At 72.0% G+C, this 112639-nt stretch carries 106 protein-coding genes (1 of these 106 running past the window's edge); 50 read left to right on the forward strand and 56 right to left on the reverse strand.

Going from position 1 to position 112639, the window contains the following annotated elements; genetic code table 11:
• Nucleotides 1–84 precede the first annotated feature (84 nt).
• The 5 genes from msrA to QSK39_RS22750 all read left to right on the forward strand — a co-directional run bounded on the left by msrA (nt 85) and on the right by QSK39_RS22750 (nt 5645).
• Entirely contained in the window at nt 85–600 is a 516-nt protein-coding gene (gene msrA / locus QSK39_RS22730; RefSeq protein WP_285479787.1) for a peptide-methionine (S)-S-oxide reductase MsrA, read from the forward strand.
• A gap of 319 nt (nt 601–919) precedes the next feature.
• Nucleotides 920–3193, forward strand: coding sequence for a M4 family metallopeptidase (locus tag QSK39_RS22735; RefSeq protein WP_285479788.1), 2274 nt, complete (start codon nt 920–922; stop codon nt 3191–3193).
• A gap of 94 nt (nt 3194–3287) precedes the next feature.
• Entirely contained in the window at nt 3288–3797 is a 510-nt protein-coding gene (locus QSK39_RS22740; RefSeq protein WP_285479789.1) for an OsmC family protein, read from the forward strand.
• 79 nt (nt 3798–3876) lie between these two features.
• Nucleotides 3877–4845, forward strand: coding sequence for an ATP-binding cassette domain-containing protein (locus QSK39_RS22745; protein ID WP_285479790.1), 969 nt, complete (start codon nt 3877–3879; stop codon nt 4843–4845).
• A complete protein-coding gene (locus tag QSK39_RS22750) occupies nt 4842–5645 on the forward strand; it encodes an ABC transporter permease (protein WP_284742582.1) in 804 nt (267 codons plus the stop codon). Before QSK39_RS22745 ends, QSK39_RS22750 begins: the two co-directional genes overlap by 4 nt.
• A 7-nt stretch (nt 5646–5652) precedes the next feature.
• Here the strand turns inward: QSK39_RS22750 and QSK39_RS22755 are convergent, their stop codons facing one another.
• From QSK39_RS22755 to QSK39_RS22765, 3 genes are read right to left on the reverse strand one after another with little or no spacing between them, the layout of a single operon-like run.
• Nucleotides 5653–6807 (reverse strand): pentapeptide repeat-containing protein, encoded by a 1155-nt coding sequence (locus QSK39_RS22755; RefSeq protein ID WP_285479791.1) that lies wholly within the window; start codon nt 6805–6807, stop codon nt 5653–5655.
• Between the two features lie 40 nt (nt 6808–6847).
• Nucleotides 6848–7273, reverse strand: a complete 426-nt coding sequence (locus QSK39_RS22760) for a nitroreductase/quinone reductase family protein (protein WP_285479792.1) — start codon at nt 7271–7273, stop codon at nt 6848–6850.
• A gap of 2 nt (nt 7274–7275) precedes the next feature.
• Nucleotides 7276–7818: a DUF6069 family protein gene (locus tag QSK39_RS22765; RefSeq protein WP_285479793.1), complete on the reverse strand. Its 543-nt coding sequence runs from the start codon at nt 7816–7818 to the stop codon at nt 7276–7278.
• Between the two features lie 107 nt (nt 7819–7925).
• Between QSK39_RS22765 and QSK39_RS22770 the strand changes: the two genes are divergently transcribed.
• From QSK39_RS22770 to QSK39_RS22795, 6 genes are all read left to right on the forward strand, one after another.
• The gene (locus QSK39_RS22770) at nt 7926–8885 is read left to right on the forward strand and encodes an SDR family NAD(P)-dependent oxidoreductase (protein ID WP_285479794.1); all 960 of its coding nucleotides are present in this window, start codon (nt 7926–7928) and stop codon (nt 8883–8885) included.
• A gap of 80 nt (nt 8886–8965) precedes the next feature.
• On the forward strand, nt 8966–10582 hold the full coding sequence (locus tag QSK39_RS22775) for a serine/threonine-protein kinase (RefSeq protein ID WP_285479795.1): 1617 nt from the start codon (nt 8966–8968) through the stop codon (nt 10580–10582).
• A gap of 233 nt (nt 10583–10815) precedes the next feature.
• Entirely contained in the window at nt 10816–11127 is a 312-nt protein-coding gene (locus tag QSK39_RS22780) for a hypothetical protein (protein ID WP_285479796.1), read from the forward strand.
• 142 nt (nt 11128–11269) lie between these two features.
• Complete coding sequence (locus tag QSK39_RS22785; protein WP_285479797.1) at nt 11270–12400, forward strand: C1 family peptidase; 1131 nt, start codon at nt 11270–11272, stop codon at nt 12398–12400.
• A 10-nt stretch (nt 12401–12410) separates the two neighbouring features.
• A complete protein-coding gene (locus tag QSK39_RS22790) occupies nt 12411–12824 on the forward strand; it encodes a hypothetical protein (RefSeq protein ID WP_285479798.1) in 414 nt (137 codons plus the stop codon).
• On the forward strand, nt 12821–13129 hold the full coding sequence (locus QSK39_RS22795) for a protease inhibitor I42 family protein (protein WP_285479799.1): 309 nt from the start codon (nt 12821–12823) through the stop codon (nt 13127–13129). Before QSK39_RS22790 ends, QSK39_RS22795 begins: the two co-directional genes overlap by 4 nt.
• Here QSK39_RS22795 and QSK39_RS22800 read toward each other — a convergent pair.
• Nucleotides 13126–13449, reverse strand: a complete 324-nt coding sequence (locus QSK39_RS22800) for an STAS domain-containing protein (protein WP_285479800.1) — start codon at nt 13447–13449, stop codon at nt 13126–13128. The two genes, QSK39_RS22795 and QSK39_RS22800, sit on opposite strands and share 4 nt — an antisense overlap.
• A gap of 120 nt (nt 13450–13569) precedes the next feature.
• Between QSK39_RS22800 and QSK39_RS22805 the strand changes: the two genes are divergently transcribed.
• Entirely contained in the window at nt 13570–15048 is a 1479-nt protein-coding gene (locus tag QSK39_RS22805; protein WP_285479801.1) for an aldehyde dehydrogenase, read from the forward strand.
• Nucleotides 15049–15175: 127 nt separating this feature from the next.
• Nucleotides 15176–16381, forward strand: coding sequence for a glycosyltransferase (locus tag QSK39_RS22810; RefSeq protein ID WP_285479802.1), 1206 nt, complete (start codon nt 15176–15178; stop codon nt 16379–16381).
• Nucleotides 16382–16387: 6 nt separating this feature from the next.
• Here the strand turns inward: QSK39_RS22810 and QSK39_RS22815 are convergent, their stop codons facing one another.
• A complete protein-coding gene (locus tag QSK39_RS22815) occupies nt 16388–17248 on the reverse strand; it encodes an SDR family oxidoreductase (protein WP_285479803.1) in 861 nt (286 codons plus the stop codon).
• Between the two features lie 50 nt (nt 17249–17298).
• Here QSK39_RS22815 and QSK39_RS22820 point away from each other — a divergent pair, with 50 nt between their 5' ends.
• Nucleotides 17299–17871: a TetR/AcrR family transcriptional regulator gene (locus QSK39_RS22820; protein ID WP_285479804.1), complete on the forward strand. Its 573-nt coding sequence runs from the start codon at nt 17299–17301 to the stop codon at nt 17869–17871.
• Entirely contained in the window at nt 17868–18158 is a 291-nt protein-coding gene (locus QSK39_RS22825; protein ID WP_285479805.1) for a DUF6881 domain-containing protein, read from the forward strand. The genes QSK39_RS22820 and QSK39_RS22825 overlap by 4 nt, the downstream gene beginning before the upstream one ends.
• On the opposite strand, the gene QSK39_RS22830 is transcribed toward QSK39_RS22825, so the two are convergent.
• The 7 genes from QSK39_RS22830 to QSK39_RS22860 are packed head-to-tail and all read right to left on the reverse strand — an operon-like array spanning nt 18155 to nt 22711.
• A complete protein-coding gene (locus tag QSK39_RS22830) occupies nt 18155–18640 on the reverse strand; it encodes a GNAT family N-acetyltransferase (RefSeq protein WP_285479806.1) in 486 nt (161 codons plus the stop codon). The two genes, QSK39_RS22825 and QSK39_RS22830, sit on opposite strands and share 4 nt — an antisense overlap.
• Nucleotides 18637–19374: an SIR2 family NAD-dependent protein deacylase gene (locus tag QSK39_RS22835; protein ID WP_285479807.1), complete on the reverse strand. Its 738-nt coding sequence runs from the start codon at nt 19372–19374 to the stop codon at nt 18637–18639. The genes QSK39_RS22830 and QSK39_RS22835 overlap by 4 nt, the downstream gene beginning before the upstream one ends.
• 41 nt (nt 19375–19415) lie before the next feature.
• Entirely contained in the window at nt 19416–19610 is a 195-nt protein-coding gene (locus QSK39_RS22840) for a ferredoxin (protein ID WP_285479808.1), read from the reverse strand.
• Nucleotides 19607–20737, reverse strand: a complete 1131-nt coding sequence (locus QSK39_RS22845; RefSeq protein WP_285479809.1) for an NADH-ubiquinone oxidoreductase-F iron-sulfur binding region domain-containing protein — start codon at nt 20735–20737, stop codon at nt 19607–19609. The genes QSK39_RS22840 and QSK39_RS22845 overlap by 4 nt, the downstream gene beginning before the upstream one ends.
• Nucleotides 20734–21303 carry a ferric reductase-like transmembrane domain-containing protein gene (locus QSK39_RS22850; RefSeq protein WP_285479810.1) on the reverse strand — a complete coding sequence of 190 codons (570 nt, stop codon included), beginning with the start codon at nt 21301–21303 and terminating at the stop codon, nt 20734–20736. Before QSK39_RS22850 ends, QSK39_RS22845 begins: the two co-directional genes overlap by 4 nt.
• On the reverse strand, nt 21300–22457 hold the full coding sequence (locus QSK39_RS22855; protein ID WP_285479811.1) for an FAD:protein FMN transferase: 1158 nt from the start codon (nt 22455–22457) through the stop codon (nt 21300–21302). The genes QSK39_RS22850 and QSK39_RS22855 overlap by 4 nt, the downstream gene beginning before the upstream one ends.
• Nucleotides 22454–22711 carry a hypothetical protein gene (locus QSK39_RS22860; protein WP_285479812.1) on the reverse strand — a complete coding sequence of 86 codons (258 nt, stop codon included), beginning with the start codon at nt 22709–22711 and terminating at the stop codon, nt 22454–22456. Before QSK39_RS22860 ends, QSK39_RS22855 begins: the two co-directional genes overlap by 4 nt.
• A gap of 244 nt (nt 22712–22955) precedes the next feature.
• Between QSK39_RS22860 and QSK39_RS22865 the strand changes: the two genes are divergently transcribed.
• The 3 genes from QSK39_RS22865 to QSK39_RS22875 are packed head-to-tail and all read left to right on the forward strand — an operon-like array spanning nt 22956 to nt 26072.
• The gene (locus QSK39_RS22865) at nt 22956–23831 is read left to right on the forward strand and encodes an alkaline phosphatase family protein (protein ID WP_285479813.1); all 876 of its coding nucleotides are present in this window, start codon (nt 22956–22958) and stop codon (nt 23829–23831) included.
• A 4-nt stretch (nt 23832–23835) separates the two neighbouring features.
• Nucleotides 23836–25080, forward strand: coding sequence for an MFS transporter (locus QSK39_RS22870; protein WP_285479814.1), 1245 nt, complete (start codon nt 23836–23838; stop codon nt 25078–25080).
• The gene (locus QSK39_RS22875; RefSeq protein WP_285479815.1) at nt 25077–26072 is read left to right on the forward strand and encodes a TolB-like translocation protein; all 996 of its coding nucleotides are present in this window, start codon (nt 25077–25079) and stop codon (nt 26070–26072) included. The genes QSK39_RS22870 and QSK39_RS22875 overlap by 4 nt, the downstream gene beginning before the upstream one ends.
• On the opposite strand, the gene QSK39_RS22880 is transcribed toward QSK39_RS22875, so the two are convergent.
• Entirely contained in the window at nt 26047–26631 is a 585-nt protein-coding gene (locus QSK39_RS22880; RefSeq protein WP_285479816.1) for a dihydrofolate reductase family protein, read from the reverse strand. The two genes, QSK39_RS22875 and QSK39_RS22880, sit on opposite strands and share 26 nt — an antisense overlap.
• Before the next feature lie 70 nt (nt 26632–26701).
• The gene (locus QSK39_RS22885; protein ID WP_285479817.1) at nt 26702–27109 is read right to left on the reverse strand and encodes a hypothetical protein; all 408 of its coding nucleotides are present in this window, start codon (nt 27107–27109) and stop codon (nt 26702–26704) included.
• A 312-nt stretch (nt 27110–27421) separates the two neighbouring features.
• On the opposite strand from QSK39_RS22885, the gene QSK39_RS22890 reads away from it, so the two are divergent.
• Nucleotides 27422–28372 (forward strand): glycoside hydrolase family 6 protein, encoded by a 951-nt coding sequence (locus QSK39_RS22890; RefSeq protein WP_285479818.1) that lies wholly within the window; start codon nt 27422–27424, stop codon nt 28370–28372.
• On the opposite strand, the gene QSK39_RS22895 is transcribed toward QSK39_RS22890, so the two are convergent.
• Complete coding sequence (locus tag QSK39_RS22895) at nt 28359–29696, reverse strand: 3-hydroxybutyrate oligomer hydrolase family protein (protein ID WP_285479945.1); 1338 nt, start codon at nt 29694–29696, stop codon at nt 28359–28361. The genes QSK39_RS22890 and QSK39_RS22895 overlap by 14 nt on opposite strands.
• A gap of 189 nt (nt 29697–29885) precedes the next feature.
• On the opposite strand from QSK39_RS22895, the gene QSK39_RS22900 reads away from it, so the two are divergent.
• Nucleotides 29886–31082 (forward strand): extracellular catalytic domain type 1 short-chain-length polyhydroxyalkanoate depolymerase, encoded by a 1197-nt coding sequence (locus QSK39_RS22900; RefSeq protein ID WP_285479819.1) that lies wholly within the window; start codon nt 29886–29888, stop codon nt 31080–31082.
• Nucleotide 31083: 1 nt separating this feature from the next.
• On the opposite strand, the gene QSK39_RS22905 is transcribed toward QSK39_RS22900, so the two are convergent.
• The 3 genes from QSK39_RS22905 to QSK39_RS22915 form a co-directional block, all read right to left on the reverse strand.
• A complete protein-coding gene (locus tag QSK39_RS22905) occupies nt 31084–33132 on the reverse strand; it encodes a TOMM precursor leader peptide-binding protein (protein ID WP_285479820.1) in 2049 nt (682 codons plus the stop codon).
• Complete coding sequence (locus tag QSK39_RS22910) at nt 33129–33311, reverse strand: hypothetical protein (RefSeq protein ID WP_285479821.1); 183 nt, start codon at nt 33309–33311, stop codon at nt 33129–33131. Before QSK39_RS22910 ends, QSK39_RS22905 begins: the two co-directional genes overlap by 4 nt.
• A 71-nt stretch (nt 33312–33382) precedes the next feature.
• Nucleotides 33383–33919, reverse strand: a complete 537-nt coding sequence (locus QSK39_RS22915) for a TetR/AcrR family transcriptional regulator (protein ID WP_285479822.1) — start codon at nt 33917–33919, stop codon at nt 33383–33385.
• A 79-nt stretch (nt 33920–33998) separates the two neighbouring features.
• On the opposite strand from QSK39_RS22915, the gene QSK39_RS22920 reads away from it, so the two are divergent.
• The gene (locus QSK39_RS22920; protein ID WP_285479823.1) at nt 33999–34892 is read left to right on the forward strand and encodes an NADP-dependent oxidoreductase; all 894 of its coding nucleotides are present in this window, start codon (nt 33999–34001) and stop codon (nt 34890–34892) included.
• Here the strand turns inward: QSK39_RS22920 and QSK39_RS22925 are convergent.
• Entirely contained in the window at nt 34882–35892 is a 1011-nt protein-coding gene (locus tag QSK39_RS22925; RefSeq protein WP_285479824.1) for a LacI family DNA-binding transcriptional regulator, read from the reverse strand. The two genes, QSK39_RS22920 and QSK39_RS22925, sit on opposite strands and share 11 nt — an antisense overlap.
• Before the next feature lie 30 nt (nt 35893–35922).
• Here QSK39_RS22925 and QSK39_RS22930 point away from each other — a divergent pair, with 30 nt between their 5' ends.
• Nucleotides 35923–37068 carry an MFS transporter gene (locus QSK39_RS22930; protein WP_285479825.1) on the forward strand — a complete coding sequence of 382 codons (1146 nt, stop codon included), beginning with the start codon at nt 35923–35925 and terminating at the stop codon, nt 37066–37068.
• A gap of 68 nt (nt 37069–37136) precedes the next feature.
• Here the strand turns inward: QSK39_RS22930 and QSK39_RS22935 are convergent, their stop codons facing one another.
• From QSK39_RS22935 to QSK39_RS22950, 4 genes are all read right to left on the reverse strand, one after another.
• Nucleotides 37137–39008, reverse strand: coding sequence for a helix-turn-helix domain-containing protein (locus QSK39_RS22935; protein ID WP_285479826.1), 1872 nt, complete (start codon nt 39006–39008; stop codon nt 37137–37139).
• Between the two features lies 1 nt (nt 39009).
• Entirely contained in the window at nt 39010–40347 is a 1338-nt protein-coding gene (locus QSK39_RS22940; RefSeq protein ID WP_285479827.1) for an MFS transporter, read from the reverse strand.
• A gap of 33 nt (nt 40348–40380) precedes the next feature.
• Complete coding sequence (locus QSK39_RS22945; protein WP_285479828.1) at nt 40381–41130, reverse strand: 3-hydroxybutyrate dehydrogenase; 750 nt, start codon at nt 41128–41130, stop codon at nt 40381–40383.
• 73 nt (nt 41131–41203) lie between these two features.
• Nucleotides 41204–41599: a VOC family protein gene (locus QSK39_RS22950; RefSeq protein WP_285479829.1), complete on the reverse strand. Its 396-nt coding sequence runs from the start codon at nt 41597–41599 to the stop codon at nt 41204–41206.
• An 85-nt stretch (nt 41600–41684) separates the two neighbouring features.
• On the opposite strand from QSK39_RS22950, the gene QSK39_RS22955 reads away from it, so the two are divergent.
• The 3 genes from QSK39_RS22955 (at nt 41685) to QSK39_RS22965 (ending at nt 45208) form a co-directional block, all read left to right on the forward strand.
• The gene (locus QSK39_RS22955) at nt 41685–42617 is read left to right on the forward strand and encodes a helix-turn-helix transcriptional regulator (RefSeq protein ID WP_285479830.1); all 933 of its coding nucleotides are present in this window, start codon (nt 41685–41687) and stop codon (nt 42615–42617) included.
• 261 nt (nt 42618–42878) lie between these two features.
• Nucleotides 42879–44945 carry an AMP-binding protein gene (locus QSK39_RS22960; RefSeq protein ID WP_285479831.1) on the forward strand — a complete coding sequence of 689 codons (2067 nt, stop codon included), beginning with the start codon at nt 42879–42881 and terminating at the stop codon, nt 44943–44945.
• Complete coding sequence (locus tag QSK39_RS22965) at nt 44945–45208, forward strand: hypothetical protein (protein ID WP_285479832.1); 264 nt, start codon at nt 44945–44947, stop codon at nt 45206–45208. The genes QSK39_RS22960 and QSK39_RS22965 overlap by 1 nt, the downstream gene beginning before the upstream one ends.
• On the opposite strand, the gene QSK39_RS22970 is transcribed toward QSK39_RS22965, so the two are convergent.
• A complete protein-coding gene (locus tag QSK39_RS22970) occupies nt 45193–45792 on the reverse strand; it encodes a GyrI-like domain-containing protein (RefSeq protein ID WP_285479833.1) in 600 nt (199 codons plus the stop codon). The genes QSK39_RS22965 and QSK39_RS22970 overlap by 16 nt on opposite strands.
• The gene (locus QSK39_RS22975; protein ID WP_285479834.1) at nt 45792–46295 is read right to left on the reverse strand and encodes a PadR family transcriptional regulator; all 504 of its coding nucleotides are present in this window, start codon (nt 46293–46295) and stop codon (nt 45792–45794) included. The genes QSK39_RS22970 and QSK39_RS22975 overlap by 1 nt, the downstream gene beginning before the upstream one ends.
• Before the next feature lie 135 nt (nt 46296–46430).
• Between QSK39_RS22975 and QSK39_RS22980 the strand changes: the two genes are divergently transcribed.
• The 6 genes from QSK39_RS22980 (at nt 46431) to rpmJ (ending at nt 54026) form a co-directional block, all read left to right on the forward strand.
• The gene (locus tag QSK39_RS22980; protein WP_285479835.1) at nt 46431–47750 is read left to right on the forward strand and encodes an SWIM zinc finger family protein; all 1320 of its coding nucleotides are present in this window, start codon (nt 46431–46433) and stop codon (nt 47748–47750) included.
• 249 nt (nt 47751–47999) lie between these two features.
• Nucleotides 48000–49385, forward strand: a complete 1386-nt coding sequence (locus QSK39_RS22985; protein WP_285479836.1) for a DUF5691 domain-containing protein — start codon at nt 48000–48002, stop codon at nt 49383–49385.
• Entirely contained in the window at nt 49382–50467 is a 1086-nt protein-coding gene (locus tag QSK39_RS22990; protein WP_285479837.1) for an ATP-binding protein, read from the forward strand. Before QSK39_RS22985 ends, QSK39_RS22990 begins: the two co-directional genes overlap by 4 nt.
• The gene (locus QSK39_RS22995) at nt 50464–52644 is read left to right on the forward strand and encodes a DUF5682 family protein (protein ID WP_285479838.1); all 2181 of its coding nucleotides are present in this window, start codon (nt 50464–50466) and stop codon (nt 52642–52644) included. Before QSK39_RS22990 ends, QSK39_RS22995 begins: the two co-directional genes overlap by 4 nt.
• On the forward strand, nt 52641–53813 hold the full coding sequence (locus QSK39_RS23000; RefSeq protein ID WP_285479839.1) for a VWA domain-containing protein: 1173 nt from the start codon (nt 52641–52643) through the stop codon (nt 53811–53813). Before QSK39_RS22995 ends, QSK39_RS23000 begins: the two co-directional genes overlap by 4 nt.
• 90 nt (nt 53814–53903) lie before the next feature.
• Nucleotides 53904–54026 carry a 50S ribosomal protein L36 gene (gene rpmJ / locus QSK39_RS23005; RefSeq protein ID WP_155546278.1) on the forward strand — a complete coding sequence of 41 codons (123 nt, stop codon included), beginning with the start codon at nt 53904–53906 and terminating at the stop codon, nt 54024–54026.
• Here rpmJ and QSK39_RS23010 read toward each other — a convergent pair.
• The 7 genes from QSK39_RS23010 to QSK39_RS23040 form a co-directional block, all read right to left on the reverse strand.
• Entirely contained in the window at nt 54017–55498 is a 1482-nt protein-coding gene (locus QSK39_RS23010) for a flavin-containing monooxygenase (RefSeq protein WP_285479840.1), read from the reverse strand. The two genes, rpmJ and QSK39_RS23010, sit on opposite strands and share 10 nt — an antisense overlap.
• Before the next feature lie 70 nt (nt 55499–55568).
• Nucleotides 55569–57935 (reverse strand): polysaccharide lyase 8 family protein, encoded by a 2367-nt coding sequence (locus QSK39_RS23015; RefSeq protein ID WP_285479841.1) that lies wholly within the window; start codon nt 57933–57935, stop codon nt 55569–55571.
• Between the two features lie 233 nt (nt 57936–58168).
• Entirely contained in the window at nt 58169–59623 is a 1455-nt protein-coding gene (locus QSK39_RS23020) for an aldehyde dehydrogenase (NADP(+)) (RefSeq protein WP_285479842.1), read from the reverse strand.
• A gap of 16 nt (nt 59624–59639) precedes the next feature.
• Complete coding sequence (locus QSK39_RS23025; protein WP_285479843.1) at nt 59640–60779, reverse strand: hypothetical protein; 1140 nt, start codon at nt 60777–60779, stop codon at nt 59640–59642.
• Nucleotides 60780–60783: 4 nt separating this feature from the next.
• A complete protein-coding gene (locus tag QSK39_RS23030; RefSeq protein WP_285479844.1) occupies nt 60784–62040 on the reverse strand; it encodes a glucarate dehydratase family protein in 1257 nt (418 codons plus the stop codon).
• Complete coding sequence (locus QSK39_RS23035) at nt 62040–62975, reverse strand: 5-dehydro-4-deoxyglucarate dehydratase (protein ID WP_285479845.1); 936 nt, start codon at nt 62973–62975, stop codon at nt 62040–62042. Before QSK39_RS23035 ends, QSK39_RS23030 begins: the two co-directional genes overlap by 1 nt.
• A gap of 51 nt (nt 62976–63026) precedes the next feature.
• On the reverse strand, nt 63027–64532 hold the full coding sequence (locus QSK39_RS23040) for a sodium:solute symporter family protein (RefSeq protein ID WP_285479846.1): 1506 nt from the start codon (nt 64530–64532) through the stop codon (nt 63027–63029).
• A gap of 159 nt (nt 64533–64691) precedes the next feature.
• On the opposite strand from QSK39_RS23040, the gene QSK39_RS23045 reads away from it, so the two are divergent.
• From QSK39_RS23045 to QSK39_RS23055, 3 genes are all read left to right on the forward strand, one after another.
• Complete coding sequence (locus tag QSK39_RS23045; RefSeq protein ID WP_285479847.1) at nt 64692–65501, forward strand: IclR family transcriptional regulator; 810 nt, start codon at nt 64692–64694, stop codon at nt 65499–65501.
• A gap of 26 nt (nt 65502–65527) precedes the next feature.
• A complete protein-coding gene (locus tag QSK39_RS23050; protein WP_285479848.1) occupies nt 65528–66334 on the forward strand; it encodes an NAD-dependent epimerase/dehydratase family protein in 807 nt (268 codons plus the stop codon).
• Nucleotides 66335–66410: 76 nt separating this feature from the next.
• Complete coding sequence (locus QSK39_RS23055) at nt 66411–67142, forward strand: polysaccharide deacetylase family protein (protein WP_285479849.1); 732 nt, start codon at nt 66411–66413, stop codon at nt 67140–67142.
• Here the strand turns inward: QSK39_RS23055 and QSK39_RS23060 are convergent.
• Complete coding sequence (locus QSK39_RS23060) at nt 67084–68073, reverse strand: histidine kinase (RefSeq protein ID WP_285479850.1); 990 nt, start codon at nt 68071–68073, stop codon at nt 67084–67086. The two genes, QSK39_RS23055 and QSK39_RS23060, sit on opposite strands and share 59 nt — an antisense overlap.
• Nucleotides 68074–68188: 115 nt before the next feature.
• Here QSK39_RS23060 and QSK39_RS23065 point away from each other — a divergent pair, with 115 nt between their 5' ends.
• The 3 genes from QSK39_RS23065 to QSK39_RS23075 are packed head-to-tail and all read left to right on the forward strand — an operon-like array spanning nt 68189 to nt 70973.
• Nucleotides 68189–68767, forward strand: coding sequence for a LuxR C-terminal-related transcriptional regulator (locus QSK39_RS23065; protein WP_285479851.1), 579 nt, complete (start codon nt 68189–68191; stop codon nt 68765–68767).
• Nucleotides 68764–69657 (forward strand): phosphotransferase, encoded by an 894-nt coding sequence (locus QSK39_RS23070; RefSeq protein WP_285479852.1) that lies wholly within the window; start codon nt 68764–68766, stop codon nt 69655–69657. The genes QSK39_RS23065 and QSK39_RS23070 overlap by 4 nt, the downstream gene beginning before the upstream one ends.
• Nucleotides 69658–69704: 47 nt before the next feature.
• A complete protein-coding gene (locus tag QSK39_RS23075; protein WP_285479853.1) occupies nt 69705–70973 on the forward strand; it encodes a right-handed parallel beta-helix repeat-containing protein in 1269 nt (422 codons plus the stop codon).
• Here QSK39_RS23075 and QSK39_RS23080 read toward each other — a convergent pair.
• Complete coding sequence (locus tag QSK39_RS23080; protein WP_285479854.1) at nt 70963–71580, reverse strand: TetR/AcrR family transcriptional regulator; 618 nt, start codon at nt 71578–71580, stop codon at nt 70963–70965. The genes QSK39_RS23075 and QSK39_RS23080 overlap by 11 nt on opposite strands.
• Before the next feature lie 67 nt (nt 71581–71647).
• Between QSK39_RS23080 and QSK39_RS23085 the strand changes: the two genes are divergently transcribed.
• From QSK39_RS23085 to QSK39_RS23110, 6 genes are all read left to right on the forward strand, one after another.
• Nucleotides 71648–72286, forward strand: a complete 639-nt coding sequence (locus QSK39_RS23085; RefSeq protein WP_285479855.1) for an MSMEG_1061 family FMN-dependent PPOX-type flavoprotein — start codon at nt 71648–71650, stop codon at nt 72284–72286.
• Nucleotides 72287–72288: 2 nt separating this feature from the next.
• A complete protein-coding gene (locus QSK39_RS23090; RefSeq protein WP_285479856.1) occupies nt 72289–73173 on the forward strand; it encodes a PDR/VanB family oxidoreductase in 885 nt (294 codons plus the stop codon).
• Entirely contained in the window at nt 73173–73967 is a 795-nt protein-coding gene (locus tag QSK39_RS23095; protein ID WP_285479857.1) for a siderophore-interacting protein, read from the forward strand. Before QSK39_RS23090 ends, QSK39_RS23095 begins: the two co-directional genes overlap by 1 nt.
• A gap of 314 nt (nt 73968–74281) precedes the next feature.
• Nucleotides 74282–75157, forward strand: coding sequence for a helix-turn-helix domain-containing protein (locus QSK39_RS23100; RefSeq protein ID WP_285479858.1), 876 nt, complete (start codon nt 74282–74284; stop codon nt 75155–75157).
• 77 nt (nt 75158–75234) lie between these two features.
• Nucleotides 75235–77007 carry a maleylacetate reductase and hydroxyquinol 1,2-dioxygenase domain-containing protein gene (locus QSK39_RS23105; protein ID WP_285479859.1) on the forward strand — a complete coding sequence of 591 codons (1773 nt, stop codon included), beginning with the start codon at nt 75235–75237 and terminating at the stop codon, nt 77005–77007.
• Complete coding sequence (locus tag QSK39_RS23110) at nt 77004–78746, forward strand: FAD-dependent monooxygenase (RefSeq protein ID WP_285479860.1); 1743 nt, start codon at nt 77004–77006, stop codon at nt 78744–78746. Before QSK39_RS23105 ends, QSK39_RS23110 begins: the two co-directional genes overlap by 4 nt.
• 132 nt (nt 78747–78878) lie before the next feature.
• Here the strand turns inward: QSK39_RS23110 and QSK39_RS23115 are convergent, their stop codons facing one another.
• The 4 genes from QSK39_RS23115 to QSK39_RS23130 all read right to left on the reverse strand — a co-directional run bounded on the left by QSK39_RS23115 (nt 78879) and on the right by QSK39_RS23130 (nt 85276).
• On the reverse strand, nt 78879–79835 hold the full coding sequence (locus QSK39_RS23115; RefSeq protein WP_285479861.1) for a peptidylprolyl isomerase: 957 nt from the start codon (nt 79833–79835) through the stop codon (nt 78879–78881).
• 85 nt (nt 79836–79920) lie between these two features.
• On the reverse strand, nt 79921–82191 hold the full coding sequence (locus QSK39_RS23120; RefSeq protein WP_285479862.1) for a glycosyl hydrolase family 95 catalytic domain-containing protein: 2271 nt from the start codon (nt 82189–82191) through the stop codon (nt 79921–79923).
• Between the two features lie 26 nt (nt 82192–82217).
• Complete coding sequence (locus QSK39_RS23125; protein ID WP_285479863.1) at nt 82218–84509, reverse strand: glycosyl hydrolase family 95 catalytic domain-containing protein; 2292 nt, start codon at nt 84507–84509, stop codon at nt 82218–82220.
• Between the two features lie 134 nt (nt 84510–84643).
• Nucleotides 84644–85276 carry a TetR/AcrR family transcriptional regulator gene (locus QSK39_RS23130; RefSeq protein WP_285479864.1) on the reverse strand — a complete coding sequence of 211 codons (633 nt, stop codon included), beginning with the start codon at nt 85274–85276 and terminating at the stop codon, nt 84644–84646.
• A gap of 46 nt (nt 85277–85322) precedes the next feature.
• Here QSK39_RS23130 and QSK39_RS23135 point away from each other — a divergent pair, with 46 nt between their 5' ends.
• Entirely contained in the window at nt 85323–86165 is an 843-nt protein-coding gene (locus tag QSK39_RS23135; RefSeq protein ID WP_285479865.1) for a class I SAM-dependent methyltransferase, read from the forward strand.
• Here the strand turns inward: QSK39_RS23135 and QSK39_RS23140 are convergent.
• The 6 genes from QSK39_RS23140 to QSK39_RS23165 form a co-directional block, all read right to left on the reverse strand.
• Nucleotides 86162–87577, reverse strand: a complete 1416-nt coding sequence (locus tag QSK39_RS23140; RefSeq protein ID WP_285479866.1) for a M1 family metallopeptidase — start codon at nt 87575–87577, stop codon at nt 86162–86164. The two genes, QSK39_RS23135 and QSK39_RS23140, sit on opposite strands and share 4 nt — an antisense overlap.
• 90 nt (nt 87578–87667) lie before the next feature.
• Nucleotides 87668–91612 (reverse strand): Pls/PosA family non-ribosomal peptide synthetase, encoded by a 3945-nt coding sequence (locus tag QSK39_RS23145; protein ID WP_285479867.1) that lies wholly within the window; start codon nt 91610–91612, stop codon nt 87668–87670.
• A gap of 255 nt (nt 91613–91867) precedes the next feature.
• The gene (gene der, locus QSK39_RS23150) at nt 91868–93376 is read right to left on the reverse strand and encodes a ribosome biogenesis GTPase Der (protein WP_285479868.1); all 1509 of its coding nucleotides are present in this window, start codon (nt 93374–93376) and stop codon (nt 91868–91870) included.
• Between the two features lie 16 nt (nt 93377–93392).
• Nucleotides 93393–94052, reverse strand: coding sequence for a lysophospholipid acyltransferase family protein (locus tag QSK39_RS23155; RefSeq protein ID WP_285479869.1), 660 nt, complete (start codon nt 94050–94052; stop codon nt 93393–93395).
• Entirely contained in the window at nt 94049–94753 is a 705-nt protein-coding gene (gene cmk, locus QSK39_RS23160; RefSeq protein WP_284742753.1) for a (d)CMP kinase, read from the reverse strand. Before cmk ends, QSK39_RS23155 begins: the two co-directional genes overlap by 4 nt.
• A 91-nt stretch (nt 94754–94844) precedes the next feature.
• Nucleotides 94845–95390 (reverse strand): TetR/AcrR family transcriptional regulator, encoded by a 546-nt coding sequence (locus tag QSK39_RS23165; protein WP_285479946.1) that lies wholly within the window; start codon nt 95388–95390, stop codon nt 94845–94847.
• A gap of 113 nt (nt 95391–95503) precedes the next feature.
• On the opposite strand from QSK39_RS23165, the gene QSK39_RS23170 reads away from it, so the two are divergent.
• From QSK39_RS23170 to QSK39_RS23180, 3 genes are read left to right on the forward strand one after another with little or no spacing between them, the layout of a single operon-like run.
• Nucleotides 95504–95872, forward strand: coding sequence for a DUF4267 domain-containing protein (locus QSK39_RS23170; protein ID WP_285479870.1), 369 nt, complete (start codon nt 95504–95506; stop codon nt 95870–95872).
• 36 nt (nt 95873–95908) lie between these two features.
• The gene (locus QSK39_RS23175) at nt 95909–96391 is read left to right on the forward strand and encodes a cation:proton antiporter regulatory subunit (protein ID WP_284742502.1); all 483 of its coding nucleotides are present in this window, start codon (nt 95909–95911) and stop codon (nt 96389–96391) included.
• Nucleotides 96392–96399: 8 nt separating this feature from the next.
• Nucleotides 96400–97593: a cation:proton antiporter gene (locus QSK39_RS23180; RefSeq protein WP_285479871.1), complete on the forward strand. Its 1194-nt coding sequence runs from the start codon at nt 96400–96402 to the stop codon at nt 97591–97593.
• 61 nt (nt 97594–97654) lie between these two features.
• Here the strand turns inward: QSK39_RS23180 and QSK39_RS23185 are convergent, their stop codons facing one another.
• Entirely contained in the window at nt 97655–99487 is a 1833-nt protein-coding gene (locus QSK39_RS23185) for a Xaa-Pro dipeptidyl-peptidase (protein ID WP_502873300.1), read from the reverse strand.
• Between the two features lie 80 nt (nt 99488–99567).
• On the opposite strand from QSK39_RS23185, the gene QSK39_RS23190 reads away from it, so the two are divergent.
• Nucleotides 99568–100404, forward strand: coding sequence for an SAM-dependent methyltransferase (locus QSK39_RS23190; protein ID WP_285479873.1), 837 nt, complete (start codon nt 99568–99570; stop codon nt 100402–100404).
• Here the strand turns inward: QSK39_RS23190 and QSK39_RS23195 are convergent.
• The 6 genes from QSK39_RS23195 to xerD form a co-directional block, all read right to left on the reverse strand.
• Nucleotides 100383–101135: a pseudouridine synthase gene (locus QSK39_RS23195; RefSeq protein ID WP_285479874.1), complete on the reverse strand. Its 753-nt coding sequence runs from the start codon at nt 101133–101135 to the stop codon at nt 100383–100385. The genes QSK39_RS23190 and QSK39_RS23195 overlap by 22 nt on opposite strands.
• Nucleotides 101122–101844, reverse strand: a complete 723-nt coding sequence (gene scpB, locus QSK39_RS23200) for an SMC-Scp complex subunit ScpB (protein ID WP_285479947.1) — start codon at nt 101842–101844, stop codon at nt 101122–101124. The genes QSK39_RS23195 and scpB overlap by 14 nt, the downstream gene beginning before the upstream one ends.
• 437 nt (nt 101845–102281) lie before the next feature.
• Complete coding sequence (locus QSK39_RS23205) at nt 102282–103196, reverse strand: segregation and condensation protein A (protein WP_285479875.1); 915 nt, start codon at nt 103194–103196, stop codon at nt 102282–102284.
• The gene (locus tag QSK39_RS23210; RefSeq protein WP_285479876.1) at nt 103196–103609 is read right to left on the reverse strand and encodes a cobyrinic acid a,c-diamide synthase; all 414 of its coding nucleotides are present in this window, start codon (nt 103607–103609) and stop codon (nt 103196–103198) included. The genes QSK39_RS23205 and QSK39_RS23210 overlap by 1 nt, the downstream gene beginning before the upstream one ends.
• Nucleotides 103606–104577 carry a ParA family protein gene (locus QSK39_RS23215; protein ID WP_284742495.1) on the reverse strand — a complete coding sequence of 324 codons (972 nt, stop codon included), beginning with the start codon at nt 104575–104577 and terminating at the stop codon, nt 103606–103608. Before QSK39_RS23215 ends, QSK39_RS23210 begins: the two co-directional genes overlap by 4 nt.
• 146 nt (nt 104578–104723) lie before the next feature.
• Nucleotides 104724–105626 carry a site-specific tyrosine recombinase XerD gene (gene xerD, locus QSK39_RS23220; protein ID WP_285479948.1) on the reverse strand — a complete coding sequence of 301 codons (903 nt, stop codon included), beginning with the start codon at nt 105624–105626 and terminating at the stop codon, nt 104724–104726.
• Nucleotides 105627–105735: 109 nt separating this feature from the next.
• On the opposite strand from xerD, the gene QSK39_RS23225 reads away from it, so the two are divergent.
• Nucleotides 105736–106257, forward strand: coding sequence for a DUF1707 SHOCT-like domain-containing protein (locus QSK39_RS23225; protein ID WP_285479877.1), 522 nt, complete (start codon nt 105736–105738; stop codon nt 106255–106257).
• A gap of 21 nt (nt 106258–106278) precedes the next feature.
• On the opposite strand, the gene QSK39_RS23230 is transcribed toward QSK39_RS23225, so the two are convergent.
• The 4 genes from QSK39_RS23230 to QSK39_RS23245 form a co-directional block, all read right to left on the reverse strand.
• A complete protein-coding gene (locus tag QSK39_RS23230) occupies nt 106279–106908 on the reverse strand; it encodes an NUDIX domain-containing protein (RefSeq protein ID WP_285479878.1) in 630 nt (209 codons plus the stop codon).
• Nucleotides 106905–108605 (reverse strand): CTP synthase, encoded by a 1701-nt coding sequence (pyrG, locus tag QSK39_RS23235; RefSeq protein WP_285479879.1) that lies wholly within the window; start codon nt 108603–108605, stop codon nt 106905–106907. The genes QSK39_RS23230 and pyrG overlap by 4 nt, the downstream gene beginning before the upstream one ends.
• Before the next feature lie 89 nt (nt 108606–108694).
• Nucleotides 108695–109855, reverse strand: a complete 1161-nt coding sequence (locus QSK39_RS23240) for an acyltransferase (RefSeq protein WP_285479880.1) — start codon at nt 109853–109855, stop codon at nt 108695–108697.
• A 216-nt stretch (nt 109856–110071) separates the two neighbouring features.
• Nucleotides 110072–111403, reverse strand: coding sequence for an aminotransferase-like domain-containing protein (locus tag QSK39_RS23245; protein WP_285479881.1), 1332 nt, complete (start codon nt 111401–111403; stop codon nt 110072–110074).
• Nucleotides 111404–111466: 63 nt separating this feature from the next.
• Between QSK39_RS23245 and QSK39_RS23250 the strand changes: the two genes are divergently transcribed.
• Nucleotides 111467–112081, forward strand: a complete 615-nt coding sequence (locus tag QSK39_RS23250; RefSeq protein WP_285479882.1) for a DJ-1/PfpI family protein — start codon at nt 111467–111469, stop codon at nt 112079–112081.
• Here the strand turns inward: QSK39_RS23250 and QSK39_RS23255 are convergent.
• Nucleotides 112051–112639, reverse strand: partial view of a GntR family transcriptional regulator gene (locus tag QSK39_RS23255; RefSeq protein WP_285479883.1) — the 3' portion only. It continues 95 nt past the right edge of the window; the window shows 589 of its 684 coding nt (coding positions 96–684); the start codon falls outside the window, past its right edge; its stop codon occupies nt 112051–112053. The two genes, QSK39_RS23250 and QSK39_RS23255, sit on opposite strands and share 31 nt — an antisense overlap.

Raw genomic sequence — 112639 nt, forward strand, 5'->3', positions numbered from 1 at the left:
CTTCCGTAATCCTCTCGTGGAATCATGGGTACCCCGCCGAAGTTGTACAGGTGGCAGCACCACACGAGGAGAAGGAGTGACGCCGTGAGCACGTCAACCGAAAGGGCCGTCCTGGCCGGCGGCTGCTTCTGGGGAATGCAGGAGCTGTTCCGCCGTCAGCCCGGGGTGATCTCGACCCGGGTCGGTTACAGCGGCGGCGACGTCCCGAACGCCACCTACCGCAACCACGGCACGCACGCCGAGGCCATCGAGGTGGTCTACGACCCCGCGCAGACCACGTTCCGCGACCTGCTCGAGTTCTTCTTCCAGGTGCACGACCCGACCACGAAGAACCGCCAGGGCAACGACATCGGCCTGAGCTACCGTTCGGCGATCTTCTTCGAAAACGACGAGCAGAAGCGCGTCGCCGAAGACACGATCGCCGACGTGGACGCGTCCGGGCTGTGGCCGGGCAAGGTCGTCACCGAAGTCAGCCCCGTCGGCGACTTCTGGGAGGCCGAGCCGGAGCACCAGGACTACCTGCAGCGCATTCCGAACGGGTACACCTGCCACTTCGTGCGCCCGGGCTGGAAGCTCCCGAAGCGCGAGAAGACCGCCTGACACAGTCGTATCACTTAAGGCCCCTTCGCCGGCTCCCGGCGAAGGGGCCTTCGTCGTTTCAGCGGCGGGGAAGATCACCCGAACGGCGGTGAGCCGCTTCCCGTCCTGAGTGGACGGTCAGCCGATCGAATCCCAATAGCGGGAAATGTCCTTTTTGGGAGTTATTGCGTCCGGTAGATAAGACCGTACGTTAGTCGCTTGTTCACGAGGCTCCGGCACCGGATTCTGATTTCCGTTACACAGCAGCACCTCTCGTCCCCTTGATCCGGCCCGGTCGCGAACCCGGGTCTGGTTCACCCTGCCCGGAGGAGATCCCTCGATGGAACTGAGACGTCCAGTCGTCTTGGCAGCAACCGGCGTGCTCGTCGGCGCGCTCTGCATCACCGGTACCGCACAGGCGCAACCCACCCCGAACGCCGCCCCGAGCGCCCTGGCCCAGGCCACCACCGCGGCCGCCGGTCTCGTGGCGAGCAGGCCCGCCGCGCTGCACGCCAGTGCGGACGACGTTTTCCAGGCCCAGAAAGCGATTTCCTCGACCAACGGCCTCCAGTACATCCCCTACGAGCGCAGCTACAAGGGCCTGCCCGTGGTCGGCGGCGACTTCGTCGTGGCGACCAACTCGACGGGCCAGGTGCTCGGCACCTCCGTCGCACAGGACCAGACCATCAACCTCGCCACGACCACCGCGAAGGTGACCGGGGCCGCGGCCGAGGCGACCGCGCGGCAGCAGCTGTCCGCCGTGGACAGCGTGAGCCCCGCCCAGCAGGTCGTGTACGCGCTCGGCTCGCCGACGCTGGCCTGGAAGAGCACCGTCGTCGGCCGGGACGCCGAAGGCCCGAGCCGGCTCGACGTCATCGTCGACGCCGCCACCGGCAAGGTGCTCAAGACGCAGGAGCACGTGCTGAACGGTGACGGCACCAGCGCGTGGAACGGCCCGAACCCGGTGCACCTCGACACCACGCACTCGGGCAGCACGTACTCGCTGAAGGACCCGTCGATCACCAACACGTCCTGCCAGGACGCGGCCAACAACACCACCTTCAGCGGGCCGGACGACCTCTGGGGCAACGGCACCGCCAGCAACCGCGAAACCGGCTGCGTCGACGCGCTGTTCGCCGCCCAGACCGAGAACAAGATGCTCTCGCAGTGGCTGGGCCGCAACGGCTTCGACGGCAGCGGCGGCGGCTGGCCGATCCGCGTCGGCCTGAACGACCAGAACGCCTACTACGACGGCACCCAGGTCCAGATCGGCAAGAACACCGCCGGTGGCTGGATCGGCTCGATCGACGTCGTCGCGCACGAGCACGGCCACGGCATCGACGACCACACCCCGGGTGGCATCTCCGGTGCGGGCACGCAGGAGTTCGTCGCGGACGTCTTCGGCGCCTCGACCGAGTGGTTCGCGAACGAGCCCGCTCCCTACGACCAGCCGGACTTCCTCGTCGGCGAGCAGGTGAACCTCGTCGGTTCCGGCCCGATCCGCAACATGTACAACCCGTCGGCGCTGGGCGACAAGAACTGCTACGACAGCTCGGTCCCCAACGGTGAGGTGCACGCGGCCGCCGGCCCCGGCAACCACTGGTTCTACCTGCTGGCCGAAGGCACCAACCCGACCAACGGGCAGCCGACCAGCTCCACCTGCAACAGCTCCACGGTCACCGGCCTCGGTGTCCAGACCGCGGTGAAGATCTTCTACAACGCGATGCTGCTCAAGACCACCAGCAGCTCGTACCTGAAGTACCGCACCTGGACGCTGACCGCGGCGAAGAACCTGTTCCCGGGCAGCTGCACCGAATTCAACACCGTCAAGGCGGCGTGGGACGCGATCTCGGTCCCGGCCCAGTCGGCCGACCCGACCTGCTCGGCGACCGGCACGGTCACCGTGTCCAACCCGGGCAACCAGTCGACCGTCACCGGCACCGCGGTGAACCTGCCGCTGTCGGCTTCGGGCGGCACCTCGCCGTACTCCTGGAGCGCCACCGGCCTCCCGGCCGGCCTGTCGATCAACGCCTCCACCGGCACGATCTCGGGCACCGCGACCACCGCGGGCACCTCGAGCGTCACCGTGACGGCGAAGGACGCGGCCAACAAGACCGGCACGGCGTCGTTCAGCTGGACCGTCGGCACCACCACCGGCTGCTCCGGCCAGAAGATCGTCAACGGCGGGTACGAGTCGGGCGCCGCGAACTGGACCGGCACCACCGGTGCCATCGGCCAGTGGGCGTCCTCGGGTGAAGCCGCGCACGGCGGCACCTACTCCGCCTACCTCGACGGCTACGGCTCCACGCACACGGAGTCGGTCGCGCAGTCGGTGAGCATCCCGGCGGGCTGCCACGCCAGCCTGACGTTCTACCTGCACATCGACACGGCGGAGACGACTTCGACGACCGCCTACGACAAGCTGACCGTCACCAACGGCAGCGCCACCCTCGGCACCTACTCCAACCTGAACAAGGCCACCGGGTACGCCCTCCGGACGATCGACGTTTCGTCGGCCGCCGGCGGCACCCTCGCGCTGAAGTTCACCGGCACCGAGGACAGCTCGCTGCAGACGTCGTTCGTGATCGACGACGTCGCGGTGACGCTGAGCTGAAACCGCTGAATCCGCACTGAAAAGGCGGGGAATCCGGGAATTCCGGGTTCCCCGCCTTTTCGCTTTCCGCCGTCCGCGGGGGCAGAATCGGCCCATGGACACCGAAGAGCTGCGCGCGACCCAGGCCCCGCTGAAGGACAAGTACCGCGAGACGCCGGAAAGCGCGCTCGTCACGTTGCACGCCGACGCCGAGCTCGACGGCCTAGGGATTTCCTGCAAGGTCGAGACCGGCCGGGCCGTCGTGGAAGCCGGGCTGCACCCGGCGACCGGCGGCGACGGCACCCTCGCCTGCTCCGGCGACATGCTGCTGGAAGCGCTCGTCGCGTGCGCCGGGGTGACGCTGCGGGCGGTGGCGACGTCGCTGGGTCTGGAGGTGCGCGGCGGGCGCGTGCGCGCCGAAGGCGACCTCGACTTCCGCGGCACCCTCGCCGTCGCGAAGGACGCCCCGGTGGGCTTCCGCGCGATCCGGCTGTCGTTCGACCTGGACACCGACGCTTCCGAAGACGAACTGGCGACGCTCAAGAAGCTGACCGAGCGCTACTGCGTCGTGTTCCAGTCGCTGCGCACTCCCCCGGAGTTCGCCGTCACGCTTTCGGCGAACTGAGTCGTCTCAGGGAGAAACCCGGAGGACAAAGCGGACGCCCGTGGCCTAGCTTGACGGGGTCACCGAGAGGGGAACCGCCATGCCCGAACCGGACTGTGCCGTCCAGGTGCGCGGACTCGTCAAGACCTACGGGTCGACCCGCGCGCTCGACGGCGTCGACCTCGACATCCCGGCCGGGCGGGTGCTCGGCCTGCTCGGCCCGAACGGCGCCGGGAAGACGACCACGGTCCGCATCCTGACGACGCTGCTGCGGCCGGACTCGGGGTCGGCGCACGTGGCCGGGTACGACGTCCTGACCCAGCCCGACGACGTGCGGCAGCGGATCGGGCTGTCCGGCCAGTACGCGGCCGTCGACGAGAACCTGACCGGGTTCGAAAACCTCTACATGGTCGGGCGGCTGTACGGCAGGCGGAAGTCCGCGGCCCGGTCACGCGCCCGGGAGCTGCTGGCGCGGTTCGCGCTCGAGGAAGCCGCGGACCGGCCGGCGAAGGGCTATTCGGGCGGCATGCGCCGGCGGCTCGACCTGGCCGGCGCGCTGGTCGCCGAGCCGACCGTCGTGGTCCTCGACGAGCCGACCACCGGCCTGGACCCGGGCGGGCGCCTCGACACGTGGGGCGTCATCAAGGAACTGGTCGCGGACGGCACGACCGTCCTGCTGACCACCCAGTACCTCGAAGAGGCCGACCAGCTCGCCGACTCGATCGTGGTGATCGACCACGGCCGGGTGATCGCGCGCGGCACGGCCGACGAGCTCAAGGCCCAGATCGGCGGCGAACGGCTGGAGCTGGTCGTCGCCTCGGCCGCGGACCTGCCGGCGACGCTGGCGGTGCTGCGCGAGGTGGGGACGGGCGAGCCGGCCGGCGACGACCACACGCGGCGCGCGGAGATCCTCGTCGACACCGGGCCGAAGGCGCTCATCGAGGCCCTGCGGCGGCTCGACGGGCAGGGCATCGCCGTCCAGGACGTCGGCCTGCACCGGCCGACGCTCGACGACGTGTTCCTGTCCCTGACCGGCCACGGCGCCGAGGCCAAGGAGGCCGCGAAGTGAACGCGATCGCGAAGGGCATCTCGGACGGCGGCATCATCACGTGGCGCAACCTGATGAACGTCCGCCGCAACCCCGACTGGCTGATGGCGGCGACGCTGCAGCCGATCATGTTCGTGCTGTTGTTCGCCTACGTCTTCGGCAACGCGATCGGCGGCGAGTCGGGCGGCGCGGCCTACCGCGAGTTCCTGATCGCGGGGATCTTCGCCCAGACGGTGGCGTTCAACTCGGCGTTCACGGTGATCGGGTTCGCGAACGACCTGCAGAAGGGCATCATCGACCGGTTCCGGTCCCTGCCGATGTCCCGCATCGCGGTGGTCCTCGGCCGGACGACGTCCGACCTGGTGGTCAGCGTGGTGGCGCTGGTCGTGATGTCGGCGTGCGGGCTGATCGTGGGCTGGCGGATCCGCGGCAGCTTCTGGGACGCGCTCCTGGGGTACCTGGTGATGCTGATGTTCGCGTGGGCCCTGTCGTGGGTGGGCGCGCTGATCGGCCTGGCGGCCCGCAGCGTCGAGGTGGCGCAGAGCCTGGGGCTGGTCTGGATGTTCCCGCTGAGCTTCATCTCCTCGGCGTTCGTCCCGACGCAGACGCTGCCGGCGTTCCTCAAGGCGATCGCGGACTGGAACCCGTTCACGGCGGTGATCAACGCGACGAGAGACCTGTTCGGCAACCGGTTCGGCCCGGCGCCGACGGGCTGGCCGGCGGAGAACGCGGCGCTGTACGCGATCCTGTGCTGCGTGGGGATCATCGCGGTGTTCGCCCCCCTGGCGACGGCGAAGTACCGCCGGGTGGCGAGCAAGTAGAATCTGCCTAGTACACCCCGCCGTCACCGAACTCGCCAGGTCGCCACCAGGCATTCTTGACGCCGACGTCCGACACGTAGGAAAAGGACGTCTCTTGGTTGTGCTGAGCAGAGCCGAGTTCCGCATTGGTGAAGTCCGACATGCTCAGATTGGTGCCGTTGAAGTTGACACCATCGAGGCGCGCGTTCTCGAAATCGACCGAATACACGTCCGCACGCTCCAGGTTCGCGCTCTGCAGGTATGAGCAGGCAAGCTCTGTTCTCCAGAGTTTCGCACCAGACAGGTCGGCCTTCACCAGACTGACCCCTTCGAGATCCGCATTTGTGAGATCCACACCATCCAGCTTCAGACCGGAGAGATCCGCACCGGTGAGCCGCACGCCCTTCAAATCGACGACAGCACCGCGATCTTGGGCACGGTTCCTTCGACCGAGCACCTTAAGGGCTTCCAGCACGTCGTCGCTCGGCGATTCCCACCGGAAAGGCGGTGGACACGAGCCGCGCTCTCTTAGTTGCGAGGATCCATCATTCTTCGACAGGCGACCCCGGATAAAGGATGACAGCTGCGCTACAATGGCCGACTGATCACGAGGTGAATCAGTCGCCACTCTTTCCAGCGTACGAATGCCACCCAACCGCAGCTGCATGTTGTCATCACCCTTAGCGTTGATCTGACCCAAGGCCGAATCCAACCGAGCGACGACTTGCCTATCCTGGTCAATCTTGACCTGCTCGCGCGAATTCGATGCCAGCTGGGAGCTGGGCAAATTCGCGAAAGCTGCAGAGAGCGCGGAGACTAAGGCAGCCGCTACCGCCAGCCGATTCGAGTGAGAGGCGGACTCCCCGGACGAACTCTGACGGGGAGTCGAAGTATCCAGGACTTCGGTGACGAGCACTCCGCCCCGTCCCGACATAGTCAGCCACTCGAAACTCTTCGGTTTCGCCGAAGAAGCGGAGGCCGACCGGGAAGCCCGGAATATCGTCCACCCTGCCGCACCGACGATCACCGCCAGTGGCGCCCACCACCATGTCGCAAGCCAGCCGACCGTGGCGGTCCAGCCAGGCCACCAGAACCGCCACGTTCCAACGATGACGACACCCACCGCCGAGGCGCCCAAGATCACGCCGACCAGGCGAAACTTCCATTGTCTCCGATCGCTCACGACCCGAGTATCCCACTCCGAGCCGAGGCGCCATCCACCGTCAGTCCTCTTCGGACAGCTCCACGATCGGGATCACCCGCTTGGCCTCCCTGGCTTTCGCCTGGTGGTCGGCCAGGAACGGGTACAGCTTCTCCAACTCCGCCCAAGTCCGCACGTAGTCGGCCCCCAGCAGCGGCAGCGCTTCCCCGTCGAATTCGTGGCCGTCCACCTCCACCTTCACCCGGGAGTCGGCGATCAGGTTCAGGTACCAGCCCGGGTGCTTCGGCGCCCCGATGTTGGACGCCACCACCAGCAGCCGGGCGCCGTCGCGGTGGTACATCATCGGCACCGTTCTCGGTTTCCCGGAGTTCCGGCCCCTCGTCGTGAGGAGCACCAGCCGCTCGCGGTGCATGCCCTCGACCTCGCCGCCCGCGCGGAACTGCTCGATCACGCGCCGGTTCGTCGCCTGGACGTCGATGGTGTCCATGGTCACTGGTCGTAGTAGCGGGTCGTCGGCGGCGGCTGCTGTTGCGGATACTGGCGCGTCGGCGGCGCGGGTTGCTGCTGGCTGCGGCGCCGGTGCAGCGTGCGGGCGCTCGCCGCCATGCTGTTGACCACGGCGGCGATCACGAGCCCGATGACGAGGTTGATCGCGGCCGTGGCGATCTTCGCGCTCGGTGCGACGGTCAGCGTCAGCGGCAGGACCACCGCGATCAGCGTCACCAGCACCATGATCCAGCCGAAGAACTGCGACGGCGCGGGCGTGGCGACGCTGAGCAGGTGCATCAGCCCGGTGGCGAGCAGGGCCACCGCGGCGGCGACCAGCGCGTACGTCGTGGTGCTCGCGTTGCCCCAGACGCCTTCGCCTTTTGGGGCCAGCACTTCGACCTCGAAGACGCCGCGCGCGATCAGCAACCCGACCACCGCGAGCAGGGCCGCGATCACCGCCGTCGCCACGCCACCCGCCCACAGCCTGCGCGCGTCGATCCCCGGGCGGACGTCCTGGGGCTGGTTCCCGTAGTAGTCGGCCATCAGAGCCTTCCTAGGTCGGCGGCGCCTCTCGGCGTCGATTGTCCCCTCTTTCGGCTCCGCCCGCGCGACTTGCGCTGGAGCGCACTCCAGCTCGTACCGTCGAAGCCATGAGCACCGCACAGCACAAGATCGGATCGGGCTTCGGCGCCGGCACCACGGCCGCCGAAGCAGTCGCGGGCGTCGACCTCACCGGCAAGCTCGCCGTCGTCACCGGCGGGTACTCCGGGATCGGCCTCGAAACCACCCGCGCGCTCACCGGCGCCGGCGCGCACGTCGTCGTCCCGGCCCGCCGTCGCGCCACCGCCGAAGAGGCCCTCGCGGGGGTCGACGACGTCGAGGTCGACGAGCTGGACCTGGGCGACCTCGACAGCGTCCGCGCGTTCGCCGAGCGCTTCCTGGCCTCCGGACGGCGGATCGACCTCCTCATCGCCAACGCGGGCGTGATGGCGTGTCCCGAGACGCGCGTCGGCCCGGGCTGGGAAGCCCAGTTCGCCACCAACCACCTCGGTCACTTCGCGCTGGTCAACCGGCTGTGGCCGGCCGTCGCCGACGGCGCCCGCGTCGTCTCGCTGTCCTCGCGCGGCCACCACAACTCGCCCATCCGCTGGGACGACGTCCAGTTCGAGCGCGGCTACGACAAGTGGGCGGCCTACGGGCAGGCGAAGACGGCCAACGTGCTCTTCGCCGTCCGGCTCGACGAGCTGGCCGCCTCCCGGGGCGTCCACGCGTTCGCGCTGCACCCGGGCGGCATCATGACGCCGCTGCAGCGGCACCTGCCGAAGGAGGAGATGATCGAGCGCGGCTGGATCGACGAGGCCGGCACCTTCCTGGTGCAGTTCAAGACGCCCGAGCAGGGCGCGGCGACCACGGTCTGGGCCGCGACGTCGCCGCAGCTGGCCGGGCTCGGCGGGCTGTACCTCGAGGACTGCGACGTCGCCGAACTGTCCCCTCCGGACGCCGAGGGCATGACCGAGTCGGGTGTCCGCCGGTACGCCGTGGACCGCGAAGAGGCCCGTCGACTGTGGACGCTGTCGGCGGAGCTGACCGGCGTGGACGCTTTCGCGTGATCTTTTGACGTTTGCCGCTCACGCGATCGGGGTACATCGCGGCCGTGGCCGACGACGGCGGGAGAACGGGGAACGCGCCGATGAGCGACGCGGACGACGTCACGTGTGCTCGTTTCGACCTCGGCGAGTTCGCCGTCACTCCGCGCCCGCTCGACGAGCGTCCGCCGGAGCTGCTGGCCGGGCGCTACGAGGTCGGCAGGCTGATCGGCAGCGGCGGCTCGGCGCGCGTGTACCGCGCCTACGACCTGCGGCTCGAGCGGGAGGTCGCGGTCAAGGTCTACGACCGGGACGTGGTCGCGCTGGACCAGCGCCGCCGGTTGCGCGAGATGAGCATCCAGGCCGGCATCACCCACCCGGGCGTGGTGGCGCTGCTCGACAGCGGCACCGACCACGGCCGGACGTACCTGGTGATGCAGCTGGTCGAGGGCGAGAACCTGGCGGAGCGGCTGCTGGGCGGCCCGATGCCGACGGACCGGGTGACGGCGCTGGCCGACGGTCTCGCCGAGGCGCTGGCCCACGTCCACGCGCGGCGGATCGTCCACCGGGATCTCAAGCCCGCCAACGTGTTCCTGTCCGCGCACGGCCCGCTGATCGGCGACTTCGGCATCGCCCACGCCCTCGACACGACGCACATCACCGGCACGGGCGTGGTCCCGGGCACGGCGGCGTACCTGGCACCGGAGCAGGTCAGCGGCGAGCCGGCAGGCCCACCGGCGGACGTGTACGCGCTCGGGCTGATCTTGCTGGAGTGCGTGACGGGCCACCGCGAGTACGCGGGCACGATGATCGAGGCGGCCATGGCCCGGTTGACCCGCCCGCCCCGGATCCCGGAGGGGCTGCCGCCCTCGCTGGCGCACACGATCCGCCGGATGACCCGGCGAGAGCCATCCGACCGCCCGACGGCGGACGAGGTGCGCCGGCTGCTGCACGCCCCGCCACCGACGTTGCCATGGGCCACCGGAGGCCGGTTCGCCGCGGCGGGGATGCTGCGAAGGTGGCACCGCGCGACTCCGGCGGGCCGCGGCTTGCTGGGCGCGACGGGCCGGCGCCGGGCCGCGGAGGCCGACGGCGGGCAGGTCGGTGGGGCGATCGCCGGGGACTCCGGCCAGTTCGACGCCCCGGCGAGCGGACCCGGCGCGGCCGGCGACCACCAGCCGACCGACTCCACGCCAGGCCACCCGGACCCGCGCGCACACACCTCGACCGACCGAGGCCCGTTCGATGCCCCGGCGAGCGGCCCCTTCGATCCCACCCTGGCCGACACCGGGATCCCCCACCAAGCCACCACCCCCAGCGGCCCACGCAAGATCCTCGCCGCCGTAGGCCTGTCAGCAGCCAGCCTCCCCGCTCAGCGTCGCCGGTTCACCGCCGCCGCCGGGCTTACCGCCGCCGCCGTTGCCGCCGTCTCCGCCATGGTGCTCTCCTCGCACGCACCCGAGACCCGCACTCCCGCCCAGCCGCCGGCGCCCAGTTCCTCCGCTCCCACCCCAGAGCCGCTCGCCGGGTCCGGGACGCCGGATCCGGCGGGCCCCGCCGTCACCGAATCCGCCGATCTCGAACCCGCCGCCGTCACCCGGCCGGCCCAGTCCGCGCCGAAGACCACGAAGCCCGGCAAACCACCGAAGACCGAGCCGCACGGCAACGGCAACGGCAACGGCATCAACAAGGGCAAAGGCAAGGGCCCGGGCCACGACTAGGACCACCGGCCGGGCCGATCCGGGCCCAACGGCCCTAGCGCCCGAAACCCATTCCCCATAAAACGTAAGTCGTCTCGAATTGTTTCCCCGAATTCGGACTCGAAGCAATAACGACCGGTAACCGGAACCCGCCCCGTGCCGACTCACACCACGTGTCCGCACCGGGTTTCCGCCCCGGGCACCACCGCCGGGAATCCCCGCCCGGCCGGTTCGACGACTTTCCGGAGGTCTTGATGAGTGTCCACGCTGCCCTCGTGCGGCCGGTTTTCGGAACACCGCGCGGGCGGCACGCCAAGCCCCGCGCCACGTGGCCGCGCGTTGCCGTCAGGACGCTCTTCCTCTTGTGCGCGGTGATCTCCACCGGCGCCGTCGTCGGTGCCGGCTGGCCGCCGGTGCTGCTCGTCGTGCCCGCCACCGCGCTCGTGCTGCTCGTCGCCGGCGTCGTGAAACTGCGGACCGCGGCCCGGAAGATCGACACCATCTTCGCCGAAGAACTGTCCCGGGAAACACCTGCCGAAAACGGCGTGAGCGTCGAGATTTCCTGACTTACAGATCATTTCCGCACCGCCACAAAACTGCTCCTCGGCAAAGGGATGACACCCCTGGTGACCGCACCCGGCCCGGCGTAAAACAGGTCGGGCACGGCCACCGCAACGCCCGCGAGGCGTTCCAGATTGGGGAGTCAGCATGGCCGATCCCACCACCCCCGCGCCGCCGGTCGAGCTCGACCGGGTCCGCACCGAACTGGCCGCACAGGGCCATCCGTGGGTCATGGGCGAGAACTCCATGACCATTCTCGAAGAAGACCAGCGCCGGCACCGCCTGGGTGTGCCGCTGCCGCCGGAGAACGAACGGCGTGAGCTGGAAACGCAGGCGAAGTCCCTCACCGCCGGGGAGGCCGCCCGCGCCGGCGCGGTTTCCGGGGCCGGTGCCCCCGCGCAGTTCGACAGCCGCAACGCCGGCGGCGCCAACTACGTCACGGCCGTCAAGGACCAGGGCGACTGCGGTTCCTGCGTCTCGTTCGGCACGGTCGCCGCGATGGAGACCGTCGCCGCCTACACCCGCGGGCAGCCGGGCCTGAAGCTCGACCTGTCCGAGGCGCACCTGTTCTACACCCACGGCGCGAACGACGGCGCGACCTGCGACACCGGTTGGATGCCCGACCGGGCCCTGAAGGCCTGCCACGACGTCGGCATCACCTACGAGGACTACTTCCCGTACAGCCCGCGCAACCGCTCCGGCGCCAAGCTGAACGCCGACTGGCCGAACCGGCTCGCGACCACGCCGTCCTACACCGCGCTGACCGGCAACCCGGCGGCGATGAAGGAGAAGCTCGCCGCCTGCGGTGCGCTCATCGCGTGCTTCCTCGTGTACCAGGACTTCTTCTCCTACCAGACGGGCGTGTACCGCCACGTCACCGGCGCGCTGGCCGGTGGCCACTGCGTCACGCTCGTGGGCTACGACGACGCCCAGGGCTGCTGGATCGCGAAGAACAGCTGGAACACCAGCTGGGGCGACGGCGGCTTCTTCCGGATCGCCTACGGCGAGTGCGGCATCGAGACCTGGCAGGTCGAGCAGGTCGGCGCGGTGAACCTGCGCTCGTGGAGCGGCTCGACGTCGGTGCTGGGCTTGTGGAGCAACGACCAGGACCGCAACACCTGGGCGTACCTGAAGGACCTGGGCTGGCTCCACCTCGCCGCCGACGACGAGGTGATCAACAAAGCCATGCTCACCGAGCTCGTCGCCGCGAAGCAGGGTGGCCGTCCGGTCAACGCGTTCACCAGCAACGGCACGATCATCGAGACCTACGTCTTCTAGGAGCCGCGAGATGACCGCATCGACAAGCCCGTCCGCCGCTCCGACGGCCGTGGTACCCACCGCCAGCCCCGACACCGCACCGCAGCCCCTCACCCCGGACCAGCTGCACGCCACGACGACGTCGCTCACCGTCGAGCCGGGCGCCGAGCCGGTGCTGAGCCCGCCGGGTGCGCCGCAGACCGTCGCCGCGGCCACGACCGCCGCGGCCTGGCAGTCGAACAAGAAGGTGCTCGCGCTCTGGACGAACAACGCCGACCGCAACGGGTACGCCTACGTCGACGGAGTCGGCTGGAAGCGCCTCGCGACGAACAGCGACAGCGTGCACGAGGCGCTGCTGGCCCTCGCGTCGTCGGGCCGGCTGGCCGGTTCGATCACCTATCCCGAGGCCGCCGACGGGCTGGTCCACGAGATCTACCTCTGGTGAAGGTCCTCACGCTCGAAGCCGACGGCGCGGCGGCGGACGTCGCGCCCGGCGAGCGGCTGGAGCTGCGGTTGCCCGAGAACGCGGGCACCGGCTACCAGTGGGTGCTGGACGGTCCGGAGCCGCCGCTGCGGGTGGTCGAGGAGACTCTCCACCCGGCAGCGGACCGGGCCGGCGGCACCGGCGAGCACCGGTTCGTCCTGCACGCGGACGGGCCGGGCGAGACGACGCTGGTGGCGCGCCACGCCCGCCCGTGGGAACCGGAGACCGAGCTGCACAGTTTCCGGCTGACGGTCCGGGTGCGCTAGCCCGCGTCCTGCCAGGGTTCGAAGCTGCGCAGCAGCAGCCTGACCTGAGCCGGGTCCCGGACCTCAGCCTCGACGCCGCCCGGCATCGCGATGATCAGGTGGGTGTCCCGGGCCGCGCAGCCGGCCGCCGTCGCGGCCAGGACCGCCGCCCCGCCGCCGTCGACGGCCGTGGCCATGGTCAGGTCCACCACCAGCCGGCGGGCTCCGGCGGCGTAGGCGTCTTCGACCGCCTGGTGGTACGCGGCGGCCAGCCCGCCGTCGAAGAGACCGTCGACGGACAGGATGACCTCGTCTTCGAAGAGAACGCTGCGAAGTGTCATCGAGACCTCCTGCCAACCGGGTTTTTCCCACCGGTGCGGGTTCTTCGTCAAAGGTTACGTCAGGCACCCGCGCGGGTGCAGGCTGAGAGCGTCACGGCTCGACGTCGAGGAGGACGGACCATGGGCGACCCTCTCCCCCGGTTTTCTCTTTTGATCAACGGAAAAGCGGTCGGCGCTCGCTCCGGCCGGACGTTCGGCTCCCCGAACCCCTACACCGGCGAACCGTGGGCGGTCGTGCCGGACGGCAGTCCGGAAGACGTCGACGACGCCGTCGCGGCGGCCCGTGCGGCGCTCGAGGGCGAGTGGGCCGCCACCACGGGCTTCGCGCGCGCCGCCCTGCTGCGCCGACTCGGCGACCTCATCGGCGAGCACGCCGAGCGGCTCGCCCGGCTGGAAGTGAACGACTCCGGCAAGCTCTACCGCGAGATGATCGGCCAGCTCACCGGGCTGGGCGGCTGGTACCACTACTTCGCGGGCCTCGCCGACAAGATCGAGGGCCGCCAGATCCCGGCGCCGAACCCGGACTACCTCGTCTACACCCGCCGCGAGCCGGCCGGCGTCGTCGCGGCCATCACGCCGTGGAACTCGCCGCTGCTGCTGCTCACCTGGAAGCTCGCGCCCGCGCTGGCCGCCGGGTGCACGGTCGTGGTGAAGCCGTCCGAGCACTCGCCCGTTTCGACGCTCGGCCTGGCCGAGCTGGTCACCGAGGCCGGGTTCCCGCCCGGCGTCGTCAACGTCGTCACCGGGCTCTCCCGCGAGACGGGCGCCGCGCTCGCCGGGCACCCGGGCGTCGACAAGGTCGCGTTCACCGGGTCGACCGCCACCGGCCGCGCGGTCGCCGTGGCCGCCGCGCAGAACCTGAACAAGGTGACGCTGGAGCTGGGCGGCAAGTCGCCGCAGGTGGTGTTCCCCGACGCCGACCTCGCCGCGGCGGCCAACGGCGTCGTCGCCGGCGTGTTCGCCGCGACCGGCCAGACGTGCATGGCCGGGTCGCGGCTGATCGTGCACGCCGACGTCCACGACGAGCTGGTCCGCCTGGTCGCCGAGCGCGCCGCGGCGATCCGGCTCGGCGACCCGAACGAGCCGGACACCGAGATGGGACCGGTCGCGAACGCGCCGCAGTACGAGAAGGTGCTGCACTACCTGGAGACGGCGAAGGCCGAAGGCGCGACGGTCGTCTGCGGGGGCGAAGCGGACCCGGCGCTGGGCGGGCTGTTCGTGCGCCCGACCGTGCTGACCGGGGTGACGCCGGAGTCGACGGTCGTGCGCGAGGAGGTCTTCGGCCCGGTGCTGGCCGCGCTGACGTTCACCGACGAGGCCGCGGCGATCCGCCTGGCCAACGACACGCCGTACGGCCTGGCCGGTGCGGTGTGGACGAAGGACGTGCACCGCGCCCACCGCGTCGCCGCGAAGCTCAAGGCCGGGACGGTGTGGATCAACGCGTACCGGGTGGTGGCGCCGTCGGTGCCGTTCGGCGGGGTGAAGAACTCCGGGCTGGGGCGGGAAAACGGGGTGCACGCGCTGGACGAGTACCTGGTGGACAAGGCCGTCTGGGTCGAGCTGACCGGCGGAACGCGGGATCCGTTCACACTGGGGTGAAGACGCGCCGGACCGGCGAAGGATTTCCTCTCCCCACTTAAAGGTATAGCCGACCCCGGGGCTTGCGGCAAGACCCCGGTGCGGGTCCACAATCCGGGCTCACCTTTTTCGGCGAGGGGATTCCTTCATGCGTGTGCTGCTGTCCACGATCGGGTCGCGGGGCGAAGTGCAGCCGGTGCTGGCGCTGGCCTCGGAACTGAGCGCTCTCGGGCAGGACGTCCGCCTGTGCGTGCCGCCCGATTTCCGGGACTGGCTCGAAGAACTGGGCTTCGACGTCGTGCCGATCGGTCCCGAGCTGCGCGGGACGGCGTCGGCGCACCGGACCGAGCCGACACCCGACCAGATCCGGAAGTCCACCGAGGACACCGTCACGACCCAGTTCGAGACGATCGCCGTCGCCGCCGAGGGGTGTGACGTCCTGGTCGCCTGCGGTGCGCTGCAGTTCGCCACCCGCTCGGTCGCGCAGCGGTCGGGCGCCGCCTACGTCTACGCGAGCTTCTGCCCCATCACCCTGCCGTCCGATCGGCACGCGCCGCCGCCGATGCCGTGGCGGACGCCCGGAAAGGCGGGAAACCGCGCCCTTTGGGACGAAGACGCGCGGCGCTGGAACGTCTTTTTCGGCGGAAAGGTCAACGAATACCGGGCGGCGGCCGGGCAGGCTCCGGTCGATGATCTGCCGAGTCACGTCTTCAGCGACCGGCCGTGGCTCGCGGCCGACGCCGCGCTGGCGCCGTGGCCGGAGCCGGGCGACCCGCGGATCGTCCAGACGGGAGCCTGGATCTGGCCGGACGAGCGGCCCCTGCCGGACGAGCTGAGCGAGTTCCTCGACGCCGACGAGCCGCCGGTGTACTTCGGGTTCGGCAGCATGCGCGCGCCGGGCGAGGTCGCCGTGGCCGCGCTCGCGGCGGCGCGGGCGCACGGCCGCCGGGCGATCGTCGCCCGCGGCTGGGCGGACCTCGTCGCCGACGACGCGCCGGACTGCCTCGGCATCGGCGAGGTCAACCAGCAGGCCCTGTTCAAGCGGGTCGCGGCCGTCGTCCACCACGGCGGCGCGGGCACGACGACCACGGCGGCCCGCGCGGGCGCCCCGCAGGTGGTCGTGCCGCAGATGTACGACCAGCACTACTTCGCCGGCCGGGTCCGCGACCTGGGCCTGGGCGCGGCGACCGAGCCGGGCGTGCCGACGGCGGAAGGACTGACTTCGGCGCTCGAAGTCGCACTGCGCCCTGAAGTGGCGACGCGGGCGCGGGAGTTCTCGGGCCGGGTGCGCGCGGACGGCGCAAGCGTCGCCGCGCGTCACCTGCTGGCGACGGTGCCGCTCGCGTCCGCCTGAACCGGGCTACGGCAGGTACGGCCGGAGCGTCGCCGCGGTCACCCGGTCGAGGAGCCGGTCGGGCAGGACGCGCGTGAGGCGAGTCAGGAAGGCGGCGTCGCGGCCGATCGTGTAGCGCGTGCGCGGCCGCCGGGCGGTGGCGGCCTTGGCGACGATCGAGCCGGCCGCGTCCGCGGGCATGCCGGCCCGCGTGAACCGCTGCGAGTGGGCGACGACGGCCTTGACGAGCCCGCCGTAGCGCTGCTGGTGTTCGGGGGTCATCTGTTCGGCGAGGCCGGTGGCGGTGGCGGCGCCGCGGTCGCCCATCTCGGTGCGGACGGCGCCGGGCTCGACGACCACGACCTGCACGCCGTGCGGGGCGAGTTCGCGGCGGAGCGAGTCGCTGACCGCTTCGAGCGCGAACTTCGTCCCCGCATACGGCCCGTACGTGGCCATCGCGACCTTCCCGCCGACCGAGCTGATGTTCACGATCCGGCCGCGGCTGCGGTGGAGGAACGGCAGCAGCGCCTGCGTGACGGCGATGTGCCCGAACAGGTTGACGTCGAACAGCCGCCGCCACTCGGCCAAGGGCAGCGCTTCGACGGGGGCGTTGACCGAGATGCCCGCGTTGTTGACGAGGGCACGCAGCGGGCGGCGGTCCGGATCGGCGGCGATGCGGCCGGCCAGGGCCTCGACGTGCTCGGGTCGCGTGATGTCGAGGAGCACTGGCTCGACGCCGTCGGCGCGGATCGCGTCGCCGTCGGCTTCGCGGCGGACGCCGGCGAGGACGTGGTAGCCGCGCGCGGCGAGTTCGCGGGCCGTGGCGGCCCCGAGGCCGGTCGAGGCGCCGGTGACGACCATGATCCCGGTTTGATCTGACACTGTCACATGAACTACTATGCGCAGCTCATGTGACACTGTCAACTATGCTCGGCGTCATGGTGACGCGAGCCGAAGCCGCCGCTGCGACCCGGACCGCCCTCGTGCGGGCCGCGTCCGAACTGCTCGACGAAGGCGGCCCCGACGCGGTGACGCTCCGCGCGGTCGGGGCCCGCGCCGGCGTCTCGCGCGGCGCGCCGTACGGGCACTTCGAGGACAAGCAGCACCTGCTGACCGCGCTCGCCGTCGACGCGTGGAACTCGGTGGCGGACGAGGTGGAACAGCTGCGAGCCGACCTCGACGTCACCGCGAGCGCCCGGCTCGAGCGCGGCCTGCTGACGCTCATCGGAGTCGGCCGCCGGCAACCGCACCTGTACGCGCTGATGTTCAGCACCCCGGTGGGCGGCGACCCGGTCGCCGCCGCGGCGGCGACCCGCGTGGAGAACGAGTTCCTGACGCTGGTCGCCGACGTGGTCGGCGAAGGGGACGCGCGCCGCTACGGCGCGCTGCTGATGTCGAGCGCACACGGGATCGCGGGGCTGGAGCTCAGCGGCCACCTGGCGAAGGAGAAGTGGACGGTCGAGGGCGACGAGTTGGTACGGATGCTGGTCGACGCGATCCGTCCCGCATGACGGGCTTCTGGTACCTGCGGGTCCGGTGGGAGCACGACTTCGCCGACGATCCGGTCGCCATCGTCAGTGAGATCGGTCCGGACGGGTACGAACGCCGCAAGGTGGAGTTCTTCCGCGACGGCCGGCTCGGCTGGGCCGACGAGGAGCACGAGGTGGGCGGCACGGGCCTGGGCCAGGTCGTGGTCCCTCCGCTGGAGGAGATCGACGCGCAGCAGGAATTCGCGGCCTCGCGCGTCGAAGCCACCGAATTCGACCAAGCTTGGGCGCGCGCTACCCGGCGGCTCTAGCGCAAGTCCAGCCACAGGATGCGGAGCCCGACGTCGCCGTGATCAGGATGGCGGAACGCTCCCGGCGCCGTGCCGAGCGTGACGAACCCGAGGCTCTCGTACAACCGGAGCGCCGCCGTGTTCACCTCGACGACCGCGTTGAACTGGATGGCCGCGAACCCGCTGTCCCGGGCCCAGGCGACCAGATCCGTCGCGAGGGCGCGGCCGACCCCCGTGCCACGCGCCTCCTTCGCGACCATCAGGCTGCCGGAGGCGACGTGGCTGCCGGGGCCGGGCCGGTTGGCGTACATGTTCGCGGTCCCGGTCACCCGCTCCCCGTCCACGGCGACCACCACCCGGGCCGGCGGAGCGAGCAGCCAGCTCCGCCGGGCCTCGGGTTCGGTCATCGCGGGGTCGTAGGGGAACGTCCGCTGCTCGGTGACGACGTCGTGGACGATCGGCCAGATCCGCGGCCAGTCGTCGGCGTGGGCCTCCCGGATCACGCGCGCACCGCCGCGCAGAGTTCCGGGACCACCGTCTCGATGTCCTCGCGCAGCACGAAATCGGCTTCCTCGTCGTACGGCGTGGGCTGGCGGTTGACGATCACCAGCGTCGCCCCCGCCTGCGCCGCGATGGTGCACAGCGACGCGGCCGGCTCCACCTGCAGCGAGCTGCCGACGGCCAGGAAGACCTCGCTCGCCGCGGCGACACTGCGTGCGCGTCCCAGGAGGTCGCCGTCCAGCGTCTGTCCGAAAAGGACGACGTCGAGCTTCAGGATCCCGCCGCACTCCGGGCACCGCGGGTCGTCCTCGCCGCGCTCCAGCACTTCGGTGGTCGGGAACCGCGCCGCGCAGCCGGTGCACGCGGTGGTGTGCATGGAGCCGTGCAGTTCGAGGACCTTCCGCGCGACGAGGCCGGCTTTCTGGTGCAGGCCATCGACGTTCTGGGTGAGCACGCGCACGGCGACGCCGTCACCATCGAGGTCGGCGAGGGCGCGATGGGCGGCGTTCGGTTCGGCGCGCCAGGCGGCGTGGCCGGTGTAGCTGCGCCAGAACTCGCGGCGCACATCGGCGTCGGCGAGGAAGTTCTTCAGTGTGAAGGCGTTCACGGCGCTCGGCGAGCGCGTCCAGACGCCGTCGGGCCCGCGGTAGTCGGGGATGCCGGAAGCGGTGGAGATCCCCGCACCGCTCAGCACACCGACCAGCCGGGCGCCGCGAATCCGGTCGATCAGGTCCATGGTCCGGAGGTTAACGACCCGCCGCCGCCGCGACGACCGGATTACCGCGCTCGCAGCCGCAACGCCAAAGCCGGGCACGCGGCCGCCGCTCGCCGAGCCTCGGCCACCAGCTCCGGCGGCACCGGGCCCGGCTTCACGATCGGATAACCCCACTCGTCCAGCCGCACCGCCTCGGGCAGCAGGTCCGCGCACAGGCCGTGCGCCCGGCACCCGATCGGGTCCACCGTCACCTTCACGCCACACTCTCCAGAACCCGGCACCGGCCACCGGCCGCGTGCGCCGCCACGTCATGACCGAACACCCGCAACGCGCTCGTCGCGAGCCGCGCCGCGCCGTCCGGGTGCGCGCACGCCCCGCGGCCGGTGAGCAGCGGCAGCCGGCGGGCCAGCCGGGCCGTCGAAGGACCACCGCGGAGCAGCTCCGCGAAGTCCGCCGCGATCGCCGGGAGGCCGAACATGCACGGCCCGCACTGCCGGGCCGACTCGGCCGCCAGGAACGCCAGCACCTTCGCCGTGTACTCGAGCCCGCACGCCCGGGCCGGCAGCGCGTACACCGCCGGGATCCCCGACACGCCGACCGCGAAATCCGACGTCCAGGTCCCGCCGTAGCCGCCGGTCAGCACCGCCTGGACCGGCTCGGCCTCGCCGCCCGCCGCCGCCAGCACCGCGGCCACGGACGCTCCCGGAGCTACCTCCACGACCCCGGGCCGCCGGACCGCACCGGTGACCGTGACCAGGTCCCGGCGGGCGGAAAGGTAGTGCTGCGGGCCGAGCAGGATCGCCAAGGCCAGCTGCGCCAGCGTTTCGACGTTGTCCACGAGCGTCGGCCGGCCGCGCACCCCGCGTTCGTCGGGCCGCGGCGACTTGCCGAGCGGCCGCGCGTCGCCGGACGTCAGGTGGTGGACGAGCGCGGTCTCCTCGCTGGCGACGTACCGCCGCGGGATTTCCTCGACGCGCACCGGCACGCCGTCGTCGCGTTCGGCGAGCGCCGCGAAGACGCTCGGCAGCGCCGGGCTGCCCGCGTGGACGCACAGAATCGCTTCCCCGGCGCCGATGGCGTGCGCGGCCAACTGGAGGCCGTCGAGCACCAGGTGCGGGGACAGCGTCAGCAGCGCGGCGTCCTTGTGGCTGAGCGGGTCGCCTTCGCATCCGTTCGCGACGACGATCGAGCGTGGCGCGCGGGCCGAGCGCAGCTTGACCGCGGTCGGGAAGCCCGCGCCGCCGCGGCCGCGCAGGTCCGCCGCGGCGACGGCGGCGATCAGCCGGTCGCGGCCGTCGTCACCGTGGTAGGCGACCCAGGGCACGACGCCGTTGCGACGCCGGTGGCCGGCCAGGTCGAGGCGGTGGGGCGGCAGGATGGTCATCGAGTGCCTCCGAGCGGCGAGAGCTTGCGGGTCGCGGTGTCGGCGTCCTGACGGGTGGCCCGGAAGGCGACGCCGCCGAGGACGGCCAGCACGCACAGCACGTCGAGGGCGACGATCCAGCCGTACGCGGCGTCGTCTTCGGCCATGCCGAAGCCGTGCACCAGCGCGACCGGCCAGCAGAGGTAGGCCAGCCAGTGGACGGCGCGCCAGGCCCGCGGCGGGATGCGCGTGCGGAGCAGGCTGGTGACGACGATCGCGAGCAGCAGATCGATCGCGACGGCGCCGAAGCCGACCCAGAGCGGCTGGTAGGCCGAGCCGAACGGGACGACGACGTCGAGCCAGCTCAGCGAGACGTAGCCGTCGAGGATCGCCGACGCGATGTGCGCGCCGAGGAACGCGAGGCTGGTCAGCGCGAGGTTCCGGTGCAGCGCGGCGACGGTGAACCGCGGCCACGCCCGCGTCGCGAACCGGCCGGCGCCGAGCGCGCCGAGGACGACGACGCCGGTGAAGAGCACGAGCGAGACGAGGCCGGTCGCGCGGCTGAAGTACCAGACGGCGGAGCTCATGCGGCTCTCCTTTCGGCGGGCCAGCCCGGCGTCGTGACGACGTCGCCGGCGTCGGAGGTGAGCCGCGCGGGCAGGCGTCGCGCTGCCAGCCAGCCCGGCGCATCCGCCCCGAGGACGACGGCGGCGGTGCTCGCGGTATTGGCGTCCACAGTGGACTTCGCGGCGACGGAGACGGTGCGCCACAGCGGTTCGGCGACATCGCCGGTGCGCGGGTCGACGATGTGGTGCACGGTGCGCCCGGCGTGGCGCCAGCGCCTTCTGGCGGTACCGGAAGTGGCGAGGCCACCGGCGGTGAGGGCGACTTGCCCATCCGGCCGGGCGACGGCGTCGGCATGGTCATCGCCGAGTGCGACCTGCCAGCCGCCGGTAGGTTCCGGCCCGGCGACGCGCAGGTCACCCCCGAGGTTGACGAGGACACCGCACCCGAGGGCAGCATGGATCCGGCCCGCGGCGCGGTCTGCGGCGAGGGCTTTGGCGGTGGCGCCGAGGTCGAGCTGGACGCCACGCGGGAGGACGACCAGGCGGAGGGCGGGGTCGAAGAGGACCCGGTGCCAGCCGGGCGCGGGGGTGGCGTGGACCGGCCGGACTGCACCGCGCACGCCGCCGGCCGGGTCCGCCATCCCGCCACCCGGCCAACCCGAACCGGGCCGATCACCGCCGAGCGCGGCTGTCCCGGCCGCGCCAGGCGAGGCGGCAGCAGCCGAGGCGGCCGGCCCACCCGCACCGCGCACCCCGCCGGCCGGGTCCGGCATCCCGCCACCCGGCCAAACCGAACCAGGCCGATCACCGCCGAGCGCGGCCGTCGGCCGAGCCGGGTCGGCCGCGCCACCGCTGATCAACGCGAAGTCCCGGTCGTACCCCAACGCCCGGACCGCGGCCCCGACCGTCGGATCCACCAGACCCCCGGTCAGCCGGGCCGCGCGCAATGCCGCTCCCAATGCCTCCGCCAGCAGCTCCCCCACCCGGACCTGGCGCCCGGCCTGCTCGTGCAACCGGGAGATCTCCGAGTCCGCCCGGAACCGGCTGCACGCCAGGTCGATCGCGTCAAGCTCCTCGCTCAACAACGCAGCCGCCTCCGAGAGACGGCCGGGGTCGGTGACCACCACCGATGCCGTCGTGCCCAGGGCCGGGAATGCCCTCGCCGCCGTGGTCACGATGCGCCCGAGCCCGTGTGCGCGCTGCCCGAACCAGAACTCACGCCGCTGTCCGACGACTGGAGCTGGTCCTGGGAGCCGACCGTACTGCCCGAGTCCGAAGTCGAAGTCGACGTGGCCGAAGCCGTCGAAAGGCCGAAGCCGATCGCGCCGGCCGTGGCCGCGCCCAGCACCGCCACCGTCGCGGTGACCAGGGCGGCCTTGCGCCTGCCGTGCTCGCGGCGAGCCGCCGCGCCTGTCGTGTCGGGTTCCATGGGACCGAGTCTCGGCGCCGTTCCTTTGAACGACCTGGGAGCGACCTGTCAACTCCCTGGCCGTCCACAGTGGACACGGTGGGCACCTACCTTAGGAGGTTGACACCGGAAAGCCATTAACCCACTCTTTCCGTTGTCCGCCGGAGGTTCCCTGGTGTTCACGAACCGGACCACGACAAGCCGCGTCCCGGCTCCGTGGCGTGGGCATCATGAGGCGCCCTCACCCGCCACCGTTGGAGGACCCATGATCCGCAAGCGGATCTTCGCCGCGTTCGCCGCCGCCACCTTGGTCACAGCCGGTGTCGTCACGGCGGTCGTCGTCACCGGAACGGACGAGCCGACCGCGGTGCAGCCGACCGCGTCGACCGTCCCGGCGTTCGACCACATCGTCCTCGTGATGTTCGAGAACAAGAAGTACTCCTCGATCAACGGCAGCTCCAGCGCCCCCTACTTCAACACCCTCGCCTCGCAGAGCGCGAAGTTCACCAACTCCTTCGCCATCACCCACCCGAGCCAGCCCAACTACGTCGCCCTCTTCTCCGGCGCGACGCAGGGCGTGACCAGCGACAGCTGCCCGGCCAACCTCGGCGCCAAGGACAACCTGGGCCAGCAGCTGATCGGCGCGGGCAAGACCTTCAAGGGCTACTCCGAGTCGATGCCCTCGGACGGCTACACCGGCTGCTCCAGCGGCACCTACATGCGCAAGCACAACAGCTGGGTCGACTTCTCCAACGTCCCGGCCGCGAGCAACCTCCGCTACACGAACTTCCCCACCGACTTCACCCAGCTGCCGACGGTCGCCTTCGTCACGCCGAACATGTGCTCCGACATGCACGACTGCTCGGTCGGCACCGGCGACACCTGGCTCAAGAACCACCTCGACGCCTACGCCCAGTGGGCCAAGACGCACAACAGCCTGCTCATCACCACCTTCGACGAGGACAGCGGCACGTCGGTGAACCAGATCTTCACCAGTTTCACCGGCGCGCACGTCCAGGTCGGCAGCTACAGCGAGTCGATCAACCACTACACCGTGCTGCGCACGATCGAGGCGTCCTACGGCCTGCCGGGCATCGGCGGCGCCGCGAGCAAGTCGCCGATCCTCGACGTCTGGCAGTAACCGCGTGTACCTCGCCACCATCGGCCGCCGAGAGCACGCCGCGAAAGGCAAGCTCTCGGCGGTCGGCGCGAACGTCTTCGCGCTCGGCGCCGTCAGCCTGGTCACCGACGTCTCTTCGGAGATGGTCACCGCGGTGCTGCCGGTGTACCTCGTGCTCGGGCTGCACCTGAGTCCCGCCGCGTACGGCCTGGTCGACGGCCTCTACACCGGCGCGACGGCGCTGCTGCGGATCGTCGGCGGGTACGTCTCGGACCGGATCCGGCGCCGCAAGGTCGTCGCCGGCGCCGGCTACGCGCTGTCCGCGGTGGCGAAGCTCGGCCTGCTCGCCGCCGGGGCGTCGGCGGCCGCGATCGGCGCCGTGATCACCCTCGACCGCACCGGCAAAGGCCTGCGGACGGCGCCGCGCGACGCGCTGATCACCCTCTCGGCCCCGGAGCCGCTGCTCGGCCGCGCCTTCGGCGTACACCGGGCGATGGACAGCGTGGGCGCGTTCGCCGGGCCGCTGGTCGCGCTCGCCGTGCTGGCGGCGGTCGGCGCGACGAATCCCGAGGCGTTCGACGCCGTGTTCGTCGTCAGCTTCTGCGTCGCCGCGATCGGCGTGCTGCTGCTGGTGCTGTTCGTCCGCGACCACCGGACGCCGAAAGCGGCCGCCACACCGGTCTCGCCGCGCTCAGCAGCCGCCCTGCTGCGCGGCAGCGGCGTGCGGCGCCTGCTCGTGGCGGCGTGCGTGCTCGGGCTGGCCACGGTCGGCGACGGGTTCGTCTACCTGCTGCTGCAGCACAAGGAGGACATCGCGACCGGCTGGTTCCCACTGCTCGCGGTCGGCACCAACCTCAGCTACCTGCTGCTGGCCGCGCCGCTGGGCGTGCTGGCCGACCGGGTCGGCAGGCTGCCGGTCGTGCTCGGCGGCTACGGCGCGCTCGCGCTCGTCTACCTGCTGCTGGCCGGGCCGGTGTCCGGCTGGCCGCTGTTCGTCCTGGCGCTCGCGTTGTACGGCGCGTTCTACGCGGCGACCGACGGCGTCCTGATGGCGCTGGCCGGTCCGCTGCTGCCGGAATCGTTGCGCACCACGGGGATTTCGCTGGTGCAGACTGCGCAAGCGCTGGCCTACTTCGCCTCGTCCGTCCTTTTCGGACTGGCTTGGCAGTTCTGGGGTGCCGGGCTCGCGATCGGCGCCGCCGCGGGGGCGGCGGTGATCGCGATCGCCGTGACGTTCGTGGTGCTCTCGCCCCGGAAGGCGGCCTCGTGAAGACGCGGATCCTGATCGCGATCGCCGGCGTGCTGGTGCTGGCCGGGGCGGCGGTCGCGTACGTCGGGTTCGCGAGCGCGCGCGGTCACGACGTCGCCGCGACCGGTGTCGTCAGCCTCTCCCCCGGCCCGCGGCTGTTGTTCCGCAGCACCGCCGACGCCGACCGCGGGCACGTCGCCACCGTGTCCGTCGCCGACCCCGGCGGCGCGCGGACCGTGTCGCCGCTGTCCTGCAGCCGGGTGTACGCCGCCGGCGGCACCGGGCTCTGCCTGCGCCAGGACGGCGACCTGACCACCTACCAGCTGGCGGTGCTCGACGCGGGCCTCGCGGTGCGCCGGGAGATCCCGCTGGTCGGGCTGCCGAACCGGGCGCGGGTGTCGGCGAGCGGCCGGATGCTGGCGTGGACGGTGTTCGTCACCGGCGACTCCTACAACGGCGGCATGTTCTCCACCCGCGCCGGCATCCTCGACACCGCGACCGGCGACCTGGCCGGGACCCTCGAGGACTACGCGGTGACGCTCGACGGGAAGCCCTACCAGGCCGCGGACCTCAACTTCTGGGGCGTCACGTTCACCCGCGACGACCGCCGGTTCTACGCGACGATGTCGACGGCCGGGCACCGCTACCTCGTCGCGGGCGACTTCGCCGCGCACACGATCCGGACGCTGCGGGAGAATGTCGAATGCCCGTCCCTTTCCCCGGACGGGACCCGCGTCGCGTTCAAGTCCGCTGTGGACGACGACCCGGCGAAGGGCTGGCGGCTGTCCGTTGTGGACTTGGCGAGCTCGGCGGTGACGCCGCTGGCCGAGACCCGCAGCGTCGACGACCAGCCGGCGTGGCTCGACGACCGCACGATCGGCTACAGCGTGCCGCGCGGGCCCGGCCACGCGGACGTCTGGTCGGTCCCGGCCGACGGCTCCGGCACGGCCCGGCTGCTGATCCCGGAGGCGGAGTCCCCGGCGGCACTCACCGACGCTCGTACTGGGCGATGAGCACGCCCTTCGTGGTCGGGACGCTGCTGGTGAGCGTGAACTCGGTGAGCGGCGCCGGTCCCTCGAACAGGCGCAGGCCCGCGCCCAGGGTCAAGGGGTGGATCAGCAGCGTGTAGCGGTCGACCAGGCCGGCGGCGTGCAGGGAGTGCACGAGCGAAGCGCTGCCGATGACGGACAGGTCGTTCCCGGGCCCGGCCTTCAGCTCGGCGACGGTCTTCTCGGCGTCCCCGGCGAGCAGCACGGAGTTCTGCCAGGCCCCGGCGTCCTCGAGGGTGGTCGACGCGACATACTTGGTGACGCCGTTCATGTGGGTGGTGAAAGGGTTGCCGTCCTCGCGCCCGGCCCACGCGCCGATGAAGTCTTCCCAGGTCCGCCGCCCGAAGAGCATGTCACCGGCGCGGCTCATGCCCTTGCCCATCTCGCGGGCCATGACGTCGTCGGAGTAGCCGGTGCCCCAGCCGCCGTGGGCGAAGCCGCCGCGGGTGTCCTCGTCGGGCCGGCCGAGGCCCTGCACGACGCCGTCGAGGGTGACGCTCATGGTGACGCTGATCGAACGCATGGGGTGTCCTTCCGTCCAGGTGGCTGGTCACCTCCTGTACGAACGGCCGAACCGCGGATCGACACCGGGGTCAGTCCATTTTGCGCAGGCCCTCGAGGATGCGCCGCATCAGCTCGCCGTCCGGGGCCGCGAACGCCAGCCGGGGCGCCAGGAAGCGGCCCGAGGGCGGGCCGGCGGGCGGGATCGTGCGCGGCACGCGCCACGGCAGCCGGTCCGGGGACGTGTCGCGGCCGGTCTGCTCCGGGATCGGGAGGGTCGGCAGCGCGATCGTGCCCGCCTCGGCGAACCGCCGGGCCGCCTGTTCGAAGCGGAGGCGGGCCTGGATCCCGGCGACCGTCCAGTCCGGCTCGGGATCCGGCTCGGAGCCGGCGGTCACCCGGCGGGGCCGGCGTTCGAGCGTGATGGCCCAGGCCGCCGCGGCGAGCGCGGGCAGCAGCAGGCCCGCGATGATGGCGAAACCGGACAGGGCCGCGGCCATCAGGAGGCCTCGGCGACGGGTAGCAGCATGGCGTTCACTTCCGGACTTGCGGTTCTTCCGAAGCATGGCCGACACCTGGATATTCGACGTGAACGAATGTTTCGCGGACCCCGGAACCCCATCATGAACGACGGGCGACGCTCCCGCAAGCGGCCGGGCGGGGTGGCCCGTCCGGACGGCGAAACCGCAGGTGGGAGCCGGTTTTAAGGGTAGCAGCGACGAGCCCCTCACCAGGTAGTACGGGCGTCGGCCGCGTCCGGTTCACTTTATCTTTTGTACGCCCCGTGTACGCCGCCGCGGCAAACTCGCCGAATGCGCATTACGACCATCCTCGTGGCCGCGACGCTGGCGCTCACCGGGCTCGCGGCCCCGGCGCTCGCCGCCGACGGCAACCCGCTCGAGAAGACGAACGGCTTCTACGTCGATCCCGGCTCCAACCCGGCGGTGTGGGTCCGAGACCACCCCGGCGACAGCCTCGCGGGCCCGATCAAGGCGTCCATCGCGACCAAGCCTGGCGCCCGCTGGTTCGGCGCCTGGAGCGGCGACGTCCGCACGGCGGTCGACGGGTTCACCTACGCCGCCGACGTCGCCGACAAGCTGCCGGTGCTGGTCGCGTACAACATCCCGGGCCGTGACTGCGGCGGCGATTCGAGCGGCGGCGCGGGCAGCCCGCAGGCCTACCGCGACTGGATCTCCGCGTTCGCCGACGGCATCGGCGGCAAGCCGGCGGTCGTGATCATCGAACCGGACGCGCTCGCCCAGCTCGACTGCCTCCCCGGCGACGCCCGCCAGACCCGGCTCGACCTGCTGAACTACGCGGCGACGCAGTTCAAGCAGAAGGCGCCGAACACTTGGGCGTACCTGGACGGCGGCAACGCGACGTGGATCCCGGCGGCGACGATGGCCTCGCGGCTGAAGTCGGCGGGTGTGGGATCCATCCACGGGTTCGTGCTGAACGTGTCGAACTTCTCCACGACGGCCGACTCGACGACGTACGGCAAGGCGGTCGACGCGGCCCTGGGCTACGCGGCACCGTTCGTCGTGGACACCAGCCGCAACGGCAACGGCCACGGCACCGATGCGGAGTGGTGCAACCCGCCGAAGCGCAAGCTGGGAGCCCCGGCCCAGCTCGGCGGCGGCCCGGAGATGCAGCTGTGGATCAAGGTCCCGGGCGATTCGGACGGCAGCTGCGGCTACGGCGCGGGCATCCCGGCGGGCACGTTCAGCCCCGCCCTGGCCGGCCACCTGATCAAGGGTGACTGACCAGCGAGCAGGTGCGGGCCAGGTCGGCCGGGGTCGCGCCGGCGGGACGCGCGATCGTTCCCGAAGCCGGCGGACGCACCCCGCGCAGCCACCCGCCCAGCGCGTCGAACGCCGTCCGGAAGCACGGACCGAGCGGCCTCAGCCGGTCCGGGTACACGTCGGCCAGCCCGTCGACGTGGTTGCCGTCGACCACCCGGTAGTACCGGTGCAGCGACCCGCGTCCCGCCGACGTGATCATCCGGTCGTACACATCGGAGTCCCGGGTGATCGGCAGCAGCGTGTCCAGCGTCCCGTGCAGCGTGAGCAGCGGCTTGCCGATCCGCCCGGTCAGCGAGATCCGCTCCACCGCCCGCGCCACCGAAGCGGGCCGCGAAGCATACTCGTAGTCCGCGTCACAAGACGGCGTTCCCGAAGCGCAGAAAGGCGTTCCGGCCGACAGCGCACCGTCGAACGACGGGTCGACCTCTTCGCGGTAGATCCGCTGGGTCAGGTCCCAGTAGACGCGGTAGTGGTAGTCCCACAGGAACTCCGAGCCCGGCGCGAACCCGGCGTCCAAAATGGACTGATGCGCTTCCGGCGACCCCGCCGCGTACGCCGGGTACGCCTTCAACGCCGGTGGCAGGAACGTGAACAAGTTCGGCCCATCGGCACGCCACAGCGTCCCTTCCCAGTCGACGCCCCCGTCGTAGAGCCACGGCCGGTTCTCCAGCTGCCACCGCACGAGGTACCCGCCGTTGGACAGCCCGGCGGCCAGCGTCCGCGTCACCGGACGGCGGTAGTGCGCGGCCGCGGCCGAGCGGGCGGCCAGCGTCAGCTGCGTGACGCGCGTGTTCCACTCGGCCAGCGCGTCACCCGGCCGGACGCCGTCGGCGTAGAACGCGGCGCCGGTGTTGCCCTTGTCGGTCGCGGCGAACGCGTAGCCCTCGGCCAGGGCCTGGTCGCCGATCGCGCGGTCGTTCGCGTACTGCCGCCGCACGCCCGGTGCCCCGGAGACGACCAGGCCGCCGTTCCAGCGCGCCGGCAGGCGCAGCACGAACTGCGAGTCGTGGTTCCAGCCGTTGTTCGCGTTCGCCGTCGAGGTGTCCGGGAAGTACCCGTCGACCTGCACGCCGGGCACCCGGCCGTACGTCGGCAGCCCCGCCGACGTCAGCCCGGCCCAGTCCGCCTCGACGGTGTGCCCGGACGCGAGCGTGCCGGTCGTCGTCAGGTCGTCCAGGCACGCCGACACGGACTTCTCGGCCCCGGGCACGGCCACCCGGCAGCCCCCGGGCGAAGCCGACGCCGATGCGGGCAACGCCGCCGCGAGCGCCCCTGCCAGAACCACGACCAGCCATCTGCGCACGGTCCACCTCCGGTCTCGTTGGAACAGAACCCAAGCGCGTGCCCCCGGCGAGAGCCATCCCGCCGGTCACCATGAATCGCCCCGGGGATGTGGTGGACGGCCACATGGTCCGAACCAGCGGACCGTCCTAGCGTCACTGGAAACCCTCTCAACGACGAGAAGGACGCCACCATGCGCAAGCTCGCCTTCGCCGGCCTCGCCGCGATCACCGCCGCCGTGCTCACCACCGTCGGAGTGGCGAGCGCCGATCCGCCGCCGTCGTCCCTGGTCCAGGTGGCGAACTTCGGGGCCAACCCCGGCGCGCTGGCGATGTACACCTACACGCCGTCCGGGCTCGAAACCGGCCGTCCGGTGGTCGTCGCCCTGCACGGCTGCACCCAGAGCGCCTCGGACTACTACGCCCACTCCGGCTGGCCAAAGCTGGCCGACAAGTGGCGCTTCGAGGTCGTGTTCCCGCAGCAGTCGACCGCGAACAACTCGCTCAAGTGCTTCAACTGGTTCGCCACCGCCGACGACACCCGGGGCAACGGCGAGGCCGCGTCGATCAAGTCGATGGTGGACAAGGCGGCCGGCGACCACTCCTCGGACCGCTCGCGCGTGTTCGTCACGGGACTCTCGGCCGGCGCCGCGATGACCGCGGACCTGCTCGCCGCCTACCCGGACGTCTTCGCCGGCGGCGGCATCAACGCCGGCATCCCCGCGCAGTGCGCCACCAGCATCACCGAGGCGTCGGGCTGCCAGATGAACAACCAGAACCTGACGCCGGCGCAGTGGGCCTCGAAGGTGAAGGCCCAGTACCCGGGCTACTCCGGGCCGTGGCCGCGCGTCGCGATCTGGCAGGGCACCGGCGACTACACGGTCTACCCGGTCAACGGCACCGAGCTGCGCGACCAGTGGACCGCGGTGCACGGGCTCTCGCAGACGCCGACGAGCACGCAGTCCCTGCCCGGCAGCACGACGCTGACGAGTTACGGCGACAAGGTCCAGCTGTACTCGATCGCCGGGATGGGCCACGGCACCGCGGTCGACCCGGGCACCGGCGCGACGCAGTGCGGCAGCACCGGCGCGTACTTCCTCGCGGGCATCTGCTCCAGCTACTACACGGGCGTGTTCTGGGGGCTGGACAAGGGATCCGGGACCACGCCGACCACCACTCCGCCGACGACCACGACGACGCCTCCGCCGTCGGGCACGTGCGTGAACGCGAGCAACTACGCCCACACGCAGGCGGGCCGCGCGCACCAGAGCGCCGGTCAGGTGTACGCGAACGGCTCCAACCAGGCCATGGGCCTGTGGAACACGTTCACCACGCACGCCCTGCGCGAGACGTCCTCGGGCTACTGGGTCCTCGCCGACGGGCAGTGCTGACTCACAGGAAGATCGGCATCGGGTTCAGGTCTTCGTACGCGGTCGGCTCGGCCAGGCGGCCGAGCCGCACCGGCACGTCGTAGAGCCGGCCGGGCGCGAACCGCGCCCGGAATCCCCGCATCCCCGGCACGAGCACCTTCACCACGGGCAGGCCGATGTCCGGGCGCGTCTGGTCGAGCACGAACACCTCCAGCCCGGCGCGCTCGAGTTTCCCCTGCACGGGAAGGACATTCGTCGGCAGGACGGCCGCGGACGGCGCCGGGAGCAGATGGGGGTGCTCGGCGACCGACGCCTCCCGCAGCCAGCGCGCCGCGGGCGGGTGGTCGCCGAGCCGGCCGTCGAGGACCGCCGGCATCAGCTGGTTCAGCTCGGTCAGCGCGCGCCGCAGCGCGACGGCCGGGTCGGGGTGCGCGCCGAAGCCCAGCATGATCTGCTCGGGCGCCCCGGTGCGCCGGGACACGGCGGCCCGGACCGGCACGCCGAGGTCGGACGTCACGTCCAGGGCCCACACCTCGCGGCCCAGCCCGGCGTACACCTCCCGCAGCTCGGTGGTCCACGGGTCGGCGGGCAGGTCGACGCCCGGCTGCCGGGTGCGGTTGTACCACCAGAGCGCGACGGCGTCGCGTTCCACGACCTCCAGCATCCCTCGCCGCACGGCGTCTTCGAGGGTGCCGCCCGCCGCGTTGCCGTTCGAATCGGCGGCGACGGAGGCCGGTCCGGGCGCGCCGAAGTACAGCAGGGCGGTCGGGAACAGCCGGTGCTCGCCGCGGGTGAGCGACCACACCGGCGTCCAGTCCAGCTCGGCGTCGTCGTCGAAGGGCTCGCGCGCCCGGTCGGCGTACTGGCGCTCGTGGAACAGCTGGCAGGTGTCGGGATGCACGGCCTGGTCCCCCAGGGACCGGAAGCTGCCGCGCACCCGTTCCTCGTCGCCGTCGAACCGGGCGCTGTGCCGTTCGAGCGCTTCGCACAACGCGCTGACCTCGGCGTCGAGCGACGTGACGCCCTTGCCGCCGTTCTCCGCGCGCAGCGCCGCCCCGAGCCGGTCCGCGCCACGCAGACCCGGCACGACGTTCGGCCCGGACCGGACCGCGGTGAAGAACGCCGGGCCGCGCGGATCGCGGCGCAGCTCCCTGACGACCCCGGTCAACGGGCTGACCAGGTGGCGATACGTCTCGAGCACCCGCTCCGGCGGCACCGCGCGGGGCCGGCCGAGGACCACCGGACGGCGTGCCCGTTCCCGCACCAGCTCCGGGTTCCCGCAGGACGCGCACTGCGGCCGGGCGCGCACCTCGTGCCGTTCGCCGGTCAGGTCCCGGCTGTCGAACGTCCACAGTGCACGCTGGCCCGGGTACCGCTGCCCGGCCAGCCACTTGACCGCTTCCAGCGCGACGAGGTTCAGTGCGACGGCGGACAGCGACGGGAGCGTGACCTCGGGGCGCGGGAGCGGGCCGGGCAGGCCGAGCGCGTCCCGCACGTGCGCTTCGGCTGCGCGGTTGCCCCACAACCGCGTGGCGAGGCAGTGCCGGCAGGGGCCGTCGCCGGGGATGAAGAACGGGCCGATCCACACCCGCGCGCCGACGGTCTTGGCGAGCAGCCACGGACGTCCGGTCGCGCGGTGCTCCGCGTCCACTTCGGACAGTCTCGGATCGAGATAATCACGGCACAGCAAGACAGTCAGGTCGGCGTCGTGGTCGACGACCGTCAGCCCGGCCGCGCGGAACGCCGCGGGATCCGCGCCCACGAGCGCGACCGTGCCGGACGCGGGTTCGACACCCACCGCGTCCCAGTAGGCCGCACCCGGCCGCCGCAGGCCGATCAGCTGCTCCTCGGCGAGCCGGTTCAGCACCCCGGCGGCCTCGGCGGCGGGAACGTCTTCGGGCAGGTCACGGCGAAGCGCGGCGAAGTCCCGGGTGCCGTCGAGCAGTGGGACCAGCGCTTCGACGTGCGGCCCGCTCAGCGCCGTGGCGCCGTCCTCGGACAGCACGTACACGGCGTCGCCGGGCACCACCGCCGTGCTCAGGTGGCGCTTGAACCCGACCGGGTCGGTCACCCGGCGGTCGTGCCCCGCTCCGGGCCGTCGGTCACGCAGGGGCTGACCGAGCCGTCCCCCACGCACAGCAGCTGGGTCCCGGCCGCCGCGCGGCCGTCGAGCGGGACGACCGTCAGCCCCGGCACGCCGGCAGGCCCGGTCCCGAAGGCCGACGTCAGCGCGGTTTCGAACTCGTTCACGACTACTCCTTCGTCCGTCCCCGGCCATCTTCGCCGGGCCGGCCACGGTCCATAAGGGCCGGTCGGGGGACTCAGGTCAGCAGGCCGGTCAGCAGCACCGCGGTCAGCCGCCGGGCCGCCGGGCCGGTCCGCGCGGACGTGGTCGCCGTCAGCGCGAGCCGGACGTCCTCGAGCGACACCCGGGACCGGAGGACGCCCTCGGCGCGGGCCCGCTCGACCAGCCGCGCGAACGCCTCGGCGTGCGCCCGGCGCCGGTCGGCGAACTCCGGTCCTCCGAGGACCCCCATGAGCCCCGGCTCCTCGACCCGCCACTCGCCGAAGCGGTGGAACGTGCGGGTCAGCGCACGACGGCTGTCCGGGTCGGCGAGCGCGGCCCGCAGCTGGCCCTCGCACCGCTGCACCTGACCGGCGAGCACGGCCGCGAGGAGGTCGTCGCGGGACGGGAAGTGCCGGTGGACGGTCGCGGGAGCCAGGCCCGCGCGCCGCGCGATCTCGCGCACCGGCAGGTCCGGGCCGTGCCGCGCGAACGCCGTGTGCGCGACCGCGACGAGGTGGCGCCGGTTGTCCTCGGCGTCCGCCCGGCGTTTCCGAGTCAGTTCGTCGCGCACGGCTCTCACTTCCCCGCTCGTCGCCGGTGATCACTCCTAGCGTAGGCGTGGTCAGGGTGTCCGCTGTGGAGGAGTGATCGTGTTCGCAACCCGGTTCGAGCGGTTCGGCCCGCCCGAGGTCCTGTCGGCGGGCGAGCTGCCGGAGCCGCACGCCGGGCCGGGCGAGGTGCGGATCCGTGTGCGGGCGGCCGGTGTCTCGCCGGTGGACCTGGCGATCCGCGCCGGGAAGTCGCGCTCGCCGATCGCCCTGCCGCACATCCCGGGGGTCGACGCCGCGGGGGTCGTGGACGAAGCGGGCCCGGGTGTTTCGGTCGGCGACGAGGTGTTCGGCGCGGTCGACGTCGCCCGGCTCGGTGGGGCGACCGCCGAGTTCGCCGTGCTGGCGTTCTGGGCGCCCAAGCCGCCGTCGATGCCGTGGGAGCAGGCCGGCGCGGCGGGCTCCGGGATCGAGACGGCCACCCGCGCGCTCGACCTCCTGGACGTCCGGGACGGCATGACACTGCTGGTCGACGGCGCGTCCGGCGGGGTCGGCAGCCTCGTCGTGGGCCTGGCGCTCGCGCGGGGCGCGCGGGTGATCGGGACGGCAGGCGACCTGGAGTTCGTCGAGAGCCTGGGTGCCACGCCGGTTCCGTACGGTCCCGGCTTGGCCGCGCGGGTGTCCGGCCGGGTCGACGCGGCCCTCGACGTCGCCGGCCGGGGCTCGCTGCCGGAGCTGGTCGCGCTGACCGGATCGCCGTCGTCGGTGGTCACGCTGGCGGACTTCGGCGGACCGTCCCACGGCGTTCGCGTGTCGGTCGGGGCCCTGGGTGGCGAGCCGGACGGACGGCACGGTCTCTCGACGGCCGCGGCGCTCTTCGAGGAGGGCAGGTTCCGGGTGCCGGTCGAAGAGGTGTTCACCGACGCGGCCGCCGCGCACGCCGCCGCCGAACGCGGGCCGCGGCGGGGAAAGCTGGTCGTGGCGGTCAGCGGGTAGTCGCCCGGACGGTCGCGGTCCACTCGGCCGGTCGCGGGGCTTCCCGCTCGCCGAGGGCGATCAGGGCGCAGTCGCGGCCCTGGGCGAAGAGCGACTGCGCGATGGTCGTGAGCCCGGCGCGGGCCGCGTCCGGGTCGTCGTCCCAGCCGGCGACGGCGACGTCCCCGGGCACCCGCAGGCCGCGGCGGCTCGCGGCGTCGAGGACGGCGAAGGCGAGCTGGTCGCTCATGGCGATCACCGCGTCGGGCTCGGTGTCGAGCAGCGCTTCGGCCATTTTCCCGGCTTCGTCGCGGTCGTTGCGGGCGACGACCGCGACCGGCAGCCCGCCCGGGTCGCCGAGGTGGTCGTAGACGCCGAGGAGCCGTTCGCGGGTGACGGGGAACGCGATGTCCTGCGGGGCGGGCCCGGTTTCCAGTCTCGGGCGGCGATCGCGGTCGAAGGGGAAGCTCAGCACGGCCGGCCGGCGAGCGCCGGCGAACGTGCGCGCGGCCAGCTCCCGGGCGGACGCGCGGTTGTCGATGCCGACGACCTGGGCCCCGGCGAACGCGGGCCCGCCGTGGATCGCGACCGGCTTGCCGAGGCCGCTCACGACGTCGAGCACCGGGTCCGTGTCGACGGTCGTCCAGACGATGTAGCCGTCGACCGACGCCGACCGGACGCGCTCGACGTCGTCGGCCGAGCCGGTGGTCGGGATGAGGTTCAGCCCGCTCCCGCGCTCGCGGCAGACCTCGGCGACGCCGGCGAGGAACCGCCGGGCCTGCGGGTCTTCGAAGGCGTAGGCGAGGTGTTCGCCGAGCACGACCCCGATCGCGCCGTTGTGACGGCGGCGCAGCGACCGCGCGGTGGGGTCCGGCCCGCGGTAGCCCAGCTCGGCGGCGACCTCGCGGACCCGGCGCAGCGTCTCCGGGGCGACGCGGTCGGGCTGGTTGTAGCAGTACGACACGGTCATCGCCGAGACGCCGCAGCGGCGCGCGACGTCCGCCATCGTCGGTCTGGACATGGGCCCACCCTAGCTGTGTATCGTTAAACAATGCTCGTCGAGCCCCGCACCCGGCTCGCGCTGGGAGCACTCAGCGCGGCCTGCTTCGTATCCGTGACCTCGGAGAACCTGCCGGTCGCGCTGCTGCCGCAGCTCGCGTCCGGGCTGGGGGTCGGCGATTCCGCGATCGGGCTGCTGATGACCGGGTACGCGCTGGTCGTGGCGGTCTCGGTGGTGCCGCTGGTGGCGTTGACGTCGCGCTGGGACCGCCGGACGACCGCGCTGGTGACGCTCGGGATGATCGTGGTGTCGAACCTGGTCCTGGCGGCGGCGCCGAACTACGCCGTGGCGGTCGCCGCGCGCCTGGTGGCGGCCGCGGGCCACGGCGTGTTCTGGTCGGTGGTGGCGTCGATGGCCGGCCGGTTGCTGGGGCCGGGCCGGGGCGGCCGCGCGACGGCGGTGGTGTTCGCCGGGAACTCCTTGGCGTTCCTGTTCGGGCTGTCGGCGAGCTCCTGGCTGGGCGCGGCCCTCGGCTGGCGGACGGCGGTGCTGGCGGTGGCGGGCGTCGCAGCGCTGACAGCGGTGGTCATCCGGCTCACGGTCGGCCCGATGCCCGGGACGGCGCCCGCTGCCCGAGGGCGCCTCGCGGTCGGTTCGCTGCTTCCGGTCAACCTGACGACGTTGCTGGTCGTGACGGGTCATTTCGCGGCGTTCACCTACATCACGGCGATCATCGCCCGCTGGGTCCACCTGACGGGTTCGCCGACATCGCTGTTGTTGTTCGCCCACGGAACGGCGGGCTTGCTGGGGTTGGTCTTGATCGGCCGCCACATCGACGGCCACCCACGGGCAACGGCGCTGCTCACGACGGGCGGCCTCGCGGCGTGCATGGTGGCGCTGCTGGTCTCGCCGGGCCCGGTCGTCGCGGGGGTGGCGATCGTGGCCTGGGCGGGACCGGCGGCGGGCATCGGCGTGGTGCTGCAGGCGGCGGTCTTGCGGGTGGCGAAGAGCCAGCCGGACCTGGCGTCGGCGGTGTACATCGTGGCGTTCCAGATCGGCATCGCTGCGGGGGCAGCGCTGGGCGGTCTGGGGATGGACCACGGGATGCTGCCGGCGGCAGTGGTGATCGCGGCGGCCGGAGGGCTTGCGTCGGCGATCGTGGTGCGCCGATCGGCGGCGTTCAAGTCACGCGTCTGAGCAGGCGCACTCTCGCGTTTTACCGGCGAGCGGACCGCGCCGGTCGCGCAGGCGCGCAACCCTCGCCGCTACGCCTCGCGTAGCCGGTGCACCCGCAGCGCCAGCTGGATCTCCAGCGCCCGGTCCGGCGCCTGCCACTCCTCCCCCAGCAGCGATGCCACCCGCTCCAGCCGCTGCACCACCGTGTTCACGTGGACGTGCAGCACGTCCTTCGTCCGCGCCAGCTGCGACCCGCTCGCGAAGTACGCCCGCAGCGTCGCCACCAGCTCCGTCCCCCGGCGCGCGTCGTAGTCCAGCACCGGCCCCAGCGTCTGCCGCACGAACTCGTCCAGATCCGCGTGGTCGCCCAGCAACTGGCCGAGGAACCCCAGCCCCGCCATCGCCGCGCCTTCCCCCGTCCGCCCCAGCGCCAGCAACGCCCGGACGCACCGCGCCGCCTCGCCATGGGCCGCCGCGATCGCCGACGGGCCGCTCGCCGGGCCCGCCGCTCCCACCGTCACCGGACGGCCCGTCGCCGCACCGAGGTCGGCCGCCACCCGCCGGGCCAGCTCGTCCGGGTCGCCCGCGCCGAGGAGCACGACCTCCTCCGCGTGCACTCCCACCAGCGTCGCGTGCCGGGCCGCCGCACCGGCCACGCGCCGCCGGGACCCGCCGTCCGCGTGGGCCACCAGCACCGCGTGCGGTTCCGACAGGTCGATCCCCAGCCGGCGGCCGCGGGCCAGCAGCGCCCGCGGGTTGCGCTCGGGCGCCGTCAGCAAATCCGTCAGCAGCTCGCCGCGGACCTCGTCCTCGGCCCGCACCACCGACCGCCGCAGCATCAGCAGCAACGCCGTCACGACGCCCGCGCGCTCGAACAGCCGCCGGTCCGGATCGGCCAGCCCGTCCCGGCCGGCCAGCACCAGGCTGCCGAGCAACTCCGGACCGGCCTGCACCGCGCACACCCACGTGTCCTTTGTGGACACCGCCCGCCCGGCCGCGCGGGCCGCGGCGAGGGCGTCCGGATCGAGCGCGGCCGGGGAGGCCGAACTCGCCAGCAGCGTGCGATCGGCGTCGTAGACCGTGAGGTCGCCGTGCAGCACCCCGGCGACCGCCGCCGCGACCTCCGGCACGTCACCTCCGCGCAGCACCAGGTCGGTCAGCCGGTCGTGCGCGTCCTGGGCGCGTTCCATCGCTTCGGTGTGCGCGCGGATCGTCGCGTTGGCCTCGTTGAGCTCGGCGACGGCGCGGCGGGTCTGGTCGAGCAGGTTCGCGCTGTCGAGCGCGATCGCCGCGTGGTCGGCGAGCGACGACAGCAGCGCCACCTCGTCCGCGGAGAACTCGCGCGTCGTGCGGTCGGACGCGAACAGCACCCCGAGCACCTTCGGCCCGATGGCGAGCGGGACGCCGAGGATCGCGGTCAGGCCTTCGTCCTGGACGCCGGAGTCGATGTGGTGGGTGTGCTTGAACCGGTCGTCGTGGAAGTAGTCGGCCGTCGCGTACGGCCGCGCGGTCTGCGCGACCAGCCCGCCGAGGCCTTCCCCCATGCCGAGCACGATCTGCTGGAACTCCGCCGACACGGACCCGTCGCTGACCCGCACGTACGTCTTGTTCTCGGACTCGCGGTTGAGCGACAGGTAGGAGACGTCGACGTTCAGCAGCGCCCGCGCCCGCCGGACGATCGAGCGCAGCACGGTGTCCGGATCGGACAGTGCGGCGAGCTCGCTCGCGGTGTCGAACAGCGCGCCGAGCTGGGCTTCCCGCCGCCGGTGCTCGGCGAGCGTCTCGCGGATCCGCAGGGCCAGCTCGCCCGCGCTGGCCAGGGCGGTCAGGTCGGCCGGATCGAGGGCACCTTCGGCGCGTGCGGCCACGACGACGTGCGCCAGCTGCTCGCTGCTCGCCCCGGAGGCGAGCAGGTCGAGCAGCCGGCGCAGCGCGTCCGTGGGTGCGGTCACGGCCGTCATGCTAGGGCGAAACGGCCGACGTTTCCGCCTCGACGGCATCGACACCAACGTCATGCAGCGACTCGCCGCGCGTCTCGCGGGCCGCGAGCAGGGCGATCACCGTGATCACGCACATCGCCGCGACGTACAGCGACACCGGGATCGTGCTGCCCCAGGCGGAGAACAACGCGACGGCGATCAGCGGGGCGACGGCGCCCGCGGCGATCGACGACAGCTGACCGCCGACCGAAAGCCCGGTGTAGCGCACCCGCGTCGGGAACTGCTCGGCGAAGAACGCGGCCTGCGGGCCGTACATCGCGCCGTGCAGCACCAGCCCGACGGTCGCGGCCAGCACGATCACCGGCGACGACTTCGTGTCGAGCAGCGCGAAGAACGCGAAGCCCCACAAGGCCATCCCGATCGCGCCGAACAGGTACACCGGACGGCGCCCGACGCGGTCGGACAGCGCGCCCCACAGCGGGATCGTCACGAAGTGGACGGCCGAGCCGATGAGGACGGCGCTCAGGCCGACGCCCTTCGGCAGGTGCAGCCCGGTCGTGACGTACACGAGGATGAACGCGGTGATCACGTAGTACGAGACGTTCTCGGCCATCCGCGCGCCGATCGTGATCAGCACCTGGCGCCAGCTGTTGCGGAAGACCTCCACGACCGGCACGTGCTTGTCCGCGCGAGTCTCGGCCTGCTTCTGGGCGGCGAGGAACACCGGCGACTCGGCGACGGCCAGCCGGATCCAGAGCCCGATCAGCAGCAGCACGCCCGAGAGCAGGAACGGGACGCGCCAGCCCCAGGCCATGAACGTCGCGTCGGACTGGGTGGCCGACAGGATCGCCAGGACCGCGGTCGCGAGGAGGTTGCCGCCGGGCGCACCGCACTGCGGCCAGCTCGCCCAGAACCCGCGGCGGCGGTCGTCCCCGTGCTCGGAGACGATCAGGACGGCCCCGCCCCACTCGCCACCGAGCGCGAAGCCCTGGACGAGCCGAAGCAGCGTGAGGAGCAGAGGAGCCGCGACGCCCGCGCTCGCGTACGTCGGCAGCACGCCCATCAGGCAGGTCGAGCCGCCCATCAGCACCAGGCTGACGATCAGGAGCTTCTTGCGCCCGAGCCGGTCGCCGTAGTGGCCGAAGACCAGGCCGCCGATCGGGCGGGCGAGGAACCCGACAGCGTAGGTCAGGAACGCCAGCAGCGTGCCGGTCAGCGGGTTCGCCGTCGGGAAGAACAGCTTGTTGAACACCAGCGCGGCGGCCGAGGTGTAGAGGAAGAAGTCGTACCACTCGATGGTGGTGCCGATCAGGCTCGCGCCGACGATCTTGGCGATCGCCGACCGGTTCGGTTGACTCACTGCGGGCTCCACTTCCTTGTGGTTGAGCGACACTTAACCGGCGGTCCAGCCGCCGTCGAGCGGGATGGACGCCCCGGTGACGTGGCCGGCGTGCGGCGAGCACAGCCACGTCACCAGGGAAGCGACGTCGTCGGCTTCGATGAGCTTCTTGATCGCGGCGCGCTTGAGGAGGATCTCCGCGACGACGTCCTCGCGCGGGATGCCGTGCTCGGCGGCCTGCGCCTCGATCTGCCCGTCGACCAGCGGTGTGCGGACGTAGCCGGGGTTCACGCAGTTGCTGGTGACGCCGTGTTCGGCCCCTTCGAGGGCGGCGACCTTGGAGAGGCCTTCGAGCCCGTGCTTGGCGGCGACGTAGGCGGATTTGAAGGCGGAAGCGCGCAGCCCGTGGACGCTCGACATGTTGACGATCCGGCCGAAGCCCCGCGCGTACATCGACGGGAGCGTGTGCCGGATGAGCAGGAAGGGAGCGGTGACCATCAGCGCCTGGATGCGGGCGAACACGTCCGGCGGGAAGTCTTCGAGCGGCGCGACGTGCTGGATCCCGGCGTTGTTCACCAGGACGTCGACCTCGGCGGGGAGAGCGTCGACGGTGCCGGGGTCGGTCAGGTCGGCGACGTGCGCCCAGCCCCCGACCTCGGCGGCGACGGCTTCGGTGCGCTCGCCGTCGATGTCGACGACGTGCACCTTGGCCCCGGCCGCGGCGAGGGCGCGGACGCAGGCCAGGCCGATACCGCCGGCCCCGCCGGTGACGAGGGCGGTGCGCCCGTCCAGATCGCTGGTCATGGACGGGAACGGTAAGCGTGCCCCGGGTCGCGGACCATGTGCGCGGGAGCCACAACCGGTCAAGATCCTGTGGTCACGACCGACACTCGTCGAGCACCGCAAGGTAGTGCACGTTCGTCATGACGCCGAGGATGTTGCCGAACGGGTCGACGACCGACGCCGTCACGAACCCGGGCCCCCGCTCGGTGATCGGCTCGTGTTCCTTCGCCCCCAGCTCGTGCAGGCGCGCGACGGTGGCCTCGAGGTCGTCGACGTGCCAGTAGACGATCTCGCCGCTCGCCCCGCCCATGCTCTCCGGCACGTACTTGCGGTCGATGAGGCCCAGTTCGTGCTGGTAGTCGCCGATCCGGAACTCGGCGTACCCGGGCCGCTGGAAGTACGGCTCGATCCCCAGGAACTCGGTGTACCAGGCCTGCGCGGCCGCGTGGTCGTCGGCGAAGTACGAGACGGTGGCCATTCCTCGCAGCATGTCTGCTCCCTTGCGATCGGTGTGGAGCCATCATGCGCGGTGAAAGTGCGCACCGAATGAGCACTTTGTTTGCGAGACTTCCCCCATGCGCGCCGACCGTCTCGTGGCCACCCTCCTGCTGATGCAGACGCGCGGCCGCGTCACGGCCGCCGAACTCGCGGCCGAGCTCGAAATCTCCGTCGCGACCGCGCGGCGCGACCTCGAAGCGCTCTCGACGGCGGGAGTGCCCGTCTACCCGCAGCCGGGCCGCGGCGGGGGCTGGCGGCTGGTCGGCGGCGCGCGCACGGACCTGTCCGGCCTGACCGCGCGCGAGGCGCAGGCACTGTTCCTCCTGGCCGGCCCGGCCGCGGCCGCCGCGCCGGAGGTCAAGTCCGCCCTGCGGAAGCTGATGGGCGCGCTGCCGGGCACGTTCCGCGCGGACGCCTCCGCGGCCGCCGACGCCGTCCTCGTCGACCAGGCCGGCTGGGGCGAGCGCGTGAAGGACCGGCCGCCGATGGTCTCGCTGCTGCGCGACGCCGTCATCGCGCGCCGCCGAGTGCGCTTCCTCTACAACGGGCAGGAGCGGCTCGCCGACCCGTGGGGCCTGGTCGACAAGGACGACGTCTGGTACCTGGTCGCGGGGACGGCGAAAGGCCGCCGGACGTTCCGGGTGGACCGGATCGCCGAGGCGGCCGCCACCGACGAGGCCGCGGACCGCCCGGCGGACCTCGAACTGGCGAAGGTGTGGGAAGAAGTCGTCGAAGAAATCGAACGGCGCCGGTCACTGCTCACCGCGGACGTGGTGCTCGGCCGCCGCCACTTCGGCGTGCTGCGCGACCGGTTCGGCCGGCACTGCGAACTGGTCGCGGACCTGCCGGGCGACCGGGTGCGGGCGAGGGTCGCGGCACCCGCGCCGATCATGATCGCGCAGGAGCTGGCGGGCTGGGGCGCACTCGTCGAGGTCGAGTCCCCGGACTCCGTGAAGGCCGAATTGGCCCGCCTGGGTTCCGAGCTGCTTGCCCGGTATGCCCCGGAATGACGGAAACGACTTTTCCCTGTTCGCGGACACCCGGAACGAGTCGTTCACGACACCGGCTGACGACTGCGCACACGCCCCGTGGCCGCTATCCTCGGTGAACGGCGTTTATCACTCCACAGTGGACATTAGGAGGACCTACTACGAGTGTCCGTTACCCTCCGGTATCTGGCCGTTCGGAGTATCCGGGATCACCCGTTTGCTGTTACTGTGACGCCTCCGTGACCTGAACGTGTGTTCGGTGACACTTCGGTGAGGGCAGAGATGCGTGACGATGTGGTCGAGGCGAGTGCAGTGGTCGGGCACACGCCGGACGTGGTGTGGCAGATCGTCGGATCGCCGGAATGGTATTCGCGGTTCGTCCCCGAGATCAGCGGGTGCGAAATCCACGAGCACGCCGCGCGCGGCCGGGGGCCCCGGGGCGTGATCCGGATCGCCCCCGAGCGGGGACGCATGATGGAGGCCCAGGTCCAAGCCGTCGTGTACCGGCCGGGCGAGCACGTCGTGTGGTGCGGTGTCCCCGACGAAGGCGCGTGGGTCTCGGTCGAGCTGAGACCCCTGGCCGGCGGCAAGACCGAGCTGTTCGTCCGGATGATGCTGCCGCCGTCGCACCTGGATCTGGTGTCGTCGGTGAAGAAGGACGTCCGCGCCCTCGCGCGGCGCCTCGACCTGCACCTGGGCGGGGAGTCCGACCCCAGCGCCGACAGCGACGGCACCAAGGCCACCAAGCTGCGCACCGCGAGCGTCCTGGTGCGCGCCGGCGTCCTGAGCGCGGGCCGCCCGGACAAGATCGCCCGCCAGCTCAACTCCCTCGCGCAGTGGGGCGCCACCATCGCCGGCGGCTACCAGGCCGCCGCGGCCCGCGTCCCCGACGAGCCCGCCCTGCACGACGAGCGCAGCCTCCGCACGTTCAAGCAGGTGCAGGAACGCAGCGACCGGCTCGCGAACGGGCTGAGCGAGCTCGGCGTCGGCGAACGCGACCGGATCGCGCTGATGTGCCGCAACCACGCCGCGATGGTCGAGTCGTTCGTCGCCGCCAGCAAGCTCGGCGCCGACCTGATCCTGCTCAACACCGGCCTGTCCGCGGCTTCGGTCAAGGACGTCCTCGCCGAGCACGGGCCGGCCGCCGTGCTCGCCGACGACGAGTTCGCCCAGACCATCGCGAACGTCCCGGGCGAGTTCGCCCGGATCAGCACGTGGCCCGATGCCGAAACCGGCTACCCGACCGTCGACGAGCTGATCCACGCCGCGCCCGCCGACCCGCCCAAGCCGGTCGAGCGGCCGGGCCGCGTGGTCGTGCTCACCTCCGGGACCTCCGGGACGCCGAAGGGCGCGCGCCGCCCCACGCCCAAGGGCATGGGGACGGCCGCGGCGATCCTCGACCGCATCCCGCTGCGCGCCGGCGACCGGATCCTCGTCGCGGCACCGCTGTTCCACAGCTGGGGCTTGGCCGCGATGCAGCTCGGCATGGCGCTGCGGGCGTCACTCGCGCTGATCCGCAAGTTCGACGCCGAGGAGACGCTGCGCGCGATCGCCGAGCAGAAGTGCGACGCGCTGTTCGCCGTGCCGATCATGCTGCAGCGGATCATGGACCTGCCCGAGCGGGTGCGGGCGCGCTACGACCTGTCGTCGCTGCGGATCGTCGCGAGCAGCGGCTCGGCGATGTCCGGCACGTTCGTCACGCAGTTCATGGACACCTTCGGCGACGTCCTCTACAACTTCTACGGCTCGACCGAGGTGTCCTGGGCGAGCATCGCCGACCCGGGCGACCTGCGCGCGGCGCCGAGCACGGCCGGGCGCTGCCCGCTCGGCACGCGCGTCGCGATCCTCGACGAGGACCGCAAGCCCGTGCCGCCGGGCGGCGAGGGCCAGATCTTCGTCGGCAACGACATGCTGTTCGACGGCTACACGAGTGGCAAGGACCCGGCGCGCGCGGCGGACCTGATGGCCACCGGCGACGTCGGCTACCTCGACGCGGCGGGCCGCCTGTTCGTCACCGGCCGAGCCGACGAGATGATCGTGTCCGGCGGCGAGAACGTGTTCCCCCGTCCGGTCGAGGAAGCGCTGGTGGCCCTGCCCGGCGTGCACGACGCGGCGGTCGTCGGCGTGGCGGACGCGGAATGGGGCCAGCGCCTCGCGGCGTACGTGGTGCCCCGACGCGGCGCCTCGCTGCACGCGGAGGACATCCGGGCCTACATCCACCAGCGGCTGGCCCGGTTCGCCGTCCCGCGGGACGTGTACTTCGTGCCGGACCTGCCCCGCAACGCGACGGGCAAGATCCTCAAGCGCCTGCTGCACGACGACACGTGGCCGGTCAGCAGCGAGTACTGATGCCCGAGCACACGCCCGACGGCCGGTACATCGTCGTCGACGGGCGCCGCTGGCGGGCGACGGACCCGGAGATCCCGGACGACGTCCGCGACCGGCTGCAGAAGCACCTGATGGCGGCCCGGCGGGTGCAGGATCGCGCGCGTACCCAGGTGGCGAAGGTGGCTTTGGGCGAGCGCGGCGAGCCGTGGTGGGAGCAGACGTCCGCGCAACGGCGCGCGCGGTGGGAAAGCGGCCTCGCCGAGCTCGATCAGCCCACCGGCTGACGCAGCACGGTCTTCAGCTTCGCGGGCTCGGTCCTCCGCGGGTCACCGAGGTAGACCTCGTGGTGCAGCCCGGTCTCCTCGAGTCCGTGCTGCGCGAGGAACTCGCCGTGCAGGCGGGCGAGCAGCGGACCTTCGTCGTCGTACGAGCCGACGTGGAGCGCCTGCGCGCACCGGCCCTCGTGCAGCTTCTCGAGCCGGACGGGCGCGTCGATCTTCTTCTTGCGCCGCACGGATTCCCGGGCTTCCTCGACCGCGTCCTCACCGATCCACGCCGGCTGGGAGATGAGCATCGTCCACTGCCAGGAATCCTTGGACCGCACGGTGAACGCGGCGTAGTCCTCGGCCCACCACAGGCCTTCCAGCGGGCCGACGACGAAGTCCTCACCGGTGCGCTTGGCGGTCATCTTGATCGTGTAGGCGAAGGCGTAGAGCGCTTCGACGGCTCGGACGTAGCTCTCGGCGGTGTTCGGGTTGCCGCGGCCGTCGAGCGCGAGGAACTGCTGCTCGGGCACGTCGAGCAGGGCCCAGTCGGTGTTCTTCGGTGCGTACAGCTGCTTCAGGTCCTTCTTGACGTCGTAGAGCATCAGGTCATTCCTTCCAGCCACGCGGCTTCCGCTTCGAGCTGCGCGATCGAGTAGCCGAAGATCGCCCGGACGAACGGCGGGGCCTCGACCTCGGCCGCGCGGCGGACCTCGGCCAGCCGCTCCGCCACCGCTTCGGCGCGCCGGGCCAGCGCGTTCGCGAGCCGCTCGGGCGGGATGGCCGGGCTGTTCGCCAGCCCGGCCAGCACCGGCGGGTGCACCGGGCGCAGTTCGGCGATGGCCGCCTCCGCGGCCTCCGCGCACGCCCGCCGGCCCGCGTCCGTCGCCGTGTAGGTCTTCTTGGCCTTCGCGTGCGCCCGCTCCCCCGCGACCTCGGCGACCAGGCCGCGGTCGCGGAGTTTGCCGAGCACATAGTAGATCGAACTGAAGCCGAGGGCGGTCCAGTCGCGCATGCCGCGTTCCGAGACGACCTCGTCCAGCTCGTAGCCGTGCCTCGGCCGCTCGGCCACGAGGCCGAGCACCGTCAGTTCCGCGTCGGTCAGCACCGGTCTATTCTAGCGATAGAATACCGCCGCCGGTCAAGGTCGCCGGAAATTGTCGGTGGGTGCTGGCATGCTTCACCGGGTAAGCCTCCCTGGGCCACTAGCCTGGGGAATCCGACCGGACGGCAAAGGAAACCAGTGGGGGGACAGGTGGTGACGGCGGTGCCGTGGACCGCGGAACGCGTGGCCGGGCTCGCGCCGGATCCCGCTTCGGAGAAGGCGGGCCGGGCGCTGGCCGCGCCGGCGAAGTGGTCGGGCGCGGGTGCGTCCGAAGACGCCGTGTGGGGCTTCTGCCAGGGCAGCGGCAAAAAGCCGTACCAGACGTGCGTCGAGCTCGCCGAGCCCGCCTTCCGGTGTTCCTGCCCCAGCCGGAAGTTCCCGTGCAAGCACGCGCTCGGGTTGCTGATGTTGTGGGCCGCGCGGCAGCTCGACACGGCGGAGCCACCCGAGTGGGTGCACACCTGGCTCGCCGAACGCGCCGATCGCGCCCAGCGCGCCGAAAAGCGCGCGGAAGCGGCCGGCCCGAAGGACGAAGAGGCCGCCGCGCGCCGGGCCGGTGAACGCGCCGCGCGCGTCGAAGGCGGCGTCGCCGAGCTGAAAGTCTGGCTGACCGACCGGATCGGCGCGGGTTTCGCCGGTTTCGAGCGCAGCGGCGGTGAAGAGCTGCGCACGGTGGCCGCGCGGATGGTCGACGCCCAGGCGTCCGGCCTGGCGGGCGGCCTCCGGCGGGCGGCGGGGATCGTCGGCCGCCGCGACTGGCCGGAGGCGCTGCTCGGCGAGCTGTCGCTGCTGTACCTGCTGGCGGACGCCGCGACCCGGCTGGCTTCGCTGCCGGCTCCGCTGGCGGAGACGGTCCGGACGCGGCTCGGTTTCTCGGTGGAGACCGCGCGAGTCCTGGAAAGCGGCGAGCGCGTGTCGGACGAGTGGCTGATCACGGGCGCGGCCGACGAGGAGAACGACCGGCTGTTGACGCGCCGCACGTGGCTGCGCGGCCGGCTCACGGGCCGCGACGCGCTGGTGCTGTCGTTCGCGCCACCGGGGCGGCCGCTGGACGCGTCGTTGCCACCCGGGCACCTGCTGACGGCGGAGCTGGCGTTCTACCCGGGAGCAGCACCCCTGCGAGCCCTGGTGGCCGAGCGCGGCATCCCGCTGCCGGCCCCGGCCGCCGAGGGCGGCTCGATCCCGGACGCGCTCGCGGCGTACGCGCGGGCGATGGCGGCGGACCCGTGGCTGGAACGCTGGCCGGTCCTGCTCTCCGACGTGACCCCCGCCGAACACGCGGACGGCTGGTGTCTGTCCGAAAAGGACGGAACCGCGCTGCCGCTGGTGCCGTACACGTTCCCGTGGTCGCTGCTGGCGATGTCCGCGGGCAAGCCGCTGACGGTGGCGGGCGAGTGGAGCCAGTCGGGCCTGCGGCCGCTGATGTGCTGGCAGGATGACCGGGCGGTGCGCCTGTGACTCCCGACGCCACGCACAGATCCGAGCCGGTGAGCCGGAACCTGGCTCCCACGAGCGTTCCTGCGCCCCGCAGCCCGGCCCGCGCGGACTTCCCGGCCGCTGTCCGGGCGGCGCGGATTCTCCTGGTCCCCGAGGTCCGGCGGACGCCGGCCATGCCACGTCCTCCGGCATTTCGCGCCTGGCGAACCGAACCCGCTCCGCGCCTGGTCCTTGCCATCCCACCCACCAACTCCGGAAGGCGGTGAAGCCGTGAAAGCCTGGGAAGACCTCGTCGGCACCGCGCTGCTCGGCACCCGCCGGCGCACCCTCGACCCCGCCACCCAGCCACCCGCCGTCCAGGACCTCATCGAAGACCGTGCCGATCCCGCGGAACAGCTGCTCTCCGCGGCGGCCGTCCTCACCACCTACCGGCGGGCCGGGCGCCGGCCGCTCCACGATGTCCGTCCCCTGCCCGTCGCCGCGGCCGACGAGCGGCCCTTCGTGCCTCCGCTCGCGCGGGAACGGCTGGCCCGGCTGCTCGCCGCCAGCCATCCGGATCTCCTGCTGGAGTGGCTCGGCATCGTCGCCGGCACGAACTACCGCATCCCGCCCGAAACCCTCCCGCTGCTCGCCGAAGCCGCGCGCAGCAAGGCCGCCCTGCGAGGGCCGCTCGTCACCGTCGCCGGGCCGGTCGGGGCGTGGCTCGGGCAGCGCAACCCGGACTGGGCCTTCCTTTCCGCGCCGCCCGAGGAAGGACAGGACGTCTGGCAGTACGGCAGTCTCACCCAGCGCCGCCGCTGGCTCGCCGCCAAGCTGGCCGACGATCCCGCCGCCGCCCGCGAAGCCTTGACGACGTCCTGGAAGAGCGAACCCGCCGACGTCCGGTCGGACTTCCTCGGCGTGCTCGCCGGGCACGTGGGCACCGAAGACGAAGCCTTCCTCGAAGCCGCCCTCACCGATCGGGCCGCCGCCGTCCGGGAACGGGCCGCCGACCTGCTCGGCCGGCTGCCCGGCACGCGGTACGGCGAGACCATGGCCGACCGGCTGCGACCGCTGGTGCGCCGGAAGGGCCGGGTGCTCGAAGTGTCCGTCCCCCAGGGCGAACGCGGCGAAGGCACCGTCCGGCTGCGCACCCTCGCCGCCGCTGCTCCGCTGGCCTTCTGGACCGAGTTCGGCCCACCCGCCGAAGTGGTGCGGATGACCGTCGAGGGCTGCCCGGCCGGCGTGCTGCGCGACTCCTGGGCCACCGCGGCCCAGCGCCAGCGCGACGAAACCTGGGCGCAGGCGCTGATCGGCGCCGACCCCGGCGGCCGCACCACGCCGCCGCTGCTCGGCGTGCTGAGCCCGGCGAGCCAGGCCGCCACCGTGGGGCACCTGGTGAGCCGGCTGCCCGTCGAGTCGTTCGCGCGGCTGGTGCACGAGCTGCCCCGGCCGTGGACGAAGGAGCTCGGCACCGCCCTGCTCGACTGGATCGCCCGCCAGGACGACCACCGCCTGGTCTCGCACGCCGCCGTCGTGATCGCCCGCGCGGTCCCCGCGGCGTGCCTCCGCCACCCGCTCGCCACCACCCGCCTGACCATGGACGCCGGTCCGTGGCGCCGGGCGCTCACCGAAACGCTGAACTTCCGCCGCGAAATGTACGAGGAGCTCGCATGACCGCCGCCACCGTCCTCCGGCCGCACGCCGAACAGGACCACGCCGCCGAGCTGGCCGCGCTGGCCGCCGCCGACGACCGGGCCAAGCCGCCCAACTGGAACCTGTCCCCGTGGGCCGTCGTCGAGTACCTGCTCGGCGGCACGCTGGCCGACGGCACCGTGATCACGCCGAAGTACGTCGGCCCGCGGCGGCTGATCGAGGTCGCCGTCGCGACGCTGGCCACCGATCGCGCGCTGCTGCTGCTCGGCGTGCCCGGCACGGCGAAGACGTGGGTGTCCGAGCACCTCTCCGCCGCGATCAGCGGGGATTCGACGCTGCTGGTGCAGGGCACCGCGGGTACGTCGGAGGAGTCCATCCGCTACGGCTGGAACTACGCCCGGCTGATCGCCGAAGGCCCGAGCGCCGCCGCGCTGGTCGAAAGCCCGCTGCTGCACGCGATGCGGGACGGCAAGCTGGCCCGGCTCGAGGAGCTGACGCGCATCCCGGCCGACGTCCAGGACTCGCTGATCACGATCCTGTCCGAGAAGACGCTGCCGATCCCGGAGCTGGGCACCGAGGTGCAGGCGCGGCCGGGCTTCAACCTGATCGCCACGGCGAACAACCGCGACAAGGGCGTCAACGAGCTGTCGAGCGCGCTGCGGCGGCGGTTCAACACCGTGGTGCTGCCGCTGCCGGACAGCGCCGAGGCGGAGGTCGAGATCGTCAGCCGGCGGGTCGCCGAGCTGGGCACGTCGCTGCAGCTGCCGGTGGAAGCCGCCGAGCTGGCCGAGATCCGCCGGGTGGTCACGGTGTTCCGCGAGCTGCGTTCGGGCCGCACGGAGGACGGCCGCACGGCGGTGAAGTCCCCGTCCGGCACGCTCTCGACGGCCGAGGCGATCAGCGTCCTGACCGGCGGCCTCGCGCTGGCCACGCACTTCGGCGACGGCGTGCTGCGCCCGCACGACATCGCGGCCGGCATCCACGGCGCGGTGGTCAAGGATCCGGTGGCCGACCGCGCGATCTGGATCGAATACCTCGAGACGGTCATCCGCGAGCGTGACGGCTGGGCCGACTTCTACCGGGCCGGCCAGGAGCTTTCGTGACGACGCACCTGCTCGGCATCCGCCACCACGGCCCGGGTTCGGCCCGGGCCGTGGCGACGCGGCTCGCGCAGCTCGAACCCGACGTCGTGCTGATCGAAGGCCCGCCCGAGGCCGACGCCCTGGTCGAACTGACCGAAGACCCGGCGATGGCACCGCCGGTCGCGTTGCTGGCGTACGCGACCGACGACGTCTCGCGGGCCGCGTTCTGGCCGTTCGCCGTCTTCAGCCCGGAGTGGCAGGCGCTCGCCTACGCGCGCGAAGCCGGGATCCCGGTGCGGTTCTGCGACCTCCCGGCCGCGAACACGTTCGCGGCGGCGCCGGACGAGCACGCCGGGCCGCCCGGCGACCCGCTGGCCGCGCTGGCCTCGGCCGGCGGCTACGACGACCCGGAACGCTGGTGGGACGACGTCGTCGAGTCGCGGCGCGGCGACGACAACCCGTTCGAGGTGATCGCCGAGGCGATGACCGCGTTGCGGGAGGACGAGGAACCGCCGCGGGGCAACGAAGCGCGGCGCGAGGCCTACATGCGCTCGGTGCTGCGCCGCACGCGCAAGGAGGGCTTCGAGAACATCGCCGTCGTCTGCGGGGCCTGGCACGTGCCGGCGCTCGCCGACCCGCTGCCGCCGGCGTCGCACGACCAGACCGTCCTCAAAGGACTGCCGAAGCGCAAGGTCGCGTGCACGTGGGTGCCGTGGACCCACGGCCGGCTCGCGACGGCCAGCGGCTACGGCGCGGGCGTGCGCTCGCCGGGCTGGTACCACCACCTCTTCACGACAGCCGAAGACGTCACCACGCGCTGGCTGACCGGCGTCGCGGCGGTGCTGCGGGAAGAGGACCTGCCCGTCTCGACCGCGCATGTCATCGAGGCGGTCCGGCTGTCGGAAACCCTCGCCACGCTGCGCGGGCGGTCGTCGGCCGGGCTGGCCGAGGTCACCGAAGCGACCCGGTCCGTGCTCTGTGGCGGGGACGAGGTGCAGGTCGAGCTGGTCACGCGGCGGCTCGTGGTCGGCGAACGGCTCGGCGAGGTGCCCGACCGGGTGCCGCAGCCACCACTGGCCGCGGACCTGACCGCGACGGCGAAACGCCTGCGGCTCAAGAAGGACCCGATCGTCAAGGAGCTCGACCTCGACCTGCGCACGCCCGGCGGGCTCGACCGCTCGAAGCTGCTGCACCGGCTGCGGATCCTCGGCATCGAGTGGGGCAGCCGGGAAGCATCGGCGCGGCGGAACCGGGGCACGTTCCGGGAGACCTGGGCGCTGTGCTGGGAACCGGCCTTCGAGGTCGACCTGGTCGCGGCCGCGGTGCACGGCACCACCGTGCCGTCGGCGGCCACGGCGGCGGTCCGCGACACCGTCGAGGGCACGCCCCCGCTGGACGAGGTGACCACGGCCGTGGAGAACTGCCTGCTCGCCGACCTGCCCGAGGCACTGCCCGAAGCGCTCGCGGCCCTCGACGCGCGAGCGGCGGCGGACGCGGACGTCGCGCGGCTCATGTCGGCGCTGCCCGCGCTGGCCAGGGCGACCCGGTACGGGAACGTCCGCGGTACCGACACCGGTGCGCTGCGCGCAGTCGCCGACCGCATGCTCGACCGGATCTGCGCCGGGCTGCCGCCGGCGACGCACGGGATCGACGACGACGCCGCAGCGCGGATGGCCCAGCTGGTCGACGGCGTGCACGACGCGACGTCCCTGCTGGGCGACGACTCGAAGGAGCGCTGGCTCGCGGCGCTGGCGCGGCTGGCCGAACGGCCGTCGCTGCCCCCGTTGCTGGCCGGCCGGCTCACCCGGATCCTGCACGACGCCGGGCTGCTCGACGCGCTGGACATCGAACTGCGGCTGGGCCGGGCGCTCACGCCGGGCATCGCGCCCGCAGCGGGCGCGGCGTACGTCGAAGGCTTCTTCGACGGCGGCGCGCTGCTGCTGGTGCACGACGAAGGCCTGCTGCGGGTGATCGACGCGTGGCTCGCGGCGATCCACGACGATCTGTTCACCGAAGTGCTTCCGTTGCTGCGCCGCACGTTCGGCGCGTTCAGCGGGCCCGAGAAGCGTGCCATCGGGGACCGCGCGGCCGGGCTCACCGGCACCACCGCGGTCGTGGCGATCTCCGAAGAACTGGACGAGGACCGGGCGGAACGGGTGCTGCCGGTGCTCGCGACGCTGCTGGGGGTGGGGGCATGAGGGGCGCGGACACCGAGCGCACGCGGCGCTGGCGGCTGGTGCTGGGCGCCGAGGGCGCGGGCGGCGGATCGGGGCTGGCCGACGCGGAACTGTCCGATGAGGACAGCCGGGTCGACTTGGTACTGGCCGCCCTCTACGACAAACCGGACGAGGAGGCCGCGGGCGGGCCGCGCAGCGCGGGCCTGGGCGCCTCGGCGCCGCGGGTCGCGCGCTGGCTGGGCGACATCCGGCGCTACTTCCCCAGCACCGTCGTGCAGGTGATGCAACGCGACGCGGTCGACCGGCTGGGCCTGACCCGGATGCTGCTGGAGAAGGAACTGCTCTCCGCGGTCGAGCCGGACGTCCACCTGGTCGGGACGCTGCTGTCGCTGAACGGCGTGCTGCCGGAGGAGACCAAGGAGACCGCGCGCGAGGTCGTCCGCAAGGTGGTCGAGGAGCTGGAGGAGCGGCTCGCCGAGCGCACGCGCGCGGCGATCAAGGGCGCGCTGGACAAGGCGTCGCGCACGCGGCGGCCCCGGCCGGGCGACGTCGACTGGGCGCGCACGATCCACCGGAACCTCAAGCACTACTCCCCCGAGCTGGGCACGATCGTGCCGGAGCAGCTGGTCGGGTACGGCCGGCGCCAGCTGTCGGTGCAGCGCGACGTCATCCTGGCCGTGGATCAGTCGAGCTCGATGGCGGATTCGGTGGTGTACTCGGGGCTGTTCGGCGCGGTGCTGGCCTCGATGCGGGCGCTGAAGACGTCGTTCGTCGCGTTCGACACGGAGGTCGCGGACCTCACCGAGCACCTCGCCGACCCGGTCGACGTGCTGTTCGGCACGCAGCTGGGCGGCGGCACCGACATCAACCGGGCGATCGCATACTGCCAGGGCCTGGTCGGCCGCCCCGAGAAAACCCTGCTGGTCCTGATCAGCGACCTGTACGAGGGCGGCGACGAGGACGAGCTCCTGCACCGCATCGCGGAGCTGGCCGGCGCGGGCGTCCAGGTGGTGACGCTGCTGGCCCTGTCCGACTCGGGCGCGCCCTCGTACGACCACGAGAACGCGGCGGCCCTGGCGGAGCTGGGCATCCCGGCGTTCGCGTGCACCCCGGACCAGTTCCCGGAGCTGATGGCAGCGGCGATCCGAGGTGACGACCTGCAGGCCTGGGTGGCCCGCGAGACCAGCTGAGTTGCGGAATGAAACCGACCGACCGGCGGTTGAGAGGAGAGCGGGACGCACTCGGGGCCCGCACCACCGACCAGGAAGGGACGGCTCACCATGAAGGTTCGCAGCTCGGTCCGTTCGCTCGCCCGTCAGCCGGGCGCCCAGGTGATCCGGCGCGGTAACCGCGTGTTCGTGATCAACAAGGACAACCCGCGCCAGAAGGCTCGTCAGGGCTGACTCGGCGCGGCTGCCCGCTCTTCCGCGCGGCCGAAACGCATCACGCCGTCGTCCACGCGGTTGAACCGCATGTCGGCCAGATCCAGCAGGTAGTTCTGGCGCATCATCCAGGGCCGCCTCTCGCCCTGCTTCGGCAGGCCGGGGGCGGCCCTCTTGATGTACCCCGATGCCAGGTCCACGATCGGGCGCGGCCGGCCGGCTGTGGAAGCCGATGCCGCGTCCGGGGCGCAGTACGCGTACCCGTGCCGGTCCAGGTACCCCAGCAGCCGGCACACGTACTGGGACGTCAGGTCCGCCCGCAGCGTCCACGAGTTGTTCGTGTAGCCCACGCACCACGCCAGGTTCGGGACGCCGCCGAACATCATGCCCTTGTACGCGCGCTGGTCGCCGGGAGAAATCGCGCGGCCGTCGACCGTCAGCGCGATCCCGCCGAACGCCACCAGGCGCAAGCCCGTCGCCGTCACGATGACGTCGGCGTCCAGTGAGCGCCCCGACTCCAGCGACACCCCGGACGCCGTGAACCGCGCGATCCGGTCGGTCACGATGTCCGCCTTGCCCGACCGCAGGGCCCGGAACAGGTCCGCGTCCGGCACCAGGCACAGCCGCTGGTCCCACGGCGCGTAGTCGGGCACGAAGTGCGGGTCCACCGGGATCGAGGCCGGCAGCTGCGCCGCGACGCGCTTGCGCAGCGTCTGCGACGCCCAGTCCGGCAGCCGCCGCATCAGCTGGAAGAAGAACGTGCCCATGACCACGTTCTTGCCCCGCACCACCCGGTGCGCGAGCTTCTCCGGCAGCAGCGCGCGGATCCGGTCGGCCAGGGCGTCCTGGCCCGGCCGAGCCACGATGTACGACGGCGAACGCTGCAGCATCGTCACCCGCGCGGCCTGCGCAGCCATCGCCGGGACCAGCGTCACCGCCGTCGCGCCGCTGCCGATGACCACGACCCGCTTGCCCGTGTAGTCCAGCGAAGCGGGCCAGTGCTGCGGGTGCACGATCTCCCCCGCGAACTCCGACCGGCCCGGGAAGTCGACGACGTGCCCGGAGTCGTAGGAGTAATAACCACTGCACAGGTACAGGAACCGGCAGGTGAACGTCGCCCCGTGCTCGGTCGAGACCGTCCAGAGCGCGTCCGTGGACGACCACGAAGCCCGCACGACCCGATGACCGAAGCGGATCCGGTCGACGACACCGTGCGCCGCCGCCGTCTCCCGGATGTACGACAGGATCGACGGGCCGTCGGCGATCGCCTTCGGGTCCTTCCACGGCCGGAACGGGTAGCCGAGGGTGAACATGTCCGAATCGGACCGGATGCCCGGATAGCGGAACAGGTCCCAGGTGCCGCCGATGGTGTCCCTCGCCTCGAGGATGGCGTACGTCTTGCCCGGCAGCCGCTCCTGCAGCCGGCAGGCCGCGCCGACGCCGGACAGGCCGGCGCCCACGATCAGCACGTCCACGTGCTCGGCGGTGGTCATGAAATCCAGCGTAACGGAGGTGGGGACCCCGCCGGGCCGGGTCGGGGCACCGGCCCGGCGGGGAAGACCACTACAGGGGCACGACCTTCGTCGCGCCGAACGAGCCCTTGAGCGGCACCTTCACGGACTTGCCGTGCACGGTCACCGTGACGCTGTCCTGCGTCTGGGTCGGGTCCGAAACCGCCAGCACGCGCCGGTGGCCGGACCGCCCCACCGCGACCGACGCCGGCCCGGAGACACGCACGTCGTCGACCGAGCCCGCGGCGAAGAAGTTCGCCAGCAGGGTGTCGCCGACGCGGACCGCCTGGACCGTCGCGGTGTTCGCCCGCACCTGCCACGCCCAGGACGCGCTGACCGTGCCGAGGACCGACGCCCCGGGCAGCACCGCGTACGCGTACTTCGCGTCCGAAGGCTTGACGCCGTGCTCCAGCACCAGCTTCTGGTACCGGCGGGTGTTCGGCGTGGTGGTGCCCTTGGTGTTGGCGCCGGTGTCGATGTCGCGCCACGCACCCGTGCGGTCCTCGCGCAACGCTGTCACCGAGGCGTCGTCGAGGAGCACGTACCCGCCGACGTTCTCCAGGTGCACCCAGTGCGGCCGCCGCAGCGCGGAGGCCTTCCCGAGGTCGGTCGCGACGCGCCGGAAGTCGACGGTCAAGGCACCGCGGCCGCCCTCCCCCAGGTTGCGGTTCTCGATCGTCGTGCGCACGTTGGACGCCGACGTGCTGGTGATCCCCGCGCCCAGGCAGACGATCCCGGACGGCGTGAAGAACCACGACTTCTTGGCGACCAGCGACCCGTCCCACGACTTGAAGTCCATCGCGAACGCGCCGTGCTTGTCGTCCCAGCGGACGCCGCCGGTGTGCGGGTTCGGGCCGACCGGCACGTTGCCGAACTTCGGGTCGACCGGGCCGTCGTTCTCGGTCGTGCCCGGCAGCAGCAGCGGGTCGACCGTCGGCCAGTAGGCGTCGGTGTAGTGGCCCTTGGCGTTCGGCAGGAACGTGTAGAGCACGCCGTCGCCGACGTAGTAGCCCTTGAGGTTCTGGCCGTTGATGGACTCGTAGCGCGAGATCCGCGTCGAGCTGACGCCCAGCGACGCCGACCAGCCGTCGGTGACGTGCACCAGCCGGTCCTGCTGGCCGAAGTCCCGGTGCGTGGCGACGACCCGCGCCGGGCGCGTGCCCGAGGCCAGCATGTCCTGCGCGAACTCGATGCCCGGCGTCGCCACCAGGTCCGGGCCCGGCGCGAACCGCTCCGGGTCGGGGATCTTCAGGAACGGCGCGTACGTGCCTTCCTTGATCCACTTCGCGGCGAGGGCATTCAGGTCGGTCTTCGTCTTGCCCGAAGCGGTGCGGGCCAGGACCAGCGTCGCGACCGTCAGCTGGTGGCCGATGTCGTGCCCGGTCTCGCCCTGCCGCGAGAGCATGCGGCCGCGGACCGGTTCCATCAGCGCGCCCGCGTAGACGAACGGCGCGAAGCTGTCCGCGACGAGCGCGTAGATCTTGTCCTTCAGCGGCTGCGGGAGCGCGAACTCCGTGCCCTGCGTGACGTGGATGGCGCCGGCGAGCGCGGTGAGCAGGACGATGCCGTAGTGCCCGGGGTACGGGATCGTGTCGTGCTGGATGAACGAGCCGTCGACGTGGAAGCCGTCACCGGCCGCGCGGTCCAGCTTGGCGACGACGCTGGCGGCGCCCCCGCCCGCGACGTCGGTGAGCGCGTCGATGCCGGTCTTGATCCACGCCGGGTCGCCGATCAGCGCGCCGGCGACGATCGAGATCAGGCCCTTGTCCGCCCGGTTCGCGCCGGTCTCGACGAGCGCGGTGTTGTTCGCGCGGACGTTCGGGTTGCCGACGAACCGCTTGATCGGGCTCACGTACCGCGCCAGCTCGTCGGCAGTCAGCTGGTCGGCGACCACCGAAAGCGTGTGCAGCACGTAGTACGGGACGCCGATTTCGTAGGTGTACCAGTTGCCGATCTCGCCGACCTGCGGGTTGTACTGGCTCGCGTAGATCAGCTCGAGCGCCGCCTTGATCCGGTCGAGCACCACCGGGTCGCCGGACAGTGCGCCGCCCGGCGTGCCCCAGTCGACGGCGATCGCACGCAGCCGGGCGTACATCGACGTCGTGTAGTCACTGCCGGGGCCGAGCGGCAGGTCCGTCCACAGTGGAGCGCCGCCGCCGGCGACGGACAGGCTGGCGTTGTAAGCCTTGGCGACGCGGCCCAGGTTGGCCAGCGCCTCGGCGCGTTCGGGTGACGGCCGGTTGATGCCGGTCTGCAACTGCCGGTAGGCGGCGACGATCGACGCGGTGGCCGCCGGCACCCCACCGGCGGCGGGCGCCGCGGACGGGGCCGCCGAAGCGAACGCGGGACGGGTGAGGAACACGGTGGAAGCGGCCGCCAGGGCGCCGCCGCGCAGGGCGTTTCTCCGGTTCACGGGCATGACAATGCCTCCCAGGAAGACATCCTCGGCTTGCGGGGAATGGGGAACGGGATTCGGTTGTGCGGCGGCGGTTTCGGTGCTCGGCACCGAAACTGTCGGTGCCGGGCGATAGGCTGGAAACGGGGGGCGCCCCCGCGGGCTCAGCGGTTCCGTTCTGTGGCGCCGAAAACTGTCGGTGCCGAACGGTAGAGTGGAAACCGGGGGCGCCCCCGCGGGGTCAGCGAGTCATCAGGTCAGCGGGAGCCGTCGGTGCGGCGGGGCAGCTGCCAGGGGTTGGCCTCCTGCAGGGGTTCGGGCAGCAGGGCGTCCGGGAAGCCCTGCCACGCGAGCGGGCGCAGGAAGCGCTCGATCGCGGCGGTGCCGACCGACGTCGTGGTCGGGGCGGTCGTGGCCGGGTACGGGCCGCCGTGCTCCTGGGCCCAGCTCACCGTCACGCCGGTGGGCCAGTCGTTCCACAGCAGCCGGCCGGCGATGCGGCCCAGCGCCGGCAGCACCGGCCGGATCCAGTCCACATCGGACTCCTCGCCGTGGATCGTGGCGGTGAGCCCCGGTTCGATGACGTCGAGCAGGCTCAGCAGCTCGGCCTGGTCGGCGTAGGTGACGATCAGCGACGCCGGCCCGAAGCACTCTTCGTGCACCGCGTCGCCGCCTTCGAGGAACTGCTTGCCGGTGGTGGCCAGCAGCGTCGGGGTGAAGGCCGGCGAAGAAGAAGCCGACGAAGACACCACCTCGACACCCGGCACCTCCCGCAGCTGCGCCAGCTTGTCGGCGTACCCGGCGGCGATGCGGTCGTTGAGCATCGGCTGGGCCGCGGCGCCGTCCAGCGCGTCTTTCAAAGTCGAGGTCAGGTTGTGGTCCTCGGGCAGGAACAGCAGGCCCGGCTTGGTGCAGAACTGGCCGGCGCCGAGCGTGAACGATCCGGCGTAGCCCTTCGCGACGGCTTCCCCGCGTGCCGCGATGGCGGCTTCGGTGACGACGACCGGGTTGACGCTGCCGAGCTCGCCGTAGAACGGGATCGGCCGCGGCCGCGCGTTCGCGATGTCGAACAGCGCCCGGCCGCCGGGGATGGACCCGGTGAACGACGCCGCCGCGATCCGCGGGTCCTTCAGCGCGGTGACGCCTTCCTCCTGGCCGAAGATCACGTCGAAGATGCCTTCGGGCGCCCCCGCGCCGACCAGGGCTTCGCGCACGATCCGGCCGGTCAGCGCGGACAGCTCGGGGTGACCGGGGTGGGCCTTGAGGATCACCGGGCAGCCCGCGGCGAGCGCGGACGCCGTGTCGCCGCCGGCGACGCTGAATGCGAACGGGAAGTTGCTCGCCGCGAACACCAGCACCGGGCCGATCGCGGTCTTGACGCGGCGGATGTCCGGGCGCGGGCCCATCGGCCAGTCCGGGTCGGCGTGGTCGACGGTGGCGCCGAGGTACTCGCCGTCGGTGAGCACCTCGCCGAACAGGCGGAGCTGGAACGTCGTGCGCTTCAGCTCGCCGGCCAGCCGCGGGGTGGCGGGCAGGTGGGTCTCACTGTGGGCCAGCGGGACGAGCTCGTCCGCGGCGGCGTCGAGGGCGTCGGCGGCCGCGACGAGCCAGCGGGCGCGCTCGGCCGGGGTGGCCGCGGCGGCGGGACGGGCGGCCGCGGCGGCCCCCGAAAGGATCTTCTCGAGCGTGGCGGCGTCGGTGGCCTGGCTCATGACTTGGTACAGCTCCTCAGTGGATCTCGTGGGCGGCGGCGGTGGCCGTGCCCAGGTCGCCCCAGCGACCCGGGCCGGCCAGGCCGAGGTGGTACAGGTGCAGCTCGGCCGCGCCCGCTTTGGCCAGCTCGCCGGCGTACGCGGCGATGTCGGGCACGGGGGCGGCCGCGACGGCGGTGATGTAGCTGCCGATCGCGACCCGCTCGGGCAGGGCTTCCCGGGCCGCGGCGACGGCTTCGGCACCCGTCGCGGGCGCCCACCCGAACAATACGACCGCGTCGACGTCCTCCGCAGCGGACGGCGTCAGCCCCGGCAGCGCGCCGGTGACCCACGGATCGAGCGCGCCGTGCAGCACGATCCGCACTCCCGCGGGCACGGACGCCAGGACCGCGGCTCGCAAGGCGTCGGTGGCTTCCTGCCGGACCCGCAGCAGCATCGAAGTGAACGACGGCGGCAAACCATCAGCCGTCACGCCGAGGTCCCGGGTCGCCACCAGCCGACGCACCTCGTCGGCCAGCTCGGCACGGATGTCATCGGCGCCCGCGTCCCAGGAAGAAGCGCAGGCGTCGCAGCAGCAGATCGACAGCAGCCGGGCCACCGCGGGCGCCCAGACGCCGTCGGTCTTCTCGTGCTGGTGCTGGTGCACCGCGCCGAGCGGGCCGCAGGCCTCGAGGATCACCGACGACAGCTCCAGCCCGGCGACGGCTTCGGCGGTCAGCGTCGCGGCGTACTCGCGCACCGCGGGCTGAGACGGGCACAACGCCCAGGGGTAGGACTCGCCAAAGCAGTTGCGCACCACGACGTCCGGGTGCTCGTAGCCGAGCTGCGAGTTGTGGGTCAGCACGATCCACGCGGCCGCCGGGATGCCGGCCTCGTTCAGCACCCGAACGGCATCGGAACCGCTGTCCTGGGCAGCTACCCAGTCCGGAGTGGACGGACGCAAACGTTTGCCTTCCCAGGCTTCCTCGCGCACCGGCCGGTAGAAGGCCGCGTGCCGCGCGACCACCGAGGTCCCCGAAGCCGACCACGGCGTCGCGGCACGCGCGCTGTGGTAGGACAGCGCGACGGCCACTTCGTCGACGCCCAGCTCCCGGACGCGCGAGGCGAACCCGGCCTCCAGGACGTCCCAGGGGTAGGCGTATCCCGTCACCTTCACCGGGTCACCACCTCGCCGTGTTCGGCTCGAACCCGGGCACGTACTCGCGCATGTAGGTCACGTCGTCCCGCTTGGTCAGTCCACATCGGACGTAGTTCTCGTGCAGCCGGGCCAGCGCGTCCTCGTCCAGCTTGACGCCAAGGCCCGGGGTCGGCGGCACCGCGACGGCGCCGTCGCGGAACTCCAGCACGCCCGGCTCGATGACGTCCTCGACCTTCCACGGCCAGTGCGTGTCACAGGCGTAGGTCAGGTGCGGGGTCGCCGCGGCGACCTGCACCATCGCGGCCAGGCTGATCCCGAGGTGGCTGTTGGAGTGCATCGACAGGCCGACGCCGAAGCTCTCGCACGTCGTCGACAGCGACTGGGTGGCACGCAGGCCGCCCCAGAAGTGGTGGTCCGAGAGCAGCACGCCGATCGCGCGTGCCCGGAAGCCCGGGTCGATGTCGCCGAAGTTCACCACGCACATGTTGGTGGCCAGGGGCATCGAAGCTGCCGAAGCGACCCGCGCCATGCCCTCGATGCCCGGCGTCGGGTCTTCGAGGTACTCCAGGACACCGTCCAGTTCGGACGCCACCCGGATGCCGGTCCGAGGAGTCCACGCGCCGTTCGGGTCGATCCGCAGCGGGTGCCCGGGGAACGCCTCGGCGAGCGCGCGGATCCCGTCGACCTCCTGGCCGGGCTCGAAGACGCCGCCCTTGAGCTTGATCGAGCGGAAGCCGTACTCGTCGATCATCTGCTTCGCCGAGCCGACCAGGGTCTCGGGCGTGGTGATCTCGCCCCAGGAGTCCTCTCGGCCGTCGACGTGCCGGCCGTACTTGTAGAACAGGTAGGCGGAGAACTCGACGGCGTCGCGCGCTTTGCCGCCGAGCAGGTCGGTGATCGGACGGCCGAGGTACTGCCCCTGCGCGTCCAGGCAGGCGACCTCGAACAGCGAGTAGACGCTCGCGACGGTCTTGCGGATCGAGAACCCGCCGATCAGCCCGTGGGCGTCGGTGAGGACCGTGCCCGAGAGCGCCGCCGCGACCAGGCGCTGCAGGCCGGGCAGGTCGAAGACGTCGTGGCCGGCCAGCTGCGGCAGCACCTTGCGCACCTCGCCGAGGAACGCGTTGTCGCCGTAGGACTCGCCGAGCCCGACGATGCCGTCTTCGCACTTGACCTGCACGACGCTGCGCAGCGCGAACGGCTCGTGCACGCCCATGACGTTGAGCAGCGGCGGGTCGGCGAACGCGACCGGCGTCAGCACCACATCGAGGATCTTCATCAGTTCAGCGCCTTCAGCGTGCCGAAGCCGTCCTCCACGATCTTCTCCAGCCGGTGGATCTGCTCCGGCGTCGGTTCGACCAGCGGCGGCCGGACCGGGCCGACCTTGTCGCCGCGCAACCGGGCGGCGGCCTTGACCAGGGACACGGCGAAGCCGGGCGTCTCGTCCCGCAACGCCACCAGCGGCAGGTAGAAGCCGGTCAGCAGCGCGTCCATCACGCGGGTGTCGCCCTCGCCGAGCGCGCGGTGGAAGCGGTGCGCGATCTCGGGCGCGAAGCAGTGCACGGCCGAGGAGTAGCGGGCGACGCCGATCGAGGCGTACGCCTTGGCGGAGACCTCCGCGGTCGGCAAGCCGTTGAAGAACAGGAAGTTCCGCGCCCGGTCGGTGTCCAGCGACCGGATCGTGGTGACGATCCGGGTCATCACCTCGACATCGCCGTAGCCGTCCTTGAGGCCCACGATCGAGGGAATCTCGAGCAGCGAAGCCGCGGCCGGCGCGGTGAACACGCCGGTGCCGCGGTGGTAGACGATGACCGGCACGGACGAGTCGCCGACGGCGTACCGGACGAAGTCGACCAGCCCGGCCTGCGGCCCGGAGACCAGGTACGGCGGCAGCAGCAGGACGCCGTCCGCACCCCCGGCCTGGGCCGCCGCGACGCCGGCCCGCGCCGCCGCCGCGCCGCCCCCGGCACCCACCCAGACCGGGACGCGGCCGGCGGCCACCTCCCGGGACCGGGTGAGCACCGAGGCGTGCTCGGCGGGCGAGAGCGAGCTGAACTCGCCGGTGCCGCACGCGACGAACAGCGCACCGGCGCCCGCCGCGATGTGGCTCTCCACGTTCTCCGCGAGCGCGTCGAGGTTGACCTCGAGGTCCTCGGTGAACGGGGTGAGGGGGAACGCCAGCAGGCCGTCCAGCTCGATCTCGTTCTGTGCCATCAGTTTCTGCTCTCTCGTCCTTTATTCGGGTTCGGCCGGGTAAGGCCAACGTCAGGCGGGCACGGTCGTGCCTTCCTTCGTGCGGTCGACGTCGTCGTCGGTGTTCACGGTGTCGACGATCTCATCGGCGACCGCGCTGCGCTCGGGCGCGATCAGGCCGAGGCCGGCGAACAGGGCGAGCGAGACCAGGATCGGCGTCGCGATGAGCACCGTCTGGTTCGCGTTGAAGACGTAGTAACAGAGCCCGTACGCGATCAGGCCGCCCGCCCAGGAGACCAGCGCCGCGCGCGGGCCGCACTTGCGGAACCACGGCAGCATGCCCAGCAGCAGCGGGATGGAGATCGGGCCCATCAGCGCGGCGACCCAGTTGACGACGATCTGCAGCACGCCGCCGAGGTTCTGCGCCTGCGTCGCCACGAGCATGGTCAGCGCGACGAACACGACCGTGGTGATCCGCGCGGCCTTGAGGCCCTGCGTGTCGGTCCACTGCCGGGTGCGGCGGACCATCGCCGGGATCATGTCGCGGGTGATCACCGCGGAGATCGCGTTGGCGTCGGAGGAGACCATCGCCATCGTGTGCGAGAAGATCCCGGCCAGCACCAGGCCGACCAGGCCCGGCGGGAGGAACGTCGTGGTCATGATCGCGTAGGACTGCGTCGGGTCCTTGATGCCGGGGATGAGCAGCGGCGCCGCGAACATCGGGAACATCAGCACCAGGGGCCACAAGAGGTACAGCGCGGACGAAAGCCGCGCGCCGCGCCGGGCTTCGTGGGTGTTCGGCGCCGCCATGTAGCGCTGCGCCAGGTTCCACATGCCTCCGTTGTACTCCAGCGTCTTCACGAGCACGTAAACGAGCAAGAAGATGGTGGTGTACTTGGACGTCACCGGGTCGATGTGGTTCTCGGGCAGCTTGTCCCACATCGTCCAGAGCGCGGAGATCCCGCCGAGCTTGCCGAGCACGACGACGATCATCACGATCGCCGCGATGCCCTGGATGACGAACTGGCCGAAGTCGGTGAGCGCGTCGGCCCACAGCCCGCCGATGGTGCAGTAGACGAGGGTGACGGCGCCGGTGATGAGGATGCCGAGGTTGTAGTCCAGGCCGGCGAAGACGTGCAGCAGCGTCGCGACGGCGAACCACTTGGCCGCGATGTCGAAGATCTTCAGCAGGCTGCCGCTCCACGCGAGCGCCTGCTGCGTCGGCACGTTGTACCGCTTGGCCAGGTACTCCAGCGGCGAGGCGACGCCGAGCTTCGAGCGCAACCGGTTCCAGCGGGCGGCGAACAGCCAGCTGCCGATCCCGACGCCGATGCCGATGCTGGCGAAGCCCCAGAAGTACACGGTGACGCCGCTGGTGTACGCGACGCCCGCGTACGCGACGAAGAGCACGGCGCTGTAGCCGGACATGTGGTGCGAGATGCCGGCCAGCCACCACGGCATCTTGCCGCCGGCCGTGAAGAAGTCCTTCACGTCGCTGACCCGTTTGTGCGACCACCAGCCGATGACGATCATCAGCGCGAAGTACGCGCAGACCATCATCCAGTCGAGTGCGTGCACCGCAGGCTCCTTTCCGCGTCCACGTCGATGCGGTCTCGAAGGAGTTGTTCACATCCATGAACGGAGTCTGTTATAGTGATTATGTTCATCCATAAGAACGTTGTTCGGGACGCTAATATGGCCGGAGTCACAAGTCAACGGCCGGACGGAGGAGCACAAATGCCGCAGAAGGTGGACAACCCGGTGGCGGCCGACGGTGCCCCCGCGGAGTCGTCGGGAGTGAAGTCCGCGCGCCGGGCCGTCGACCTCATCGAGACCTTCGCGGCGAACGACGTCTGGCTGTCCCTTTCGGACCTGCACGCGCGCACGGGCTTCCCGCGCTCGTCGCTGCACGGCCTGCTGCGGACGCTCTTGGAAGCCGGCTGGCTGGAAGCCGACACGAACACCGCCCGCTACCGCCTCGGCGTCCGCGCGCTGATCTGCGGCACGGCGTACCTGGACCGCGACGCCGTCGTCCCGTTCGCCACCGAAGCCCTGGAGCGCATCCGGGAGAAGACCGGCTTCACCGCGCACTTCGCGCGGCGCAACGGTACTGAGGTCGTCTACCTGGAGACGCGCGAGTCGCAGCGCTCCACGCACCTCGTCTCCCGCGTCGGGCGCACGCTGCCCACGCACGCGACCGCGCTGGGCAAGGCACTGCTGGCCGAGCTGACGCACGACGAGATCGAGGCGCTGATGCCCGCGACGCTGACGCCGCTGACCCCGAACACCATCACCTCGCTCGAAGCCCTGCACGCCGAGTGCGCCGCCACGCGCGAGCGCGGGTACGCCGCCGAGGTCGAGGAGGGCACGCTGGGCGTCCGGTGCGTCGCCGCAGTGATCCCCTACCGGATCCCGGGCACGGACGCGATCAGCTGCTCGATGCCGATCTCCCAGGTGACCGACGCCGACGCGCAGCGCGTCGGCGAGCTGCTCGCCGACACCACCGCCGAGCTCGGGCAGCAGCTGCGCCGCGCCGGCATTCGCTGAACCGCCGCCCTTACGGAAGGAACTCCATGACGGACCAGCGTGTGCTCATCACCGGGTCGGCGGGTGTCGTCGGCACCCTGATGCGCCCCCGCCTCAAGCGCGACGGCCGCGTGCTGCGCCTGCTCGACCTGGCCCCGCAGACGGCGTCGGACGCCTCCGAGGAGGTCGTCACGGCGTCGGTCACCGACCCGGCGGCGATGGCGGCGGCGTGCGAAGGCGTCGACGCGCTGATCCACCTCGGCGGGCACAGCCGCGAGAACTCGTGGGAAGCGACGCTCGACGTCAACATCAGCGGGACGCACACGGTCCTGGAGGCGGCGCGGTCGGCGGGGATTTCGCGGGTGGTCCTGGCTTCCAGCAACCACGCGGTCGGCTTCCGCCGGAACGACTCCGACCTCCCGGCGGACTCTTCGCCGCGCCCGGACACGTACTACGGCGTCAGCAAGGCCGCGATCGAGGCGCTCGGCAGCCTGTACCACTCGCGGTTCGGCATGGACGTCATCGTGATCCGGATCGGCTCGTGCTTCGAGACGCCGTTGCCGCTGGGCCCGCGCGGCCTCACGACGTGGCTCTCCCCGGACGACGGCGCCCGGCTGTTCGAGGCCTGCCTGTCGGCGCCGTCGCCGGGGTACCGGCTGATCTGGGGCGTCTCGGACAACACGCGCCGGATCTACTCCCTGGAGGAGGCGGAGGCGCTGGGCTACAAGTCCCTGGACGACGCCGAGGTGTACGCGGAGCAGCTGGCTTCTCGCCCCGCGCCGACCGGCGCGGCCGCCGAGTACGTCGGCGGCCCGTTCTGCACCGCTCCCCTGGGCGTCTTCAACCCGCTCTGACAGGCCCACGGAAGCCGCGGAGGTACTAGTACCTTCGCGGCTTCCTCGGCTGTTCGAGCGAAGCCAGGGTGGCGCCATGATCTTGAAATCCCGCCGCGCGCGGAAGTGGACCGTCATCGTGGCGAGCGTGCTGGTCGTCGTCCTCGCCGGCGCGGTCACGCTGTTCGAGGTGTCGAAGTCGCGGACCTTCCAGTTCTTCGGCACGCTCGTGGACCGCGTCGACACCACCGAGCAGATCGTCGCGCTCACCTTCGACGACGGGCCCGATCCGGCCGGCGCGCACGCCATCCTGGACACGCTTCGCAGCCGTCAGGTCCCGGCGACCTTCTTCCTCATCGGCCGGGACATCGCCGCGCACCCCGAGCTCGCGCACGACATCGCCGCGGCGGGGCACGAAATCGGCAACCACAGCTTCAGCCACGAGCGGATGATCGGCGTGACGCCCGGCTGGGTGGCCGACGAGGTCGAGGCCACCGACGCCCTCATCCGGGCCGCCGGCTACCCCGGCGAGATCCTCTTCCGGCCCCCGAACGGCAAGAAGCTCTTCGCCCTGCCCCACTACCTGGCCGAGCACCACCGCACCACGATCACCTGGGACGTCGAGCCGGACTCCGACGGCATCCCGGACACGGCCACCGTCGAGCGCACCACGCTGGACCAGGTCCGGCCCGGCTCGATCGTGGTACTGCACGGCATGTACGCCTCGCGCGAGCAGACCCGGCAGGCGATCGGGCCGATCGTCGACCGGCTCAAGCAGCGCGGCTACCGGTTCGTGACCGTGTCGCAGCTGCTGGCAGCCCGACACTGACGACCCACTCGCCGTCCCGCGGCCCGTGCGTCAGCACTCCCCCGGCCGCCGCGGCCTGCTCCGCGAGCCCCGCCAGGCCGTAACCCCCGCCGGTGCGGGGAGTGCCCTTAAGCGGGTTGCGCGCGGTGATCGTCACCCGGTCGCCGGCTTCGACGTCGTACCGGAGGCGGGCGCCGGGACCGTTGTGCCGCAGGGCGTTCACCGCCGTCTCCGCGACGAACCGCTCGGCCAGCTCCCGCACCGGCCGCGGCAACGCGGGCAGCACCGGGTCGCGGTCGAGGACGAGGCCCGCGGTGCGCAGCCGGGCCAGCACCTCGGCGAGGTCGGGGGCCCGGTCTTCGTCCTCCCGGAGGTCGTCGAGCGTGCGCCGGACCAGCGTGAGCGCGCCCCGGCCGGCGGCCAGGAGGGTGTCGAGGCGGGCGCGGTCGGCGTCGGTCAGGTCGCCGACCGCGCGCAGGGTCTCGGCCTGCACGAGCATCACGGCCGTGGTCTGGGCGAGCGTGTCGTGCAGCCGCCGGGCCGCGCGCTCGGCCCGGTCGGCGAGCGCGCGCCGGCGTTCGGCGCCGAGCAGCCAGGCGACCGCGCAGATCGTGATGGCCAGGAGCATGCCGTCGAACGGGCCCTTCACCGGGAACACGGCGGCGCCGACCACGAGCGCCGCCGCGGCCGCGAGCCCTCGCTGCGGCGTGCTGTAGAGCGCGAGCAGCACCGGCACGTACATCGTGTTGCGCGGCTGGTCGAGCAGCAGGTGCCCGGCCGTCGCGAGGGTGACGACCACCAGCACGAGGGCGGGCACGCGGCGCGACCAGAGCAGCGGGACCAGCTGGACGGCGCTGAGCAGCGCGGCGAGCCAGCCCTGGTGCGGGGTCCAGGCGCCGCCGGCGAAGAACACCGCCGCGGCCGCGGCCGTCGTGACGAGGGACTGGCGCATGCGACCGACAGTAGAGTGAACCTTATTCTGGTTAGGCTGGCGCTACGGACTGCAAGTCGCGGGCCTGCGATGACTCTCGCGCCGGCCGACGGCTGAATAAGGTTCAATGTCCGGCATGATCCGGGTCCAGGTCGTCGACGACCACGCGCTGGTGCGCGAGGGCATCGCCCTGATCCTGGGGGCGCAGCCGGACCTCGACGTCGTCGCGCAGTACGCGAGCGGGCCGGAGCTGCTCGCCTCCGCCGTCGAGGCCGACGTCGTCCTGCTCGACCTGTACCTGCCCGGCATGGACGGCCTCGAAGTCCTGCGCCGGCTGCCGACCCCGGCGCCGCGCGTGCTGATGCTGACCACGGTCGGCCGGCCCCGCGAGATCCGCGAAGCACTCGGCGCGGGCGCGGCCGGGTTCGTGCTGAAGGACTCCTCCGGCGACGAGCTCGCGGCCGCCGTCCGGGCCGCCCACCAGGGCGTGACCGCGCTGAGCCCGGCGGTGGCTGCCGCGCTGAGCGGTGGCGGCGCGCTGACCCCCCGCGAACGGGACGTGCTGGAGCTGCTGGGCGAGGGACTGTCCAACCGGGACATCGCGGCGCGGCTGCGGCTGGCCGAGCGGACGGTCAAGGCGCACGTCGGGAACGTGCTGGCCAAGCTGGGCGTCACGAGCCGCACGCAGGCGGCGCTCGTGGCGCGCGACCGGTGATTTCGCCGTGGTGCGAGGAGCACCTGGGGAGCGTTCCGGTCGAGGTGCTGTTCGAACGGCAGTCCCTCTCCTCGGTGTACGGCCTGCGGCTGGCCGACGGGCGCGAAGTCGTGGTGAAGGCACGCGAAGACGACGGCCGGGCTGCGTCGTGCGTCGCCGCGCAGGATCGCTTGGCCGAACGCGGGTTTCCGTGCCCCCGGCCGATCACCGGGGTGTCCGTCACCGGCGGGCCGGCCGTGCACGCCGAGGAGTACCGGCCCGGCGGTGCCGTCCTGCGCGGCGACTCGCCGGACATCGCCGAGCGCTGTGCGGCGGTGTTCGCGTGGCTGATGGCCGAGCTGGCCGACGTGGTCGTCACACCGCCGCTGCCGAACCCGCGCTGGGCACGGTGGGACCACCGGGATCCCGGGTTGTGGCCCGCGATCGGCTTCCTCGACGAGCGGGACCAGAGTGTCGTGCCGGAGTACGTCACCGAGGCGGCTTTCCGGGCCCGCAAGCGGTTGCTGGCCACCGACCTGCCGTGCGTGCTGGGCCATGCCGACTTCGAAGCCCAGAACCTCCGCTGGGACGAGGACATCCGGTCGGTGCACGACTGGGACAGCCTGGCGTGGCAGCCGGAAGCGGCTTTGGCCGGTGCGGCGAGCGGGGCGTTCGCCAGTGACTCGCCGCCGACGCTGGCCCCGATCGAGAGCTCCGAGGTCTTCCTGACGACCTACCAGGACCGCCGGGGCCGCCGGTTCACCGCGGAGGAACGGGAGATCGCCTGGGCCGCCAGTCTGTGGGCGGCCGCGCACAACGCGCGCTGGGAAGCGCTGCACGGCGATCCCCCGGTGTCCGGGGACGCCGTCCGCGCGCAGGCGGCCGAACGCCTTCGCCGCGCGAACGCCTGACCGGGCTTGTACGGCCCGTGTACAGGCGCGGCTTACCGTCGCCCGCCATGTCGAAGAAACTGCTTTCGCTGGGCGTGTTCGCCGTTCTCGCGGCCGGGGCCCTCACCGCCACCGACGCCGCCGCGGCCACGAAGACCTACTACGTCGACCAGGCGCTCGGCAGCGACAGCGCGGCCGGGACGTCGCAGACCGCGCCGTGGAAGTCCCTCGCCAAGGTCGCCGCGACGACGCTGAACGCCGGTGACACCGTGCTGCTGCGCCGCGGCCGGACCTGGAGCGGCGGGCTGGCCGTGCGCGGCTCCGGCAGCGCGTCGGCGCCGGTGACGATCGGCGCGTACGGCGACGGCGCGCGCCCGATCGTGCAGGGCGACGAAGAAGCGTGTGTGAACCTGCCGGGGAACTACGTCCGGGTGCAGGACCTGCAGGTGGGGGTCGCGGCCGACGCGGGCCGCTGCTCCTGGGCGGGCGTCGAGGTCGGTGGTGACCACGACAAGGTGCTGTCGAACTACATCACCGGCGCCGGCGCGGGCGTCTACATCGCGCCGTCCGCCGACGGCACCGAGGTCACGCAGAACGACCTCGTCGACAACAACCACATGACCGTCGTGACGCCGGGCGGCAACGACGACTCCGGCGCGTTCGCGATCCTCGTGCAGGGCAACGGGTCCGACATCGGCTGGAACCGGATCAGCGGCTCGATCGCGGTGAGCGACGACTTCGGCGGCCTCGACGGCGCCGCCGTGGAGATCTTCTACGGCTCGGGCAACGTCATCCACCACAACATCGCCGAGGACAACGAGTCCTTCACCGAGCTCGGCACCGACGCCGGCGACCCGGACGGCGTGTCCCGCGACAACGTCTACGAATACAACGCGGTCTTCGGCACGAAGACGCGCGGCGGGATCGTGACGCGCGGTGCCGAGGACGGCAACGGCCCGGTGACCGGCACGGTCTTCCGCAACAACTCCGTCCGGCTGGGCAACGCCGAATCCGAGGGCTTCGTCTGCTACGGCGGCTGCACGAACCAGACGCTGAAGCTGACGCAGAACGTCATCCAGTCCGCGATGAAGATCGGGTACGCCGACGACGGCTGGACCGCCACCGACCACAACGTCTTCTTCGGCGGCCAGCGGCAGTTCACGCCGGGCGCCACGGACAGGGTCGCCGACCCGAAGTTCACCTCGGCCACGAACCTCGTCCTCACCGCCGGCAGCCCGGCCATCGGCCTCGGCACGGCGAAGTACGCGGACGTCGACGTCGACGGGAACCCGGTCGGCACCCGGGTCGACGCGGGCGCCTACCAGTTCACGCCCTGACGTAGCGCGTCAGCATCGCGACCAGCTCGTTCTCCAGCTTCCCGGTGTCCACCGGCTCGTGGTCGGCCATGAGCTGGTGGATCACCAGCTCGACGGTCGTGACGATCAGCCGGGCCGCCGTCCCGGTGTCGGCGATCCGGACCTCGGGGTGGCCGTCCAGGAGCTCCCGCATGTAGGTGGTCAGGGACTGCTTCATCCGTTCGACCTTCTCCAGCAGCTCGTTCGTCTGCGGTGCCTGTTCCCGCAGCATCCGCAGCAGGCGGGGCTCGCCGAGGTGGGATTCGATCGCCCCGCGGACGAAGACGCGGAAGACCTCGTCGATCGGGCCGGGCAGCTGCTCCCCCCGGACCCGCTCGGCGATGGCCATGCCGTCGTCGAGGTGGCGGACGAGCAGTTCGCCGAGGATCGCGTCCTTGTTCGGGAAGTACTGGTACAGCGAGCCGATGGAGATCCCGGCGCGCTCGGCGATGCGGTTGGTGGTGCCCGCGGCGTAGCCGTGCTCGCCGAAAACGTGAGCAGCCGCCGTCAGGATCCGCTGCCGGGTCAGCTCGGCGCGGACCTGCCGGGGCTGTTTACGTGGCTGGATGCGGCGCTGGTCCGGCGTCACGGCGCTCCCTTCCGCGCGGCTCGAAAGCGAGTAGCGCAAGACCTGAGTATTTGCTCATAATTGTGCCATGACCAGCACAAACACGCTGAGCACCCGGTACCGGCGGGTGTCCATGGCCGAAGTGCGGAGCAAGCTGGGCGCGCCCGAGGCGATGATCGAGGGCAAGAAGCTCGATCACGTCGACAAGCACGCCCGCCGGTTCATCGCGCACGCGCCGTTCCTCGCGCTGGCGACCGCCGACGCCGCGGGCCGCATGGACTGCTCGCCCCGCGGCGACTACCCGGGCTTCGTGAAGGTCCTCGACGAGCACACGGTCGCGCTGCCCGACCGGCCCGGCAACAAGATCGCCGACTCGTTCCGCAACATCGCCGAGAACGACGGCGTCGGCCTGCTGTTCCTCGTCCCCGGCGTGCGGGAAGTCCTGCGCGTCAACGGAAGCGCGTACGTCACCGACGACCCGGACGTGCTCGCCCGGATGCGCACCGAGGCCAAGGCGCCGATCTTCGCCATCATCGTCGAGGTCGCCGAGGCGTACTTCCACTGCGGCCGCGCGCTGCTGCGGTCGCGGCTGTGGGACCCGGCGAGCCAGGCGCTCGCGGACGAGCTGCCGTCGGCCGGCGAGATCGTCACCGACCAGCTGGGCGTGGCCGTCGACCCGGCGGTGTTCGAACAGCTCCTCGAAGACAGCTACCGGAAGTTGTACTGACCATGCAGAAAACGATCTTGGAGCGGGTCGAGCGCGTCGCCGACGACGTCGTCTCGCTGGTGCTTCGCGGTGACGAAGGGCCCTTGGAAGCGTGGGAGCCGGGAGCGCACGTCGACCTGGCGCTGCCGAACTGGCTGACGCGGCAGTACTCGCTGTGCGGTGACCCCGGCGACCTTTCGGCGTACCGGATCGCGGTCCGGCTCGACCCGCTGAGCCGGGGTGGCTCGGAGTACATCCACTGGTACCTCAACCCGGGACGGACGCTGGAGGTTTCCTCGCCGCGCAACCACTTCCCGCTCGTTCCCGCACCGGAATACCTGTTCCTGGCGGGCGGGATCGGGATCACGCCGATCGTGCCGATGCTGCGGGCGGCCGTGTCCGCCGGGGCCGCCGCTTCGCTCGTCTACGTGGGACGGTCGGCTTCGACCATGCCGTTCGCGGCGGAACTCGCTGCCACGTATGGCGACCGCGTCTCGCTGTTCTCCCGAGGCCGGCCGGATCTCGCTTCGTTCGCGGAGTTCGCGGGTGAGGTCTACTGCTGCGGACCCGCGTCGATGCTCGCCGCGGCCGAAGCGGTGTTCCCGCGGGTGCACGCCGAACGGTTCCAGCCGACCGCGCGGGTCTTCGGGCCCGACACCGCGTTCGAGGTGGTCTGCGCGCGGTCCGGGGCGACGATCCAGGTCCCGGCCGACGAATCCCTGCTCGACGTGCTGAACCACGCCGGGCGGCCGGTGCCGTCGGGGTGCCGCGAAGGCGTCTGCGGGAGCTGCGAACTGTCGGTGCTCGACGGCGAACCCGAGCACCGCGACGACATCGGCGCACCGGCGGGGCGCATGTACGCGTGCGTGTCGCGGGCGGTGTCGCCGCGGCTCGTGCTGGACGTCTGATGATCCCGAAGGTGCGGCGCCCGGCGTCCCGGCGGATGATCACGCTCGAAGTCCTGGCGAACACCGCGCCCAGCCCGGCGTTCCGGACGATCACGCTCGGCGGGCCGTCGGTGGCGGACCTCGAGGTGGCGGGCGACGACCAGGCCGTGCGGCTGTTCTTCCCGCGGGTGGGCCAGGAGGGGCTGCGGATGCCGACCCTGGACAACGAGGGCTGGATGGCCGAGGTGCTGCTGCTGCCGAAGTCGCGCCGGCCCTGGGTGCGCAACTACACGATCCGGCGAGCGCGTCCCGGGGAGATCGACATCGAGTTCGCGCTGCACGACGGCGACGCGCCGGCGGCCGCGTGGGCCCGGCGGGCGCGTCCCGGCGATCCGGCGGGCATCTTCGACCTGGGCGTGAGCTACCTGCCGCCGCCCGGGGTGGCGTGGCAGCTGCTGGCCGGAGACGAGAGCGCGGTGCCGGCGATCCTGGCGATCCTCGAGAGCGCCGCCGACGATCTGGTGGCCGAGGTGTTCCTGGAGGTGCCGTCGGCCGCGGACGTCCGGGAGGTCTCGACGCCGCCGGGGGTGCGGATGCACTGGCTGCCGCGGCTCCGCCCGGATCGCCCGGGGGTGCTGGCGCTGGAGACGGTCCGCGCGGCCGACCTGCCACCGGGGCGGGCGTACGCGTGGGTGGCCGGCGAGGCCGCGCTGGCGACCGGGGTCCGCCGTCACCTGGTGCGGGACCGAGGCTGGGCGAAGCCCGACATCGCGTTCCTGGGCTACTGGCGCCACGGCCGAGCAGCTCCAGGCTGACGCCGACGGACGACACACGTACCGGAACGGTCGGCTCACGTACCCGAAGAGTCGGCTCGCGTACCTGGAGAGTCGGCTCGCGAGCCGACCGGCTGGGTACGCGAGTCGGCCGTCCAGGTACGCGAGCCGACCCTCTGGGTACGTGGGGTGGCTGTCCGGGCGAGTGCGCAGGCGGTCGCTGCCAGGGCGAATCCGCGGACCGCGCCGAGCCCGGCGAACACCACGGGGCTCAAGCGAGACTCCAGCGCAGACGTCCGGCCCACGGGCCGGGTTCGCGTACCATCACGAGCAGCCTCGACGTCGAGGAGGCAGGCGTGGGCGAACTCGGGCTGACCGACACCAACGGCATCCTCGCGCTGCCCTGGGTCCGGCCCGAACGCACCAGTGCCGGGCTCGGCTGGGACCGGGTCTACGTCTCCCGGCAGCGGGAACGTCCCTACCGCGCCGAGTTCGCGCCCGCCCGCAGCCACCAGCTGATCCTGCACCTCGACGGGCCGGTGACCGTCCGGCGCGGCGTCGGGACCCCGCGCGAACGCAGCCGGCGGATGCCCGCCGGCGGGTTGTTCCTGCAGCCGTCGCACGCCGATCTGTCCGTCGAGCTCGGCGGGGAGCTCGAGACCGTGCACGTCTACGTCGCCGACGACGCCGTGCAGGAGGCCGCCGGCGACCACGCGCCCGTGCGGCTCGCCGAGGAGCTCGGCAGCTCCGATCCCCTGCTCGAACAGCTGGTGCTCAGCCTCGACGGCGTCGTCCGCGACTGGGAGCCGAGCGCGCGCACCTACGCCGACCAGCTGGGCGCGCTCGTCGCGGCGCAGCTGGTCCGCCGCCACCACGCCGGCCCCGGCCGGGAGCCCGCGCCGGCCCGGGGCCTGTCCGACCGGCAGTTCACGCGGGTCCGCGACGTGATGGCCGAACGCCTGGCCGAACCGGTGCCCCTGGCGGAGCTGGCCGCCCTCGCCGGGCTGAGCGTGAGCCAGTTTTCGCGGCAGTTCAAGGCCCGCACCGGCCTGCCCCCGCACCGGTTCCTGCTGCGGCTGCGCGTGGAGCAGGCGGGGCTGCTGCTGCGCACGGGCGCCGACCCGATCGCCGAGATCGCGGCCCGCTGCGGCTTCTCCCACCAGGAGCACCTGACCCGGGTGCTGCGCGCCCAGCTCGGCACCACCCCGGCGGCGCTGCGCCGGGCGGGCTGAGACGGACGCGCGTTTCGTGCCGTCCCGCAGCACGAACGTGCAGGACCGCACGCCACCCCATCCGGATACTCCCTCGCATGACCTCGTTCACCTACGCCGCGAACCCCGTCCGGGTGGTCTTCGGCCGCGGCACGCTCGGCACTCTCGGGGACGAGGCCCGCCGCCTCGGGCTGAGCCGCGTCCTGCTCGTCGGCAGCCCGCGCTACGCCGACACCGCCGCCGACGTGCTCGGCCCGCTGCTGGCCGCCCGCTTCGAAGACGCCGCCATGCACACCCCCGTCGACGTCACCGAACGCGCGCTGAAGGTCGTCGCCGAGCACGACGTCGACGGCGTCGTCGCCATCGGCGGCGGCTCGGCCACCGGGCTGGCCAAGGCGATCGCCCTGCACACCGATCTGCCGCAGCTGATCGTCCCGACGACGTACGCGGGCTCAGAACTCACCGAGGTCCTCGGGCAGACTGCCGACGGCCGCAAGACCACGCAGAAGACCCCGAAAGTCCGGCCCGAGACGGTCATCTACGACGTCGACCTCACGCTCGGCCTGCCCGTGCCCTTCTCCGCCGCCAGCGGCCTCAACGCGCTCGCGCACGCCGTCGAGGCCCGCTACGCCCCCGACGCCAACCCGATGACCGACTTGCTCGCCGCGGAAGCAACGAAGCTGCTCACGAGCGCCCTGCCTCGCATCGCCGAGAATCCGTCCGATGTGGACGCCCGCACCGACGCCCTGCGCGGCGCCTGGCTGGCCGGCACGTGCCTCGACGCCGTTTCGATGGGCCTGCACCACAAGCTCTGCCACCTCCTGGGCGGCAAGTTCGGCCTGCCGCACGCGGAAACGCACGCCGTCCTCCTCCCGTACGTCATGGCCCACCAGGGTCTCGACGACGCCGGTGAGATCTTCGACCTAGCCGCGAGCCTCCCGATCCCGCACTCGCTGGCCGAGCTCGGCCTCACGGAAGCGGACATCGCGGACGAGCCGGAAGCGGCCCTGCTTCGCCAGGCGATCGACGGCACCCGGCCGGCCGCTCCGCCCAGCCTCAAGGCGCTCACGAACCAGGTCGTCGACAGCTTCGCGGGCGCCCCGGACCGCATCCGCGAACTCCTCTCCGACCTCGTCCAGACGCTGCACGGGTACGCCATCCGCACCGACCTCACCCAGGACGAGTGGGAGTACGCGATCGGCTTCCTGACCCGCGCCGGGCACATCACCACCGACACGCGGCAGGAGTTCATCCTGCTGTCGGACACCCTCGGCGTGTCGAGCGTCGTCGACGTCCTGACGAACTCGCGGACGCCGGACACGACGCCGTCGGCCGTGCTCGGGCCGTTCTACGTCGAAGGACCACCCGAGACCCCGCAGGGCGCCGACATCGCGGCGGGACTTCCCGGCACTCCACTGTGGACCGACATCCGCGTCACCGACACCGAGGACCGGCCGGTGCCGGAAGCGGTCGTGGACGTCTGGCAGTCCAATGAGGACGGCTTCTACGACGTCCAGCTGCCCGAGGTGGACGGCCCGGTGCTGCGGGCCCGGTTCCGCACCGACGCCGAGGGCAGGCTGCGCTTCCGGACCATCGTGCCCAGCGCGTACCCGATCCCCTCGGACGGCCCGGTCGGGCAGATGCTCGACGCCGTCGGGCGCCACCCGTACCGCGCACCGCACGTGCACTTCATGATCGCCAAGCCCGGCTACCGGACGCTGATCACGCAGCTGTTCGTCGCCGGCGGCGAGTACCTCGACTCCGACACCGTGTTCGGGGTCAAGGACGGCCTGATCGTCGACTTCACCGAGCGGCCCGGCGGCGGACGCCGGCTCGACTTCACCTTCCGCATCTCTGGGAGCAGCGAATGAGCTACGACACCGACGTCATCGTGGTCGGCAGCGGCCCGGCGGGCGGCTCGGCCGCGCTGCTGCTCGCCACCTACGGCGTGCCGACCGTGCTGGCCACCAAGTACGGCTGGACGGCCAACACGCCCCGCGCGCACATCACCAACCAGCGCACCATGGAGGTGCTGCGCGACCTCGGCGTCGAGGACAAGGCCCTGGCCGTCGGCACGCCGCCGGAGCTGATGGGCGACACCGTGCTCTGCACGTCGCTGACCGGGCCGGAGATCGGCCGGATCGCCAGCTGGGGCACCGGCGACCGGTCGGCGTCGGAGTACACCGCGGCCAGCCCGTGTCACATGATCGACCTCCCGCAGACCTACCTCGAACCGATCCTGGTCAGCGAGGCCGCCGCCCGCGGCGCGAAACTGCGGCTGGACACGGAATTCCTCGACTTCACCCAGGACACCGACGGCGTCACCGCGCGGTTCCGCGACCGCGTGCGCGGCGACGAGTTCACCCTGCGCGCCAAGTACCTGATCGGCGCGGACGGCGCACGCAGCCGCGTCGCCGAGCAGGCCGGCCTGCCGATCGCCGGGCAGACCGGCAAGGCGGGCAGCATGAACATCACGTTCACCGCCGACCTCGCGCCGTACGTGGCGCACCGCCCGAGCGTCCTGTACTGGGTGATGCGGCCCGGCGCGCACCTCGGCGGGATCGGGATGGGCCTGGTCCGGATGGTGCGGCCGTGGAACGAGTGGCTGCTGACCTGGGGTTACGACATTTCGCAGGAGCCGCCCGAGGTCGACGTCGAAGAGGCGACGCGGCTGGTGCGCGACCTCGTCGGCGACGCTTCGCTGGAGGTCGAAATCACCTCGACGTCGCTGTGGACGGTCAACCACAACTACGCGACGGAGTACCGCGCCGGCCGGGTGTTCTGCGCCGGGGACGCCGTGCACCGGCACCCGCCGTCCAACGGGCTGGGCTCGAACACCTCGATCCAGGACTCCTACAACCTCGCGTGGAAGCTCGCGATGGTGCTTCGCGGCGAAGCGGGCGAAGGGCTGCTGGACAGCTACAGCGCGGAACGGGCGCCGGTGGGCAAGCAGATCGTCGACCGGGCGAACCTGAGCCGTGACCAGTTCGGGCCGATCTTCGCCGCGCTGGGCATCACCGGCGACACCGACGCCGACGGCATCACGGCCGGGCTCGAGACCTGCCTCGCGCCCACGGCCGAGGGCGCGCTGAAACGGCGTGAGCTGGAGAAAGCGATCGAGCTGAAGCACTACGAGTTCAACGCTCATGGCGTCGAGATGGATCAGCGGTACGTGTCGGGTGCAGTGCTGCCCGACGGGGTGATGGCGGTTTCCGAACGCGATCCCGAGCTGTTCCACCGGCCGAGCACCGAGCCGGGGGCGAAGCTGCCGCACGCGTGGCTGGTCGGCCCGCACGGCCGCCGGGTGTCCACTTTGGACCTCGTGGGCGGCGGCCGCTGGACGGTGCTGACCGGACTGACCGGGACGGCGTGGCGCGACGCGGCGGCCAAGGTGGGCGCCGAGCTGGGCCTCGACGTGCGCGCGGTGCGCGTCGGCGACCCGGAAGGCCGCGACGCGTACGGCGACTGGTCCCGGCTGAGCGGCATCGACGAGGACGGCTGCCTCCTGATCCGCCCGGACGGCTACGTCGCCTGGCGCCACCGCACGGCCGCCCCGGAAGCGGCAACATCCCTTCTGACGGCGCTGCGCAGCCTCCTCGACCGTGCTTGAAGGGTCGACCGCGTGATCAGAGGGTCGACACGCGTGATTGGAGCGACGACACGGCGGGTCCGGCCGCCGAAGCTCGTGTCGACCCTTCAATCACGCGTGTCGACCTCCCCATCACGCGTGTCGACGCTTCCTTCACGGGGTGGTGACCTGGGTGAAGGTGACCGGGATCTTCGGGGGGCCGCTGCCGTCGCCGATGCCGGGGCGGGACGGGTCGATGCCGCCGCGGGCCACCTTGTCCAGGACCGCCAGGCCCGCGTCGTCGATGCTGCCGAAGACCGTGTACTCCGGCGAGATCTCGACGTCGCCGAAGACCAGGAAGAACTGGGACCCGCCCGAGTCGGGCTGGGCGGTCTTGGCCATGGCGAGGATGCCGCGGCCGTAGGTCAGCTCGGGGAACAGCTCGTCGCGGATCGAGTAGCCGGGGCCGCCCGTGCCGTCGCCGACCGGGTCGCCGCACTGGAGCATCTGCAGCCCGGACGTCACGGACAGCCGGTGGCACGACGTGCCGTCGTAGAACCGCTGCTGCACGAGGCTCACGAAGTTGACCACGGTGCAGGGCGCGAGCGCGCGGTCGAGCGTGAGGCCGATGTCGCCGGCGCTCGTGGCGAGCCGCACGGGAACGGTGCCGGACGACGACGCGGGGCCGTCGGCCGGCGGCGCGACCTTCTTCGGCGCCGGTGACGTCGGGTCCGGGGTGAAGGCGCAGGTCACCGGGTCGGCCAGCGGCTTCGACCGCTTCGGCATCCGGGCCGGGCCGATGGTGGGCACCGTGTACGCGGCGCTCGGGGCGCCGGCCGTCGTCGTCGGCGTGGTGAACGTCGGCGACGACGACGCGGGCCCGGCGCTCGCGCGGTCGTCGTCGCGCAGGAACCCGGGATAGCCCCAGGCCAGGAAGGCCAGCGCCATCACGATGACGACGACGACCGACCCGGTGATCAGCACGACGGCGGCGGGCGAAGTCCTCTTCGGCGGCACCGGCGGCTGCCACGGCGGGTACTGGGAGAACTGCTGGTAGGGCTGCTGCGGGCCGTACCCCGGACCGGGCGGCGCCCCGTTCGGTCGCTCCCCTGGTGGCCCCGGCTCGCTCATCCCCGCTCCCCTCGTCAGGGAGCCCATTCTGCCGGGTGGGCGGGCTCCCCGGGCGCGAACGCGGAAAGCCTGCCCGATCACCCCCTCACGGCAGCCCCCACGGGGTGCTCGCCCCGCCGGGCGCGACCGGCCGCACGCCGAAGTCCGGCCGGTCCCCCTTCCGGTACACGAAGGCGTCCTCACCGCGCCCCAGCTCCACCTGCACGTCCCCGTTGCCCAGCCGCCGCCAGCGCCGCGCGCGACCCCGGGCGTCCGTCACCGTCAGTTCGCCCTCGATACCCGGCCGCAGCACGCACGGCGCGCCCGCCTCGCTGTGCACCTTCAGCCAGCGCGTCTTCCCGCCCGCCCGGGACGCACTGAGCAGGAACGCGCCTTCGGTGCGGAAGTCCCGCAACGCGATGTCGCCCCAGGCCGCGGGTACCGCCGGGAACAGCCGGACCACGCCGCCCCAGCTCTGGACCAGCATGTCCTGCATGGACTTCGCCGCCGACAACGGTGTCTCGATGACCGGCCCCGACTCCTTGTACATCGTGTTCGGCTGGATGTACCGGCGCTGCAGCTCGCCGAGGTAGAACGCCGCCTGCTCGCCGCGCAGCATCTGCGCCGAGATCGACGCCGCCCCGGTGAACGTGTACCCCTGCAGCGCACCCTCGAAGCCGACCCAGTGGTTCAGCGACGTCTCGATGATCTGCCGGTGTTCCGGCTGCTCCCACGTAACGTCGTAGAGCGGGTAGATCTGCAGCATGTGCGAGTAGTGCCGGTGCGACTTCGCGAACGGCACGCCCGCGCCGATCATGTACCCGTTCGCGTCGGCCGGGTAGTCCACCAGCGACGCGAGGACGTCTCGCCACCGGGGCGCCAGCACGTCGCCCGGCGCGGTCTGCAGCAGCGTGCGACAGCCCCAGCGGATCAGCGCCAGATCGTAGTTGCAGTCCGGGGCGTCGACGCCGTACTCGGGCGAGAACGTCGGCGGCAGGTGCAGCTTCCCGTCCGCGCCCGGCGCGAGGAAGTGCAGGTAGTAGTTGATCGCCTTGCGCAGCAACGGGAACAGCGTGCCCCGGAGCAGCGCGACGTCCATCATGTGGCGGTAGGACAGCCACACGTTGTGCAGCGCCCACGTCAGGTTGCCGACCTCCGGGGTCGGCGGGTCCTGCCCCGGGATGCCGACCGGGAACCCGCTCGTCGCGTTCGAGACGCCGTTGAGCAGCGTCATGTCGGTCGTGCGCGGGATGCCCGCGGAATCGGCCTGGTACGGCGACGCGACCTGGCTGGTCAGGTTGCCGCGGTACTTGTCGAGGGCGTGGCTGACGGCGTCCAGCTCCAGGTGGTTCGAGCCGTGGATGAGCCAGTATTCGAGCTGGACGTTGAGGTTCCACCACGTCGCCGGCCACGGCGTGTTCTCCAGCCACGGCCCGGACGTCGCCATCACCGGCGCCTCGCGCCGCGCGGCCGACGCGATCTTGTACAGCTGGATCCAGTAGAAGCCCTGCAGCCGCGTGTCCGGAATGGACAGGAAACTGTGCTGGTAGTAGTCGTGCCACCAGCGCCGGTGGTCCTTCGTCAGCTCACCGAAAGCCGAAGCCCGGCGGACCGTCGAAAGCGCCCGAGCCGCCGACGTCTTCGACGGGTGTGACCACGCCACCGAGGTGTACAGCGTGCGCGCGCCGCCGCGGGTGACCTCCCGCCAGGCCGTCACGTGCTCACCGCCGGCCAGCAGCGGCTGGACGGCCAGCCGCGCGTCACCGCTACCGCTCAGCTGCACCGGCGGGTTCGCGGTGTAGCCGGCCGGCGGCGGCTTGTTCCACACCGGATCGGCCCGCGGGCTGACCGCGACCGCCGGGTGGAACACCCACTTGAACGCCCGTTCCCCCGCGGAGGGCCGGATCTCGACGGCCAGCAGCGACTGTCCGGTGTGGACGATCGCGCGCAGGCTCAGGCTGCCCGCCGCGGTCGTGATCGTGCCGGTCAGCTCGGCGTTCCACAGGTCCATCCGCCAGTCGATCGCGGTGATCGCGCCGACCGGTTCGAGGGTGAAGTACCCGATCGGCAGCCGCGCGAGACCGAACAGCGAGCCGAACTCCGGGCGGTGGTCCTGGACCTGGCTGTGCTGGACGTTGAACCGGATCGCGTTCTGCCCGGGCTCGGCGTAGATGCCGGAGCCGAGGAACCCGTTGCCCAGGAACGGACCCTCGTACCAGGTCTTCGGCGCCCGCCGCCAGTACAGGTCCGCGGTGCCGAGGAACCCGGCCCAGCCGAAGTCGTCGCTGCCGGGCACGTCGGCGAAAGCAGGGGTGACGCCGACCGCCGCGATCCCGGCGAGCGCCCCGCCGAGCACGGTCCTTCGGGTGATGTCCATTCCGACCTCCTTGTCGAAAGCGGGATTCAGCTGGGCAGGCCCCAGGCCGGCGCGGGGCCGAGCGCGGGGACGTCCCGGGGTGCGAAGTCCGGCCGCCCGCCGCGCGGGGTGACGACGGCGGTGCCGCCGCGCCGCAGCCCGATCGCGATCCGCCCCGGCCCGGCCGGGCGCGACGGCAGCCGGCGACCGTGCTCGTCCCGGACGTCGACGTCCCCGGCGACGCCGTGCTGCAGCACCAGCGGCTCACCGGCTTCGCTGTGCACGCGCACGAACTCGGTCTTCCCGTCGCGGCGGGAGGCGTCCACCAGGAATGCGCCTTCCGCGCGCAGGCCCGCGATCGAGGCGTCCCGCCAGGTCGCCGACACCGACGGGAAGACCTTGAGCACGCCACCGGACCCCTGCATCAGCATGTCCACCACGGACTGCGCGGCGGTGATCGGGCTCTCGATCGCGAAATTGCTGCCCTCGCGGTACATCGTGTTCGCGGTCAGCTCGGTGTCGGCGACGACGTTGCGGTCGAGGAAGAACTTCAGGTAGCGCAACGCTTCCTCGGGCGCGTCCATCACCGACGACATCGACGACGCGGCCGCGTAGCTGTAGCCGTGCCAGGCCTTCTGGTCGGCCGTCCAGTGGGTGAACGTCCGCGTCATGAGGTCGCGGTCACCCGGCCGGTCCCAGACCTTCTCCCGCAACGGGTACAGCCACAGCAGGTGCGAGAAGTGCCGGTGCGACTCGGCGAGCGGGACGCCGTCGCCGATCAGCACGCCGTTCGCGGGGTCTTCGTGGTAAGGCACCAGTTTCGCGCCGATCTCCCGCCAGATCGGGACGCGGGGTTCGTCGAGACGCAGGATCCGCGCGGTGTCGACGAGAGTGCGGGCGGCCCAGCGGATCAGCGACAGGTCGTAGGTGCAGTCGGCCGCGTCGGCGTACTCCGGCGACCGGGTCAGCGGCAGGTGCAGGTACCCGTCCGGCCCGGTGGAGAGGAAGTGGCGGTAGAAGTTCAGCGCCTTGGCGAGCGTCGGGTACAGGACGTCGCGCAGTACCCGCCGGTCCAGGTGGTGGCGGTAGGCGAGCCAGACGTTGTGCAGGCCCCACAGCAGGTTCCCGGTCTGGTCCGTCTTGGACGTCGTCCCGGGGACGCCGACCGAGCGCGTGCCACCGGGCCGCAGCCGCCAGTCTCCCGGGTGCGAAAGGGCGTAGGTGTCGCCGTCGCGGTAGGCGGGCGGCACGGACGTCTCGAGGTTCGCGTGGTCGCGCCGGAAGGTCTCGGTGACGGCGTCGAGCTCCGGGTGGTTGCTGCTGTTGACGATCGGGTAGGTGACCTGGACATTGAGGTTCCACCAGACCGCGGTCCAGCTGTTGCCGACCTCGGGGAACCACGGTCCCCACTCGGACACGACCGGCCCGCCCGCCCGCGTGGCGGCCGCGATCTTGTAGAGCTGGATCCAGTAGAACCGCTGGACCTGCTTGTCCGGCACCGAAACGAAACTGCGCGCGTGGTAGTCGTTCCACCAGCGGCGGTGGCGGGCGAGCAGGGCGTCCGGGTTCGCGGCAAGCGCTTTCCGGGCGGCCGCGACGGCGTCCGCCGTGTGTGTCGTGCCCGGGAAGCCGTAGGCGACGGTCGCGGCGAACAGCCGTCGCGCGCCGATCGTGCGCTCGCGCCAGGCCGTCGTGTAGCCGCCCCCGGCGAGCATCGGCTGCGCGCAGTACCCGTCGCCGAGCTCGGGCGCGGGGTTCGCGACGTACTCGGGCGGCTTCCGGACGGTCCGGGTGGTCGCCGACTCCAGCGGCTGGAACGCCCACGCCGCACCGGTCTCCCCCGCGCTCGGCGTCAGCGAGACGAGCAGCACGCCCAGGTCGTTGAGCACGACGGCGGAGAACGCGACCGAGCCCCGGGTCGTGGTGATCGTGCCGCCGAGCTCGGCGTTGTAGAGGTCGAGCGTCCAGTCGACGGCGGTGATCGCACCGGCGAACGTGAGCGTGAGGGCGCCGATCGGCAGGCGGGACAACCCGATCCCCGCCTCCCACTGGACGCGCTGATCCTGCACCTGGGTGTGGCTCAGCATCACCTTGAGGACCTGCGGCGTCTTCCCGGCGTAGACCTGCACGCCGAGGTAGCCGTTGGCGAGGAACGGGCCTTCCTGCCAGTTCTTCGGGAGCCGCTTCCAGACCATGCGCGCGTCGGCGGCGACGTCCCGGTGCGGGTCCGCCGCGGCCAGCGCCGGCGGGGCCGCGCGAGCCCACAGGCCGCCGAACGCGGCGGCTCCCGCCACGACCGAGGCGGAGCGGAGCACAGTACGCCGCGACACTGCGTCCATGAAGCGTCCTTTCGGATTCGTACTACGTTTCAGGAGATCCACAGGCGGCGTGCGGCCATATTTGCAGACAGAGCCCCATAAGGCCAGAGTGGTTCACCCAGAAAGCGGTAGATACATCCGATGTATCGAGCGAGTCAGCCCTGGCAGAGCTGGGACGCCAGGGTGCCGGCCGCCCAGTTCTCCCACCGCTCCGGTGACCAGCCGCGGTCGCGGACGAACACCTGGTAGAGCTCCGGGCTGAGCAGGCCGAACAGCAGGTCGGCGGCGTGCTCGGCGGTCACCCCGGCGCGCGCCCCCGGCTTGGCCACGAGGGACCGCGCGGCTTCGCGGTGGACGGCGAACCGCGGGTCGGCGTCTTCGGCCCACTGCCCGGCGAGCGCCGGATCGGCCGCGGTCGCCGCGCGCAGCATTTCGACGATCGGGGCGACGCGCTCCAGGATCCCGCGCGTGCCCTGGACGTGCAGGCGCAGATGCGCTTCGGCGGTCTCGGCCGCGAGGACCTCCTGGAACCACGGCCGATCCATCGTCGCGACCGGTTCGAGGTCGCCCGCGATCGCGACGTCGACCAGTTCCTTGAGCAGCACGCGCTTGTTGCCGAAGGTGAAGTAGATCGTCTGCACGGCGACGCCGGCCCGGTCGGCGATCTCCTTGAGGGTCGTCGCGCCGTAGCCGTTGCCCACGAACAGCTCGCGGGCCGCTTCCAGCATCCGCCGGCGCGTCCGGGGCGCGTCACGGACCCGTTTCTGCCCGTCCTTGCGCTGCACCATTACTGGAGTGTACATCTAGAGCTTGACTCTAGTACCGGAGGTCCGCATGCCCGCCATCGCCAACGCCCGGCAAGCCGAAGCCTGGAACGGCTGGGAGGGGGTGCACTGGGCGCAGAACCGCGCCCGCTACAACGCGATCGTCGGCGCCTTCAACGACGCTCTCTTCCACGCCGCCGCGATCGCCCCGGACGACCGGGTCCTCGACGTCGGCTGCGGGACGGGCCACGTCACGCTGCTGGCGGCACGGCAGGCCGGGCGGGGAAGCGCCGTCGGCGTCGACCTTTCGGCCCCGATGCTGGAGCGTGCCCGCGCCGACGCGGCGGCCCAAGGCCTCGCCAACGTCCGGTTCGAGCAGGGAGACGCCCAGGTCCACCCGTTCCCGGACGCCGGCTTCGACGTCGTGCTCAGCCGGGGCGGGGTGATGTTCTTCGAGGACGCGGTCGCCGCGTTCGCCAACATCCGGCGCGGACTGCGGCCCGGCGGGCGGCTGGTCTTCATCGGCCCGCAGGGCGGTGGGCCCGACAGCGACTACGCCCGCGCCACCCGCGCGCTCAAGCCCTTGATGCGCGCACCGTCGCCCGCGTCGCGGGGCATGGGATCACTGGTCGAGCCCGCCCGCATCCGCGAAGTGCTCGACGCGGCCGGGTTCGCCGACGTCGACGTCGAGCCGGTCACCGCGCCGATGGACTACGGCCGTGACGCCGCCGACGCGGCCGGGTTCATCCTCGGCCAGGGGCCGGTGCGCAGCAATCTGGCCGGACTCGACCCGGAGGTCGTGGAGCGGACGCGGGAACAGCTGCGAGCGGGGCTCGAAGCGTTCGAGACGCCGGAAGGTGTGCGCATTTCGGGCGCGGTCTGGCTGGTCAGCGCCACCCGTGGCGGGTCCTAGACGCCCGGCAACGGGGGCAACGCCGGCGTCTCCAGCCAGCGTGTGAAGAACGCGTCCAGCGAGCGGGCCGCGTACGCCTCCGCCATGGCGACGAACCCCTCCGTCGTGACCAGGCCGTGGCGGTGTTCGCCCGTCCACGCCTTCAGCAACGCGAAGAACGCCGGGTCGCCGATCTCCGCCCGGAGCGCGTGCAGGGTCAGCGCGCCGCGCTTGTAGACGCGCTCGTCGAACATGCGGGACACGCCCGGGTCGGCGATCCGGACGTCCGCCGGCTTGGCCTTGATCCGCGTGTGCCAGCCACGGGCCAGCGTCTGCGCGGACTGCCCGCCGGACTCCTCCGACCACAGCCACTCGGCGTAGGTCGCGAAGCCCTCGTTGAGCCAGATGTGGCGCCAGTCGGCCACCGTCAGGCTGTTGCCGAACCACTGGTGGGCCAGCTCGTGCACCACGAGCCGCTCGTGGGTGCGGCGGCCGTCGACGTGGTTGGCGCCGAAGATCGCCATGCCCTGCGCCTCGATCGGGTCGTCGAGGTCGTCGTCGGTGACGACGATGACGTACTCGCCGAACGGGTACGGGCCGAACAGCCGCTGCAGCATCTCCAGCATCCGGCCCTGCCGCCCGAAGTCGCGCTCGAACAACCGGCGCAGCCGCGGCGGCACGGCCGCCCGCTGCGGTACCGATTCGAGGACCGACTCGACGCGGCCGTGCCCGAAGCCGACCATCAGCCGGCGCGCGCTCACCCCGGTGTGCGGGAACCAGCCGCGGCCGGACAGCTCGAGCTCGTCGTAGCGGCCGATCTGCACGCTCATCAGGTACGTCGCCGTCGGCTCGGGACGCTCGTACACCCACCTCGTGGTGCTCGCCGCGGTGTAGCGGTCCACCAGGTTGCCGGTGACCGCGACCAGGTACGGCGACGCCGTCGTCACGGTGACGCGGTAGGTCGCCTTGTCCGACGGGTGGTCGTTGCACGGGAACCACGACGGCGCGCCGACCGGCTGGCTCGCCACGAGCGCGCCGTCGGTCAGCTCGTCCCAGCCGACGTCGCCCCAGCGGCTGCGCACCGGGCGTGGGTTGCCGACGTAGTGCACCTCGACGAGGAACGCGGCACCCGCCGCGATCGGCTTCGCCGGCCGGACGTGCAGCTTCGCGCCGCGCTTCAGGTACTTCGCGGGCTTGCCGTCGACCAGCACGCGGTTGATCCGGAACTCGCCGAAGTCCAGGCTGACGCGGGAAAGCGCCTGCGTCGCCTCGGCGGTGAGCACCGCCGAGGCCGAGAGCCGGTTCGGCGCGACCTTGTAGTCGAGGTTCAGGTCGTAGTGCCGGACCCGGTAACCACCGTTGCCGTGGGCGGGAAGGTAGGGATCACCGGAGGTGTCCGCGCCGGGTGCCGGAGCGGGAGCCTTCGAAATCACCCGTGTCGAACCTTTCCTCGTGCCGACGTACCAAACCAGGCTCGCACGGACGGGTGAGTCCGGCGAGCCAGGCGGGTACTTCGTGACCTTCTACTTACCCGTCCACGCGGAGATCGGGTTGCCGAGCCAGCGGGTGTCGGCGGGCACCTCGTCGCCACGGGTCACCAGCGACCCCGGGCCGACCGTGGTGCGGGCGCCGATGCCGGCGCCCGGCAGCACGATGCCGTGCGGGCCGAGCGTCGCGCCCTGGCCGAGCACCACCCGCGACATGCTCATGATCCGGTCGTGGAACAGGTGCGTCTGCACCACGCAGCCGCGGTTGATCGTCGCGCCGTCACCCAGCTCGACGAGGTCGGCCTCGGGCAGCCAGTACGTCTCGAGCCACACGCCGCGGCCGATCTTGACACCCATCGTGCGCAGCCAAGCGCTCAGCAGCGGGGTGCCGCCGATCGAGCCGATCAGCCACGGCACCGCGAGGGCCTCGACGAAGGTGTCGGCCAGCTCGTTGCGCCAGACGAAGGAGCTCCACAGCGGGTGGTCGACCTCGCGGAACTTCCCGACCAGCAGCCACTTCATGACGGTCGCGGTCAGCGCCGCGACGATCCCGGCGCCCAGCAGGGCAGGCCCGGCCAGCAGCGCGGCGACGCCGAACCCGGCCGCGGAAGCGACCCACAGCAGCCCGAAGGCGACCGAGACGGTCAGCGCGACCCCGCACATGACCGGGACGATCCGGCAGAGCTCGACCAGCGCCCGGGCCGCCTTGAGGTGCAGCGCCGGGGTGTAGGTGCGGCTCGTGTCGGCGTCGCCGATCGCGCGGCGCACCGGCAGCGGCGGCATGCCGAGGTACGACGAGCCCTTCTTCGCCTTCAGCGGCGTCGAAGAGAGAACACCCACGAGCCCGCGCTTCGGCACCGAACGGCCGGGCGCGGTCATCCCCGAGTTGCCGAGGAAGGCCTGCTTGCCGATCCGCGCCGGGGCGACGTGCAGCCAGCCGTGGCCGAGCTCGTAGGTGGCGACCATGGTGTCGTCGGCCAGGAACGCGCCGCTGTCGACCTTGGTCATCTTCGGCAGCGCCAGCACGGTCGACGCCTCGACGTTGCGGCCGACCTTCGCGCCGAGCAGCCGCAGCCACACCGGCGTGAACAGGCTGGCGTACAACGGGAACAGGCCTTCGCGGGCCATGCTCATCAGGCGTTCGGTGGCCCAGACCTGCCACGCGACGCGGCCGTGCACCGGGTGGTAGCCCTCGACCATGCCGATGCTCAGCGCCCGGACGCCGGCGAGCACGAGCAGCATGTACGCGGCGAAGTACGCCACGGTCGCGACCGGCACGAAGATCAGCGCCTGGACGAACGCGGCCAGGAGCGTCGGCGCACCGGCGATCGCGTAGCCGAGCACGGCGACACCGGCCAGCGCGGCGATGCCGGGGAGGAAGCCGAGGAGCAGCGAGGTCGCGCCGTAGACGGTGGCCCAGAAGTGCGACCGCGGCGGGCGGCTCGACGGCCACTTCAGGGCGTCACGCTCGTCCTTGGCCACGCGCGCCGCCGGCGAACCGGCCCAGCGCTGCCCGGCCGGGACGGCGCCGCGGACGGTCGACCCGGCCGCGATCTCCGCGCCCTTGCCGATCCGGACGCCGGGGAACAGCGTGCTGCGCGCGCCGATGCGGGCCTCCGCGCCGACGCGGACCTTGCCGATGTGCACGACGTCGCCGTCGACCCAGTGACCGGTCAGGTCGACCTCGGGCTCGATCGCCGCGCCGCGGCCCAGCTTGAGGAAGCCGGTGACCGGCGGCGGCGAGTGCAGGTCGACGTCCTTGCCGATCCGCGCGCCGAGCGCCTTGGCGTAGGTGGTCATCCAAGAGGCGCCGGCGACGCTGTCCGCGCCGCTGAACTCGGCGAGCTTCTCGGCCGTCCACAGTCGCAAGTGGACACTCCCGCCGCGCGGGTAGGTGCCCGGGCGCACACCGGAGAGCAGCACGCGCGCACCGCCCGCGGCGATCGCGATCCGGCCCGCGGGGCTGAACAGCGCCACCCAGGCCAGGGCGACCCACGCCCAGTCCAGCGTCGGCGCCCAGGCGAACCCGAGCAGCGCCAGGATGTTCGACAGCGCGGCGGCCAGCGTCGCCCAGCGCAGCCCGACGAGGCCCATGAGCGGAACCGTCAGGAGGGTCTGGATGACGCCGGCGCGCCGCGGGGTCGGCGCGATGTCCCGGCGCTCGGTGGCCTGGCCGCTCAGCGCGTCCAGCATCGCGGCCAGCGCGCCCAGCTTGGGGTGGGCGTAGACGTCGGCGACCGACACCTGCGGGTGCCGGGTGCGGATGCGCGCGACGACCTGCGCGGCGGTCAGGCTGCCGCCGCCGTGGGTGAAGAAGTCGGCCTTCGGGTCGTCGACCGACACGCCGAGGATCTCGGCCCAGCCTTCGGCGAGCCACGTCTCGGTCGGCGAGAGCCCGGTGGCGTCCACTGTGGACAGCGGCCACGGGAGGGCGGCGCGGTCGACCTTGCCGGAGGTGCGGGTCGGCAGGTCTTCGACGACGGCGAGCAGCGGGACCAGCGCGGCGGGCAGGTGCTCGCGCAGCCGGGTCGCGGCGGCGTCTTGATCAAACCCAGTCTGGTTGAACGGGACTCCGGACGCCGGCACGACGTACCCGACGAGGACCTGGTTGCCGGCCTTCGTGCGGCGGATCGCGGCGGCCGCGCCCTGCACGCCCGGCAGGGCCTGCAGCGCGGCGTCGACCTCGCCCAGCTCGATGCGGCGGCCGCCGAGCTTGACCTGCTCGTCGAGGCGGCCGAGGAACAGCAGGCCCTCGGCTTCGGCGCGGACCATGTCGCCGGAGCGGTAGGCGCGCTGCCAGCCCAGCGACGGCAGGGCCGCGAACTTCTCGGCGTCCTTCTCCGCGTCCAGGTAGCGGGCCAGGCCGGCGCCGCCGATGACCAGCTCGCCGGTGTCGCCCATCGCGACCGGGCGGCCCTCGTCGTCGACGACCGCGAGCTGCCAGCCGGCCAGCGGCAGGCCGATCCGGACCGGGCCCTCGCCGGTCAGCTGCGCGGCGCAGGCGACGACGGTGGCCTCGGTCGGGCCGTAGGTGTTCCAGACTTCGCGGCCTTCGACGGCGACGCGCTCGGCCAGCTCCGGCGGGCACGCTTCGCCGCCGAAGATGAGCAGGCGGACGTCTTCGAGGGCGTCGGCGGGCCACAGCGCGGCCAGCGTCGGCACGGTCGAGACGACGGTGATCTGCTGCGCGACCAGCCACGGGCCGAGGTCGACACCGGTGCGGACCAGCGCGCGGGGCGCCGGGACCAGGCAGGCGCCGTGGCGCCAGGCCAGCCACATCTCTTCGCAGGAGGCGTCGAAGGCGACGCTCAGGCCGGCCAGGACGCGGTCGCCCGGGCCGATCGGCTCCTCGGTGAGGAAGATTCCGGCCTCGGCGTCGACGAACGCGGCGGCACTCGCGTGGCTCACCGCGACGCCCTTGGGCTTGCCGGTGGAGCCGGAGGTGAAGATGATCCACGCGTCGTCGGCCGGGCCGGGGACACCGGTGCGGCCACCGGGCGTGCTGTGGACGGAGATCCTGCCGTCGGTGGCCACCGCGGCCACCTGGGCCTCTTCGAAGACCAGCTCGGCACGCTCGTCCGGGTCGTCCGCGTCGACCGGCACGTAGGCGGCGCCGACGGACAGGGTGGCGAGGATCGCGACGTACAGCTCGGCCGTGCCGGACGAGATCCGGATGCCGACGCGGTCACCGAGGCCGACGCCGTAACCGCGCAGGCGGCGGCCGTAGACGTCGATCTCCTCGAGGAGGCGGCGGTAGGTCAGCGTCGTGGTGCCGTCGTCGATCGCGGCGGCGTTGGGGTGGCGCTCGGCCGTGGCGGCCAGGACGTCGAGCAGGGTGCGCTCGCTGGCGCCGAGGCCGGACCAGAACAGGGCGCGGTCGGCGACCGGGGCCGTCGACGGCGCGTGCGTCACCTCGGCGACGCAGGTCAGCGGCGCGGTGATCTCCGCGGCCGATTCGGCGGGTTCGATCGTCACGGTCATCGGGCGTACCCCGCGACCACGACGAAGACGTGCAGGGACGAACTATGGGCGCGCAAGCCCATCACTCACCTTCCGCGAGCCTCACCGGGCTTGCACTCCTGAATGAGGCGCCCGCAACGACCCTTCACCATACCCGCAGATGAAGGAAAGATATCTACGAGGTCACGACGGAGTGTCGGACCTCACCACCACCGCCCTGACCAGCGTGATCCAGGTCGCATTCGAGAAGATCACGCCGGCCGGGGCGTCAGGAAATCACCGGGATTTGGCGGGCCTGGCCGCTTTTCCGCCGACCTTCGGTTTCGCCTTCTTTTCGCGGACGCGCACATTCACCCGAACGGGGCTGCCTTCGAAGCCGAACCGCTCGCGGAACTTGCGCTCGATGAACCGGCGGTAGCCCGCCTCGAGGAAGCCGGTGGTGAACAGCACCAGCGTCGGCGGCCGGATGCCGGCCTGCGTCGCGAACAGCACCTTCGGCTGCTTGCCGCCGCGGACCGGCGGCGGGGTGGCCGCGATCAGGTCGGACAGCCAGGCGTTGAGCTGGCCGGTCGGCACCCGCTTGTCCCACGACGCCAGCGCCGTCCGCAGCGCCGGGGCGATCTTGCGCACCGAACGCCCGGTCAGCGCCGAGACGTTGACCTTCTCCGCCCACGGCACGCGGACCAGGCCGCGCTCCAGCTCGCGGACCATCGCGTGCCGGCGGTCCTCGTCGACCAGGTCCCACTTGTTGAACGCGAGCACGCACGCGCGGCCGGCCTCGACGACCATGGTCAGCACCCGCAGGTCCTGCTCCGAGATCGGCTCGGCCGCGTCCAGCAGCACGATCGCGACCTCGGCCGCGTCGATCGCGGTCTTGGTGCGCAGCGAGGCGTAGTACTCGGCGCCGGCGGCGAAGTTGACGCGCTTGCGCAGGCCCGCCGTGTCGACGAACCGCCAGGTCTCGCCGTCCAGCTCGACCAGCGAGTCGACCGGGTCGACGGTGGTGCCCGCGACCGAGTCGACGACCGAGCGCTCCTCGCCGGACAGCTTGTTCAGCAGGCTCGACTTGCCGACGTTCGGCTTGCCGACCAGCGCGACGCGCCGCGGGCCCGACGTCACGGCGCCGCCTTCGCGCGGCGCCTCGGGCAGGGTCTTGAGGATGGCGTCGAGCAGGTCGCCGGAGCTGCGGCCGTGCAGCGCGCTGACCGGGTGCGGCTCGCCGAGGCCGAGCGACCACAGCGACGCGGTGTCCGCAAGCAGCCGGTCGTCGTCGACCTTGTTCGCCACCAGCAGCACCGGCTTCTTCGAGCGGCGCAGCACCTTGGAGGCGGCTTCGTCGGTGGCCGTGGCGCCGACCGAGGCGTCGATCACCAGCAGGACCGCGTCCGCCGTCTGCATGGCCAGCTCGGCCTGGGCGGCGACGGACGCCTGCAGCCCGGTCGCGTCCGGTTCCCAGCCGCCGGTGTCGACCAGGGTGAACTTGCGCCCGCCCCAGTAGGCGTCGTAGGCGACGCGGTCGCGGGTCACGCCCGGCACGTCCTGCACCACGGCTTCGCGGCGGCCGATGATGCGGTTGACCAGCGTGGACTTGCCCACGTTCGGCCGGCCGACCACGGCGAGCACCGGCTGCGCGAGGGCGGCCTCCTCGGCCGCTTCCGCCGCGTCGATCTGCGCGTCGAGCCTGGCGAACTCGGTCTCGTCCGACCAGGTGCCGTCGACTTCGCCGACGCTGTCCAACGCCGCCGACGCACTCTTCTCCGCGGAGGCGGAATCAAACTCAGCCATCACAACCCAATTTCCCTTATGGCGTAACGAAACCGTTTTCGGTACGCCAATCGTCCAAAGTCTTCACGAGCGCCGCGAGCTCGCCGCGCAGCTCCTCGGTGCCCTGGTCGAGCCCGGTTTTCCCGGGTCCGACCTTCGGAGTGAACGGCTCCCCCACGAGGATGTCCACCCGCGGCCTGAACCGCCGACGGCCGTCCGCCGGCTTGCGCGTGCCCCGCGTCGCGACCGGGAGCACGGTCGCGCCGGAGGCCCGGACCAGCCAGGCCGCGCCGCGTTCGGCCGCACCGACGTCCCCGGCACCGCGGGTGCCCTCGGGGAAGATCCCGATGACTCCGCCGTCCTTGAGCACGCCGACCGCGGTCATCAGCGGCTTGCGGTCGACCTCGCCGCGCTTGAGCGGGATCTGGCCGATGGCTCGCATGAACTTCCCGACGATCCCGCCGAACATCTCGGCCTTGACCAGGAACGCCGAACGCCGCGGCAGCATTCCGAAGATCAGCTGCGGTTCGATCATGGAGCTGTGGTTCGCGACCACGAGCACCGGCCCGGTGGCGGGCATGCGCTCGCGGCCGTGCACGCGGATGCGGAAGGCCGACCGCAGATGGTACCGGGCGAAGACCCGCCCGGCTTCGTGGAGCCATGCGACGGAGCCTTCCGGCAGTCCGTCAGCTTTCATCGAGCGACCTCGGCGTTGCACCCCGCCAGCAGCCCGCGGTGGCTGGCCAGTTCGCTGAGGGCGACGATCACCTGGTCGATCGACAGTTCCGAGGTGTCGACGTGCACGGCGTCGTCGGCCGCGCGCAGCGGCGAGGCGGTGCGGGTGGAGTCGAGGTGGTCGCGGCGCTCGACGCTCGCGAGGGCGTCGGCGACCGACGACTTCCGCCCGGCGGCGGTGTCCTGGGTGCTGCGGCGCGAGGCGCGGACGTCGGCCGAGGCGGTCAGGTAGACCTTGAGCGGCGAGTCCGGCGCGACGACGGTGCCGATGTCCCGGCCCTCGACGACGATCCCGCCCCGGTGCCCGACGACGTCGTCGATGATCTGCCGCTGCCGGGCGACCAGCAGCTCACGCACGTGCGGCACGGCCGAGACGGGCGAAACGGCCTTGGTGACCTCGGGGCCGCGGATGTCGGCGGCGACGTCCTCGCCGGCCAGCCGGATCTCGAGCCGGTCGGGGCTGGTGCCGATGCCGAAGTCGGTCTTGTCGGCGAGCACGGCGACGGCGGCCGCGTCGGCCGGGTCGACGCCGGCCCGCAGCACGGCGAGGGTGACCATCCGGTACATGGCGCCGGTGTCGAGGTAGCCGGCGCCGAGGCGCTGGGCGAGCTTGCGCGCGACGGTGGTCTTCCCGGTCCCCGACGGGCCGTCCAGCGCGACCACACCTCGTAGGGCTCCCGTCACCGGCACTCTCCTCGCGTTCTCGTCTCGTTCTCCGCCGGTGTCCATTCTGCCGGTCGGGGTGCGGAGGAGATCAGTCGCCCCGCGCGCCGAAGCGGGCGACCACCAGCGCGAGGCGCTCGTCACGGTGACCCGGCGACAGCCGGCGACCGCGATCCAGCGTGACGAGGCCGTGCAGCGTGCTCCAGAACACCTCGGTCAACGCGCCCGCGTCCTGCTCCCCCGCCGTCGGCTCGACGACCGCCAGGAGCTCCGTGAAGCACGCCTTCATCACCTCGGGGGTGTCGTCCTCGGCGAACCGCAGCTCCGAAGCGAGCGTGAACATCGCGTCGTAGAGACCCGGTTTCGCCTCGGCGAAGGCCAGGTACGACCCCGCCACCCCGCCGAGGCCGCCGGGACCCGCCGCCCCCAGCGTCGCGGCCAGCTCGGTGAAGCCCTCCAGCGCGGCCGCCGCCATGATCGCGTCCTTGCCGCCCGGGAAGTGGCTGTAGAGCACCGGCTGGCTGTACTCGATCAGGCCCGCGAGCCGCCGGGTGGTGACCGCGTCCCAGCCCTCCGCCTCGGCCAGCTCCCTGGCCGCGGCGACGATCCGCTGCCCTCGCTCGGTCCGGTCGCGCACACGCCGCTGTCGCTGGGTCATACGTCACATGCTAGCACTGCTAGACAAACTAGCGCCGCTAGGTTAGCGTTGCTAGAAATCCTAGCGATGCTAGAAAACTGGAGGGAACACCAATGGTCATCGCCGGCTACGTCCTCGTCGCGATCGTCTCGCTCGGCATCATCTACGTCGGCCTCAACTACCTCTTCGCGCCGGCGAAGATCGCCGCGGGCTTCGGTTTCGCCGAGGTCCCCGAAAACGCCGAAAGCTTCCTCAACGTCAAGGGCGGCCGTGACATCGGGGCCGGGCTGATCCCGCTGGCCCTGATGATCTACGGCGACCCGCACGCGCTGGGCTGGGTCATCCTCACCGCCGCCGTCTGGCCCGTCTTCGACATGCTGATCGTCCTGCGCCACGGCGGGAAGAAGGCCATCGCGTACAGCGTCCACGGCCTGACCGCGCTCGTGATGGTCGTCGCGGCCGTGCTCCTGCTGCTCGGCTGAACGTCGCGAATCGGACACGTGGGTTACGGTGGTTGGGTGAACGTCGAAGTAACCCCCCTGCCCGGCATCGGGGTCCGCAAGGACTTCAGCACCCGTACCGGCCGCCGCATCGGCGTCGTGACCCAGCGGGACGGCCACACCGAGCTCATCGTGTCCAAGGCCGACGACGCCGACGCCTGCGCCGCCTCGATCCCGCTGACCGCGGACGAGGCGGGCACGCTGGCCAACCTGCTCGGCGCGCCGCAGCTGGTCGCCCAGCTCACCGAAGAGCACCGGGACCTGCCGGGGATCAGCACGCGGCAGCTGCCGATCAAGCCGTCCGGCCCGTTCGACGGCCGGACGCTCGGCGACACGGCGATGCGCACGCGCACCGGCGTCTCGGTGGTCGCGGTGGCCCGGGCGGGGCAGGTGCACCCCTCGCCCACGCCGGACTTCACCCTCACCGGGGGCGACCTGCTGGTCTCGGTCGGCACGAGCGAGGGCCTCGAGGCCGCCGCCAAGATCCTCAAGTACGGCTGAGCGGGCCGATGGACCACACCGCGCTGTCCCTGATCGAACTGGGGGCGGTCTTCTTCGTGCTGGGCGCGCTCGGGCGCCTGGCCGGCAAGATCGGCCTCTCCCCCATCCCGCTCTACCTGCTCGGCGGCCTGTGCTTCGGCTCCGGCGGGCTGATCCCGCTGACCGACATCGGCGGCTTCACGCACCTGGCCAGCGAAATCGGCGTCGTGCTGCTGCTCCTGCTGCTGGGGCTCGAATACTCCGCGGCCGAGCTGTTCACCGGGCTGCGCCGCTCGTGGACGGCGGGCCTGCTCGACATCGTCCTCAACGCCGCCCCCGGCGCGGCGGTCGCGCTGCTGCTGGGCTGGGGCCCGGTCGGCGCGATGGTGATGGCGGGCGTCACGTACATCTCGTCGTCCGGCATCGTCGCGAAGGTCCTCGGCGACCTCGGCCGGCTCGGCAACCGCGAGACGCCGGTGGTGCTGTCGATCCTCGTGTTCGAGGACCTCGTGATGGCGCTCTACCTGCCGATCCTCACGGCGGTGCTGGGCGGGGTGTCCCTGCTCGGCGGCATGGAGGCCGTCGGGATCTCGCTGCTGGTGATCACCGTGGTGCTGGTGATCGCGCTGAAGTTCGGCCGCTACGTCTCGGCCGCCGTCGACAGCCCGGACCGCGAGGTGTTCCTGCTCAAGGTGCTCGGCGCGGCGCTGCTGGTGGCCGGGATCGCGTCGGCGATGCAGGTGTCGGCCGCGGTCGGCGCGTTCCTGCTCGGCATCGCGATCTCGGGCTCGACGGCGGAGAATGCGACGCACCTGCTGGAACCGCTGCGGGACCTGTTCGCCGCGGTGTTCTTCGTGGTGTTCGGCCTCAACACGAACCCGGCGTCGATCCCCCCGGTGCTCGGCTGGGCGATCGTGCTGGCGGTGGTGACGACCTTGACGAAGGTCGGCACCGGCTGGTGGGCGGCCCGAAGGCAGGGCATCGGGAAGATGGGCCGGGCCCGCGCCGGGGCGGCACTGGTGGCCCGCGGCGAGTTCTCGATCGTGATCGCGGGCCTGGCGGTGACGGCGGGCGCGGTGGACGGCGAGCTGGCGGCGCTGGCCACGGCGTACGTGCTGCTGATGGCGATCCTCGGCCCGACGGCGGCGCGGGTGGTGGAGCCGATCGCCCGTGCGCTGCAACGGAAGTCGGCGACGAAGACCGCCGCGGTGGAAGCGAACTAGCCGGGCCCCGATGAGGCGTCGGCGGCGCCGGACGCACCGGACGCCACACCGGGGCGCCGGGTCAGCGCAGGTCCGCCCGGCCCGCCGACGCCACGTGCTCGCCACCGCCGAGGGCCGGGTGGGTCGCCACCGCCGGGACGACTCCGGCCAGCGGGACCGACACCGACGTCTTCGCCAGGTCCAGCGCCACCCGGCCCGGCTGCGCCGGCCCGCGGATGAAGCTGCCGTCCGTGCCGCCGATGATCAACGCCAGCGCGTGCCCCTTCGGGACGATGTGGTCGGTGGACGCCAGGTCGAACGTCATCGTGTACGCCGTTCCCGGAGTCAGAACCTTTTCCTGGGACAGCGAAGCGTAGTTCGCCAGGTCCGCCCAGCCGCGGCTGAGGATCGTGTAGTTCACCTTCTTCACGTCCGCCGACGCCACGCGATAGCAAGCGTCGTCGCCCGTCGCCGAGGAGCCCCAGCAGTTCTCGGTCGTCCCCGTCTTGATCCCTTCGCCGCTGCCGGCGAAGTTGCGGATCGTCGCCGGGCCGAGGTCCACCAGCAGCGCCGAAAGCCGGGCCGACGCCGTGCTCGGCGTCGCCGTGACCGTGATCTTCGAGGTTCCGGACACCTGCAGGTCCGACGCCAGCGTCCCGGTCGAGTAGGTCAGTGCCGCGCTACCCGGGTTGGTCACCCAGGTGTCTTCGCCGACGTTCGGGTTGTCCGTGAACGACGCCGTCCCCGACGCCGCCGCGGTGCCCAGCGTCCCGCCCGTGTGCGGCCGCAGTGCCGTCGCGACCGCACCGGTCGCCGGGTACGCGCTCTGGTCCACCCACTGGTCCGGCTGCCGCTCGACGCTGGCCTGCGGCCCGTTCTGGACGCCGTTGTCGATGCCGAGCAGGTAGTGGTCGAACCAGCGGTGCAGCAGGTCGACCCAGTCGGCGCGCCGGTAGTCGAACGGGTCGACGTGCCCGGTCTGGGACAGCCAGATCTTCTTCTCGACGTTCAGCCCGCTCCACCACTGTCCGAAGTGGATCGTCTTGACGTTCAGGTCGTTGACGCCGTGGGAAAGCAGCACGCTGGCGCGCACGTTGCCCGCGTGGGTGACGTAGTCGCGGTCCGCCCACAGCGGCCCGTAGTCGCCGTTGGCGGTCGCGCCCGTCCGGAGGACCTGGTTCTGCGCCGAGCAGTCCTGCCCGCTGTTGCGCGCTTCGACCGTCTGCGCCAGCCCGTCCGGGTTGAAGCCGAAGGTGGCGCCGTCGGAGCGGTAGTAGTCGTACCAGGAGCTGATCGCCGAGATCGGCACGATCGTCTTCAGGCCTGCGACGCCGGTCGCCGCGACGCCGTTGGCGATCGTGCCGTCGTAGGACTTCCCGATCATGCCGACGTTCCCGGTGCTCCAGCCCGCGCTCACCGCGCTGCCGCCGGTCTTCGCGCTGTACCCGGTGGCGCGCCCGTTCAGCCAGTCGACGACCTTGCGCGCCGAGTCGACGTCCGACGCGCCGCCGACGTCCGCGCAGCCGGCCGAGCGGTTCGTCCCGGCCAGGTCGACGAGCACCACGGCGTACCCGCGCGGCACGAAGTAGTTGTCGTAGAACAGCGGGAACTTCACCGGCTTCCCGGCGCTGTCGTACGATTTGAGCTCGCTCTCGTTGCCGCGCCCGCAGCACGAGTAGTACGGGCTGGCGTCCATGATCACCGGCACGCGCGACACCGCCGCCTCGCTCGGCCGCACGATGTCGGCGGCGACGCGGTCGGGCTTGCCGTCGCCGTCGCCGTCGTGGCCGATGTCGACCCAGACGGTTTCGCGGACCGCCTTCGCGTAGTCGTAAACCGGTTCGCTCGCCGAGGGCGCCGCGGCGGCCGGGGCCACCGTGCCGGCCAGGAGCACCGCGAGGACCCCGCACACCACTCCGAGTCGCATGGCCGTCACGCTAGCGAGCCGGCGCCGATCACCGCCACGGCGGAAAGTCGGGGGTACGGTGGACGATCATGACGGAGTCCCTGCCCGCGGTGAGCCGCACGGCTGTCGGCGTCGCCGCTTTGCGCGCCTACGAGAGCAGCCGCCCGGACCGCCTGTTCGAAGACCCGTACGCGGCCGCCTTCTACGAGGCCGGCCGCTCGGTCCTGCCCGAGGCGAACGGCGACGGGTCGCGCGACGGCTTGGGCGCGCTCTTCGCCTCGCAGGTGGCGATCCGCACCCGCTTCTACGACGACTACCTGCTCGGCGCCGGGTGCGCCCAGGTGGTGCTGCTCGCCGCGGGCCTCGACGCGCGGGCGTTCCGGCTGTCCTGGCCGCCCGGGACCCGGTTGTTCGAGCTGGACCTGCCGGAGGTGCTGGCCTTCAAGGACCGGGTGCTGACCGGGCAGGGCGCGGAACCGTCCTGCGAGCGGGTCGTCGTCCCGGCGGACCTGCGCGAAGACTGGGCGAGCCGGCTGCGGGCCGCCGGGTTCGACCCCGGCGTCCCGACCGCATGGCTGGCCGAAGGGCTCCTCGTCTACCTGTCCTACGACGACGCCGACGCGCTGCTCACCACGGTCGGCGAGCTGTCGGCGCCGGGCAGCCGGGTGTCGTTCGAGCACCGGCCCACCGACACCCCGGAGGGACTGCTGGCCCGCGCGCGGGCGACCCCGGCCGGCGAGCACGTCACGCGGCTGTGGCTCGGCGGCCTGGGCGGCCGCGCGCCGGAGTGGCTGCACGAGCACGGCTGGGAGCCGGTGACGGTCACCCGCGCCGAGCTGGCCGAGGAGTACGGCCGCCCGGCGTCGGACGATCAGACCGCCGGCGGGTTCGTGACCGCGCGGTATCAGAGCTCGACGTTGCGGTAGAGCGCGCCGACCTCGCCCTTGGTCAGCCGCCGGATCGAGCCGACTCGCTGGTTGCCGAGCTGGACGTCGCCGACCGCCGTGCGGACCAGCTTGAGCACCGGGTGCCCGGTGTCCTTGAGCAGGCGGCGCACGATGTGCTTCTTGCCCTCGTGGATGACCAGCTCCACCAGCGACTTGCCGGAGTGCATGTCCTTGACCCGGAACTGGTCGACCTTGATGATGCCGTCCGGCAGCTCCCAGCCGTTGCGCAGCTCCTTGCCGAGCCCGCGCGGCACCAGGCCGTCGACCTCGGCGAGGTAGGTCTTGAGCACCCGGTAGGACGGGTGCATCAGCCGGTGCCCGAGGTCGCCGTCGTTGGTGAGCAGCAGCAGGCCTTCGGTGTTCTCGTCGAGCCGGCCGACGTGCACGACGCCGGGCGTCTCCTCGTAGCGGCCGGCGAGGTAGTCGCCGACGCACGGGCGGCCGCGGTCGTCCGACATCGTCGAGTGCACGCCCTTGGGCTTGTTCAGCGCGAGGTAGATCAGGTCGTCGCGCAGGTTCACGCGGGTGCCGTCGACGTGGATGATCGCCTCGTCCGGGTGCACCCGGCGGCCCAGCTCGGTGACGACCTCGCCGTCCACCTCGACCCGGCCGGCGGCGATCAGGTCCTCCGCCGCACGCCGGGAGGCGACCCCGGCCTGCGACAGCACCTTCTGCAGGCGGATGCCGTCGGGGTGTTCACTGGATGTCATCGATGGTGTCCACTTCGGGTAGCAACGGAGCGATGGCAGGCAAGTCGTTCAGTGACGACAGCCCCAGTCGCTCCAGGAACAGCTCGGTCGTCACGTACAGCGTCCCGGTCGTCTCGGGGTCGGTCCCCATCTCTTCGATGAGGCCGCGCGCGAGCAGCGTCCGGATCACGCCGTCCACGTTCACGCCACGCACCGCGGCGACCCGAGCACGGGTCACCGGCTGCCGGTACGCGATCACGGCGAGGCTCTCCAGCGCGGCCCGGGTCAGCTTCGACCGCTGGCCGTCCAGCAGGAGCTTCTCCACGAACGGGGCATAGACGTCCCTAGTGTAGAACCGCCACCCTTCACCGACTCGGCGCAGGTCGATCCCGGAGGCCCGATCGGTGAACTTCTGCGCCATGGTCCGCAGGGCGACGACGATCCGCGCCTTGGGCTGGCCGACGGTATCGGCAAGGGACTCTTCACTGGCGGGCGAGTCGACGACGAGGAGAAGGGCTTCGAGGGCGGCTTCGAGGGTCTCGTCGGAGGTGACGTCGGGCAGCGAGTCGATGTCACCGGCCGCGACGAGGTCGGACTCGGGATCGGCGGGGTCGAGGTCGACCGGCTCGGCGACGGCTTCGGCGGGGTCGAGGTCGATCGGCTCGGCGACGGCTTCGGCGGGCTCCGCCTCGACTGCGGCCGCGGGGGTGGCTTCCTCCGGCTCGGGCACACCGGCGGCGGCTCCGGCCTGAGGCTCGGACTCGGCGACGGCAGCACCATCGACCTCGGCTGCGGCTTCCTCGGGCTCGCTCGGCTCGGCGGCGGCCTCGGCGGAAGTTTCCTCCGCGACTGCACCCTCCCCGGCCGGGCCTTCCGCAGCAGCGGCCGGCTCGGCAGCGGCAGCGCCGTCGACCTCCCGCTCGGCAGCGGCTTCCGACGGCTCGGCGGCAGCAGCACCCTCGACCTCGGACTCGGCACCGGCTTCTTCGGCCGGCTCAGCGTCGGCGGGCGCGACCTCAGCCTCGGCGGAATCCTCGGCAGCCGTCTCCTCGCCCAGCGGCTCCGCCGGCGCACCGTCCTCGGTCACCGGCTCGCCGGACAGGGCCTCTTCCAGCGCTATCTCCGCCGCCGTTGCCGACGGTTCGCCGACAGTCCTGTCTTCGGGGCTCACCCGTACTCCTCTTCGTCTTCGGCGGACCGGTCCAGCTCGGCCGCCGCGGAGGCTTCTTCCTTCGAGCCGCCCGTCCAGCGGACGTGCAGCTCCGCCAGGGCCTCCGTCTGCTCGAACTGGACCGTCGCCTCGCGGTAGAGCTCCAGCAGCGCCAAGAACCGGGCCACGATCTCGACCGTGTGCTCGCAGTCGTCCACCAGCTCGCCGAACGTCGCCTGGCCGCGCTCGGCCAGCATCACCCGCAGGATCGCCGCGTGCTCGCGCACCGAGATGCGGCCCATGTGGATGTGGGCGATCGACACCGTCGGCGGCGGCTTCGGCCGGAACACCGCCACCGCGATCTCGGCGAACTTCGCCGGCGTCACGCCCAGCATCACCTCGGGCAGCAGCCCGACGAACCGCTCCTCCAGCGCCACCGACCGCGGGTAGCGCCGCAGCGCGCCCTGCTCCAACTCGCCGAACAGCGCCGCCACCTGCTTGTACGCGCGGTACTGGAGGATCCGCGCGAACAGCAGGTCACGGGCCTCCAAAAGCGCCAGGTCGTCTTCGTTCTCCACCTCGGCCGACGGCAGCAGCCGCGCCGCTTTCAAGTCCAAGAGCGTCGCCGCGATGACCAGGAACTCCGTCGTCTCGTCGAGGTTCCACTCGGTGCCCAGCGCCCGCGTGTACGCGATGAAGTCGTCGGTGACCCGGTGCAGCGCCACCTCGGTGACGTCGAGCTGGTGCTGCGAAATGAGCTGCAGCAGCAGGTCGAACGGACCCTCGAAGTTGGCCAGCCGGACCTTGAACTTCGACGTGCTCAGGTCTTCGGTGTTGACGCCTTCGGGGATCATCCCGCCGTGCACCGTCTGGTGCTCTTCGGGGACCTGTTCCTCCGGAGCCGATGCCGGGACCGGGGCCGGCTCGTCCATCAGCCCTCGGTTTCGCCGCCGTCTGAGCCGACCACCCGCAGCCGCTGCACCAGCACCGACTCGTCGCCGTGCTGGTCGAAGTCGGCCAGCAGCACCGCGACCGCCTCGCGGACCAGCCGGCCGCGGTCGACGACCAGGTCGTGCTTCGCGCGCAGCGTCAGCCGGGCCTGCTCCATGGCGACGAGCTCGTCGCCGGAGACGTACACGGTGATCTTCGCGTCGTGCTTGGTCCGGCCGGACCCGTGCGGGGCCGCGCTGCGAGCGAGCTGTTCGGTACGGCCGTCCCCGGCGGGCTTGGCCTTCTCGACGGGCTCGGCGGGCGCGGGCACCGCCTGGGGCGGGAGATCGACGGCGGGGCTGGAGGTGAGGCGGAAGAGCTCCGACGCTCCGGGCAGGGAGGCGCGCCTGCTCACCGAGCGATCACCTCGCGAGCAAGCTGGCGGTACGCCGCGGCGCCGGCCGACTTGGGTGCCCAGGTCGTGATCGGCTCACCCGCGACCGTCGTCTCGGGGAACCGCACGGTGCGGTTGATGACCGTGTCGAACACGGTCTCGCCGAATGCCTCCACCACGCGAGCCATGACCTCCTTCGAGTGCAGGGTTCTCGGGTCGTACATGGTGGCGAGAATCCCGACTATGTCCAGTTTGGGGTTGAGGCGTTCCTGCACCTTCTCGATCGTGTCGATCAGGAGCGCTACACCTCGGAGACTGAAGAACTCGCACTCGAGCGGGATGATCACGCCGTCCGCGGCGGTCAGCGCGTTCACCGTGAGCAAGCCGAGTGAGGGCTGGCAGTCGACAAGAACATAGTCGTAGTCGTTCATGACCGGACGAAGGACCCGTAACAACGTGTGCTCGCGCCCTACCTCAGCGACGAGCTGGACCTCCGCCGCGGACAGGTCGATGTTGCTCGGCAGCAGGTCAACGCCGTCGACGCGGGTTTTCATCAGCACGTCGGTGGCACTGACCGACCGCTCCATGATGGCGTTGTAGACCGTCTGGTCCAGTTCGTGCGGCTGGATGCCGAGCCCGACCGCGAGCGCGCCCTGCGGGTCGAAGTCGACGAGCAGCACCTTGCGCCCGCACTCGGCGAGGGCGGCACCCAGGTTGATGGTCGACGTCGTCTTGCCGACGCCGCCCTTCTGGTTGCACATCGCCATGATCTTGGCGGGGCCGTGGTGGTCCAGTGGCGCCGGTTCGGGGTGCTCGCGGATCGGGCGGCCGGTCGGCCCGATGCCCTCGAGCTTGACCTTCTTGCCGTTGCGCTCCTGCGGTTCGTCGCCGTCGTGGACCGCCGGGGTCGCGATCTTGACGTCGTTGAGGTTCGCCGCCGCCGACCCGGCGGACTCGGCCGGGTGGGCCGGCTGGTTCGGTGTCGACATGGCGAGAAGGCTCCTTGTTCGTCGCGTCCGCCGCAGCCTATGCGCGGAGTCGGAGCCCCGGCAAAGCAACGCGCCGGACTCGACGGGGCAATGTCACTCGACCGTCGGTCCAGCGTAGGAAGGCCCTTCAGGCTCTATAGGGCCATCTAGCCCAACGCCCGCGGGTGCGCCGTCGCGTACACCTCGCGCAGGGTGTTGACCGTGACCAGCGTGTACACCTGCGTCGTCGTCACCGAGGCGTGGCCGAGCAGTTCCTGGACGACCCGGACGTCCGCGCCGCCCTCGAGCAGATGCGTGGCGAAGGAGTGGCGGAGCGTGTGCGGCGAGACCACTGCGGTGATCCCGGCCCGTCCGGCGGTGTCCTTGAGGACCTGCCACGCGCTCTGGCGCGAGAGCCTGCTGCCGCGGGCGTTGAGGAACAGCGCCGCGGTACCGCGGCCGTGGGCGGCGAGCGCCGGTCGTGCGCGGACGGTGTAGGCGTGCAGCGCGGCGAGCGCGGGACGGCCGATCGGGACGAGGCGCTGCTTGCCGCCCTTGCCGTCGAGCAGGACGGTGCGCTCGACGTCGTCGACGTCGTCGACGTCCAGGCCGACCGCCTCGGAGATCCGCGCGCCGGTGGAGTAGAGCACTTCCAGCAGCGCCCGGTCGCGCAGCGGGCGTTCGCCGTCCGGCGGCGGGGTCTCGAGCAGCCGCAGGACGTCGTCGACGGGCAGGGCCTTGGGCAGCCGCTTCGCCGGCGTCGGCGGCCGGACCTCGCGGGCCGGGTTGTGCTCGGTGAGGCCTTCGGCGTGGGCGAACTTGTGCAGCCCCCGCACGGCGACCAGCGCCCGCGCGGCCGACGACGCGGCCAGCGGCTGGTGTTCGCCGTCGCCTTCCCGCAGCGCGGCGCCGAAGGACGTGACGTGCGCGGAGGTGACGTCGGCGATCTCGGCGACGCCCCCACCGTCCAGGTGCGCGACGTACCGGCGCAGGTCCCGGGCGTAGCTGTCCAGGGTGTTGCGCGCGGTCCCGCGTTCGACGACCAGGTGGTCGAGGTACGCGGCGATCACGTCGGCCGTGCGGTGCGGGCTGGAGGCCACGGCGGTCACCTTAGGCCGTGCGGGCACCGTGACCCGGGAGAAACCCCGTTCTCAGGTTCCCGCGGTTACCTTGGATTGCATGGAGTCCGACGAGCTCCGCATCGGCACGGCCGAGCGGGAAGAGGCGGCGAGGCTGCTCGCCGACCACTTCGGCATGGGCCGCATCACGCCGGACGAGTACGAGACGCGGGTGACCGACGCCTACGCGGCGACGACCCTGGGCGACCTGCGGCCGCTGTTCCGCGACCTGCCGCAGCCGCACCCGGGGTTCTTCGGGCCGCCGCCGGCGTACGCGCAGCCGACGATGCAGCTGCCGATGTACGGGCCCACGGCCGACCCGTACGCGCCACCGGCCCCGATGCCGTACGCGCCGCCGATGCCGGTCCCGTACTCCTACCGGTCCAAGACCGTGGCCGGGGTGCTGCAGATCGTGCTGCCGTTCGGCGTCGGCCGGTTCTACACCGGCCAGGTCGGGCTGGGGCTGCTCCAGCTCCTCGTCGTCATGCTGACCGGCGTCGGCGTGATCTGGCCGATCGTCGACGGCATCCTCCTCTTGAGGGACGGCGGCCTGGACGCGCAGGGCCGCCCGCTGCGCCCCTGACGAGGGACGCAGCGAGCGGGCTCAGGCTTCCTTGCGCTTGGCGAACGCCGTCGGGCGGTCCTCCCACGGCGCGTCCGCCGGACGCGCCTCGGCGCCGCCGGTGACCACCGCGTGCGCGGCCAGCACCCCGGACACCGTGGCGCCGTTCACCAGCTCGCCCGCCAGGGCCATCCGGACGGCTTCGGCGAGCGGGAACTTGCGGATGACGAGGTCGGCCTCCTCCTCGCCGAGCACGTCACGGTCCACATCGGACAGTCCGCGGGCCAGGAAGACCCGCACGACCTCGTCGGTGAAGCCGGGCGACGCCGCGACGTCGACCAGCGTCACCCAGTCCGCGGCGGCCAAGCCGGCCTCTTCGACCAGCTCGCGCTTCGCCGTGCCGACCGGGTCCTCGCCGAGGTGGTCGATCAGGCCCGCCGGCAGCTCCCACAGCCGGTGCCCGATCGGGTGCCGGTACTGGTGGATGAGCGTGACCTGCTGCTCGTCGTCCAGCGCGACGATCGCGACCGCGCCGAGGTGCTCGATCACCTCGCGGACCGCGGTCTCCCCGCCCGGCATCACGACGTCGTCGATCCGCAGGCCGACGACGCGTCCGATGTGGACGTCCCGGCTGGCCGCGACGCTGAACTCGTGCTCGCCCGGCGCGGTCACCGGGCCGCCACGGGGGCCTCGGGCAGCTCGACCGGCAGCCGCTCGGCGACCTTGCGGTCCACGACGGCCTTGACGAACGCGCTGAACAGCGGGTGCGGCCGGGTCGGGCGGCTCTTGAGCTCCGGGTGCGCCTGGGTGCCGACGAAGAACGGGTGCTTGTCGGCGGGCAGCTCGACGAACTCGACCAGGCGGTCGTCCGGCGACGTGCCGGAGAACACCAGACCCGCGTCCGAGAGCTGCTTGCGGTAGGCGTTGTTCACCTCGTAGCGGTGCCGGTGCCGTTCGGACACCTCGGTGGTGCCGTACGCCTTGGCGACCTGCGAGCCCGGCTTGAGCTTCGCGGGGTAGGCGCCCAGGCGCATGGTGCCGCCCATGTCCCGCTCCCCCGCGACGACGTCGCGCTGGTCGGCCATCGTGGAGATCACCGGGTGCTTGGTGTTCTCGTCGAACTCCGACGACCCGGCGTCGGCGATGCCGGCCAGGTGCCGGGCGCCCTCGATGACCATGCACTGCAGGCCGAGGCACAGCCCGAGCAGCGGCACGCCGCGCGTGCGGGCGTACTCGATCGCGCCGACCTTGCCCTCGATGCCGCGGATGCCGAACCCGCCCGGGATCAGCACACCGTCCACATCGGACAGCACGGACGCCGCACCGGACGCGGTCTGCGCGTCGTCGGAGGCGACCCAGACGATCTCGACCTTGGCGCGGTGGGCGAACCCGCCCGCACGCAGGGCCTCGGTGACCGACAGGTAGGCGTCCGGCAGGTCGATGTACTTGCCGACGACCGCGATCCGCACGATCTCGCTCGGGTTGTGCACCCGGTCGAGCAGGTCGCCCCACACCGTCCAGTCGACGTCGCGGAACGGCAGCCCGAGGCGGCGGACGACGTAGGCGTCGAGCGCCTCGCCGTGCAGCACCTTCGGGATGTCGTAGATCGACCGCGCGTCCGGGCAGGCGATGACGGCCTCGGTGTCGACGTCGCACATCAGGCCGATCTTGCGCTTGAGGTCCTCGGGGATCTCGCGGTCGGCCCGGCAGACCAGCGCGTCGGGCTGGATGCCGATGTTGCGCAGCGCGGCGACCGAGTGCTGGGTCGGCTTCGTCTTGAGCTCGCCCGAGGGCGCCAGGTACGGCACCAGCGAGACGTGCAGGAAGAAGCAGTGGTCGCGGCCGACGTCGTGGCGGACCTGGCGGCAGGCCTCCAGGAACGGCAGGGACTCGATGTCGCCGACCGTGCCGCCGACCTCGGTGATGACGACGTCCGGCGTCTGGCCGGCCTCGTCCGGCTCGGCGGCCGCGGTGATCCGGGACTTGATCTCGTCGGTGATGTGCGGAATGACCTGGACGGTGTCGCCCAGGTACTCGCCGCGGCGCTCCTTGGCGATCACCTCGGAGTAGACCTGGCCGGTCGTGACGTTGGCCTTGCCGTCGAGGTCGCGGTCGAGGAAGCGCTCGTAGTGCCCGATGTCGAGGTCGGTCTCGGCGCCGTCGTCGGTGACGAACACCTCACCGTGCTGGAACGGGTTCATCGTCCCGGGATCGACGTTGAGGTACGGATCGAGCTTCTGCATCGTGACGCGAAGCCCGCGCGCGGTAAGGAGTTGTCCCAGGCTGGAAGCCGTGAGTCCCTTACCCAGAGAGGAGGCGACGCCTCCGGTGACAAATACGTACTTGGTAGCCCGCGACTGAAGTCCCACGGGCCGCCAGCATATCCGAAGACTCCGGATCCGCGCGCCGGGACATGCCCGAACTCTCTTTTGTGCCGTTGACCACCCGGCAGGGTGAGTTACGCGACAGCCTTGGCCAGACGCAGCCGCGGCCGTCCGGTCAGCGCCTGGCTGCCCGGCAGGCGCCGCAGCACCTCGACGATCGCGATCGTCAGCGCGATCGTGCCCACGTAGATGATCACGCTCAGCCAAGGCGCGCCGAAGCGCTCGGCCACGTGCGGGATCACCGGGCCGAGGAACGCCAGCGCGAGCGGGTGGACCAGGAAGATGCTGAACGACCGGTTCGCCGCCCACGAGACCAGCCGGGCCCCGCGGCCGCCTTCCCGCCGGCGCCCCGACCACCAGGTGCTGAACGCGTAGATCGCCGCGATCACGGTGAGGAACCACGGGATCAGGTACGGCTGGAACGGGTCGCTGGCCACCTGCGGGAACGTTCCACTGTGGACGGTCCGGAGGTAGTACCACTCGGTGCCGGCCAGCACCGCCACGAGAGCGCCGCCGAGCAGCAGCCGGTGCCGGCCGACCCAGGCGTGCACGGCCTCGAAGTGCATGGCCACCACGGCACCGAACAGTGTGTAGAACTGGTACGGCAGCACCGTGGCGTACAGGTGGGTGATCGTCTCGTAGCTGACGCCGAACGGCTGGTACGTCATGAACAGCGTGACGCCGACCTGCAGCACCCCGCTGCCCAGCAGCAGCCACTTGTGCTTGCCCTCGGTCGCCCGCAGCAGCTTCATGATCACCGGGAACAGCAGGTACACCTGCATCGTCACGAGCAGGAAGTACAGGTGGTACCAGGCGCCGCCGGTGACGAGGTCCTTGAGCAGCAGGCGCATCGACGCCTCGAGCGAGTCCGGCTGCTGCGTGCCGGTGACCAGCGAGAACGCCCAGAAGAACATCGACCACGCCAGGTAGGGCGTCGCGACCAGGGGCAAGCGGCGGCGCCAGAAGTCGCCAGGGGTGATCTCGCGGCCGCGGTTCTGGAACACCAGCACGAACCCGGTCAGCGCGAAGAACGCCTCCCGCGTGAAGTGCAGCGGCGTCTCGACGGCGTTGGCGCCGACGTCCTGCGCGAAGTTCGTCGCGCCGACCACGTGGATGAGGATCACGCAGGCGAACGTGACCAGCCGGAACAGGTCGATCTGGTGCAGGTACGGCGCTTTCCCGCCCGGTCTCGCGATCCGGGCGGGAGCTTCGAGAGTGTCCAGGGCAGTCGTCATCGTGCCGCCGTTCCGGCACCGTCGTCGGCGTGGTTCACGTTGTCAGACTTGCCACCCATTCTGTGAATTTCCCATGAAGGCACTGGGAAGCGCCTGTTGGCAGAGGCCCCGCGGGCTGTCGGATATGCCACTCCCGCTCATGAAGCGGGGACCCGCCGATCATGTTAATACGTAAGCTCTCCGGTACCGAGCGTGACCTTCGTCATCTCGCCGTGATCAGCGGGAAACATCCTGGTCGACCTCCTGCCGGACCGCCGCGAGCGCGTTTCGGAGTTCGGCGTGTCCCACCGAACCCAGAGCCAGCCGGAGCGCCTGCGGCACCGCCGGCGTCGTCGCGAACGGCTCGGCCGTGGCGACCGCCACCCGCCGCCGGGCGAGCGCCGCGACGATGCGGTCCGGCCGGGAGTCGCGGGCGAGCGGCAGCCACCGGAAGTACGACGACGGGTGCCCGATCCACGGAAGCCCGGCCAGCACCTCCGAAGCGAGTGCTTGGCGCCTTCGCGCGTCTTCGCGCTTCCGGACCTCCAAGGCTTCGACGGTACCGTCGTCGAGCCACCGGCGCGCGATGGCCGCGGTCAGGGCGGGTGTGTTCCACGTCGTGGCCCGGATCGCGCTCTCGAGCGCCGGCACGAGTTCGGGCGGCGCGACGGCGAACCCGAAGCGCAACCCGGTCGCGACGCTCTTCGACAGCCCCGAGACGTGGACGGTGGCTTCCGGCGCGAGCACCGCCAGCGGCGGCGGCGCTTCTTCGGCGAGGTAGGCGTAGGACGCGTCCTCGATGATCGTCACGCCGTGCCGCCGGGCGATCTCGACGAGCCGCGCGCGCTGCCCGGCGGAGAGCACCCAGCCCAGCGGGTTGTGCAGGGTCGGCATCGCGTACACCGCGCGGACCCGGCGCCGGCGGCACAGCCGGTCGAACGCGTCGAGGTCGGGGCCGTCGGCGGTCACCGGCAGCGGTGCGAGGTCGAGCCCGAGCGTGCGCGCGAGCACCCGGAACCCCGGGTAGGTGAGAGCGTCGACCGCGACGACGTCGCCGGGCCGCAGCAGCGCCATCGCCGTCACCGCCAGGCCGTGCTGGGCGCCGTCGACGATCAGCACGCGTTCGCGGCCGACGTCGAGCCCGCGCCGGCGCAGGTGGCGGGCGACGGCGGCCCGGTCCTCGGCGCGCCCGCGGTGCGGCTGGTAGCGCAGCAGCGCGTCGAGGTCGCCGGCCGTGGCGAGGTCGCGCAGCGCCTGGCGCAGCAGGTCGGCCTGGCCGGGGATCGACGGCGAGTTGAAGCTGAGGTCGACGGCGTCGGCCGCCACCGTCCGTTCGTCGACGCCTTCGCCGGCGGCCAGGTCCCGGACGAACGTGCCCCGCCCCTGCTCGCAGCTGACCAGCCCCATCGCCTCGAGCTCGGCGTACACGCGGGACGCCGTCACGACGGCGATGCCCTCGTCGGCCGCCAGCCGGCGGTGGGTGGGCAGCCGCGTCCCGGCCGGCCACTGCCCGCCGCGGATCTTCGCCGCGAACGCGTCCACGACGCCCTTGTACTTCGGCACCCGCACGCCGCGATTGTAGGCAGGACAATTTGTGGACTGTCCTGGATCGGCGGTCCTAGCGTGCGGGGCATGCACACCGCGATCCTGACCTTCGACGGCTACAACGAACTCGACTCGCTCATCGCGCTGGGCGTCCTCGACCGGGTGCCCGGCATGCGGGCGTCGATCGCGAGCCCGACGCCGCGGGTGACGTCGATGAACGGCGTCACCATCGACGCGGCGATCGGGCTCGACGAGGCCTGCACGGCCGACGCCGTGATCGTCGGCAGCGGCGCGAAGACCCGCGAGGTCGTCGAGGACCCGGCGATCATGGCCGCGCTCGCCGGGCTCGACCCGGCCCGGCAGCTGATCGGCGCGCAGTGCTCCGGCACGCTCGTGCTGGCCAAGCTGGGACTGCTCGACGGCGTGCCCGCCTGCACCGACCTGACGACGAAACCGTGGGTGCTCGCGGCCGGCGTCGAGGTGCTGAACCAGCCGTTCTTCGCCCGGGGCCCGCTCGCCACCGCCGGCGGCTGCCTGGCCTCGACGTACCTCGCGACGTGGGTCCTCGCTCGCCTGCACGGTCTCGAGGCCGCGGAGCACGCGATGCACTACGTCGCGCCGGTCGGCGAGAAGGACGAGTACGTCGAGCGGGCCCTGCGGAACGTGACGCCCTACCTCGAGCCAGCCGCGATCTCCGCCTGATCGTCGCCGAAGAGGGACTTCAGCGTCACCTCGCGGTTGACCCGCACGTGCTCGACGGCTTCGGCGTGCGCGCGCTCCGCGTCCCCCGACGCGATCGCCTCGTAGAGCCGGCGGTGCTCGTCGAGCAGGTCGTCCCAGTGCTCGTTCTGGCTCGTGAGCCAGCGGAGCCTGCCCTGCAGGGGCTGCAGCATCGTGGTCAGCAGCGTGTTGCCGGCGATGGCCACGATCTCGTCGTGGAAGTGCGAGTTGAGCACGGTGATCCGGGCCGCGTCGCCGCGGGCCGTCGCGCGGGCGGCGTCGGTGAGCATCCGCTCGAGCCGCTTCAGCTCCGGCGCCCCCGCCCGTTCGGCGGCGCGCCCCGCGGCGAGCCCTTCGAGGGCCTCCCGGACGTCGAAGAGCTCCTCGACGTCGACGCGCGCGAGCTGCCGGACGACGATCCGGCGTGCCGACTGCTCGACGAGGAACCCTTCGGCCTCGAGGCTGCGGATCGCCTCGCGCACGGGCACCCTGGACACGCCGAGGTCTTCGGCGAGCTCGCGCTCGACCAGCCGGTCGCCC

Source organism: Amycolatopsis sp. NBRC 101858 (genome assembly GCF_030269325.1).
In the GTDB taxonomy this organism is placed as follows: domain Bacteria; phylum Actinomycetota; class Actinomycetes; order Mycobacteriales; family Pseudonocardiaceae; genus Amycolatopsis; species Amycolatopsis ponsaeliensis.

Coding starts and splice junctions, on each gene's coding strand:
- QSK39_RS22760 (WP_285479792.1), bottom strand. CDS start 7,273: ATGGACACCATCGACGTCCAGGCGACGAACCGGCGCGTGATCGAGCAG.
- QSK39_RS22930 (WP_285479825.1), top strand. CDS start 35,923: ATGCTCGTCGAGCCCCGCACCCGGCTCGCGCTGGGAGCACTCAGCGCG.
- QSK39_RS23190 (WP_285479873.1), top strand. CDS start 99,568: ATGACGGAGTCCCTGCCCGCGGTGAGCCGCACGGCTGTCGGCGTCGCC.
- QSK39_RS23030 (WP_285479844.1), bottom strand. CDS start 62,040: ATGAAGATCCTCGATGTGGTGCTGACGCCGGTCGCGTTCGCCGACCCG.
- QSK39_RS22865 (WP_285479813.1), top strand. CDS start 22,956: ATGATCCGCAAGCGGATCTTCGCCGCGTTCGCCGCCGCCACCTTGGTC.
- QSK39_RS23205 (WP_285479875.1), bottom strand. CDS start 103,196: ATGGACGAGCCGGCCCCGGTCCCGGCATCGGCTCCGGAGGAACAGGTC.
- QSK39_RS23050 (WP_285479848.1), top strand. CDS start 65,528: ATGACGGACCAGCGTGTGCTCATCACCGGGTCGGCGGGTGTCGTCGGC.
- QSK39_RS23145 (WP_285479867.1), bottom strand. CDS start 91,612: ATGACCGTGACGATCGAACCCGCCGAATCGGCCGCGGAGATCACCGCG.
- QSK39_RS23000 (WP_285479839.1), top strand. CDS start 52,641: ATGAGGGGCGCGGACACCGAGCGCACGCGGCGCTGGCGGCTGGTGCTG.
- QSK39_RS23240 (WP_285479880.1), bottom strand. CDS start 109,855: ATGACGACTGCCCTGGACACTCTCGAAGCTCCCGCCCGGATCGCGAGA.
- QSK39_RS22765 (WP_285479793.1), bottom strand. CDS start 7,818: ATGGCCGACTACTACGGGAACCAGCCCCAGGACGTCCGCCCGGGGATC.
- QSK39_RS22885 (WP_285479817.1), bottom strand. CDS start 27,109: ATGGCCGCGGCCCTGTCCGGTTTCGCCATCATCGCGGGCCTGCTGCTG.
- QSK39_RS22790 (WP_285479798.1), top strand. CDS start 12,411: ATGACCGCATCGACAAGCCCGTCCGCCGCTCCGACGGCCGTGGTACCC.
- QSK39_RS22960 (WP_285479831.1), top strand. CDS start 42,879: ATGCGTGACGATGTGGTCGAGGCGAGTGCAGTGGTCGGGCACACGCCG.
- QSK39_RS23105 (WP_285479859.1), top strand. CDS start 75,235: ATGACCTCGTTCACCTACGCCGCGAACCCCGTCCGGGTGGTCTTCGGC.
- QSK39_RS22835 (WP_285479807.1), bottom strand. CDS start 19,374: ATGGACCTGATCGACCGGATTCGCGGCGCCCGGCTGGTCGGTGTGCTG.
- QSK39_RS22965 (WP_285479832.1), top strand. CDS start 44,945: ATGCCCGAGCACACGCCCGACGGCCGGTACATCGTCGTCGACGGGCGC.
- QSK39_RS22850 (WP_285479810.1), bottom strand. CDS start 21,303: ATGAGCTCCGCCGTCTGGTACTTCAGCCGCGCGACCGGCCTCGTCTCG.
- QSK39_RS23250 (WP_285479882.1), top strand. CDS start 111,467: ATGCACACCGCGATCCTGACCTTCGACGGCTACAACGAACTCGACTCG.
- QSK39_RS22775 (WP_285479795.1), top strand. CDS start 8,966: ATGAGCGACGCGGACGACGTCACGTGTGCTCGTTTCGACCTCGGCGAG.
- QSK39_RS23215 (WP_284742495.1), bottom strand. CDS start 104,577: ATGTCGACACCGAACCAGCCGGCCCACCCGGCCGAGTCCGCCGGGTCG.
- QSK39_RS22935 (WP_285479826.1), bottom strand. CDS start 39,008: ATGACGGCCGTGACCGCACCCACGGACGCGCTGCGCCGGCTGCTCGAC.
- QSK39_RS23055 (WP_285479849.1), top strand. CDS start 66,411: ATGATCTTGAAATCCCGCCGCGCGCGGAAGTGGACCGTCATCGTGGCG.
- QSK39_RS23110 (WP_285479860.1), top strand. CDS start 77,004: ATGAGCTACGACACCGACGTCATCGTGGTCGGCAGCGGCCCGGCGGGC.
- QSK39_RS22800 (WP_285479800.1), bottom strand. CDS start 13,449: ATGACACTTCGCAGCGTTCTCTTCGAAGACGAGGTCATCCTGTCCGTC.
- QSK39_RS23060 (WP_285479850.1), bottom strand. CDS start 68,073: ATGCGCCAGTCCCTCGTCACGACGGCCGCGGCCGCGGCGGTGTTCTTC.
- QSK39_RS22880 (WP_285479816.1), bottom strand. CDS start 26,631: ATGCGTTCGATCAGCGTCACCATGAGCGTCACCCTCGACGGCGTCGTG.
- QSK39_RS22970 (WP_285479833.1), bottom strand. CDS start 45,792: ATGCTCTACGACGTCAAGAAGGACCTGAAGCAGCTGTACGCACCGAAG.
- QSK39_RS22770 (WP_285479794.1), top strand. CDS start 7,926: ATGAGCACCGCACAGCACAAGATCGGATCGGGCTTCGGCGCCGGCACC.
- QSK39_RS23170 (WP_285479870.1), top strand. CDS start 95,504: ATGGTCATCGCCGGCTACGTCCTCGTCGCGATCGTCTCGCTCGGCATC.
- QSK39_RS23035 (WP_285479845.1), bottom strand. CDS start 62,975: ATGGCACAGAACGAGATCGAGCTGGACGGCCTGCTGGCGTTCCCCCTC.
- QSK39_RS22735 (WP_285479788.1), top strand. CDS start 920: ATGGAACTGAGACGTCCAGTCGTCTTGGCAGCAACCGGCGTGCTCGTC.
- QSK39_RS23015 (WP_285479841.1), bottom strand. CDS start 57,935: ATGCCCGTGAACCGGAGAAACGCCCTGCGCGGCGGCGCCCTGGCGGCC.
- QSK39_RS22785 (WP_285479797.1), top strand. CDS start 11,270: ATGGCCGATCCCACCACCCCCGCGCCGCCGGTCGAGCTCGACCGGGTC.
- QSK39_RS22860 (WP_285479812.1), bottom strand. CDS start 22,711: ATGGAACCCGACACGACAGGCGCGGCGGCTCGCCGCGAGCACGGCAGG.
- QSK39_RS23135 (WP_285479865.1), top strand. CDS start 85,323: ATGCCCGCCATCGCCAACGCCCGGCAAGCCGAAGCCTGGAACGGCTGG.
- QSK39_RS22950 (WP_285479829.1), bottom strand. CDS start 41,599: ATGCTGCGAGGAATGGCCACCGTCTCGTACTTCGCCGACGACCACGCG.
- QSK39_RS23085 (WP_285479855.1), top strand. CDS start 71,648: ATGACCAGCACAAACACGCTGAGCACCCGGTACCGGCGGGTGTCCATG.
- QSK39_RS23090 (WP_285479856.1), top strand. CDS start 72,289: ATGCAGAAAACGATCTTGGAGCGGGTCGAGCGCGTCGCCGACGACGTC.
- der (WP_285479868.1), bottom strand. CDS start 93,376: ATGGCTGAGTTTGATTCCGCCTCCGCGGAGAAGAGTGCGTCGGCGGCG.
- QSK39_RS22890 (WP_285479818.1), top strand. CDS start 27,422: ATGCGCATTACGACCATCCTCGTGGCCGCGACGCTGGCGCTCACCGGG.
- QSK39_RS23195 (WP_285479874.1), bottom strand. CDS start 101,135: ATGACATCCAGTGAACACCCCGACGGCATCCGCCTGCAGAAGGTGCTG.
- QSK39_RS23155 (WP_285479869.1), bottom strand. CDS start 94,052: ATGAAAGCTGACGGACTGCCGGAAGGCTCCGTCGCATGGCTCCACGAA.
- QSK39_RS22805 (WP_285479801.1), top strand. CDS start 13,570: ATGGGCGACCCTCTCCCCCGGTTTTCTCTTTTGATCAACGGAAAAGCG.
- QSK39_RS22740 (WP_285479789.1), top strand. CDS start 3,288: ATGGACACCGAAGAGCTGCGCGCGACCCAGGCCCCGCTGAAGGACAAG.
- QSK39_RS22780 (WP_285479796.1), top strand. CDS start 10,816: ATGAGTGTCCACGCTGCCCTCGTGCGGCCGGTTTTCGGAACACCGCGC.
- QSK39_RS23115 (WP_285479861.1), bottom strand. CDS start 79,835: ATGAGCGAGCCGGGGCCACCAGGGGAGCGACCGAACGGGGCGCCGCCC.
- QSK39_RS23010 (WP_285479840.1), bottom strand. CDS start 55,498: ATGACCACCGCCGAGCACGTGGACGTGCTGATCGTGGGCGCCGGCCTG.
- QSK39_RS23075 (WP_285479853.1), top strand. CDS start 69,705: ATGTCGAAGAAACTGCTTTCGCTGGGCGTGTTCGCCGTTCTCGCGGCC.
- QSK39_RS23130 (WP_285479864.1), bottom strand. CDS start 85,276: ATGGTGCAGCGCAAGGACGGGCAGAAACGGGTCCGTGACGCGCCCCGG.
- QSK39_RS23020 (WP_285479842.1), bottom strand. CDS start 59,623: ATGAGCCAGGCCACCGACGCCGCCACGCTCGAGAAGATCCTTTCGGGG.
- QSK39_RS22825 (WP_285479805.1), top strand. CDS start 17,868: ATGACGGGCTTCTGGTACCTGCGGGTCCGGTGGGAGCACGACTTCGCC.
- QSK39_RS23125 (WP_285479863.1), bottom strand. CDS start 84,509: ATGGACGCAGTGTCGCGGCGTACTGTGCTCCGCTCCGCCTCGGTCGTG.
- QSK39_RS22945 (WP_285479828.1), bottom strand. CDS start 41,130: ATGACCAGCGATCTGGACGGGCGCACCGCCCTCGTCACCGGCGGGGCC.
- QSK39_RS23095 (WP_285479857.1), top strand. CDS start 73,173: ATGATCCCGAAGGTGCGGCGCCCGGCGTCCCGGCGGATGATCACGCTC.
- QSK39_RS22900 (WP_285479819.1), top strand. CDS start 29,886: ATGCGCAAGCTCGCCTTCGCCGGCCTCGCCGCGATCACCGCCGCCGTG.
- QSK39_RS23225 (WP_285479877.1), top strand. CDS start 105,736: ATGGAGTCCGACGAGCTCCGCATCGGCACGGCCGAGCGGGAAGAGGCG.
- QSK39_RS23045 (WP_285479847.1), top strand. CDS start 64,692: ATGCCGCAGAAGGTGGACAACCCGGTGGCGGCCGACGGTGCCCCCGCG.
- QSK39_RS22810 (WP_285479802.1), top strand. CDS start 15,176: ATGCGTGTGCTGCTGTCCACGATCGGGTCGCGGGGCGAAGTGCAGCCG.
- QSK39_RS22820 (WP_285479804.1), top strand. CDS start 17,299: ATGGTGACGCGAGCCGAAGCCGCCGCTGCGACCCGGACCGCCCTCGTG.
- rpmJ (WP_155546278.1), top strand. CDS start 53,904: ATGAAGGTTCGCAGCTCGGTCCGTTCGCTCGCCCGTCAGCCGGGCGCC.
- QSK39_RS22955 (WP_285479830.1), top strand. CDS start 41,685: ATGCGCGCCGACCGTCTCGTGGCCACCCTCCTGCTGATGCAGACGCGC.
- QSK39_RS22845 (WP_285479809.1), bottom strand. CDS start 20,737: ATGACCATCCTGCCGCCCCACCGCCTCGACCTGGCCGGCCACCGGCGT.
- QSK39_RS22990 (WP_285479837.1), top strand. CDS start 49,382: ATGACCGCCGCCACCGTCCTCCGGCCGCACGCCGAACAGGACCACGCC.
- QSK39_RS23180 (WP_285479871.1), top strand. CDS start 96,400: ATGGACCACACCGCGCTGTCCCTGATCGAACTGGGGGCGGTCTTCTTC.
- QSK39_RS22925 (WP_285479824.1), bottom strand. CDS start 35,892: ATGTCCAGACCGACGATGGCGGACGTCGCGCGCCGCTGCGGCGTCTCG.
- QSK39_RS22745 (WP_285479790.1), top strand. CDS start 3,877: ATGCCCGAACCGGACTGTGCCGTCCAGGTGCGCGGACTCGTCAAGACC.
- QSK39_RS23065 (WP_285479851.1), top strand. CDS start 68,189: ATGATCCGGGTCCAGGTCGTCGACGACCACGCGCTGGTGCGCGAGGGC.
- QSK39_RS23120 (WP_285479862.1), bottom strand. CDS start 82,191: ATGGACATCACCCGAAGGACCGTGCTCGGCGGGGCGCTCGCCGGGATC.